Genomic DNA, 111,374 nt, shown 5'->3' on the forward strand with positions numbered 1-111,374 from the left:
TGAGGACGGCGTTTTCTGGCATAGAACACTTCGAAAATGCCGTTCCTCACTTTTCAGTGCTTATCTGAACACCGCCACAGTCTCAGAGAACTATCACTCCCGCATCGACCAAATCTTCCGATTCGTAATCGAGCGAATCAAGCCGTCGGATGAGACTGAAATCACACACGAACAGGCAGATCTGATCGTCAAATGGATTGACCGAGACGAAATCAGAAAGCAAAATGGAGAGCCGTACGGTGGGTCGAGCAAGCGGAAGTTCGCAGACTGCCTTGCGAAGTACTTCGACTGGCAGCACCGGGAATTCGGTACAGACAAATGGAGCCCGAGAATCCGTTTCTCCGACGGCGAACACGAGAGCGCTGACAAACTCAATTACTAGGAGCGGTACCGGATTCTGAAGGAAGCAGACCAGTATGGATTGCTTCCTTCCTACCACGAGAAAGCTGAGGAAGAGCGTGACAAAATCAATGGCCTCATCGCCCAACGACTCGGGAAACCGAAGGAAGAGATAACGACGACGGATTGGGAACGGGCAGACATCAGTAGCAAGATTGGGTCGCTCGTCGGTGTCGGACTTGAGACTGGCATCATCCCGATCGAAGTCGGGCGAGCGCGCACGAACTGGTACAATCCGAAACGCAACGTCCTCAAGATTTCCAAGGAAGACTCCGGAAAGGACCGGCCGACGACCGAGCTCCCGCTCACTGAGGAGACCGGGGAGCGGCTGAGTAAATGGATTCAAGAGCGACGACATCTGGAGAAGTACGACGGAACGGACCGGCTCTGGCTCAACCGCGAAGGAAACCCGTACGATTCCAAAAACCTCTGTTACCTTGTTCGTCGATTGTGCGAGGAGGCAGGTATCCCCCACGAGAACCGGAAAATCGTGTGGTACAGTCTCCGTCACAACCTCGGACAATCGATTGAAGAGACCGAAGACATCTCGCAGGCAAGCGACCAACTCCGTCACGACAGCATCCAGACGACGAAAGAAACATACGGCGAATCGACCATCGAGAGTCGTCGGCACACCCTCGAACAGATCAATCAGGTCGCCGAACGTACCGTGGAAGACCCGGATTTCAATCCCTACGCGGGTTCAGACCAGGGAAGTTCGCAGCAACCCAAGGAAGAATCAGCGAGGTCAGGGCCGACGGGATACACGCAGAAACACATCAACGTTCACATCGAAGACACACAAGATGAGCGAGTCGATCTCGCACAGAAAATACTCTCGGACGATATATAGTCACGGTTCGGTTTTTGCGGCCAATGGGGGACGAAAAGGTTCTACAATTCCCCGAGATGACTGTCTTCAGGGCTATTTGGCTTCTCGCGTTAAATACTACCACAGGCGTACCATCTGTCATGTCTCTACTGGATGTCAGGCTTCGAGACTAATTGTACGAGAGACGTCGAAAGGGTTCCGCCGGTTGTTCAGTATACTTTGGTCTCATTGACACGGAACTCAGACGATTCAATCCTTCCCGTCGTTCCCCAAGGTATCGACCGTAAGAACGGTATGAGTTGGCTCGAACCGTCTCGTATGTCTGACAAGCCGGTTCCGCAGGCTGAGTGGGAATCAATCGTCTCGCACGTGCCACTCGTCTCTGTGGACTTGGTCGTTGAACATCCAGATGGGGTGTTGCTTGGAAAGCGCACAAACGAACCTGCGAAGGGAGAATGGTTCGTGCCTGGTGGAACAGTCCAGAAACACGAGTCACTCACGGAGGCCGTCCACCGAGTCGCAAAGGATGAACTGGGCTTGGCCGTCTCGATTCAAGAACAGCTCGGCGTCTACGAACATTTCTACGATGTCGCTCACGTCGACGACGCCGACGGTAAACATTACGTCCCGATCGGGTACCACGTCACCACCGAAGGTGATTCGGTAGACATCGACAGCCAACACGATTCACTCCGCACTTTCTCGCCCCCGTTTGAGGGTCTCGACCTGCACCCCTATGTGAGAGCGTACCTACTGGATGCGGGTTTCGATATCGAGTAACACGTTCCCTCCCTGAGACCATCCTAAGTGTCGTAGCAGGCTGTGTTCCCTGACCGACCGTGTTAGAGGTCAAGCCTACGTTTTCACTCTACGAAGGTGGGGATGACGTCGAGACCAGGAAGATATTGGTCATTATCGAAGTAATCATGATCTGGAGTATGACTATTTCCTATCGGACGGAGGCACTCGACGGCCTCGTAGCGACTCACGAGTTGCCGGCATTACCTCGGTGAGAAGTTCGCCACCGAACGACCCGTTGTCGCCATCGACGAATTCCCCTACCTGGTCGAGAAAAACGACGCTCTCAGGGTCTCCCTGCAGGGATTCGTCGATAAACAACTCCAAGGGCCAGAATCGATGCTCGTCTGTGTGGGTCGAGCGTGAACACGGTGGAATCCGAAGGGCTCGGCCACGAGAGCCAGTTGTACGGTCGCCGGGATGGGGAGAGATCGCTCTCCAGTCGTTTGCCTTCCGGTCGGCCCCCGACGTCATCAATTACGACCTCAAAGGGCCAATCCGGTCGTATGCCGTCTCCGGTAGGACGCCGATGTCTCGCACTCTGTGGATCTTCCCCTCTGGAGGCTAGCAAAGACCGATTATAATACTTTGAAGTATCGTACTCTGGAGTATGATTATCGGAAGTATCATTATCGGTGCTGTGGTAGGGTTGGTATGGTCGAGTTCGTGAATCGGACGGAGGAACTCTCGCGACTCAGGGATCTGTACGAGTCGGAGAGCGCCGAACTTGCAGTGATTTATGGTCGTCGACGACTCGGAAAGACGGCCCTCGTCCGGGAGTCCTTGGCAAGAGACGAAGAGCCAATGATCTACCAGGCGAGACAGAAAACGAGCGCGCTCCAACTCAAGCAATTCATCGACGCAGCCGCGGAATCCTACCCGGGCGTGACCCGTATCCGGGAAGACTGGGAAGAGATCCTCAGATATCTAGCCGAACAGGACGCGATTATCGTCCTCGACGAGTTCCCGTATCTCGTCGAACAGGAGGAGAGTCTCCCGTCGGTGTTACAGGCGATGTTCGATCACGAACTCGACGATTCAGCTGCGACGTTCGTTCTCGTCGGCTCGTCGATCAGCATGATGGAAGAAGCCGCCCTCCTCGGCAATAGTCCACTATACGGTCGATCCTCGCTCAAACTCGACATCCGACAACTCCCGTTCGACGCCGCGATGGAGTTCTTCGACGAGACGTATACTGCAGACGAGCAGGTCCTCACATGGGGCGTTTTCGGTGGCGTGCCGTACTATCTCGAAGAGGTCTCACCCGACGCGACGCTCGCGGAGAACGTCCAACAGACGATTCTCTCCCGGCACGGGACCCTCCATGACGAACCGGATTACGTACTCCGGATGGAACTGACCGAACCAACACGGTACTTTTCGATTTTGGAGGCCATCGCCGGTGGGAGCACCAGTCGGAACGAGATTGCGGGGACGACTGGCATCGATTACAACCAGCTCTCGAAATACCTCAGCCGACTCTCTCGGCTACGGCTCGTCGACCAGCACGTCCCGATTACCGAGCGGAAGGAGCGGAGCAAACGCAGCCGGTACCGGATCCGAGATCCGTTCTTCCGCTTTTGGTTCCACTTCGTCTACGGAACCGGCGAACAGTACGACGAACTCGGGACCGAGGCGTTCGAGGCCCTTATCGAACCGGAGATCCCCGATTTCGTCAGTCGTTCCTTCGAGGAGTTGTGCTGTTCGGCGCTTCGGTCCCTGTATCCGACGTATACGATCACGCAAACCGGGCAATGGTGGTACGGTGAACACGAGGTTGACGTCGTTGGCCTCACGGCGGGAGACACCCTCGTCGTCGGCGAGTGCAAATTCCAGCAGTCGCCCCTCGGATACGACGCACTCTCGAAACTCCAAGATCACGTCGAGGAACTCCGGTGGACACCGGAAGACGGCAGTAGCCGCGCCGAGCAGTACGCGCTGTTCTCACGGAACGGGTTCAAACAGTCCGTCGAAGAGGAAGCCGCAGACCGAGACGATCTTCGGCTCTTCACCGTCGCTGACGTCGTCGACTCGTATTGAGAACTCCCGGCATCGACGATTGTCGGTGCTATCCGGCGGCGAGGCTGGTGGCTGCGGAGGAGTCTTCGCCTGCCGAGGTCACCCCATCCGATCGAGAGCTCGTTGACGATCCTCCACTGGTGTCTGGTCATATTTCATGGTGGTTTCAGGGCTCTTGTGTCGGAGTTGGGCCTGTGCTGCAGCGAGGTCCTCTTCTCTGGTCATGTACGTGCCGGTCGAGTGCCGGATGGAGTACCAGCTCATCTGGCGGTTCTCGTAGTCGATGCCGGCCTCGTCGCAGAGGCGACGGAGGACGTTCCGCAGCGATGACGACCCGTACGTGTTGCCGAAGCGGGTCAGCCAGAGTTTGTCGGTGTCGTCGTACTTCGGGTCGGTCTCGCGTTGGTCCATCCAGCGGCCGAGCGTCTCGGCCGTGCGGTCCTGGAGACCGACGATCCAGTGGCCGGTGTTCTTTGAGGAATCCTCTTTGGGGATGCGGAGGACGGCGTTCTCGACGTCGACCCAACTGGTGACGGCGCGTTCGACCTCGATGGGCCGGAGTGCGGCGTCGAGGCTGACCGAGACGATGCTGGGGACCTTCCAACCGTTCGCTCGGTCCCAATCCTCGGCCGTCACCGCCTCTTTGGGTTTCTCGAAGCGCTGGGCGAGGTAGGCCTTCCACCGGTCGCGCTCCTCAGCGCTGAGGCCGCTGTAGGCCGGGACGCTCCCGTATTCGAGCGCCGCCTCCCGGATGAGGCCGCGCTCCTCGCGCGTGAGGTAGTCCCGTGGCGCGGTCGTTTTGTGGCCAGTGGAGAAGGAGAGTTCGGGGTCCCACTCGTCGAGTCCGTGCTCGTGCTGGCGCCACTTGTACAGCATCTGGAGGGCCTTCTGGCAGTTGTCCTTGTGGACGTTGCTCTTGTCCTGTCTGGCGAGATGTTCGAGGTACGCGTCCGCGTGATCGTGGGTGACGTTCGCCGTGTAGCCGTTCTCCTCGTTCCAGACCCACCGATAGAACTGGTCCATCCGGTGACTCCGGTTCTTGACCGTGCTGTGCGCGTAGCCGTCCGCTTGCTTCGGCTCCTTCCCGAAGACGAGCAGCCAGTCGAGGCACTGCTCGCGCTGGCTCCGGTAGTCGATCTGCTGGCGTTCGTTGAGGACCTCGGCGGACGGTTCGGTGACGACCGAGATGTCCGCGAGAGGGTTCGTTGCCTCGTCGGCGTCCTTCATTGCCGGACCTCCTGCTGGGAACCCTGTTGCTTGCCCACCCGTTTCACCCAATCGCAAGAGGGCGCGGGTTTGAGCCTATCTAACGTCCTTGCCCTCGAAATATAGCGAATCGCACGAGGGCGAGGGGTTTCGGCGGTCAAAACTATCGGATTGCCCGTGAACATGGTTTGATTTCGTCGTTGGTCACGGACGAAAACTGCCGGACGGGAAGGAGGTAGGAGTGCTCCGTCAGGGATTCGAACCCTGGTCCTTGCCGTGAGAGGGCAAGATGATTGGCCGGACTACACCAACGGAGCGGTGTGTGCACTCATTGGTAGTGGGTGGGTACGTTTAACGGTTCTGTTTCGGCGCTGCCGTGTGTGGGTTTCACGTGTCTTGGTCTGGGTCGTCGAAGGGTGAGCCGGCGACGTCGGGTTCGTGGCCGTCGAGGCTGACGATGTTCTCGCGGCCGACGCGGAGTTTGGATATCTGGTCGTCGTCTTCCATGTCGGAGAGGAGCATGCTGACCTTGGATTTGCTCCAGCCGGTCTCGTCGACGATGTTGACCTGGCGCATGCGGCCGCCGTGGTCTTCGAGGAGGGAGATGACGCGGTCTTCGTCGGTGAGGAGTTCTTCGTCGGTGACGGCTGGTTCGGGTGGGGCGGAGCTCGCGTCGTTGGTGCTGGTCTCGCTCTCGGTGGCGGCCGCGCTTCCGGCGTCTGGCTGAACGGTTTCAGTCGGGCCGTCGCTCCCGGTGTCGTCGTCGGTGGTGACGAGGTCGCCGCCGTATTCGCGGTAGGCGAAGGCGGCAACGAGGACGGCGACGAGGGCGAGTGCGATCATGGGGAGCATCCCGAGGCCGTCGCCGCCGGCGTCCCCGGGGTTCGTGGTCCCGGCGTCACTCCCGTCTCCGTTACCGTCATCGCCGCTGCCTCCTCCGGCGGTGGTCGTCGTGGTGGGGGCGTTGGCTGGTTCGAAGGTGGCGCGTGGGCGTTCGTCGCTGAAGTCGCGTTCGCCCTGCCAGGTGACGGAGTCGCTTCCGGCGAGGGTGTCGCCGGAGGGGGAGCCGTCGGGGTCGACGCTCGCGAACCGGAGGCCGTCGCCGTGCGCGAAGACGAGTGCTTGTTTGGGGCCGAGGTAGATGCCGCCGTCGAAGACGTCGCCGACGACGACGCGGCCGTCGTCGCGGACGACGCCGAACGCTTGCCATTGGAAGGAGAGTTCGAGGATGCCGATGGTGTTGAACCGTTCCTCGACGCGGGCGTTCCGCCGGAAGTCCGACGCTTGCATGTCGCGGCCGGTGGCGTTCCGGCCAGCGGCGGTGAGCGCGTCCGCGCGCGACTGGAAGTCGCTGTAGAGCTCGGTGCTCTGGTTCTCGAAGCGGTCGGCGTAGGTCTCGAACTGGTCGCGTTCGGTGTCGTTGGTCAGGCGGCGTTCGTACCTGATGGTGAACGTCGCGCTCCCGTTCTCGTGGGTCGTGACGAGGAACGTCGTGCTATCGAACGACTGTGCGGTCGACGGTTCGGTCGCGTTGACCTGTGCTGCCGCTGGCTGTTGGGTCGGGTCGACGACGATGGACCCGGCGACTGCGAGGCATAGCACGAGCACGGCGACGACGAGACGACTCACCCGACGCATTCACACTCGCTTTGGCGGGGCGGTACAAAAGAACCTATCCCTCGCGCCTTCGGTCGTTGCGTTCGGTCGACAGGTTCTGCGGTGGGGCAGGGGAGTCTGCCGTGCGCACGGAATTCTACGGTGGTGCACGGCGGAGTGGTGGTGCGTTCGCTGTTGGGGTTCGAGATGGGGTGGGGGAAGGTGCCCGCGCGTCTGGGGATGGGCGGGCGTTGGGGGTGGGTGGGGGTCCGTCGTAGATGGCAACGGACGTGGGTCGCTTGCAGGAGTGCGAGGCAGGTTACGGTTCCACGCACAGTGGCGTTCGTCCTCGCATCCTACTCCACCCTTGTTCCTGGACCCACATAAAATCACCGATGGATATTTACAAAGGCGATATGCTCGGTAGATTGCCATTAGATAGAAATAAAGGGAGTGGCATAGTACGTGGTAGGAAGGGACAACCTATGAGACTCAGACGACCAACCGACTTCCTGATCCTCGAAGCACTGCAGGCTCACGGCCGGAACGTAGCGACGAACCTGGCCGAGCACACCGGCAAGAGCCGTAAGAACATCAACAGCCGTCTCCCCGTCCTCGCGGACTACGGGCTCGTGGACAAGATCGGGCCGGCGACCCGCTCCGGGCTCTACGAGCTCACGAAGGACGGGAAGGTGGCGCTCATGTACCAGGACAAGTACGACGAGGTCGAGGACTTCGGCGAACTCGTCGAGGGCCCGCACGCGGCCGACGCGCCGTCTGCCGCGGATGCCGGCGCGGAGGCGGCGATGGTGCGCGGCGAGAACGAGGACGTCGCCGACGACGACGAGAAGTAACTGCTCCTCGCGGCCGACACCGAATCCGGGCGTCAGCTCACCGACAGCGGCCACTTCCTCTCGGTGTTCCATGCACTCGATACACCAGACCTCCGTCCGTGCATCGATTTCGGCGAGCGCGCGCAGGCCACGTACGCATACCAGCACCTGCAACGCACGTCCTGGTTAGTACTCGTCGACGACTCTCGTCGGGAATCGCCGTAGGACCGCCATGCTACCGGGTACTGCGGTCCGGGCGTGGGGCGTCGGCGGTCGGATTCAGGGCGCGAGCCGGTTCTTCCGGTTCCGCATGTGCTCGTCGTAGTACTCGAACGTGATCGGGCACCAGTCGGCGGCGAGGTCGAGGACGCGCTCGGTGAGGTCGCGAATCTCCCACTGCGCGTCCGCCGCCGCGCGCATGTCGGCGACGTGCATCAGCATCCGCGCGTTCATCGACATCACGATGTTCACCTCGGTCCCGATGGGGAGCACGAACCGCGCGTCCTCCGGCGGCATCCCGAGGTCGAGCAGTCGCTGGTACTCCTCGACGCTCCGACTGACGGACTCGCGGAACACGCGCTCGCGCTCGGCGACGGTCTCCTCGTCGACCTGCCCGGTCTGCTGGTTGCGCCCCACCCAGTCCGGGTCCGTCGCCGACGGTGGCGTCACGACCAGCTCGCCCTCGCGGACGTCCGCGGGATCGACCTCGTCGAAGCTCACGTACCGCATACTGCGCACATCGAAGCTCACGTGACGGTGTCGCGTCAACTGCGCCATGCACGACCGACTGATGCCCTTCAGCGCGAACACGGCTTTCACGTGCTCGAACGGCCCGTAGTGTCCGTGCGAGAGCAGGTGTCCGATGAGTGTCTCCTTCTTCGCCTCGATGTCGTCGCCGTCGACGGTCGCCATCGTCTCCTCGAAGGACTGGTCGCCGACGAACGCTTCGCTGTAGTCGTTCCGAGCGCCTGTACAAATAATCTCTTCAGGATCTTCGGTCGCCTCCAGTAGTTGAACTTCCATCCGTTGCGTTGGTCGTCGTATTCCGCCGATAAAACGCTTCCTTCCTCTCGAAGTACCGCTCTCGACTTACCGTCTCGAATTTGTACTCGAACCCCGGCGGCGCAGCATCGATGTACTCAAACAGACGCTCGGTGTCGTCACTCGTGAACATGATTCGACCATCGTTTATCGTCGGGTCACACGGAGTCGATTCGAACAACTGGCCGAGGTACGATTCTCTATCTGCCTCGTTCGTTGCAGCAATCCACGCCTGCGGTCGTTGATGTCCTTTCGTTCCCCAACGGAGCGACCCATCGCAAGCGTACCAGAGGCCCAGCACCGTCGGTGAGAGCTTCAGGTTGTCGGGAAACCGTTTCTGGTCGCCGTACCAGTCGCGGAATCCGTTCAATTCCGGATGTCGCGTGGTGGTCAGCACGTACTGGTCTCTGATGTTGTAGTCCCCGGACGCCAGCCGTTCCGGTGCGCTCTTCTGGTTCTGTGCTTCGATGGTGTCCGCGACCCTGTGCAACGACACCTCGTTCGAGTGGATTCCCAGTTCGTCCGCCATCCACTGCAGGAATCTACGGTTGATACTGGTCACCTGGAACCGGACGTTCCGAGCGGAAGGTGGGTCGTGAATCGAACCGTCCCCGAGCATCGTCCCGAGTATGATCTCGGTCTGAGCTTTGGAGAACGGTGGATGAGAGCATGTCGCCGAAGTAGTCCAGTGTTGTCCAAGTCGCTTGAACCGGTCACCACAGTTCGGGCAGTGGCCAGAAGCCATTGCTGGGTATTGTCCCGGCTTCGGGCTTGAACCGTCGGTGACCTTCATGATTCGTCCGCTCGTACGTCGTGGTATGTCGTACACGCACGCTGCGGCGACCGACGTCGAATCGGTGATGGACGCAGATTATGGTGGGATGTGGTTCCTCCGGGACGCGCTCGCGACCGAGGAACTCGGCGTCACGATCCTCGAACTGGAGCCGGGGGCGCGCGGGAAGGAGCACGACCACGCGAGCGACGGGCAGGAGGAGGTGTACGTCTGCGTGCACGGCGTCGTGGACGTGGACTTCGACGGCGGCGACGACGAGGGTGGGGAGACGGTGCGGCTCGCGGAGAACGAGGCGGTGCGCGTGAGCGCCGGCCAGACTCGACAGCTCCAGAACCGCGGCGACGAGCGCGCGAAGCTCGTCCTCGTCGGCACGAGTTCCGAGCGCTGACCGCACGAGGACGGTCCGGACCGTCGGCGGCGCGACGGCGAGCGCGCTGCTCGCGCGGGCGTCCGAGACCATAACCAGTAACCCCGCGGCGGCGCTACTGGCGGGTATGATATCGAACCTCGCTGCGGGCGTCCGGGCGTTCACGAGCAACGCGTTCTACGTGGACGGCGACCGGCGCGTGCTCGTGGACGCGGGCGCGAACTTCGACGTCGCGAGTCGCGTCGCGGACGAGGGCGGCCTGGACGCGCTCGTGTTGACGCACACGCACCGCGACCACGTCGGGAACGTCCCGGCGGTCGTCGACGCGTTCGACGTCGACGTCTGGGGGTTCGACACCGACCAGGACGGCGTCGACCACGCCATCGCCGACGAGGAGACCGTCCGATTGGGCGACCACGAGTACGTCGCGTACCACACGCCGGGGCACAAGGACGACCACCTCTGCTTCCACAGCCCGGACGCAGGCGTGCTGTTCGCGGGCGACCTCGTCTTCCAGGGCGGGTCGTTCGGCCGCACGGACCTGGAGGAGGGCGACCGTCCGCTGCTCGTCGAGAGCATCGAGCGCATGGTCGACGTCCTCGACGACGACCTCGGGGCGATGCACACCGGCCACGGTCCGTCGGTCACCGACCGGCCGTACCAGCACGTCGAGGCCGCGCTGGAGTCCGCGTGCGCCGACGGCCGCGTCTGACCGCGGAGGTGTCCCGGGCGTCGAGCGAGCGCGCTCAGCCGAGCGCGGTCGAGACGAGCGCGTCGTACGCGACCTCGTAGGCGTCGGCGACCGCGGCGGGGTCGCGGCGGTCGTCGCTCGCGAGTGCGGGGAGCGCGACCGCAGCCTCGGGCTCGCAGTGCTCGAGGACGTCGCCGGTGGTCTCCTCGAGGCGGCCCTGGCGCGCGCTCCCGCCGACGACCGAGCGCGCCTTCAGGTAGCGGTCGCCGTCGTAGACGCGAGCGCGGCCCGGTTCGACGACGGCGACGGCGTCGAACGGGACGTCCGAGAGCGGGACCGCGACGTCGCCGTAGGACTCGACGACGGCGCGGTCGCGAGCGCGCACGACGTCGGCGACCGCGGCGAGCGCGTCCGCGTGGAGGTCGCGCATGACGTCGTTGAACGCCGCGACCGAGTCCACGCGGACCGCGTCAGCGAGCGGGAGCGCGGCCGCGGCCGATTCGGGGACGTCCGCGTCGGCGTGGACGACGTACTCGTCGGTGCCGTCGACGGTCACGCGGTCGAGGACGAACTCGCGGTGGCTCGCACCGAGCAGGCCGCTGCCGTCGCCCGCGTTCGGCCGCCACAGGCGATGCAGCGGATTGACGGCTTCGGGCGTGACCGCGTCGGCGCTCGCCGCGGCGAGTCGCTTCGCGTCCTTCCCGTACATGCGGCCGTCGGCGACCGCCCGCTCGTAGTCGTCGTGGTCGAACCAGTAGTCGTTCCCCGCCCGCGGCTTGAACCCGGTGGCGTCGACGTACTCGCACAGGCCGGTGGAGAACGTCGTCTTCCCCGCGTCGACGCGGTCGCCACCGGCGACGAGCACCCTCATTCCGCGGTCTTCACGCCGTAGTACCCGGGCTCGTCGTCGGTCTCGGGGTCCGCGATGACGAGGTCGTCGCCGTTGTACACGATCCACGGGATCGCCCAGTCGAGCAGGACCGCCTCGGTGGACTCCTCGAGCGCGGCGTCCGCGTCGAGGCCCTGCATGAGGCGCGCGATCTCGTAGAGCGTGTACATCTGGTCGGGTTCGAGTAGCTTCTCCGGCGTCGGGAAGTCACACGGCAGGAGTTCGTCGAAGTCGTCCTTCGGGACGGGCATACCACGCGATTGGACGACCGGCGTCGTAAACCAACTGGTCTCCGATTGCGGCCGCGCGTCGGGGCTCGACCTTGCGTGCGAAAGGTCGCGGCGTCCGTCGGTGGGGCCGCGTCGAGGACAGGTCGAATCGTTTTTGTTCCGACGTTCGGATGACGCATCCAACGATGGTCTCGGTCACAGAGGCGTACCTCGTGCTGCTCATCGGGTCGACGCCGTTCCTCCTCGCGGCGCTGAACAAGGTCCTGAACAACCTGCATCGACGCGGGTCCCGGCCGCTCGCTGCGCTCCTCGTCGGCACGCTCGTCTGGATGCTGTCCGCGCTCGCGGTCGCGGTCGCGCCGTCGTTCCGCGTGGGACTGATCGCGAACCGGTTCCAGTACTTCGGTATCACCGCGGTTCCGGCGGCGTTCCTCCTGTTCGCGCTCGCGTACGTCGACCGGGAGGACCTCGTGAACGGGTACAGCGTCGGGCTGTTGTCGCTCGAACCGCTGGCCGCCATCGCGCTCGTGTGGACGAACCGGAGTCACGACCTCTGGACGGCGGGCGGCATCGTCCGCAAGGGCGCGACGTACGTCGCCGACGGCACGCAGACGACGTGCGACGCCGTCATCTGCTTCGGTGACAGCGGGCCGGCGTTCGTCGGCCACACGCTGTACTCGTACGGCCTCCTCCTCGCGGGCGCGGTGCTCGTGCTGTCGCGGGCGCTCCGGTCGTCGGCGGTCCCGCGCGGACAGGTGGCGTCGATGGCGGTCGCGGTGTTCTCGCCACTGGTTGCGAACGCGCTGTCGCTGTTCGTTCTCCCGAGCGAGTTCCCGGACCTGACGCCCATCGCGTTCGGCGTGTCCGGCGTCGCCATCGCGATCGGCCTCTACCGGTTCTCGCTCGTGGAGACGGACGCACTCACCGGCGCGGCCGCGGTCGACGCACGCGACGCCGGCGCGGTCCTCGTCAGGGACGACTCGGTCGAGGACGTGAACGTCGATGGGGCGAAGGTCCTCGGCGTGGACGCCGACACCGCGGTCGGTTCGCCCGTCGACGACGTCTTCGAGGACCACGACTCGCTCCGGGCCGCGCATCCCGCCAGCCCGACGGAGGCGACCGGCGAGTTGCTCGACGACCCCATCACGGGCGAGTCCTACCGCGTGACCGTCGAGGAGGTGTCACCCGACGGGACGCCGAAGACCGGCTGGGTGTACGAGTTCTCGAAGGTGGACCGCGAGCGACCGGCGGCCTGAGCGGGTACCGACGGGACGCGGTCTGAGCGGGCACGGACGGGACGCGGTCTGAGCGGGCACGGACGGGACGCGGTCTGACCGACGACACGGCTCCGGGGGCGACCCGGCGGCTTCGACGTCGCCGTCGAACGACGCTCGCAGGAGCCACTACACTCAAGTGTGCGAACGGCTATCTAGAATCGAATGACGGCGCTCACGCAGTCGGTGCTGGTGGTCTCCCTCGTCGTCGCCGTCGTCCTCCTGTGGTTCGGCGTCCAGCAGCGGCCGCGTCCGGGCGCGACCGCGTTCGCCGTGTTCGCCGCCGGAACCGGGTTCTGGGCGGGCGGGGCGCTCGGCGGGGCGGCCGCGGACTCGGTCGCCGCGAGCGTCGCGTGGACGCGCGTCGAGTACGTCGGTATCACCGCGGCCCCGGCCGCGTTCTTCGTGCTCGCGGCGCGGTACACCGGCAACGACGGCCTGCTGTCGCGACGCCGTCTCGTCGGCGTGGCCGCGGCCAGCGCCGCGGCGTGTCTCGCGATGTGGACGACCGAGCTGCACTGGCTGTTCTACACGGACATCGTCAGCGACGCGGGGACGCTCGCCGGCTACGATGCGGTCCATGGCCCACTGTACTACGCGTGGGTGGCGCTCGGGTACGCGTTCGTGTTCGGCGGGGTCGTCCTCATGGTCGAGATGCTGTACAGCGGACAGGACATCTACCGGAACCAGGCTGCGGCGACCATCGTCGCCGCCGTCGGTCCGATCGCGGCGAACCTCGCGTACCAGTTCGGTCTCACCGCGTCGGACCTGACGCCGGCCGCGTTCGCGATGTCGGGCGTGGCGCTCGGCTGGGCGCTCTATCGGTTCGAGTTCATGGACGTGACGCCGGTGGCGCGCGAACGCATCGTCGAGGACAGCCGCGACGGCGTGCTCGTGCTCGACGACCAGGACCGCGTCGTCGACGCGAACCCGGCGGCACGACGCCTCCTCGGCGTCCCCGACGACCAGCCGCTCGTCGGTCGACCGGTCACGGGGGCGCTCGACCCGCCGTTCGACGCGCTCCCCGAGCACTTCGACGGCGTCGAACGGGACGCCCGGACGGTGACGTTCGACACCGAACAGGGCCGTCGGTTCGTCGAGGTCGACGTCCGCCCGTACGCGGACGGCTACGGTCGCACTCGCGGTCGACTGTTCTACCTGCACGACGTCACGGACCGCGAGCGACGGGAACGCGAACTGGAACGGCAGAACGAGCAGCTCGACCGGTTCGCGAGCGTCGTCAGTCACGACCTCCGGAACCCGCTGAACGTCGCCGAGGGATACGTCGAGGTGGCGCGCGAGACGGGCGACGTCTCCCACCTCGGCGAGGTCGAGACCGCTCACGAACGGATGCGAGCGATCGTCGACGACGTCCTGGCACTCGCCAGGTACGGCCGGACGGTCACCGACGTCGAACCGGTGGACGTCGCGAGCGTCGCCGAGCGCGCGTGGCGCGGCGTCGACACCGGTGACGCGACGATCGTCCTGAACGCGGACGCGACCGTGCTCGCCGACGAATCCCGGCTCAGACAGCTCCTCGAGAACCTGTTCCGGAACAGCATCGAGCACGGCACGGCCGGGTCCCACACGAGCGCGGGTGGCGGTGACGCCGTCACGGTCACGGTCGGGGGACTCGACGACGGGTTCTACGTCGCGGACGACGGCGTCGGCATCCCGGCCAGCGAGCGGGACGCGGTCCTCGAGGACGGCTACTCGACCGGCGAGGACGGCACGGGGCTCGGGTTGAGTATCGTGACGAGCGTCGCGGACGCCCACGGATGGACGGTCGACGTCGGGGAGAGCGAGAGCGGCGGTGCGCGCTTCTCGTTCACGGGCACGACGTTCGCGCGCCGGGACGTCGGGGCGCCGCTGGCCGACGCTGACCGCTCGAACGCCGGTTCGGGTCCCGAGGGTCCGACGGTTCCGGACCGTTGACGCGGCTGCTCCTCTCACGACGCCGCCGCTGCGCGTGGATGCCACTGCTGCTCGTGGGCGTGGTGCGCGAAGAAAATGCGGTGGTGTGTTCGACGCGTCGACGAGTGGGGCGACTTACTCGTGCTTGCTGACCGTGTTCTGGTACTGCTCGGCGACGTTGTCCCAGTCGACGACGTCGAAGAACCCGTCGATGAAGCTGCCGCGGTCCGGGCCGTAGTCGTAGTAGTACGAGTGCTCCCAGACGTCGAGCGCGAGGATGGGGTGTGCGCCCCAGAGCGCGCCCTGGTCGTGCTTGTCGACCGTGACGTTGCGGAGTTGCTTCGCGACGGGGTCGTAGACGAGGAGCGCCCAGCCGCCGGCGGCGCCGGCCGCGGCCTCGAACTCGCCCTTCCAGCCCTCGTAGGAGCCGAAGTCCGCTTCGATGCGGTCGCGGAGGTCGCCTTCGGGCTCGCCACCGCCGTTGGGGTCCATGTTCTCCCAGAACAGCGTGTGGAGGTAGTGACCGGACCCGTTGTGGGTGACGTTACCGATGGCGCCCGCGGAGGACGAGAAGTCGCCGGCTTCGCGGTTCTCGGCGAGTGTCTCCTCGGCGGCCTGGAGACCGTTCACGTAGCCCTGATGGTGGGTGTCGTGATGCCACGTGAGGACCTGCTCGCTGATGGACGGTTCGAGCGCGTCGTAGTCGTACGGAAGCGGCGGCAGTTCGGGGTTTGAGTGTTCAGACATGAAGTCTCACCTCGTACGAATGTTACTCGCGTGAGCTACTTAACCGTTTAGCAGGGGCATGCTAGCATGGGACGCGCGAGGGCGCGTCATCGGAACGAGATACCACTGGCTCGTCGGGACCACGGTGGCTCGGTCGGTCGGTGGGGGAGCGCGGTGGGTCGGTCGGCGCAGCGTGTGGTGTCACGCGGCGACCGCGACGACGAGGAGGACGAGCCCGTAGTTGGCGTCGCGGAGCAGGCAGACGCGGGCGTCGTTCCGCCCGGTGCCGACGCATCTCGTGACGCAGATGGACGCGACGGTCGCGACGCCGAAGACGGCGCCGACGGCGGGCGGGAGGACGCCGGTAGCGGTGGCGGCGGCGTACAGCGCGAGCGCGGTCGCGTCGACGGCGTACAGGAACCGGCGGGTGGCTGCGGTCCCGAAGACGACGGGGAGCGTCCGGACGCCCTCGGCGCGGTCGCCGGCGACGTCGCGGACGTTCCGGACCTCGAACGCGACCGCGGTCTGGACGAGGTAGAACGCGAACGCGACGCCGGCGGTGGCGGTGAACGCGTGGCCGACCCAGACGACGGGGAGTGCGACGGTCGGGAGCGCCCAGCTGACGGCGACGAGGAGCGTGCTGACGCCGAGGACGTCCTTGAGGCGTCGGTCGACGACGGGCAGTCGAACGCTGTAGGTGACGGCGGCGAGGGCCGGGAGCAGCGTGAGCGCGAGCGCGACCGGGCCGGCGCTCGCGGCGAGTGCGAGCGCGAGGACGGTGGCCCCGGCGGTTGCGGCGACGAGTTCGCGACGGTAGCGCGCGACGAACCGTGCGCGTGCCGGCGCGTTCACCTCGTCCTCCGCGTCGACGAGCTTGTTCGAGGCGTAGATGGCGAACGCCAGCAGGCCGCCCACCGCGACCGCTGGGGTCACCCCGAGGTCGAGGAGGAGGACGACGGTCAGGACCTTCGCGGCGGCGACGGCCGCGTCGACGACCGACGCGTGGACGAACGCACTGGCGGCGTCGCGCGCGCTCGACAGATCGATGCCCGGACGAACCTGCTCGACGCGTTCACTCGCTGACGACATACCATGCATGATAACCGATAGCTATTCAATCATCTGTTGACCAAACAGGTTCCCATACCGCTACCAGAGTACGAAAACTGGACGGAGCGGCCGGATTCGAAAGTATCGCCGTACGTATTTCGACCTCGTCACGTGCGGCAGCTCGTCGGTCCGCGACGGGGCGAACGACGCCCCACGGCAGGCTGGGCACCGAACGCGCTCGCAGGAACGGACCGCGCTCAGGCCCGGGGTTCGCCGTGGCGCGGCACCCGCAGCGAGACGCCGTCGTCGGTCACCGCGACCGACCCGTCGAGGCGGTCGACGCCCCAGTGCACGAGCCAGCACGACAGCTCGTCGGACGACTCCACGTCCAGGTCGTCGTCCACGTCCACGCCGTCCTCGAGCAACGCGCGCACCGTCGACGACGGCGCCGTGCCCGGGACGGCGAGCGTCACGCGCACCTCGCTCTCGTCGACCACCTCGACGTCGACGACCACGGTCCCCACGCCCTGGGCGTCCGCGCGAATCGCACCGAAGCGAAGGAGCGCCCGCACCGTCGGCTCGAACAGTCCCCCGCAGTACGCCCACTCCCCGAGCGGTGCCTCGACGGTCACGTCCACCGCCGGGAACGACTCGCGTACCGCGTCCGCCGCCGCCTGCACGGCCGGCACCACATCCACGGGTTCGTCCGACCGCCCGGCGTCCAGGAGCGCCTCGAACTCCTCGGCGGCGTCACCGACGGCGAGCGCGCTCCTGGCGCGCTCGCGTATCGCCGCGGTCGCCTCGCTCTCGCGGTCGTCGGGGACCGCCTGCGTCGCGCGCGTCGACACGACGTCCATCCCGTCGCGCAGCGTCTCCCGGAGCACGCGGTTCAGCACCTCCGTCCGACGCTGCCGGCGTAACTCGGGGGTGGCGTCGTGGAGCGTCACCACCCACCCCGAGTGCTTCCCGCGCGACGTCGTCACCGTCGACGCGGACACCTTCACGTGCCGGTCCTCGCCGTCGACCGAGAGCGTCGCCGTCTCCGCACCGAACGCCGCGAGCTCGTCCACCGTGGACGCCGTCGGCACGACCGACTCGACCGACCGCCCCCGGAGCCCCTCGACGTCGGCGTCGAGGAGACGGCCTGCGGTCCGGTTCGCGTCGAGGACGGTTCCCGTGGCGTCGACGACGAGCACGCCGTCGTCGAGCTCCGAGACCACGCGGTCGTCCGCGATTCGAGTGGTCGCCGGGCCCGATTCGAGGAACGAGAGCCGTTCCAGGGCGACGATGGCGATGACGCCGGAGAGCACGAACGAGAACGGCGTGAGGTTCACCGTCGGCGCCCACGCCGGGCCGACGAGGTGGCCGACCTGGACGACGACGGGGACGAGCGTCGCCACGACGAGCGCCACCGCCTGACGTCGATGCGGCGACTCCCGGTCGATGACGACCGACAGGAGGAACCAGAGCGACCCCGCGACCAGGAAGTACTGGTGCGCGAGGTACACCCAGAACCCGGCGTTGAGCGTCGACGCTCCGAGGCCGCCGGCGGTGGCGAGCGACCGCTCCGCCCACATGAGGTGATGGGTCGGGTTCGTCCACACCGCGACGAGCGCCGCGACGGGGACGACGAGCATGGCGGCGACGGCGTCCCGCGTCACCAGGTCGTCGCGGCCGGTGTACTCGAGGACGAACACCAGCCACGCCACGGGCACGAACACCGTTCCGAGGTACTCGACGCGGAGGAGGGCGAGGTACGTCGACTCGGTCGTCGCGAACAACTGGAGCGCGTACGAGCCACACCAGACGGCGATACCGACCATCTGGACGGCGAACGCGGTCGCGCCGGGGCGGTCGCGCGCCCGGTACGACCGCACGGCGATACCGAGGGCGACCGCGAGCGTCGCCGCGAGCACGAGCAACCACGGGACCGGTGGCATCCTCAGCATCGCGACCGCACCACCACCGTTGCCGTGCCTCGCTGCATGTATATCCCAACTTCGACGCGCCGGTTAAATATCTATCTGCCAACAGGCTCTCGCGGTGGCGGCCACGCGCCCGCCGAGCGTCGCCACGAGCGCTACTCGCCGCGCGCCGACTTGTACATCGCGAGCGCGGCCTCGCGGCGGTCGCTATGGTCGACGATGGGCGCGGGATAGTCGGGCGCGACGCGGTTGCGCTCCGAGAGCGACAGCTCGTGCCACGAGTGAATCTGGTCGGGGTCGGCGTCCCGGAGCTCCGGGACGTACTCGTGGACGTACGCCGCGTCCGGGTCGTAGTCCTCGCCCTGCGTCATCGGGTTGAAGATGCGGAAGTACGGCTGAGCGTCGGTGCCCGTGCTCGCCGCCCACTGCCAGCCGCCGTTGTCGTTCGCGGTGTCGTGGTCGACGAGGTGCTCGCGGTAGTGGGCGTACCCCTCGCGCCAGTCGATCTGGAGGTCCTTCGTGAGGAACGAGGCGACGATCATCCGCACGCGATTGTGGACGTAGCCCTCCGCCAGGAGCTGGCGCATCCCGGCGTCGACGATGGGATACCCGGTCTCGCCGCGTTTCCACGCCGCGAGCTCGTCGGGGTCGTCGCGCCACGCGATCTCGCGCTCGTAGGTCTTGTAGTTCTCCGTGACGACGCCGGGGTTGTAGTGGAGGACGTGCGTGTAGAACTCGCGCCACGCGAGCTGACTCCGGAACTCGGAGACGCTCTCGCGAGCGGCCTCGTCGTCGGCGACGTCGCGCGCGGCCCGGACCTCCGCGTCGACCTCGCGGACGCCGATGGTGCCCCACTTGAGGTCCGCGGACAGGTGGCTCGTGCAGTCGTCGGCGGGGTAGTCCCGGCGGTCGGCGTACTCGTAGACGTCCGATTCGAGGAAGGAGAGCAGGCGGTCGCGTGCCGCGTCGGTGCCCGCGGCGGGCAGGTCCGCCGTCGCGTCCTCGAACCCGAGGTCGCTCCCGGTCGGGAGCTCCCCGGCGTCGACCGCGACGTCGTCGGGCGTCCAGAGCGCGTCCGCGTCCGGGGCGTCGTACGGCTCGTCCTTCGGTCGGTCGCGCCACTTCTTCCAGAAGTACGTGTACACCTGGTAGGGGTCGCCGTCGTTCGTCGTGATGGACCCGGGCTCGTGACAGATGGCGTCCTCGAAGTCGTCGTGCGTGAGGCCGGCGGCGTCGAGTGCGTCGCGGACGTCGCTGTCGCGGTCGCGACCGAGTCCGGAGTGCGCGCGATTCCACACGACGCGCTCGGCGTCGACCGCGTCGGCGAGGTCGACGATGACCTCGCGCGTGTCGCCGCGACGCACGAGGAGGTCGCTGCCGCGCTCGCGGTAGTCCTCGCGGAGCGAGTCGAGGGCGTCCAGCATGAACGCGACGCGGTTCGGGGACGCGTGCGCGAGGACGTCGTCGTCGAACACGAACACGGGGACGACGGCCCCGCGGTCGGGGGCGCTCGTCGCCGCGGCCGACAGCGAGACGTTGTCGCTGCACCGCAGGTCGTCGCGATGCCAGTGTAGTTGCATACCCCACACTGCGGACCCGGGGGTAGTGAGCGTGGTGCCAACAGGTTGGGTACGGCCGCCGCGGGCCGGTCCCGGTGTGGGGTGGACTCGTCGGCCGAGACCGCCGGTTCGACCGCGGTCAGAGCTGTCGTTTCGGCGGGACGACGCGCTCGCCGCTCGACGACGCGAACGGGTTCGTTCGGATGCCCGCGCCGAACCCGAGCAGCGCCGCGAGGACGAGCACGACCGCACCGAACGGCGGGTAGACGGCGCCGACGCCGGCGATGACGGCGACGAACGCCACCCCCCAGGTGGCGTCGTCGTGGCCGCTTCGGGCGGCGACGAACTCGCCGAGTGCGACGAGCCCGATACCGATCCAGACGACCGCGAGGCTCGCGAGCGTGAACAGGACGGGCATCGCGAGCATCGAGACGACGTCGCTCCGGGCGGCCCCGTACCAGAGCGCGCCGACCGACCCGACGAACAGGCCGGCGACGACGGTCCCCAGGAACGTCGTCGTCACCGAGTGCCGGCGGGCCTTCCGTGCCCCTCGTTCGCCGTACTCCGGGAACAGCCCGACGAGGACGACGGCGAGCGCGACGGTCGCCCCCACGACCGCCGTCGCCCGCGCCGGCGCCGGGAGCGCCCAGAACGCGTCCCAGTAGCCGATCAGTTCGAGAAACGGTTCCATGCCGGTGTCGAGTACGATTCGGTCCATTCTCCCCCTACCCTTGAGTAATAGGACCTGGTGACTTAGTTGTGGACCATGGATATGACGAATTCATCGCATAGCGAACGGTAATCCAATCTGGATACGGAGCGACTCGAACCGTCGGTATCTGGCGATTACGGTGGTCCGGCACGGCCGCAGTCGCCGTGAGGAACGACGAACAATCGTCTCCGAGTTCCCGCGGTTCCAGAGTCGCGGCGGACGACGCCCGCCGACCGCTACAGCGGCGCGTCGCCGTCGATGATGCGCTGTGCGCGCTCGGCGAGCGCCGGCACCGTCTCTCGCATCTTCGGGTACAGCGGGTCGTCGGCGTCCCCGCTGAGGTGACGCGCGAAGAACATCTCGCCGAGGCCCGCGAGCTTGTACACCGCGAGCGCACGGTAGAACCGGTCGTGCTCGTACTCGTATCCCGTCGCGTCCTCCCAGCGCGCGACGAGGTCCCGCCGGGTCGGGTAGTCCTCGTGCGCGAGGAACGCCGGGAAGAACTCGTCGGCGACCGTCCGCTCGTCCTCGGGGTCGCGCCAGAACGACAGCAGCCACCCGAGGTCCGTGCGCGGGTCGCCCAGCGTCGCCATCTCCCAGTCGAACACGCCCACCAGCTCTGGGGGCGTCCCGGGCGCGAACATCACGTTGTCGAGCTTGTAGTCGCCGTGCACGAGCGCGTGCGGGTGCTCCTCGGGCGCGTTGTCCTGGAGCCACGCCATCACGTCGTACAGCGCCTCGACCTCGCGCTCCTCGGCGGTCGTGTCGAACGCCCACATGAGCTGCTGGCTCCACCGCTCGACCTGCCGCCCCGCGAACCCCTCGGGGTGCCCGAACTCGCCGAGGCCGACCGCGCTCGGGTCGACGCCGTGGATCGCGGACAGCGAGTCCACGAGCTCCTCGCCCACCCGCTCGCGGTGCTCGCTCGCCGCGAACCGCGCGGGTTCCTCGTCCCGGACGACGTCCCCGTCGAGCTTCCGCATCAGGAAGAACTCAGCGCCGACTATCGACTGGTCCTCGCAGCCCAGGACGGTCTCGGGGAGCGGCACGGGCGTGTCCTGCAGGGCGTCCATCACGCGGAACTCGCGCAGGACGTCGTGAGCCTTGTCCGCGGTCTCGCCGGCGGGCGGTCGCCGCAGCACGTACTCGTCGTCGCCGTGGGTGACGAACAGCGTCTCGTTCGAGTGCCCCGCTCGATGTCGCTCAACTGAGAACGCGTCGGCCGCGCCGAGTTCGTCGTCGAGGTACGCGCGGAGCGCGTCCTCGTCCACGAGCCGGTCCGCGTACGAATCCGTCATGCCCGACGCGTCGCCCCGGCGCGCCCTAAACCCTCGGCAAGCGGCAGGCACCCGGTCGGCGTCGGCCCCCACGGTCGCGGTCGTCGCGAGCGACTCGACGCGGCCGACCGCGCGTTTCGCGCCCTGCAGTCCTGACGAACGATTTACACCCCTGCTCGCCGTACCCTGAACGCATGGGAACGAAACGCCGCCTCGCAGCCGGTGTCGTGCTCGCGGGGGTCGCCGCCGCGGCGAGCGCGCTCGCGCTCCCCGACCTCCCCGCGCGGACCGCCATCCACTTCGGTCCCGGTGGGTCCCCGGACAGCTACACGTCGCCGCTGTTCGCGGCCGCGTTCGTCCCGGGACTGATGCTGGCGCTCCTCGCGTTCTTCGAGGGCGTCGTCCGCGTCGACCCGCTCCGGGAGAACCTCCAGGGGTCAGAGGGCGTGTACGACGGCTTCGTGGTCGCGACGCTCGCGTTCCTCGTCGTCGTCCACGGCCTCGTCCTCGGGTACAACCTCGGGTACGACGTCCCCATCGAGGACGCCACGTACGTCGCCGTCGGCGCCCTCTACGTCGCGCTCGGCGTCGCCATGCGTCGCGTCGACCGGAACTGGATCCTCGGGTTCCGGACGCCGTGGACGCTCTCGGACGACGCCGTCTGGGAGCGCACGCACGCCGTCGGCTCCGTCGCGCTCGTGCTCGCCGGCGTCGTCACCGTCGCCGGCAGCCTCCTCCTGCCGGCGTACGCCGTCTGGTTCGCCGTCGGGCCCGTCCTCGCCGTCGTCGCCTTCACCTACGCGCACTCGTACGTGCTCTACCAGCGGCGTCACCCCGACGGCGAGGCGTCGACGCCCTGACCGGCCCAACGTACTTCTCCCGCCCGCTCGTCGACGGAGGTGTGCAACTCGTCGCCCACCGCGGGTTCGCTCGCGAAGCCCCGGAGAACACGCTCGCTGCGGTCGCACACGCTGCCGACGCGGGCGCGAACGCCGTCGAGGTGGACGTGCGCGCCGCGGCGGACGGGACACCGGTGGTCGTCCACGACGCGACCGTCGACCGCGTCGCGGACGCCAGCGGCCCAGTGTCGGAATTCGACCCCGACCAACTCGGAGCGATGGACGTCTCGGACTCGGGCGAGGGCGTGCCGACGCTCGACGCGGTGCTCGAACTCGCGAGCGACCGCGGGCTCGCGGTGAACGTCGAGGTGAAGGAGGTCGCGGTGGCGGCCGCGGCGGTCGACGTCGTCCACGACGCGGCGCTCCCGACGACCGCGGTCTGGGCGTCGTCGTTCGACGCCGACGCGCTCGCCCGCGTCGGGGACGCGACGGCCGCGGCGGACGGCCCCGACCTCGACACGGCGTACCTCGCCGCGACGCGCCGCGAGGACCCGGTCGCCGTCGCTCGCGAGTGCGACTGCACCGCCGTCCATCCCGCGTACGACCTCGTCCTCGCCGGCGACCTCGTCGAGCGAGCGCACGCCGCCGGCCTCGACGTCTACGCGTGGACGCTCGACAGCCCGTGGGTCGCTCGCGTCGTCGCGAACCGCGGCGTCGACGGTCTCATCAGCGACGTCGCGCTCGACGACTATCGGGGCGTGGTGTGAACGGAAGCTGTCGCGACCCGGTCAGCGTAGCTTCTCGTAGGACGCGCCCAGGTTGATGACGGGCTCGGGGTAGTCCTCGCCGAGGACGACGCCGTGTGCGTCCTGCTCGCTCGGCGTCATCGCCCAGGGCTCGTGGGCGTACTCTGGCGGCAGGGCGTCGAGTTCGGGACACCAGCGCTTGACGTAGTCCGCGTCGGCGTCGTACCGCTTCGCCTGCTTCACGACGTTGAAGTAGGAGTCGCGGCTGTCGTTCCCGACCTGACTCTGGTACGCCCAGTTCCCGTAGTTCGCCGCCGGGTCGTAGTCCACGAGGGTCCGCTCGAAGTACGCCGCACCCCGCCGCCAGTCGACCCGGCAGTTGTTCGCGAGGAAGGAGGCGACGTTCTGCCGGCCGCGATTGCTCATGAATCCGGTGGCGTTGAGCTCGCGCATGTTCGCGTCCACGAACGGCACGCCGGTCTCGCCGCGCTCCCAGGCGTCGAGCAGGCGGTCGCTCCCGGTCCACGCGATGTCGTCGCGCTCGCGGATGCCTTCGCGCCGGAAGTGCTGGCTGCCGTGCTTCGCGAACTGGAACTGGAAGAAGTCACGCCACCGCAGTTCGAACCCGAGCCAGTACGTCGAGTCGTTCGCGACGCGCTCGCGCTCGTAGGCCTCGACCTCGCGGTGGACGTACCGCGGGCTCAGGCAGCCGTGGTTCAGCCACGGCGAGAACTTCGAGGAGTAGTCCGCGCCGAGCAGGCCGTTCCGGGTCTCCTTGTACTGGCGGAGTCGGTCGCGCTGCCAGACGTACTCGCGGACGCGCTCGATGCCGCGGGACTCCCCGCCGTCGAAGGGGAGGACGGCGCGTTCGTCGGTCGGCGCGACCGCGCTCCAGTCGCTCGCGTCCGCGACGCCGAGGTCGCTGGGAGCGGGGAGCGCGCCGGCGTCGAGGTCGCCGTCCGCGAGCGCGGTCGGGACGCCCGGGAGCGTCGGTTCGTCGAGCGGGTCGCGGGGCTCGCAGTCGGGCGCGTGCTCGACGTCCTGGCGGAACGGCGTGAACGTGTCCGGGACGTCGTCGACGGCCATCGGGAGGTCGTCGGGATGGTAGAGCGTCGACCCCCATCGCGTCTCGAGTCGCGTTCCCTCGGGAAGCGCGGCGCGGACGCGTTCGCGGGTCGCCTGCTCTTCGGGCGTCGGGTAGCGCTCGCAGTACACGACGTCCGCGTCGACCGCGTCCGCGAGGCGAGCGATGGCGCGAGCGGAGTCCTCGTGAGCGACGGCGAGGTCGCTGCCCGCGTCGCGGAGTGACCGGCGGAGGTCGCGGACGCTCTCGGCGACGAACCGCGCCCGATGCGTGCCCGTCTTCTCGAACGCGAAGGACTCCGGGCCGCCGTACTCGCGCTCCCCGTACCCCTCGGGGTCGAAGACGTAGACCGGGAGGAGTTCGCTCGCGCGGGCGGCGTGGGTCAGTGCGTAGTTGTCGTGGACGCGCAGGTCGCCCCGCGCCCACCAGACCGCCGTCTCGATGTCGCTCATACCACTCGTAGCGACCGCGGCGAGTAATGGAGCGAACCGAACCAGTTACCCATCCGGACGCGCCCCGGTTGGAATCGCCCGTCCACCGACGGCGAGCCGGCGGTCACTCGCCGACGAACTGGACCTCGAACTCGCGCTTGCGCGGGCCGTCGCACTCGACGAACAGCACCGACTGCCACGTCCCCGTCCGGAGGTTGCCGTCCACGACGGGGATGGTCTCGCTCGCGCCGAGCACCATTGCGCGCAGGTGCGAGTCGGCGTTCCCGTCGAGCCGGTCGTGCGTCCACCCCTCGTCCGCGACGACCTCGCCGAGGAAGTCGACGACGTCCCGCCGGAGCCGGTGCTCGTCCTCCTGGAGGCAGACGCCCGCGGTCGTATGCCCGACGAACACCGTCACGACCCCCGACGCGTCCTCGGGGACCGCGGCTCGGACGTCGTCCGTGATGTCCACCGTCGTCAGGCGCTCGTCCGTCTCCAAGCTGAACGTTCCCATCTCGGATACGGGGTTGGCGGGGTCGTCGGTTAAGCGTTCGCACGACGCGACCCCCGACGGCCCGTCGCCTCGCACTCGTTCGCGGGACAAGACACTTACAGTCGGTCCGCCGAGGGTTGCGTGATGCCCTCCCCTGCCAGCGGGCGTGCTGGCGTCCTCGTGGTCGTACTCGCGGTCGCGGTCGTCGCAACGGCGACCCTCGGGGCGGCTACGGGCGCCGGACTCCGAGCAGCCCCTGCGGCCGGAGCAGCCCCTGCGGCTGGAGCAACTCACGTGACCGGCGACGACTCGACGGTCGAGCCGTCGCTATCGGTCTCCGACACCTGGAACCGGTCGGCGAACCTGACCGCGACCGTCTCGCTCCCCGAAGCAGCCGCGGAATCCAGGCGTCTCGTCGCGCGCCTCGAGGTCCTCGGCGGTGGCGTGGTCGCGAACCGGACGCTCTCCGTCGACCCGGGCGAGTCCGTCGCGGTCGACTTCGGCGCGTGCCTGCCGGCGAACTCGTACGTCGCCCGTCTCGTGACGCTCGACGGCGACGTCCTCGTCGCCGACCAGGTCGACGTCGAGCGAGCGACGCCGCTGGTCGCGCTCACCGAGGACCCTCTCGAGGCGTACGCCGAGCGCGCGACCCGCGACGAGACGGTCCGCGTCGACGCCAGCCTCCACCGCTGCGTCGACCGGGCGACGCTCGCCCTCGTCCCGGCGTCAGACGGCGAGACCAGCGGCGAGCGCGAGGCGGTCTGGGCGGTGACCCTCCGCGACACCGACGGCGACGGGTCGGTGTCGCTCTCGTGGGACGTCGACGCACCGCCCGGCGAGGCGGTCACCGTCGGCGCGCGGACCACACTCGTGTCCCGGCAGTTCGACACCGAAAGCGTCCAGTACGGCGCGTACCGCCTGCTGACGACGACCCCGGACGGCGACGGAGAGACCGGTCGCGTGACCGTTTCGTTCGCGGAACCGACGGTCGACGTCTACGGCGTGAACGGCACCCTGACCGCGGACGCGGCGCTCTCGGGGGCACGGGACGCGGAGCCGCTCGTCGGGGAGCACGCCGTCCGGGTCGTCGACGGCGACTGGGTCGTCCTCCGGTTCGACGTCGACGGGACGCTCTCGGAACTGCCGTCGAACGCGTCGCTCGTCGCGCCGGCGACCCACGGGAACGCGACGGTTCGCGTCCGCGACGCCGTCGCCGGCCCGGAGACCGACGCCGCCGAGGTCGACCTGGCGAACGCCACCCGATGGTTCGACGCCGAGACGGGGACGCTCTGGTACGCGTACCGCGCGGACCAGACGAACGACGCGAACGTCTTCGAGTACGCCGCGCTCGGCGAGACGTGGAACGCGACCGCGCGGACGACGGTCCGGGCGGTCGACGCCGTGACCCTGGACGTCGAACCCGACGGACGGCTCGCGCCGGAGACCGTCACGCTGGACGGCGACACCGCGCTCCCGCCAGGTACGAACCTCACGGTCACCGTGCGCACCGCCGCTGGTGTCGTGGCGCGCGACGGGGTCGTCGCCGGCCCCGGCCGGTTCGATGCGACCCTCGACCTCTCGGCAGTCCCGAACGGGACGAACGCGTCGGTCGTCGTCACGCGCGACGACCGCGTCGTCCACCAGCGCGCCGTCACCGTCGTCTCGGAGCCGGTCCTGGAACTCCGGGGGTTCCGCGCGAACGACGGCGACGACCAGCTCCGCGCCGACGAGCGGAACGTCGTCCGGGCGTTCCTCTGGAACCGCGGGAACGCCGCGGGGAACGCGACCGTCGTCGTCTCGGTCGGGAACCGGACGCGTACCCGCAACGTGACCCTCCCACCGTCGGAGACTCGGGGGGTCGCGGTCACGTTCCCGCCCGCGGCGATCCCGGACCGCGACCGCGTCGACGTCTCGGTCGCGGTCGCCGGCGAGACGACGAACCGCTCGCACCTCGTCGTCCCCGCGGCGTCGACGCCGACGGCGACGCCCGCGACGACGACCGCGAGCGGGACCGAGCCGTGGCCGACGCTCGCCGGAACGAACCGCACCCCCGGAGACGGCTCCACGCCCGGGTTCGGCGCGGTCGCCGCCGTCGCGGCGCTCGGTGCGGCGCTCGCCGTCGTCGCCGGACGCGCCCGAGACGACGACTGACCGTCGCCTCGGTCGACCCGTCGCCAGACCACCGGCCAGCCATTGAGTCGTTCGGCGCGGCCGACGACCGACCGACTCCAGCGAGTCGAGCGAGTCGTTCGCCGGGGGCGACAGCGGCGAGAGCGAACCACCAGCACCGGGCGTCGGAAGCCGAGGGATTCATCCACGAGGCCACGAAACCCCCTTCGCATGCGTTGGGTGTGGGTGGCGCTCGCGACGACGATGCTGGCCGGTGCGGTCGTCGCCGGGACGACGACGGTCGGTGCGGCCGCCGCCGGGACGACGGGTGGAGCGGCCGCCGGCAGCGACGCGTTCGGCGAACGACCCCCGAACGTTGCGTTCGACGAGTCGAGAGCCTCGAGCGCCGCGTTCGACCGACCGCGAGACGAGTCGGACGGGGTCTTCGTCGAGACGAACGCCACGTACACCTCGGACGAACCGGTGACCGTCACCATCGGCGGACAGCAACGCAGTCTCTACGCGGTGTACGTCTACGACGAGAACGGGACGCGCGCCGGCTCGAAACGGGTGTCGCTCACCGCCGACGAGCAGACGGTCTCGTTCGACGCGCTCTCCCCCGGGTCGTACCGCGTGGTCGTCCTGGCCGCGAACTCCGGCGAACAGGTGTCGGTGACGTTCGGCGTCGACGGCGCGTACGAGCCCGGGGTCGTCCCCGAGGTGACCGTCGAACAGCCCGCCGACGTCGTCTCCGTTCCCGTCTCGCTTCCGAACGGGACGACGCGCGCGACCGTCGACGTCGCGGGCGACCGCGGCGCGTACCGCGCGACCGCGACCGTCGTCGACCGGGACGGCGACGGCGAGGTCGTCCTCGAATGGAACACGTTCTACGCCGGACGCGGACGCGTCGCGCTCCGCACGGCCGGCGACGACGCTGTCGTCGACGCCAGCCGGGAACGCGACCTCGACGGGTTCCTCCGCGAAGGCGAGTACCACCTGACGGCGCGCGCGAACGGTACCGTCCTCGACCGTGGCGCGATCATCGTCGACCTGGAACCGCTCTACACCGGGCGGATGGGCGTCTTCGAGGCACCCGCCGCCGGGTCGCCGACCGAGAGCTTCGAACAGCGAGTCTCGACGGGGAGGGTGGAGACCGACGAGTGGCTGTTCGTCGTCGTCGAGACCCAGGGCGTGTTCGGTGCGGTGAACGCGACCCGCGATCTGCGGTCGGTCGGCCCCGACCAGGTCGTGCTCTCCATCACGCCCCAGAACGGGAACGAGGGCGTTCGGCTCACCGACGCCGATTACGTGGCCGTCGAGGAGGACCGTATCGTCGTCGGGTTCGCGCCCGAGTCGGACGCGCTCGCCGTCGACACCGCGTACGACGTCGACTTCCGGATCGCGCGAACGCACCCCTACCGGGCCGGCGACGAGGTGATGAGCGTGAACGTCGAGATAGTCGCCGCCGGCACCGAACCGGACCGACCGGTCGTCGCCCTGGAGTCCGTGAGCGCGCCCGAGAGCGTCCCCGCCGACGGAACGGCGAACTTCACCGTCACGCTCGTGAACCGCGGCGAACGCACCGGGACGGTCCCCGTCTCCGTCACGATCGGCGGGCACGTCACCGAACGCGACGTCGTCGTTCCGGGGAACGGGCAGGCCGTCGTCGACCTGTCCTTCGACGCGTCGCGCGTCCTCGAAGGGAACCGCCAGTACGTCGTCGAGGCGAACGGCTCGCGCGAAACCGGGACGCTCGCCGTCGGCGAGACGGGCGACGAGCCGACGCTCGGCGACCGCGACGACGACGACGAGTCGATTCCCGGGTTCGGGCCGGTCGCGGCGGGCGTCGCACTCGCCGCGGTCGCGCTCGGAGCACGACGTCGCGGTCGGACGTCGCGCTGAGGCCGCGTCGTCGTTGCCGGGTGGTCGTCGCCGAGTGGTCGCCGGGTGGTCGCCGGGTGGTCGCCGCGGTCAGTCGTCGACCGCGCGAGTCCCGGCGTGTCCGGTGCCGACGAGCGACGTGACACCGTCCTCTATCGGGCACGCGAGAAGGAGCGAATGTGGGGTCGCTTACGCGAGCCAGTCCTCGGGTTTCGTGTCGTAGTCCACGTCGTCCGCCGCGAGGTGACTCACCTGCTCCCAGGGGACGTCGAACTCCTCGAACTCCTCGCCGTCGAACCGGAAGCGCTTCCCCTGCTCGCTGGGCTCGGGCTCCTTGTTCCGGCGGCGCGCCACCTCCCGGTCGTGGTCGCTCAGCTCCTTCACGATGGTCAGGAGGTTCACCGGCCGCCCCCAGAGCTCGAACACGCGTTCGAGCACCTGCTTCGCCTGCTTCACGTCCAGCATCACGCCGTTGTACTGGTGGCCGAGCAGGAGCTCGTTCCGGTTGTCGAAGTTCCCGTCGTACACCGCGATCGTCGGCTTCCCGAAGTTCGTGAACTGCAGGAGCAGCTTCTTCTTCACGTCCTCCGCGTCGACGCTCGCCACGCGATTCTGGCCGGTCGCGTGACTGTACTCGTACGTGAAGTAGTCGTTCGCGTCCACGAACTCCTGCGTGAGGAACTCGTCGAGGAACGTCACGTCGTTGTGACTCTGCCGGATCTCGCGCATCCGCTCCCAGCCCGCCGAGAAGTCGACGTCGGCGAGCGCCTCCTCGACGCTCTCGTACCGCGCGTCGTCGAAGAGGTACCGTCCGATCTGCTCCAGTTCGCTCTGGGTCGCGCGCTCGACGAACGTCCGAGACCCGCGCTTGACGAGCGAGAAGTGCCGGCGCGCCAATCCCTCGGGGGTCAGGACCTTCCACGGGTACGCCTCGACGTCCACGTCGCCCGCCTGCGCGGCGGCGAGCGCGTCCTCGTCGACGTACGCCGCGGGGACGTCCTCGAGCGCGTCGAGGGACCCTCGCTCGATGCTATCGAGCGCCGCCGGCGGTTCGAGCGCGTCCATGACCGCGTCGAAGTCCACGACGTCGTCGAGGTTCCGCCACGTCACACCGTCGACGCGGAGGAGGCGCTCGAGGACCTCGCGGCGGTTCGAGCGGTTCTCGACGTACTCCCACAGCTCCATCCCGAGCTTGTAGGGATTCAGTCCCGGTGACCCGAGGACGCGAGCCATGTGGTCCGCGTAGTTCAGGAACTCGTCCGCGCCGGCGAACCCCTCGTCCGTCATCATGAGGGACTCCCAGTACGCCGCCCACCCCTCGTTCATCACCTTCGTCATCTTCTGCGGCGCGAAGTAGTACGCCTCCGCGCGCAGCATGTCCAGGACGTCGGCCTGCCACTCCGTCATGTCCGTCGCCCGACCGGCGTCCGCGTCGAACCGCTTCCCGTGCTTCCGGAGGAACCCCAAGATGTCCTTCTGTGGCGTCGCCGGGAACGACGCGGGTTCGTCCTCGTCCTCCGCGAGGAACTCGTCGTCGAACACCTGCCGGCGCACCTCCTCCGAGAGGTCGAGGTCCGCGAGCTTGTCCGTGACCGACTCGTCGAGCTCCTCCCCGGTCTCGCCGCCGCCCGCCTCCACGGGCGCGTACGGCTCGTGCTGGTCGATGTTGTCCTCGAGCACGAGCGCGTTGTCGATCCAGCGCTCGACGGCCGCGCGCTCGATATCCGGGTCGCTCATGTAGCCAGCGATGGCGTTCGCGTGCCGCTCCAGCATCGCCGCCGCGTCCGCGCCCTCGCCGAACAACTGGAACCACTCGTTGTTCGCGAAGAAGTCGCTATGAGCTTCGACGTGCGTGATGACGGCCTTCTGGTCCGCGATCGTGTTCGACTCCTGGAGGAACGCGTGCGCCGGGTCGTCGTTGTTCACGATCTCGAACGCCTTCCCGCCCGCGTACTGGCCTTGCTTCTGCTGGCGGTCGTACTGCATCCCCCACCGCCAATGGGGATAGCGATGCTGGAACCCGCCGTACGCGATGAGCTCGTTCATCTCGTCGTAGTCGACGACCCAGTAGTTCACGTCGTACGGCGCCAGCCCGAGCTTCACCGCGAGGTTCCGCGCCTCCGCGACCGGCTCCTCGAGGTCGCCCGCGATCCGCTGCTTCTTGAATCGGTCCTTTTCGCTCATACCGACTCACCTCCCGTCGCTCCGCGGTCGTGGGTCGTCATTCGCTATCGTCCTCCGTGGAGAGGATGTCGTAGATCGCGTCCGTCACGTCCTCCGGGCCGGAGACGTACGCCACCGCGACGTTGTCGCTGTCCCCGAAGTGACTCTGTACCTCCTCGGCGTGCGTCGCGTTGATCGCCGTCCCCGTCGGCTGGGTCTCGACGTACGCGTGCAGGTTCGCCGGAATCTGTTCCATGAGTGGAATCACGTTCTCCTCGGTGTCGTTGCTCGAGTTCTCGCTGTCGCCCGCCGCGAACACGTACCGGTTCCACTCGCTCCAGGGGTACTCCTCGAGCAACTGGGCGGCGAGCTCGTACGCGCTCGATATCTTCGTTCCGCCACCGGAACGGATGCCGAAGAACTCCTCGCGCTCGACCCGCCACGCCTCCGCGTCGTGCGCGATGTACACGAACTCGGCGTTGTCGTACTTCCCGGTGAGGTACCAGTCCAGTGGCGTGAACACGCGCTCGACGAGCTCGCGCTTCTTCTCCCGCATCGACCCGGAGACGTCGCGGATGTTCACCACGACGACGTTCTTCTCCTTCTCCTCGATTATCTCCGGGTGCCGGTAGCGTTCGTCCTCGCGACGGAACGGCACGTGCTTGATGCCCTCGCGCTGGAGCTTCGCCTGGATCGGTTCCCGGTCGACGTTCGCCTCGACCTCGTCGATGCTCTCCCACGTCGTCTTCTCGTCGTCGGGAATCTTCGAGTACGCGTCCACGAGCCACGCCTTGCTCACGGGGATGGACTCGCCGCGCGCCCACTCGAAGGCCGTCTGGGGGCCGACGCCGTCGACCTTGAGGACCTCCTTCAGGTACGCCTCGTCGAAGTCCATCGCCATCTTCCGCTTGAGGCCCTCCTTGAACATCCGCTCGAAGTCGAGCGTCGAGTTCGGCCCGGAGCGCGTGAGGTCCGTGTACGGCCCTTCCTTCTCCTCGACGACGCGCTTGCCCTTCGGGTCGAGGTCGAGCCCGAGCTCCTCGTCGAGCTCCTCCGCGAACTCCTCGGGGTCCATCTCGTAGTACTCGTGCTCGCCGGACTCCTCGCCGGGGTCGCCCTCCTCGTCGCCGTCCCCGGGCTGGGGCTGGGGTTGGCCGACGGGGTCGCCCTCCTCGGCGCCCTCGCCCTGGCCGACGCCGCCCTGGTCGAGCTGGTCGTACTCGAACGCGGGCAGGTCCACGATCTTGATCGGGATGCGGACGTCGTCGCTCCCGCTCGCACCGAGTTCGCCGTACTGGATGAACTCGGCGAGGTCCTCGCGGCGCTGTTCACCGACCTCCCGGAACCGTTCGAGGTCGTCTTTCAGTCCCATCTGTAAGCCACCTGTCCCATGACGTGTCTGCTCGTGAGTTCCGCGGACGCCGCCGAGTACCCGTAGTGCTCGACGAGCGCGTCTATCGTCTGTTCCTTCGCTCGCTCCGTCTCCGTCCCGCCCGGGGGGTCCTCCCACTGGCGGGGGTCGAAGTCCTCGTACGTCCGACGGACGTCGTCCCAGTCGTTCTCCTCCAGGACCGCCTTGATGACGGGAATCGCCGTCAACTCGACGTCGCTCACGCTGAAGTCGTCACCGCGTTGCTCCCACGCGTACCGGTTCAGCGCCGTGATGACCTTCTCGCGTCGGAACGCCACGACGTCCTCGCTCGGGTCACCGCCCGCGCCGTAGTCCGCGTCGTCGAACCGCCCGAGGTGCTCGACCTCGAACACCTTCATCAGGAGCGGGTCCGGGTCGACGCGCTCCCCGCGGTCGTTCGTGATCGGGTCGTCCGTCTCGAGCGCGTACACGTGCTCGACGTACTCCTCGACCGTCGACTCGTCGACGCGACGGTCGTGCATCATCGCGTCCAGGACGTCCGTCTCCTGCTCGGCAAACACGTGGTTCTTCACCTCGGCGACGCGGGACTCGAACTCCGAGCGCTCGCCGGCCGAGAACACCGGGGCGTCCGACAGCCCTTCGACCATCGCGTTCAGGACGTCGCGAGGCATGACCACGCTCGCGACGTCGTACTCCGGATGATGTCGGTCGCGGTCCTCGTGCAGGAGGTCCGCGAGCACGTCCCGCGTGAACGTCACCGGGATGCCGTGCTTCCCGTCCTCGTCGCCCTCGACGAAGTCGAAGTCATCGGCGTCCCGACGCGTGTCGCCGTCCTGGAGGTACCCGCGGTCGTACAGGACCGCCTTGTCCACGAGGTCGAGGTCGCTCGGGAGGTCACCGTCCTCCAGGCGCGAGACGACCGCGTACAGCGCCGCCGCCTCGACCGTGTGCGGCGCGAACTCCTTCGGGACGAGCTCGCCGTCCCCGGTCTTCACGGAGATGACGACCGGTTCGCGGATGCGGGACTCGAGGTCGTCGTACGTCGTCGCCGTCCACACGTCCGTCTCCCCGGTCAGCTCCCGCCGGATGAGCTCCGTCTCCAGGCTGAGGTTCGTCAGGTACCGGAACTCGTGCTTGTCCAACCGTCGCTTCAACGCCTTCAACGGGTCCATGCCCTGTCGGTCCGCGTGCTGGTTCAGCGTCGCCTCCAGGTCCGGGTTCGAGATGATGAGTAACTGGCTGTCGACGTCCATCCCGATGCCCTTGTCGAGCTTCACCGACCCCTCGTCGGGGACGTTCAGGAGCTTCTGGAGGAGGTCCGCGTGCTGGGCGGCGTCCTCGACGACCGTCAGCAGGCCGTTGCCCTGACTGAGGACGCCGTCGTAACTGAACGCCTGCGGGTTCTTCCGACCCCGCGAGTCGAGCTTCTGGAGCATCCCGCGCATCCACGACCCGACGAGGCGCTCCTTCGGGCTGCCGTCGTCCTCGCTGTGGAGGATGCCGATACCCTGCCCGACGTCGACGACGTAGTTCTTCACGCGCAGGTGCTGTGGGTCGCTGATCGCGCTGAACAACGCGTCGCGACCCTGCCGGCGGTACCGCTCCTCGAGGACGTCGTACGCCTCCCGCGAGAACGGATCGAGGCGTTCCTCGACGCGGATCGGGAGGTCGTCGCTCCCGTCGTTCACCGCCGCCAGGATGTCCGAACGCACCGACTCCGGGAACGCCGAGAGCGGATGCACCTGCACCGGGCTCTCGTACCAGTTCTCCTCGGCGGCCGCGGCCGACGCGTTCGCGTCCTCGCCGTACGCCAGCCCACGACCGCCCGAACTCGCGCTCGCGACGTTCCACTCGAGCGTGTACCGTCGACCCGCCGGCGTCTTCGAGTACTCGCGCAGGCCGTTGACGAGACAGCGCTTCAGCTCCGACTTCCCGGTTGCCGTCGGCCCGTCGAACCACAGGATCTTCTCGTGCTTCCCACGACCCGCCGCGATCGTGCGGAGGTCGTCGACGAACGCGTTCAACACCTGCGTGTTCCCGAGGACAGCGTGCTCGCCGTCGTTGTGCGGGTCGTCGAAGAACCGATACCGCTCGGTCTCCTCGCCCTCCTCGACGACCGTCCGGGTCCCCATCGACTCGATCGCCTCCAGGAGGTACTTCGACGCGTGACTCGCGACCGTCGGCCGCTCGAGCACGCGGTCCACGTACTCCGGGAGGCTCATCGGGGCCTCGTACGTCGCCTCCAGCTCGCGGTCGACCGCCGAGACGAAGTCCTCGCCGCCCGCCATCAGTCACTCATCTCGGACTTGGCGACCTCCGCGCCGGCGAACTCGAGGACCTCCTTCGCGCCGCCACGCGAGTAGCCCTGGTCCTCGAGCGCGTCGACCCACGAGTTCCGTTCGTCGTCGTCGCTCTCGTTCGCCGACACGAGGGCGCTGAAGTTGATGTTGTGCTTCTTGTCCTCCCAGAGCTTGCGTTCGAGCGCCCGACGCAGCCGCTCGTTGTCCGTCGGGTCGAACGTGTCACCGGTGCGAGCGCGGCGACTCACCCAGTTACTGACCTCCTGGCGGAAGTCGTCCTTCCGGTCCTCCGGGATGTCGAGCTTCTCCTCGACGCTCCGGAGGAACGTCTCGTCGGGCTCCTGCATCTGCCCGGTGATCTCGTCCTCGACGCGGTCGTCGTCGATGTACGCCATCACGTGGTCCATATACTTCTCGCCCTGCCGCTGTATCTCGTCCACGTCGTACGCGAGCGCGTGCCGGACGTCCTCGATCGCGCGCTCCTTGTACTCCTCCCGGACGAGTTCGAGGTACCGGTAGTACGTCTCGAAGTTCTCCTCGGGGATGGAGCCGTGATGCTCGAGGTTCTCCTCGAAGAAGTTGAACACCGTCAACGGCGACAGGAACCCGCGACTGCGGTGCTTGGAGTCCATGATCGCCTCCGCGATTTCGTCGCCGATGAACCGCGGACTCACGCCCTCCATCCCCTCGCCGATCTCCGCCTTCGCCTCCGCCTCCTCGCGGAGCTTCTTCACGTCGATGTCGTCACCGTCGTCGATCTCGCCGTTGTACGCCTTCGCCTTCTGGAGCATCTCGACGGTGTCGTTGTCGGGCTCCTCGATGCGCGTCAGGACCGCGAACAGGCCCGCCATCTCCATCGCGTGCGGCTCGATGTTGATGTCCGGGACGTCCGCGTTCGAGAGCATCTTCAGGTAGATCTGGGCCTCCTCCTCGTACCCGAGGACGTACGGGAAGTCGATCCGCTTCGTGCGGTCGTTGAACGCCTCCATCTTCTCGTCGCCCTTCTTGTCCTTGTACTCGGGCATGTTCGTCCGGCCGACGATCACCTGGTCGATGTCGATCCGCGGGTTGTTCTTCGGTTTGATAGTCATCTCCTGGGTGGCGTGCAGGAAGTCGTAGAGGAACTCGCGCTGGAGCTTGAGGAGCTCCTCGCCCGAGAACAGCCCGCGGTTCGCGTTACAGAACGCGCCCGAGTAGTCGAACGCTCGCGGGTCGGATTCGCCGTAGATCGCGATCTTCGAGTAGTTGACGTCGCCCGTGAGCTCGGTCTCGTCCTGGTTCTTCTTGTCCTTCGGTTCGAACGTCTCCAGGCACTGGCGCTTGTTCTCGTTCGCGACGAGCCGGACGACCTCGACGTGGTTCTCGAGGACGCTCTCGAGGTCGTCGTCGTAGTACGCGAGCAGCTCGTCCATGTAGAACTCGCTCTCGGGGTCGAGGCTCTGCTCGTTCCGGATCGTGTACGGGGCATCCAGTTCGTCGTTGAGGTCCGCGATGACGGCCTTGCGTTGCTCCCGGGGGAGGAGGACGAGCGGGTCCTGGTTCATCGGGGAGCGCACGGTCGCGTCGGCGGGGTCCTGGTCGTGGATGACGTCGGTGAGGTTCGTCCACCGGAACGTGTACATCCGGCCGTCGTCGCGGAGGGTGTAGTCCTCGAAGTACTCGCGGACCTGTTTGTCGAAGTGGCTCTTCCCGGAGCCGACCGGGCCCAGCAGGAGTTTGATGCGTCGTTCGGGGCCGAGTCGGCGGGCGCCGGACTTGACCTTGTTGACGAACTCGTGGATGCTCTCGTGGATGACGCGCCCGAAGAACGTGTTCTCGCCGTCGTTCAGGGGGTCCTCGCTCGCGAGTTCGTACTCGACGACGCCGGCGTCCTCGTCGTACTCGGTGCCGTAGTGGTCGAACATGTCGGCGACTCGTTGGTGGGCGTTGCGCGCCACCTTCGGGTCGGCGTAGCACTCGTCGAGGTACCACTGGAAGCTCTTGGTCTCCCGCAGGTCTGCGGGGATCGACTCCTTGTAGTCCTGGCTGAGGTCGCTTAGTCTCGTGTTCTTGGTCATGCTTTCACGGGCGAGCACGTTCGACCAGGGGCCCCCACGTCCTGGGTCGGTGGTGCTCGCTGTCCTCGGTCGTCGACCGGTGCCGTGGTGGTGTGCGCGGGCGGGTGTCCGCGAGCACACTCCAACCGTGGTCATTGTGGGCGTTTGTCATACCCGCGGCCGTGGCCGGCCATCGAGGCGGTTCACGCGTCGAGGGCCAGGGGCAGCGAGCGGGGGCGGCAGTCGGTCGGTCGACCGAGTCGTACACTAATGGTTGGACCCGCCAGCAATAAGTCTGCCTCCAACACTTATATAACATCGAATTTACCCTTATAAATACCATCGATATCGGTTCGTTGGGAGCGCCCGGCGCGCCGACCGCGACGAGCGTTTCGCACCGGGTCACTCGGCGCACGGAACCGAGATGCCCTTACGCCACGCGTCCCTCCCGACCGGTATGAGCGACCTCCCGGAGCCACCGTCGGGCTGGACGGTGTGGAACGTCGACCCGGACGGCCGCGCCGTCCTCGCGTACCGCCCCGACGTCTTCAACACCACCGACCACCCGCCGGAGTGCCTCCCGACCCTGTACGTCTCCCAGGGCCGCCGGAATCACCGACGCCCCGGCGTCGACCGCCCCGAGGCCGCGACCGGCGACTGGTTCGTCCGCCTCTACTTCGAACCCGACGTCTCCGTCGACGAGACCATGCGGTATCCAGACCGCGACGCCGCCGTCGACGCCGCGTACGCCCTCGCCGCCGACTTCCACGCGGGCGACGTCGACCCGCGCGACGTCTACCAGGTACCCAGACCCGAGTACTTCGACGCCCTCGACGAACTCACCGGCTGCCTCGACGACTGAACGCTCGGCGTCACCACTCACGGCCGTCCTCCGCACTCACGTGACGCCGTTCGAACTCACGCGACGTCGTCCGGCTCGGTGACCACGTCGAACCGCGCACCGCCGGCCTCGCTCTCGGTCGCCGCGAGCCGCCAGCCGTGGGCGTCGGCTATCTCGCGGACGATAGCCAGCCCGAACCCCGTACCGTCGACGGCCGTCGAGAACCCGCGCTCGAACACGCGCTCGCGGTCACACTCCGGGAGACCCGGCCCGTCGTCCGCGACGAAGAACCCGCGCCCGTCGGGGATATCACCGACCGTCACCGCGAGCGCGCCACCGCCGGACTCGACCGCGTCCTCACCGCCCGCCGGGCCGCCAGTGGCGTCACCGTCCGCGGCGTTCCCGGACTCCGTCCGGGAGCAGGGAGAGCCGTGCTCGACCGCGTTCCGGAACAGGTTCTCGAAGAGCTGGCCGAGTCGGCCCTCGTCGGCGCGCACCGTCCCCGTCGCCGTCACCGAGAGCGACGCCGACCCCGTGTCGACGTGTCCCCAGTACGACTCGGCGACCGACGCGAGCGCCACCTCCGCGTCCGCCTCCACGGGACTCCCCTCTCGGGCGAGCACCAGCAGGTCGTCGATGAGCTGTCGCATCCGGTCGTGTTCGGTCGCCACCACCGCCAGGTCGTCGTCGTCGCGGTTCTCGCGCGCGAGCGCCAGCCGTCCCGCCGCCACGTTCAGCGGGTTCCGGAGGTCGTGACTGACGACGTCGACGAACTGCTCCAGGCGTCCGTTCTGGCGCTCAAGGGTCCGCCGTCGTCGCTCGAGCTCCGCCTCGTACCGGATGCGGTCGATGGTGCGCGCCGTGTGCGCGACGAGCAACTCCGCGAACTCGACGTCGCGCTCGTCGAACCCGTCGACGTCCGTCGACACCGCCTGGAACACCCCGACGTCGCCGACGGGGACGCTCATCCCCGACCGGTACGACGCGCTCGCGGGGTCGCTCTCGTCGTCGGGCGTTATCTCGTCCACCCGATGGGACTCGCCCGTCTGGAACGTCTTCCCGGCGAGCCCCTGGTCGACCCGGAGGCGACGTACGCCATCCGCCGGCGACCTGGACGACAACGCCACCGGCTCCAGCCAGCCGTCCTCGTGGAGGATGACGCTACACATCTCGAACTCGAGGACGTCCTCAGCCGCCCGGACGGTTCGCTCGCAGGCCACGGTCACGTCGTCACACGCCTGTATCTCCGCGGCCGCGTCGTGTAACGTCTTCAGCGTCTCCTCGTGGCCCGAACCCATACCCGTCGTTCAGGCGTCCGCCGGCAATAAGCGGACGGGTGTCCGCGCGCCAACAAGAACCGGACGGGTGCCCTCGCGCCGGCACGGCGTCGACGCGGTCGACCACCGGGGCGCGGGGACAGCGTAATACGCCTCCACGCAGTACGGTCGGGCATGTCCACCGTCACGCTCCTCGGGTCGCGCCTCGTCGAGGCGGGCGCCGAGTTCGTCTACCAGGGCGAAGCGCCCGGCTGTGAGGGATGCCCGTACCGCGACCAGTGCCTGAACCTCACCCCGGGCGTCAAGTACGAGGTGACGTCGGTCCGCGACGGCGCACAGACCCTCGAGTGCGCGGTCCACGACGAGGGCGTGCGCGCCGTCGAGGTCGAACCCGCGACGGTCGTCGCGAACGTCCCGAGCGCGAACGCGTACGCCGGCTCGAAGACCCAGCTCGCCGGCGAGTGCCCGTACACGGAGTGTCCGAGCCACGAGTTCTGCGAGCCCGACGGCGCCGACCTCGACGGCGAGTACCGCATCGAGCGCACGAAGGGCGACCCACCCCACGAGTTCTGCTACCTCGACCGCGACCTCACGATGGTCGAGTTCGAAGCCCCCGACCAGTAGCGGTCTCACCGCCCGCGGCGACCGGTCGCACCCGATAGCGACCACGACCGCAGGCCGCGTCGACCACGTCCCGGGTCGGCTCGGCCGCGTCTCGGGTCAGCTCGGCCACGACCGCGGGCCGGGGCGACCGGGCGACTTTTCTCCCGTCCACCGCGAGATGCTGGCATGACCGACGATTCCGAGCGCGCCGCCGCGGACGGGACCGACGCCGCTCCCGAGGCCTTGGACGCGCGCGTCGTGCTCGCCGACGAACTGGCGTCGATACGCGATCTGGCGTCGCGAGCGAGCGCGTTCGTCGCGCTCCCGGAACCGCGCGTGCTCGTCGAGGACGTCCGGTCGCGGCCGCTCGACGAGCGGTTCCGGACTAGCGCGACGGCGCACGCCGAACGCCTCGGCGTCGACGACCTCACACCGGCGGGCGTGCGAGCGCTCGCGGACGACGTCCCCGTGGACGACCCCGTCGACCGCGCGACGACGTTCCTCGTGCGACGCGGCGGCCGCATCCAGGGCCGTTTCCTCGGGCAGTTCTCGCGCGACCCCGAGTCGCCCCGCGAGCACCTCGTCCTCGCGACCGCCGCCGGCCACCTCCAGCGCGCGGCCGCGGACCTCGAGCTCGCCGCGGAGACCGGCGACGGCGACCTCGCGCACCACGCGAGCGTCGTGCTCGCGCTCGCAGCCGCCCTGTTCGCGCTCGCCGAGGACGGCCTCGGCGCACCCGCCGACCGCGACCCCGACGACGCCGCGACCGACGACCCGCTCCCCGAGTGGTTCTGCCGCGAGGTCGCGCTCGCCGACCACCACCGGACGCTCGCCCGCGGCGACGACCCCGCACTCGACCCGCTCGACCGCGACGGCGACGACCTCGAGCACCTGCTCGTCGTGCAAGGCGCGACGCTCGCCGTCACCGAACTCGACGCCAAACCCCACGCCGTCGCCGACCGCGCCGACGTCCCCCTCGAACACCTCGTCGGCGTCCTCGCCAGCGAGTAACTCACCCGCGACCCGCGGCGGAATCGCGACTCGACCGCACCCATCGGCAGCCTCCTCGGCCGCGACGTGGCTTCTGACGGTGGCATCGGCGCGCTAACGCTGCCACCACCACTGCCCGACCAGCTCGAGACCGTGCTCCGTGACGTCCGTGTACGGGTCGTGGCCGGGGGCGTCGTAGTCGACGGTGAACGACCACGTCTCGCCCGCGCCCAAGTCGACGACGCTGGCGTCGCCGCTGTCGACGAGGACGCCGTCGTCGTAGAACTTCACGCGCGCCCCGAGGTAGTCCATCCGGTCGCCATCGTTCCGGACGGTCGCCTCGACAGTCGCTTCCACGTCGTTCGTGACCAGCGACTGCGACGTGATTGTCGCGTCGTTCGCGGCCTCGGTCGACCCCGCGAGTTTCGCATCCGTCTCGACCGCATGGGACGCGACCGCCGACGCCTCGCCAGCGAGCGGAACGACGCGCTCGAACGTCTCGCCGACGTCCACGAAGAACTGGCCGCCCTGCTCCATCGCGATCAACTCGCCGCTCGCGTCGTAGAACTCCGGTGTGAACGCCGCGTATTCGAGCGCTTGGCCGCTCACGTTCCGCGCCGTCACCCGGAGTGCGGCGCGCTGCGCCGGCCCGGAACCGATGACGGACAGTTGCCGGTCGAGCACCTCGATCGGGCCGGACCCGGGAGTCTGGAGCGACGGAACGCGGCCGCGGATGACGTACGGCAGCGCGTCCGCCGTCGCACTCGCGGTCGCGTCCATGTCCGCCGTGGACACGAACCCGTCGCGTCCCGTGAGCGACGCCGGTGTCTCGCCGCTCGCGTCGAGCGCGTGCATCGCGACCACGACGATCGCTTCCCCGTCGAGCGTCACTCGACTCGCGTGCACGAGCACGAACACGTCGGCGTCGGTCACCCCGGCGTAGGACGTGAGCGTGGTTGACGAGTCCAGCAGCGTCGCGGTGCGACTCGCGACCACCGACAGCTGGCGCTGCCAGCCCGCCGCATCCGGCGACCCGCCGAACAACAGCGGGAGCGCGCCCGTCATCGCGTCGTCGGCTGCGGTCGCGTGCGGCCACGGATGCAGCTCCCCGACAGATCCGGAGACGACGTCCGCGAGCGCACCGTCGACGTACGGATTGTACTGGTCGTCGTCGACGACCGCCTCCGGAGTCGAGAGCACCGCGAACCCCGCGGGCGTCACCACCGCGGACGGCCGGCGATACGACGCGACGTGACTGGTCGCCGTCACCGAACTCGACGAGGACGTCGTCGTCTCGAGCGGATAGCTCGCCGCGACGCTCCGGTCGTCCAGGCGGTCGTACCCGAGCAGGCCCGCATCCGAATCGAGTCCCGCGGGATTCGCCGCGAACGACGTCTCCAGCGACGCGGTCGTCGTCGCCGTTCCGGTCCCCGCCGGCGGTGACGTCAGCGTGTCCGTCTCTCTCGATGCCTCGTTACAGCCCGCGACGCTCGCCGCGATGCCGGTCGTGGTCACAGCACGAAGGAACGTCCGGCGGCTTCTCGACGCCATCGACCGGTCGCTGTCGCGACCCCTGTCGGGTCCGTCTGGAGCCGTCATCGCTCCCAGCTCCGTTCGGTCCGTCCGACGAACCGGCTCTGCGTGTGATCGAGGCGGTCCATCGACGCGGGGAGGTCCTCCGGCATCCGCGAGTAAGTGCGCGCGTAGAACGCCGTGAGCACTCGATTCCCGCGGCTCGCTGGCGTCGTGTACGAGAACGTCACCGTCGCGTCCGATTGCGGCTGGAACTCGACGGACCGATGCTCGACGAACGACGCGGTGCTCAGCAGACTCGGCAGGTTCATGTCCTTCGTGTCGTTGAATGGGAAGCCGGTGAACACGCCGTCGACCTCCCCGATGACTGGGAGCCCATCCAGTACGAACTCCTCGTACCCGTCGAGTCGCGAGTCCGACAGCGCGTCTGCACCGACGAGCGTCCCCCAGCCGGACTTCTGTGGCGGCATCCCGGCCGCGTCGTAGAGCCGGAGCGTGTAGTCCCCCGCGGGCGCGTCGGTCAGGTCGCCATCGACGGAGAACGTCCGGTCGTCGTCGACCAGCCAGGAGCCAGCGAACTGGATGGTGTCGCTGTCGAGCATCTCCGCGCCACGCTCGTAGCCGACGCCGAAGATCCGGGCGCCCCCCGGGAGCGTCGTGAATCCCGTGAGCGTCTGCCCGGTGTCGCGCGCCAACTGGACTGCGCCGTCCGCGGTGTCGACGGTCGCAGTCGGCGCGTAGTGCTCGACGAACAGCTCGACGGTGGCGTTCGCGCTCGAGAACGTTCCGGCGTTCCCGACCGTGACGTCGACGTCGTACGCGGTATCGGGCTCGAGCCGACCCGGGTCCGTGTCCGACGGCGTCGAGACGGTCAGGCCCGCGCTCGACTGCGGCGGTGGGCTGCCGTCAGATCGCTGCGACACCGGTCGGTCGCCGCGGAACCCGGCGTGTGGGACCGACAGTTCGAGCGACCCGACGAACTCGCCGGGGTCGGGAGTCTCTGCCCGCCCGCCGTACGTGTCGGTGATGGTCGCCGCCTGCCGTCGTCGGTTCGCGGTCTGTTTCTCGGTCTGCAGCGTTCGAATCGTGTCCTCCAGTTCGGCGAGGACGTGGTCTGTATCGTCGTGTGGCATTCGTGGACACCTAGTTGTCCGGGTAGAGGTCGGCGGTCACGCGGTCGCCGAGCGACGGCGGGTCGCCGCTGCAGTTCTCGAGGGCTTCGTACGTCGGGTGCGCCATCCCGCGGTCCCCGCTCAGGTTCATGTCGGGGACGTCCACGCCCTCGTCGACGAAGTTCTCGTAGAGCTGTGCCGTCAACTCGACCGCGTTGCCGAGGACGTCGCTCGTCATCCGGTTCATGTGCGCGTCCAGGTCCGTGATGGAGCTCAGGTTCACCACCGCGCCACCGGCCTGATTGATCGATCCGTCGACGTAGTGACTCGGCGGCTCCGTGTGGTAACTGTCCGGTGCGCCCGTTCGCGTCTCCCGTTCTGGCGCCGTCGGCGGGTACAGGAGGTGTGCGACGTTCTCGAGTCCGTCCACGTCGGCGGTGTGCGCGAGTTCGGCTTTCCCCGTCTCGCTCAACGCCTGCACGGGCCACGGCCACGAGGTCGAGAGCGTCTTCCCTCGTGCGTCCGGTCGAGTCGGGTCGGTCATGTGCTGGACTTGCTTGCGGTCGAGGTGTTTGCTGAGCGGGAATCCGAACCCGAGGAGCGACGCGAGGAACTGGAACTTCTCCCAGGAGTCGTACAGCGCGTCGTAGATCTTCGAGAGGAGGAAGTGCAGTGCTTCGCTCGCGAGCGTCGTAATCCGACTGATCACCCAGTCGATGGCCGACAGCGCGAGCGCGAGCCCGCTCAGCACGGCTTCGGCGAGTTCCTTCAGGAAGTTCCCCAGACCGTTCAGGACGTTCCCGATGCCGCCGCCACCGCCGCCGCCACCGCCACCGCCACCGCTCCCGTCGAAGACGTCCGATACCTGGTCTTTGAAGTTCTCCCAGGCGTCCTTCGTCGGGTTCGACGGCGGTTCGTACCGCGGGATCTCCACGTCGAGTGCGGACGTCTCCGTCGACTTCCGGAAGTACCGGTACCAGTTCCGGTACGACGAGTCGATCTCGACCGGTGACAGCGTCCCGTACTGCGAGCCGTACACGGTGTCGGTTGCGGACGAGAACGCGTTCGCGATGTTGTCGGGGAGGTGCGGACTCCCGTTCTTCGTGAACTTCTGGTTCTCGTGGATGCCGCTACGCACCAGCTCCTCGCCGTGGTACGCTTTGTGCGCCCAGGTGTCTTGGAACTTCTCGACCGTGTTGTGTCGCTGGGCGTGGGTGCGGTAGGGGCCGCGAACGATCATGTTCACGTAGGAATGCCCGACGACGTCGGCGGCGAAGTGCGAGAGGTACCCGATGGCGTACGCACGAACCTGGTCGTCGGTCTGCCCTTCCTCGAGGAGTCGCGACGCGAACTGACCGGTCTGTCGATAGTGAAGGGTGTCGAACCACCACCAGCCGTCCTTGTCGTCGAGACAGTTCTGGACCGGGCTGTCGTAGAAGCTGAAGACGTCTATCGCGTCGAGCAACTGCGTCTTGATGAATCCCTTGACGTTCGCGGTCAGCGCACCGACGACGCTCGATAGCATCGTCGCCATGTCCTTGATATCGCTGAGCGTGTGCGAGCTCGCGACGGCATCGTCGGCGAACTCTTGGACGTCTTCGATAATCGGGAACGCGTCGAGGAGCGTCTGTTTGAACTCCGCGATGGTGTCGGCGACGTCCACCATCGTCTGGACGATGTTCTTGTTGACGACCGGGAAGTCGCTGAGGTTGAAGAACAGGAAGTCCGGGCCCTGCGACCCGAACGTTAACGCCGTCTGGTTGTTCTCGATGACTGACGCGGCTGTGCCGTGCTGCCGGCTTCGAAACTCGTCCGCGAGGTGCTCGCTGACGATGTTGTGTACAGCTGGCCCTGGCATGTTAACATCCACCACAAACGGCGCATACTTAAAGTTACGCACAATTAGAGGTCCGAAACTCGACTTCGGGCTGTCGACCCGAAGAAAATACGACCGGATACCGGCTCGTCTCGAGGAGACGACGGCGGCGTCCCCGAACCGCGGCTGCGGACGACAGCGTCTCGGGAGCGTCTTACCCGACGACGCCGACGCGTTCGGCGGAGTACCCGAACAGCTCGTCGTAGCCGTGCGCGGACATCAATACCGGATAGAACTCGGTGTCGGCGACGTGCGCGCGGTCGTCGACGCTCGCGAACGTCGTCCCCGGGTCCACGCGCGAGAAGTTCTCGACGTGCACCTCGTGGGTCGACCCGGGTTCCTTCGGGACGCGCTCGAACAACCGGAACACGGGGACCTCTCGGGACTGCGTGTGCCCAGGGATGACGCCCTGGGCTTTCAGGAACGCGCGGACGATGTCGTACGCGTTCTCCGCCGCGCCCGTCGACCCCTGGTAGCCGCACTCGACCTCGACGCACTCGGGGGCCGAGGCGAAGATGCGGCCCTCGACGAAGTTCGCGCTGTCGACGAGCGCCGCCACCGGGAGCCGCGGGACGACCGCTCGCGCGAAGTCGTGGACGCCGTCCGCGACCGCGAACGGCTCCGCGGTCGACTGCGTCGAGTGCAGCGCGAGCACGCGACAGCCTTCGAGTTCCTCGCCGAGCCGGTACGCGAGCCGCGCCTCGTGCGTCTCGGCCTCGGGCGCCCCCGGGAACGCGCGGTTCATGTCCTCGTCGAGGTACCGGACGCCGGCGTCGAGCGCGCGCTCGTTCGCCACGACGAGCTTCGCCGGTCGTTCGACCGGCGGACTCGTCGCGAGCAGTCGCTCGACGGCGTGCACGCCACAGGGCTCGTCCCCGTGGATGGCCGCCACGACCGCAACCTCCGGTTCCCCGTCCCCGAGCGTCTCGACGCGCATCGTTCGTCCTACGCCAGTACTCGCTCCCCGAAAAACAGTGCGGTCGACGACGCGTCACGCCACCACCGTCGACCGCGCGCGCCGCCGGAACCGGCAGGCCCTTACTCCGCGACGCCCAGGCCTCGGTCGTGCAGGAGGACGCCGCCGCTGGAGACGCCGACGACGCTTCCGACGCCGCCGACGCCACTGACGCTGCCGACGCCACCGACCGGTCGAGCGCGGACGCCGAAGATACGGCGGAAGCGGGCGCAGACGCCGAGAGCGAGTCGGTCGAGGGCGTCGACACCGAGCACGTGATGAACCTCACGTTCGTGCTGACGCTGCTGTTCGGCGTCCCGACCGTCGTCGTGCTCTCGCTGTTCGTGCCCCTCGACGGCTGGGACGAGATCATCTCGTTCGTCGTGCGCACCGGCGCAGCGATCTGGTTACTCACCGCCGTCACGCTGTACGTCCGCGAACGCCGCCGGGCCTGACCGACGCCGCACAGGACTCGCTGAACGGCAGTCCGTCAGCGGCCGTCTTCGTCGGACGCTCGCCGATCGAGCGGGTCCTCGAGTTCGCCCATCACGGCCTCGAGCGCGTCGGTCGCCGTGAGCAGCCCGACGACCTCGCCGTCCTCGAGGACGAGCGCGAGCTCCTGGTCCTCGGCCTGGAACTGATCGAACGCGTCGCTGACGGTCGTGTCCGCGGCGAGCGTCGTCGGCGGTGCGGCGAGGTCCGCGAACGACCGGTCGCCGGCCTTGAGCGCCTCGAACTCGTCGATGATGGAGGGCGAGTAGACGACGCCGCGGAAGTCGGCGAGGTCGTCGCCGACGAGCGGGAAGCGCGTGTGAGGCGTGTCCCGGATGCGTTCGAGGTTCTCCTCGACGGAGTCGCTCGTCGAGAGCGCGATCACGTCGCTCGCGTCCACCATGACGTCCCTGATGGGAAGTGAACCGACCTGGATGGCGTTCAGGACCTCGTCGCGGCGTTCCTCGGCGAGTTCGCCCTCTTCGAGCAGCGAGTGGACGCGGTTCCGGAGTTGCGCGCGGGACTCGATGACGTCCTCCTCGGTCTCCAGCCACGCCCCCGTCATCTCGACGCCGAACAGGCGGAGCGTCATCTTCGCGACCCAGTCGCCGAGCGTGATGAGCGGCGAGATGAGGACGTAGAACCAGTGCAGTGGGGCGGCGCCGTACCGGCACACGAACCGGGAGCGCTCGACGCCGAGGTACGTCGGCGTCTGCTCGCCGTGCGTGAGGTGGACGAGGTTGATGATGAAGTACGCGATGATGGCGCCGGCGCCGACGGTCGCGAGCGTCGAGCCCTCCGGGAACAGCGGCTCGAACAGCGCGGCGAGCGCTGGTTCGGCGACGATACCGACCGCGATGCTGGAGGCGGTGATGCCGACCTGGCACGTCGTCAGGTACAGTTCGAGCTCCTGGGTCATCTCCCAGGCGCGTTCGAGTCTGGCGTCACCGTCGACGAACTCGTCCTCGGTGAACTGGCGCGCTCGCGTCAGCGCGAACTCGATGGCGACGAAGAAACCGTTCGCGAGGATGAGCAGGACGCCTGCGACGAGACGCAACGCTATCTCAGGTGGGTTCATGTTGGTCGCACCAGACGACTCGCCGCGCGAGCCATTAGAAAGCTCCGACAAACTATTTAAATATGACTTTGTCGAAAGCGCGGAATACGTCGGTTAGATTGGCACCACGACAACAGCTCGTGGACAGAGTTATTCCGGTGGCGGAGTAACTCGCGGAGAGATGGCCGTTCGAGAACTCGACGAACTGGACGAGGAGATACTCCATCGGCTGCAGGCGGCGGCCCGAGAGACGTCGTCGACGGACGTCGCGGCGTCGCTCGACGTGTCCGCGAGCACGGTCAGGAACCGCATCCAGCGGCTCGAAGCCGACGGCATCCTCCGCGGCTATCACGCGGACGTCGACTACGAGGCCGCGGGCTACCAGCTGTTCACGCTCATCGTCTGTACGGCACCGATACCCGAGCGCGAGGAACTCGCGGCGGCCGCGGCGGAGGTGCCGGGCGTGGTCGAGGTCCAGGAGGTGATGAAGGGCGAGTCGAACGTCCGCGTTCGCGCGGTGGGCGAGGACGGCGACGACCTGACGCGCATCGGCGAGGACCTGGACGAACTGGGGCTGCACGTCTCCGACGAGGACCTGATACGCGCCACCCACCGGAGCCCCTACGCCGGGTTCGACGCCGACGTAGAAGCCGACGCGGACGCCGACGAGTGACCGCTCCTCGGACGCGGTCGTCGACGACGTCAGCGGTCGGCGGCGTGGAGGTCGTCGGCCCACGCGAACGCGGTGCCGGCGGCGTCGGCGGTCTCGGCGTCGCGTTCGCTGTCGCCGACGAACACGACGTCGTCGGGAGCGAGCGCGAGTCGGTCGACGGTCGCGAGCAACGGCTCGGGGTGGGGTTTGTGGTTCGCGACGGTGTCGCGGCCGACGACGGCGTCGACGTGGTCGGCGACGTCGTGGACGTCGAGCGCGACGTACGCTGCGGCCTCGCAGTTGAGCGTGCAGACGCCGACCGGGCGCGTCTCCGGGGCGAGCGCGTCCGCGAGCGGGAGGCGCGTCGAGGTGCGCGCGCCGTCGCGTTCGTGCCGCGAGATGACGGTCTCGACGGCCTCCCCGAGGCCGTTCGCGTCCGCGTCGGCCATGAGCGCCCAGAGGTCTCTGCTCTCGGGGTCGACGCCGGCGTCGCGGTACGCGGCCGCGGCGTCCGTCCGAACGGCGTCCCACGCGACCTCGAGGCGGACGAGGGTTCCGTCGAGGTCGTACACGACGCCCGCGTAGTCTTCGAGCACGCTCGGCCGTAGGTCGGCGCGGCTGTTACCGGTGTCGGTGCGCGCGACGGTCACGCCACCGGCGTGTCGGCGGGGTCGACGCGGACCAGCCGACGTGGAACGTACCGACTTCCGAAATCGGGTGCTACTCGGATTTCAGTAAATGGTTTAATGCAGGAGTCCGTCTACCGTGATATGCCAAGCGACGACCTCCGCAACACGATAGAGCGCGTGGGGGACCGGTTCAATCTCGGTGAGTACGAGATCGACGCGTACCTCACCGTCCTCGAACACGGCCAGCTCACCGCGAGCGAGATCGCGGACCGGACCGAGATTCCGCAGCCGCGCGTGTACGACACCGTCCGGTCGCTCTCGGACCGCGGGCTCGTCGAACTCCGCGAGTCCCGCCCGATGAAGATCATCGCGGTCGACCCCGACGACGCGTTCGCGGACGTCACGTCGTCGCTCGACGAGATGATCGACGAACTCGAAGCGCGCTACACGGCGCCCGCTCGCGACACCGAAGCCGTCTCGCTCGTGAAGTCCCGGTCGACGATACTGCGATACCTCGAGGAGGTCATCGACGCCGCGGACTACGAGCTCGCGCTCTCCCTGACGCCCGACCTCCTCGAGCGCTTCTCGGACCTCCTCAAGCAGCGGAACCACGAGGGCGTCAGCATCGAGCTCCTCGTCACGCCCGCCGCGGGCGCGCCCGACCCCGACGAGTTCGACTACGCGGAGGTCGCGACGACCGCGCGCGCTCGCCGCGGCATCACGACGCCCGTCATCGCGGTCGCCGACGGCGAGTACTCCATCTACGCGACCCAGGACGCGCTGCGCGACGACCAGGACCGCTACGGCGTCATCTTCAACCGGTCCGCGCTCGGGTTCCTCGTCTCCGGGTTCTTCGGCACCGTCCTCTGGACGACCGCCGAGGAGCTGTACGCCGACGGCGAGAACCGGCCGTACCCGCGTCGGTACGCGAGCATCCGTCGGTGCGTGAAGGACGTCGTCGCCGAGGGCGGCGAGTTCTACGCGACCATCGACGGCCGCGATGTCGAGACCGGGACGCCTCGCGTCGTCAGCGGGAAGGTCGCGGACGTCGCGTTCGAGACGACCGAGGAGGTCGCGACGCTCACGCTCACCGACGAGGACACCGACGACCGCGTGACCGTCGGCGGCCAGGTCGCGGCGTTCGAGGACGTCGAGGCGCACGAGATTCGCATCGGGCGGGACAGCCCACCGAAGCACCTGGACTGAGCGACTGACGCTTCGAGCAGACGGCCGCTCCCTGGCGGCCGTCTCTGTGATGCTGGCAGGCGGCTGGTTCTGGTCTTGGTGTTGTGTTCAGCGGCCGGTGAGGCGGGCGCGGAGGCGTGGGAGGACGGGGCCGGTGGCGATGCGGTACCCGAGGGCGAGGGGGGCGACGGCGAGCGCGAGGAACGCGAGGAAGAGGAGGAGGTCGGTGGTGGTGAGGAGGTGCGCGACCGGTGCGTCGGTGCCGATGAGGACGGGGAGTTCGTAGGCGACGGGGACGAGCGCGAGGAGTGCGGCGAGCGCGTAGCACGCGGTGGCGGCGACGGCGCGGCGCGTGGGGCGCGTGTAGAGGAGACCGGCGGTGGCGAGCGCCCCGACGGTGAACGCGGGGAGGCGGCCGACGAGGTCGGCGCTCAGCCACGCGGTCGCGGTGCCGAGGCCGACGGCGGCGGCGAGGACGAACGCGGTCGTGACCGCGTCGTGGCCGTCGCCGACGGCGCGCGCGACGCGGTCGCGGAGCGCGGGCTCGGTCGCCATCAGGCCGCCCTCCGGTCCGCGCCGTCTCGGTCCCGCCGGACCGCCTCCCGCGGCGGGGTCGTCTCGGGGTCGGGCATCGATTCGAGCTCGTCGAACTGGGGCTCCGGCCCGGTCCGCCAGTCGCCGCGTGGCGCCTCCCCGCGGTCGAGTTGCGTGAACTGCTCCAGGAGCACCATCGTCACCCACGGGTCGCCGCCGAGGACGTTCGAGCCGGACTGGAGACCCGCCGGCCGGGTCTTCCCGGCGGTGTTGTCCTCGAAGACGTTCCCGCCGTCCTCGGGTGCGCCGACGGCGAGGTCTGCGCGTCCGGACCCGGAGACGTCGTTGTCCCGGAAGACGTTCCCCGCAGGCGGGTAGACGTTGTCGTCGACCATCGGGACGGCAGCGATTCCGAAGTTCGCGTGGTCGCGGACCGTGTTCCCGACGACCTCGTTGTTCCTCCCGCCGGCGACGTTGATGCCGGTTCCGAAGGCGGCGTACCCGAACGACTCGTCGGGCGCGTCCGCGTTGTCGTTGCCCTCGACGAGGTTGTTCTCGATGCGCGCGCTGTCCTGTGGCGGGTCCGCCTCGCTATCCAGCGAGTTCGGGACGATACCGCCCATGTTCCGCCGGAACGTCGAGTCCTTCACTGTCAGGTACCCGCCGGCGTTCGTCCCCGAGTAGCCGATGGCGTTGTGCTCGCTCCGGACGTCCGCGATGATGGCGTGACAGGGCTTGCACTGGCCGATGTAGAACCCCGAGTCGGTGTGCCCGGACGCGTAGGAGTGCTCGTAGCGGCCGTGCTCGCTCGCGATGTTGTACACGCCGTACACCTGATTGTTGTACGCGGTGAGGTAGGACCCGCGCCAGCCCGACACCGACGACCAGAAGAACCCGTTCCGGACGTAGTGCCGCGCGGTCATGTTCTCGACGACGACGTCGTCGACGGTCGCGAGCACGCCGTCCTCGCGCTTGAACTCGCCGTCGAGCACGACGTCGTTCCGGCTGGTGCCGCGGATTGTCAGGCGCGGGGTGTCCGTGACCTCGACGGCCTCGCGGTACGTGCCGGGTCCGACGAGCACGAGGTCCTCGGGGTCGGCGGCGTTCACCGCGGCCTGGATGGTGTCGTACGCGTCGGGGACGCGACGGACGGTGTAGTCCTCGTACGCCCGTGGTTCGGGTCGCTCGGGCTGTGCGGCCGGAAGGTCGTCGCCGTCGTCCTGACTGGCGCTGCCGGCGAGCGCGTTCCCGACGACCGCGTCGGCCGCGACCGCGGCCGCGCCGAGGGCGCCCGCACCGCCGACCGCCCGGAGGACGTCGCGGCGCCGCGTCACGCCGACCACTCCCTGCTAAATGAGGACATGCCTCGTGGTTCGGCGGGCGCGTACCTAAAACTACCCGCGCGGTTCGAGCGAGCGGTCGGTCAGCGGACGCCGCCCGCCGCCACGAGCAATCGGTCAGCGAACGCGGACGCCGCCTTTCATGCCGAGCGTTCGATGTGGTTCGCAGTAGTACGCGTACGTTCCCGCGTCGTCGAACGTGTACTCGAACGTCGCGCTCTCGGTGTCGTGGTACTCGCTCGCGAACGCGCCGTCGCGGTCGACGACGTTGTGTCGACCGCCTCGTCCCGTCCACTCCCAGACGACGGTCGTTCCGACGTCGACCGTGACCGCGAGCGGGTCGAACGCCAGTCCGTCGTTGCCCGCGCCGACCGTCACCGCGACCTCGTCCTCGCCCGTGCGGTCGACCGGGCCGTCGTACTCGGCGAGGTCGCCGAGCCAGTCGTCGAGAGACGGGCCGTCGTCGCCGCCGGACCCGCCGCTCAGACAGCCCGCGAGTCCCGCAAGGGCTGTGGACGCGGTCGCCGCCACCAGCGACCGTCGTCCCAACGACCGTCGTCCGCACGACCGCGCCTGCTCGTCGTCGACTCCGTCGTCCGTCGAACTGGAGGGTTGCACGTCCCGTTTTGTACGGGGGCCGCGTAGTAACTGTTGTGCGTCGCCGCTCGCTCCTCGTCCGTTCGGCCGCCGTCGCGTCCGCCGCGACCGCCGGGGCGGTCGCCACGAGCGCCGCGGGCTGTCTCGCCATCGGGAACGACGGCTACGAGCCGCCGGCGCGCGTCGAGAACCCACCGCAGGGCGTCTACCGGCCCGTTGCGGCACCGCGACTGCGCACGGTCGGCGTCGCCGACGCGGGTCCGTTCCGGCTGGCGCTCGCGTACGGCCCGCCAGTGCGGTTCTGGGAGGTCGTCGGCGAGCAGACGTACCGCAGAGCGGTCGACCCCGCGGACGACGTCCACCTGGTCGCGCTCGCGTGGGACGCCGAGACGGGCGTCGTCCTCCCCGAGGTCGGCCTGACCGTGGAGGTCACGCACGACGATGCACTCGTCGCGCAGGAGGCGGTGTACGCGATGGTCTCGCAGGGCATGGGCTTCCACTACGGCGACAACTTCGCGCTCGACGGCGACGGCGCGTACGCGGCGACGGTCGCCGTCGGCGGCCTCCAGGGTCGCCGCACCGGCGCGTTCGCGGGACGGTTCGGCGAGCGGGCGAGCCACACGTTCGCGTTCGAGTACCGGCGAGCCGAGCGCGACGCGCTCGACGTCGTCCGCGCCGACGACCCCGGCACGCGCGGCGCGCTCTCGACGGACCCGCCGGCGTCGATGCCCGCGGCCGTCGTCCCGAGCGACCCGCCGGGGGCGCGCGTGGGGCGAGCGCGGACCGCGGACGTCGACCTCGACGTTCGCGCCCTCACCGGCCGCGCGGCTCGCGAACGCGTCGACGCCGACGTCGACGCTGATGTCGACGCCGACGCATCGGCGGGCGACTACCTCGCGGTGCTCGCACGCACGCCGTACAACGACCTCGTCCTCCCCGGGATGGGGCTGCGCGCGACCGTCGAGCGCGCGGACGGGACGACGACCGAACGCATCCTCGACCGGACGCTCGACCCCGCGCTCGGCTACCACTACGGGACCGGCGTTCGCGCACTCGAAGACGCCACCGCGGTCGGCATCGAGACGCTCACACCCCCGCAGGTCGCGCGCCACGAGGGTTACGAGACCGCGTTCCTCGATATCGGAGCCGTCCGCGTCACCCGCGAGTGACACCGGGCACTCGACGTCGACCCGAGCACTCGATGCCGACGGGAAAAGGGAGCGACCGCGTCAGAGGCCGATGACGTCGTCGAGTTCGACGTCCTCGACGTGGCCGTCGCAGACGACGCACGCGTCGATGTCTTCCGGACCCTGTCCGCCTTCCATGTGGAGGTTCCCGCAGTCGATGCAGACGACTGGTTCAGCGTCGAGCATGCGGCCGGCGTTTCTCGCGTCGGATAGTTGACTGTTGGGGGTCGATGCGTCGGGACGTTGTGGCGGTCAGTTCGCGATAGCGCCGAGTTCCTCGTGGAGTGCGGCGGCGAGTTCCTCGAAGCGGTCGCGGGTGAGTGGGTCGGTGGTGACGAAGACGCCGTGGTCGCCGTGGATGACGCGCGTGAGGTAGCCGTCGTCGAACACGCGGATGGTGAAGTTGTAGTCGCCGAGTTCGCTGTCGTCGTAGTCGGTCTGCGAGCGGAAGCCGAGGCGTTCGGTGTCCGCGAAGCCGGCGACGTCCGCGTCGGCCTCGAGGTCGTCGCGGAGGTAGATTTGCTCGACGTCGTCGGGCGTGAAGTACGTGACGCTGCGGACGCCGTCGCCGACGACGGTGCGCGCGGTTCGGACGAGCTGGCTCTCGGTCTCGTCGCTGAGGTGGTCAGTGCCCATACCCGAACCATCGTCCGACCCACGGAAGAACCGTGTCAGTCGTTATCAATCCCTGAGAGCGATGGTCCGGGTCCGACGCGAACTGCGGCGGGCCGAGCGCCACGCGATCAGAGCGATTCCACGCCCTCGTCGGTGATGACGGCGTCGACGAGGGCCGCGGGCGTGGCGTCGTACGCGGGGTTCTCGACGCTGAACCCCTCGGCGGGTTCGCGCATCACCTCGCTCGGCGAGCGGAACTCGTTCTCGAACACGAACCCGTCATCGATCACCTTCGCGGCGCTCCCGACGACGACCACGGGGACGTCCAGACGCGCGCCGGTCGCGGCGATGGGGAACGTCCCGACGCGATTGTAGAGCGTGTCGCCGACGATACAGTCCATGCCGACGACGACGACGTCCACCTCGTCCATGTAGTACCCGGCGGCGGCGTCCGATATCAGGTGGGTGTCGACGCGGTCGTACGCGGCGAGCTGGCGCGCGGACTTCCGCCCGAGGTACCGCGGGCGCGCCTCGGTCACGTACGCCTCCAGGTACTTGCCGTCCCGCGTCGCGCTCTCGACCGCCTCCAGCACCGTCGACGAGTAGTCGTGCGTGAGTATCGTCTGGCCGTCCTCGAGGTACTCGGCGGCGTTCTCCGCGGCCGCGTGCTTCCCGGCCTCGATGGTGTCGACGACGTCGTCGATGGCGTCCGTCGTCGCCGCCTTCGCCGCCGCGACGTCCCCGGGGTCGGCGTCCGCGACGCCCGCGACGACGTCCCGCATCGCGTTGTGGAGGCTCGCGTGACTCGGGTTCGCGCGCCGGAGCGCCTGCGCGTTCCGCTTCAGCGACCGCTCGTACTCCTCGACCGTCGCGAACTCGCGTTCGGTGAGGGCCGCGAGCGCTCGCGCGGCCTTCACGGCGACGACCGACGACGAGTGCGTCTGCATCTCCGCGATCTCTTCGACGGTCTCGTCTATCATACCTCGACGAACTCCCACGGCCGCAATAGGCCTTTCCACCGCCCGCGGAACCGGGGTCATTCGAGCCGACTTGCTGGGTGCCGAACAAAGCGCCCGCGTCGCGTCAGAGCGGTTCACGTCGTGGACGCGTTCGTGCACGTGAAACCCCGGTCAGGTCGACGACCGTTCCGACTCCTGCCCGATGCCGGGATTCCACCGGAGCCACCCCCAGCAGTAGACGAGGAAGAATGGGGCGAAGAACAGTGTTCGGACGAGCCCATACGGCGTCGTGGGGCTGTATAGGTCCTCGATCGGTGTGGGTTCGAGACCGAGCGTACTCACGACGAGTGGCGACACCGCGACCTCGAAAAGGGCGATGATGAGCAGTGACAACGAGATCGCCCCGAGCACGAACACGTAGACGTACATCTCGCTCTCCCGCATCGTGATTCACCACCGAAGTGGAAAGTATAACAGTTGCGGCGGACGCGCGGTCCGGCGTCAGGACGCGACGGGCGCGTCCCCCGTGGCGATGCGCGCGATGGCGGTGCTGGCGACGACCGCGATGGCGACCTCGAGGCCGCCGGCGACGAGGAACGCGGCGAGGAACCCGTACTCGGCGGTGACGAGGCCGCCGACGAGGAAGCCGCTGAGCATCCCGAGGCTCCCGAAGACGTTGAACCCGCCCATCGCGGACGCGCGCTCGCCGGCGGGGACGACGTCGGTGACGAGCGCCATCGTCGCCGGGGAGACGAACGCGCCGCAGACGCCGACGGCGACGAGGAGCGCGGCAGCGAGCGCGTACGTCGGTGCGAGGCCGACGGCGACGATGGCGACGCCGTAGCAGATGCTCCCGACGACGACGGGGAGGTATCGCCCGACGCGGTCCGAGAGCGACCCGACGGGGTACTGGAGGGCGGCGAACGGCAGGAAGAACAGTGCGAGCGTGAGGCCGGCGGTGGCGGCGTCGACGTCGAACGCCTCGCGGACGTACGCGACGCCGGCGAGCGCAAAGAACCCGGCGGTGAGGCGGTCGACGTACCCGAACGCGTAGGGGACGAGGAGCGCTGGCCGGCGGCGGACGCGGTCGACGACGGTGCCGACGGGGAGCCCGCCACCGCCGCCGCGGTCCGGGACGGTCGCGGCGAGCGCACCCGCGGCGACGAGGACGACCGCACCGCCGTACAGCGGATAGAGCGGGTCGCTGGCGGCGAGCTGGCCGCCGACGACCGCGCCGAGTGCCGCGCCGAGCCCGATGGCGGTTCCGGCGGCCCCCATGTTCCGGCCGTTCCCGCCCGAGAGGTCCATGAGCATCGTGATGGCGAGCGAGAACGCGCCGATGGTGAACGCGCCGCCGACGAGCCGGAGCGCGAGCACGACCCCGAACCCGACGCCGGCGCTCGGCGCGAGCGCGACGGCGACGTAGCTCGCGGCCCCGCCGACCGCGCCGACGACGACGAACGGGACGCGACGGCCGACCGAGTCGCTGAGGACGCCCCACGCGACGGCGAACGCGACGAACGCGGCGAACTCCGCGACGAGGAACCACGTCGGGGCGAGGATGCCGTCGCCGCCGCCGACCGCCGCGACGGTCTCCTCGAGTCCGGGGTAGAGGAACACCTGCGAGACGAGGACGCCCCACACCACGAGCCCGAGCCGGACGCGGTCGAGACGCGTGCCGCGGGCGTCGCGAGCGCTCGCTGCCTCCTTCTCGCCCGCGCCGGCGGCCGTTTCGGTCACGTCCGCCGGTACGTCCCGCCACCTCACGACCTTGTCGGTCTCGCGTCGACGCGCTCGGGGTCCGACGCGCTCGGCGCGCCCTCGCCGGGACCGCCGACAGCGGTGACTGGGCATAAATCCGTCCGGCGCGTACGTCGAGTCGAGATGGTCTGGGTCACCTACCACTGTCCGTACTGCGGCGCCGTCACGGGCGTCGAGCGCGACGCGTACATGAACGACAAGTGCGTGACGCGCGAACCGCTCGACGGCTGGACGTACGCGGACGCCACGGACGACGTCGAAGCCGCTGACGGCGTCCGGTTCGTCTGCCTCGGCGACGGCGCACGCGACTCCGACGGCGACGCCACGGGCGCGTCGGCCGACCGCCGGCCCGCCGGCGAGGGCGGCGCGAACGACCCGCGCCCCGGCGAGGACGGCTGCGGGCGGACGTTCTACCTGAACTACGTGAAGTACGCGGACGGCGTCGAGGTCGACCATCGGACGCCGGACATCGACCGGCCGCGATTCGACTTCTCGCCCTGAGCGGCCGGCGTCATCGCGGCCAGAACGGACTGGGTGGCCGCCGAGGCCGGAACCGGCCACGTGACCCCCGCGGCCGGAACGGGCCGGATGGTCCGGCGCGGCCGTTCAGTCGAGGAACAGTCGGACGTCGTCGGCGAGCTCGCCGTCCTGTCCCGCTGGGACGGCGTCGAACCACGCGAGCGCGGCGTCGCCGTCGGTCTCGATGGCACCGGCCGCGTCTCCCGTCTCGCCGTCGACGCGCGCCGGGAAGACGACGTCGTACGTGTCCACGCGGCGAGCGTCCTCGTCGTCGTCGACCGTGAACCCCACGTGACGGATTCGTCTGGGGGCGTCGAGCGCGAGCGAGACCCCGAGCAGGTCGCCGAGGTCGCTGCGCGCGGTCGCCGCCCAGTCCCCACCGGCGGGGACGGTCGCGGCGGGGAGCGTCCAGCCGTGCGAGCCGTCGTCGTAACAGCACACGCGGCCGTCGCCGTCGGTGATGCCGACGACGGCGTGACTGTCGACCTGGTCGCGGAGCCCGTCGAACCGTTCGGCGTCGACCGCGTGACTCATGTCTCGCCAGTCGACGCTGTCGTCGTCGAAGAAGCGGCCCGGGTCGGAGAGCGAATCCATGCCGACCCCTCCGCTCGCGACACCCAAGAACCCCTCGCGTGGCGAACGCCCGACGAACCCAAGTTCCCGCCACCCCTGAGTGGGGGTATGCGCGACGACGTGCTCGACGAGCAGCGAGAACTTGTGGCACTCCTCGAAGACCGCGGCTGGGACGTCACGGAGGCCGAGGTGTCCGTGTACGAGTCGCCGTGGGAGGACGACGACGCGCCCGAGGCGACGCTCACCCTCACCGCGCGCAAACCGTTCGGCGACCACGGCGACGACGACGGCGACGGGGACGACGAGAACCCGTTCCGCGTGAAGTAACCCACGACGTCGCGCCGGGGAGCCTCCGCGACGTCCTATCAGGCAGCGTCCGCGACGTCGCGCCGGGCGTGATCGCGCGGTGGTACGAGGGGTGCCCGGTGCCGCGAGGCGGCGGTTTATGCCCGTCCCGCTCCAAGGCTCCGGTATGCCTATGAAGAAGTCGGGGACGGCCGACGCCTACGAGGTCGTTCGCGAGGACGACGACGGGTTCGGTTGGATCGCGTACCCCGATGAGGAGATGCAGCGCGCCAGTCACGCGTTCCGGACGGCCGACGGCGTGTACGTCGTCGACCCGGTCGACGTCGAGGACCTCGACGACCACCTCGCCGAACTCGGCGCGGTCGTCGGTGTCGTCCTCACGCTCGACCGCCACGAGCGCGACTGCGCCACGGTCGCACACCGTCACGACGTCCCCGTGTACGTCCCCGAGTTCTTCGGGGAGACGACGCTGGACGCCGAGACGAAGCCGCTCCGGGGCGTCCTCGACCGGTTCGACGTCATCCCGGTCGTGAACTGGCCGTTCTGGAACGAGATCGCGCTCTGGGACGACGACTCGGGCGAACTCTGGGTGAGCGAGGCCGTCGGGACCGTCGACTACTACACGACCGGCGACGAGGAGCTCGGCGTCCACCCGGCGCTGCGCGCGCTCCCGCCCCGGAAGAAGCTCGGTGACCTCTCGCCGGGCGAGCTCTACTGCGCGCACGGCGCCGGCATCACGCAGGGCGCGACGCGCGCCCTCCAGGACGCACTCGCCGGCTCTCGCAGACGCATGTTCGGGCTGTACGCGAAGACCCTGAAGAGCGCGCTCTCCTAGCTACCCATCCACTCACTGGAGTGCCAGTGGACCGTCACGCACGACGCGTCCGAGTCTCGACTCCTCCTCCGCCTGAACCCGCGGGAATCGCGCGCGGCCCGCGTCGGTCACGCCGGGACGGCGACGTAGAGGACGCCGCCGCCGACGATGGCGAGCGAGCCGAGAGCGACGCAGACGAGCCAGAACGAGACGCGTTCGACGACGCGCATCAGCGCGTCGATGGTGAGGTAGCCGACGACGCCGGCGACGACGAGCGCGAGGAGCGTCGGCGCGACCGCGACGCCGGGGAGCCCGCCCTGCTGGACGACCTCGAGCGCGCCAGCCGACAGTCCCGCAGGCACCGAGAGGAGGAAGGAGAGCCGGAACGCGCTCTCGCCGTCGTGCCCGCGGAAGAGGAGTGCGCTCGCGGTCGTCCCCGACCGCGACACGCCGGGGAGGATGGCGACGCCCTGCATCGCGCCGACGAACACCGCGTCGACCGCGTCCGGGTCGCGCTCCCCAGCGTCCAGCTCCGGGCTCGCGTACCGCTGGAGGAGCCCGGTGAGCACGAGGAGGACGCCGACGAGCGCGACGAACGCCCCACCCGCGAGTTCGCTCACCACGGCCTCCAGGGTCGCGTACGCCGCGATACCGACCACGCCCGACACCGCCATCGCTCCGACGAGGTACGTCAACACCGCGTGGTCGTCGAACGCGGACGCCGGCCGCCAGTCGAGCGCGCCCGCGAGCACCTCGCGGAACTCCTCGCGGTAGTACGCCGTCGCCGCGGCCGCCGTCGGCACGTGCAGGAAGAGCGCGTACCCGACCGCGTCCTCGGGCGACCGACCGAGCGCGCGGAGCGCGATGGCGACGTTCCCCTCGCTCGAAATCGGCAGCCACTCGAACACGCCCTGCACCAGCCCGACCAGGAACGCCACCACGAACTCTCCAGCCATGTCACGCGCTCGCGGCGGCGACCACATAGCCCCAACGGTTCGAGCCGCCCGCGAACACGACGACACCGCCACGATTCCGGGCGCCCGTGGACGCGACGATACCGCTGGAACGCCGTGGCGCCACCGACGGCCGCCAGACACCCGACGACCTTAGGGACCGTCGTCTCGTACGGCGACGTGTGATATACGCGACCCGCGGGCTCCTCGAGGTGCTTTGCGAGTTCGCCGACGACGCGGAACCGAACTCCGTCACCGCCGCCCTGGCGACGACGGCGGCCGGCGACCTCGACGGCGACATCGCCGACGCCGCCCCGGAGAAACCCGTCTTCACGGACTTCTACATGCCCCAGACCGGGGAGAGCATCACCGCCGTCTTCGGGATGAACCTCTCGACGCCCTCGGCGCAGACACAGGGCCGGTTCGTCTCCCACCCCGACGGCAACCCCGAGATATCCATCGAGGACGACCTGCACGCGTACGTGTTCGTCGCCGTTCCACCGTGGACGCCCGAGAACGTCGCCGTCTACGACCGGCGGAGCAACCGCGAGGAACTCGTCGTCGTCGACGCGGAACCGCCGGAAGCGGACATCTGACCGACAGACCCACCACCGGGAGCCGGCGGATTAGGGCAGTCAGATGCCGGGTGAGGCCGCTTACTGAAGGACGCGGAGAACCGGCGACCGCCAGGTCGCCGGATGCTGTAACAGTCTGGGTGGCCGTCGGATGCTGGAACAGTCTGCTTCCTTGAAGACGCGGGGGAACCGGCGGCCTGGAGGCCGCCGGACGCTAGAACAGTCCGCTTACTCGACGGTGACGCTCTTCGCGAGGTTCCGGGGTTTGTCGATGGCGCGCCCGAGTTCGTTCGCGACGTGGTACGCGAACAGCTGGAGGCCGACGTTCGCGACGAGCGGTTCGAGAGCGCCGAGGTCGGGGATCTCGATTTCGACGTCGAGGTAGTTCGCGGCGGCGTCGTACGACGAGAACCCGACGACGGGTGCGCCCCGGGACTCGACCTCCTTGACGTTGTTCAGGGTCTCCTTGGGTCGAGCACCGTCTGTGAGGACGGTGAGGACGGGCGTGTTCTCGGTGACGAGCGCGAGCGTCCCGTGCTTGAGTTCGCCCGACGGGAACCCCTCGGCGTGCACGTACGCGATCTCCTTGAGCTTCAGTGCGCCTTCGAGCGCGACGGCGGCACCGAGCTGTCGGCCGACGAAGAAGTACGCGTCCTCGTCGACGTACTCGCTCGCGACCGCCTCGAGTCGGTCGGACGCGTCGAGGAGCTGCTGGACGGCGCCCGGGAGTCCGCGGAGGTTCTCGAGGAGGTGGCTCGCGCGCTCGGACGGCAGGCTACCGCGCCGACGCCCGATGTGCACCGTCAGGAGGGAGAGCGCCGTCACCTGCGCGGCGAACGTCTTCGTCGCCGCGACACCGATCTCGGGGCCAGCGCGGATGTAGAGCGCGTCGTCGGCCTCCCTCGCCGCCGTGCTCCCGACGGTGTTCGTCACCGCGAGCGTCCGCGCACCAGCCTTCGCCGCCTTCCGCATCGCCGACAGCGTATCAGCCGTCTCCCCGGACTGCGTGACCGCGACAACGAGCGTCTCCCACGGGTCCCTGCCGCCCGTGAACTCGTACTCGCTCGCGACCTCCACGGTCACGCGGACGTCCGCGAACCGCTCCAGGAGCCGGCGCGCGTACAGGCCGGCGTGATAGCTCGTCCCGCACGCGACCAGCTGGATCTCCTCGACGTCCTCCAGGACGCTCGCGGGGAGGTCGAGGTCGAGGTCGACGTCGCCCGCGACCTCGTCCACGCGCCCGGAGAGCGTCTGCCTGAGCGCCCCGGGCTGCTCGTGGATCTCCTTGAGCATGTAGTGCTCGTACCCGCCTTTCTCGGCGGCTTCGGCCTCCCAGTCGACGGTCTTGGTCTCGCGGTCGACCCACGCGCCGTCCTGTCGGACGTCCACGGCGTCCCCGGAGACCCTGGCGACGTCGCCGTCCTCGAGGTACACGACGTCGCGCGTGTGCTCGACGAACGCCGTCACGTCGCTCGCGACGAAGTTCGCGCCGTCGCCGAGCCCGAGGACGAGCGGGCTGTCCTGGCGCGCGACCACGAGCTCCTCGCGGCCCGCGACGGTCACCGCCACCGCGTAGCTCCCCTCGAGCCGCGAGACGACCGCCTCGACGGCCGCGACGAGGTCGACGTCACCGAACCCACTGGACGCGCCGGCGGTCCGGTACGCGCTCGCGTCGCCGACCGTCTCTCCGTCAGCGTCGTGCGCATCGTCGACGTCCTCGTCGACGCGCCCGCCGTCGCTCGCCGCCTCGCGGCGCGCCGCGAGCTCGGCCTCGAGCAGGTGCGGGACGACCTCGGTGTCCGTCTCGCTCGAGAAGCCGTGCCCGGCCGCCTCGAGTTCGGCACGCAGCCGGTCGTAGTTCTCGACGATGCCGTTGTGGACGACAGCGACGTCACCCGTGCAGTCGGTGTGGGGGTGCGCGTTCGCGTCCGTCGGCTTCCCGTGCGTGCTCCAGCGCGTGTGCCCGACGCCGCACGTCGCCGGATGCGCGTCCGGGAGGTCGAGGTCGTCGATGACGCCCTGCTGCTTGTGGACGTCGACCGCGTCGTCCTCGACGAGCGCCACGCCCGCCGAGTCGTACCCGCGGTACTCGAGGTTCCGCAGGCCGTCGACGAGCACCGGAAGCGCTCGTCCGCCCCCGGTCGGCGTCCCGACGCCGCCGTCCTCGTCGCGGGCCGTCGCGTCGCCGCCGCGGTCGTCTCGATCGTCGCGTCCATTCCCCCAGTCGTCGTCCGAGGCGTACCCGATGATGCCACACATGCGTTATCCCCTCCTGACCTCGACGTCGCTCGGAACGCGTCCGGAGACCGTACAGCCCGCTTCGACGGTCGCGCCGTCCCCGAGGACGGTTCCCGCCGCGACGGTCGTTCCGCCGCCGACGGTGGCGTTGTCGCCGACGACCGCACCGAGCGCCACGTCCTCGTAGAGCGTTCCGTCGACGACCACGTCCGACTCGCCGCCGACGACGGTCGCGCCCGCGCCGACGTGCGCGTTCTCCGCAACGACTGCGTCCCGGACGACCGCACCGTCCTCGACGACCGCGTCCGCGAGCACGACCGCGTTCGACAGCACCGCGTTCGCCCCTATCGAGACGTTCTCGCCGAGCGAACACCCGCGCTTCACGGTCGCGTTCGCGTCCACGGACGTCCCCGCACCGACGTGCACGGGGGCCGCGACGTGCGCGCTCGCCGCGACACTGCCCTCGTTCGTACTCCCGTCGCGATCGAGGACGTTCCCCGTGACGCGCGTGACGTCCCAGAGGTGCGAGACGTCCTCCCAGAGTCCGCCGTACCGGACCGCGCGTACATCGCCATCGTCCACGAACGCCGCGAGCGTGTCCGGAATCCCTCGCTCGCCAGTGTCGTCCGTGGGCGTCTCCCGTATCGCGTCGAACACCGTCCGCTCGAACCCGTAGATGCCGGCGTTGATGAGTTCCGACGTCGCCTCCCGCGGCTTCTCCTCGATACCGACGACGCGGTCGCCGTCGAGTTCGACGACGCCGTACGCACCGGGGTCCGAAGCGCGCGTCACCGTCATCACCGCCCCGCCGTCGCGCTCCAGGCGGTCGCGGACGCTCGTCACCGCCGACGGGTCGATGATGCGGTCGCCGTTCAGGACGACGAACGCGTCGTCGACCACGGCCTCGGTCTGCGCGACCGCGTGCGCCGTCCCGAGTTGCTTCTCTTGGACGACGTACTCGACGTCGACGTCCCAGTCGTCGCCGTCACCAAAGTGCGTCTGGATGCGGTCGCGCGCGTACCCGACGACGAAGACGACCTCGTCGAGACCCGCGTCCGCTATCGCCTCCAGGACGTACTCCAGGAGCGGCTTCCCCGCGATGGGGAGCATCGGTTTCGGTCTGCGGTTCGTCAACGGCGTCAACCGTCGCCCCTCGCCCGCGGCGAGCACGACCGCCTTCACAGGTTCTCACCTCGGTCGCGCGTCACGGACTCGCCGGGTGTCGTCGTCGCACCGACGCCGAGTTTCACGCCGGCGTTCAGGCTCGCGTTGATACCGGTCTTCACGCCGTCCGCAGCGACCACGCCGAGCTTCCGACGGCCGGTATCGACGCGGTCGCCCTTGACGCCCATGCGGACGTTCTCGTCGTCGTGCCGGAGGTTCGCGACCTGCGTGCCGGCGCCGAGGTTCACGTCCCGACCGAGCACCGAATCGCCGACGTACGACAGGTGCGGGACCGTCGCGTCCGCCATCAGTATCGAGTTCTTCACCTCGACGGACGTCCCGGCCGTCGCACCCGGCATGAGGACCGTCGACCCGCGGACGTACGCGTTCGGTCCGACCGACGCGCCGGCCTTCACGACGACCGGCCCCTCGACGACGCTCCCCGTCCGCACCGTCGCACCGTCCTCGACCACGACCGGCCCCTCGACGGTCGCACCGTCCTCGACGACCCCCTGGACGTCCCGCTCCAGGTCGGCGAACAGGACCTCCTGCGCGTCGAGCAACTCCCAGGGACGCCCGACGTCCAGCCAGTCCCCGTCGTGCTCGACCACGCGGAAGTCCTTCCCGGCGGCCAGCATCCGCTCTATCGTCTCCGTGATCTCGTACTCGCCGCGCTCCGAGAGCCCGGTCTCCTCGATGAACGCGAACACGCTCGGGTCGAACGCGTACAGCCCGAGGTTCGCGAGCGTCGACGGCGGCTCCGGCGGCTTCTCCACGATACCGGTCGCGTAGCCGTCCGCGACGTCGACGACGCCGTAGTTCCGCGGGTCGTCGACGTGCATCGTCGCGATCGCGCTCTCGCCGTCAGCGGCCGCGGCCGCGAGCGCCGCCACGAGCGCGTCGTCGACGACCACGTCACCGTTCAGCGCGACGAACGGCTCGTCGACGACGTCGGCCGCCCGACCGATGGCGTGAGCCGTCCCCAACTGTTCGCCCTGCTCGACGTACTCCACGCCGACCCCGGCGTGCTCGCCGCCGAAGTGCTCCCGTATCGCGTCCGCCTCGTACCCGACGATGACCACGAACCCGTCCACGTACGGCGCACACGCATCCAGCACGCGCTCGACCATCGGCGTCCCAGCGACCGGGAGCATCGGCTTCGGGCGACTGTGCGTCAACGGCCGCATCCGCGTTCCCTCGCCCGCCGCGACGACCACCGCCTTCACGCGACCGACACCTCCATCGCGGACTGCGACCCGGCCACCAACGAGGACCAACCAGTTTCGTTCATACCTCCACATCCGACCGCCGGCACAAAAGTCACACCCTTACTCGGGGGCTCAGGGGTACGCTCGCCCGTTGCTTCAGGGACCGCATTGGCGCGCGACCGGAAGACCGGAGTCTGTCGGAGCGAAGCGTTCGCTCGCCGGCCATCCCCCGGGCTCCAATCGCACGCACGACTAGTCCGCGGTCTCCACGAGCTCCTCGCTCGCCGGATCGATCTCGCCGCGCAAGAGGGCCTCGGCGCGGTCGCGGTCCTCCGGGTAGCCGACGTCCACCCGCCATCCCTTCAAGCGGAGGGCGTCGATGGTGCGGCCGCTCCGGATGAGGAGGTCGATCGCGTCGCTGATCTCGTACTCGCCGCGGTTCGACGGCATCACCAGCCGGCACGCGTCGAAGATGGCGGGCGTGAACGTGTAGAACCCGGTCATGACGAGGTTGCTCGGCGGGTCCGCGGGCTTCTCGATGACGTCCGTAATTTCGCCGTACTTGTTCGTGTCGCAGACGCCGTAGCGCGAGGCGTCCTCCCAGGGGACCTCCTCGACGAGGAACGCCGCGTCCGCCCGCGACTCCTGATGGCGGTTCACGACGTCGGCGAGGTTCGCCTGGAAGACGTTGTCCCCGAGCATCAACATGAAGTCGCCATCCACGTACGGTTCCGCGCACAGGAGCGCGTCAGCGATCCCCTGCGGGTCCGCCTGCTCGGTGTACGTGACGGGGACGCCCTCGTACTCGTCACCGTAGAACTCCCGGATCTGGTCGCCGCGGTGACCGACGACCGTCACGAACTCCTCGGCGTCCAGCTCGCGCAGGCGGTCGAAGCAATGCGAGAGTATCGGTCTGCCGTTCACCGCCACGAGCCCCTTCGGTTTGTCCGCGGTCAACGGACGCAATCTGGTACCCTTCCCCGCCGCGAGCACGACAGCCTTCATACGCCACATCACCCCGTGTCGGGTCATTACTACGCGGCCGCTACCACCACCCACGACGACCCCGACTCATCGGTAGGACCGGCATAATTAACAGCAGTCGTCGACTCCCCACCACGTATGAACGTGAGCGTCGTCGGCAGCGGCTACGTCGGAACGACCATCGCAGCCTGCCTCGCCGACCTCGGACACGACGTCGTCGCCATCGACATCGACCAGAACGTCGTCGACAGCATCAACGCCGGCGAGTCACCAATCCACGAACCCGGCGTCGAAGAATGCATCGCACGCCACGCCGGCGACCGCCTCCGAGCGACCACCGACTACGCCGTCATCCCCGACACCGACCTGACGTTCCTCGCCATCCAGACCCCCTCGAACCCCGACGGCAGCATCGACACCAGCGCGCTCGAAGCCGCCAGCGAGATGACCGGCGACGCGCTCGCTGACGTGGACGAGCACGTCGTCGTCGTCAAGAGCACCGTCCTCCCCGACGTCGTCGACGACAGGCTCGCCCCCCGAACCCAGGCCCACGCCGGCGACCGCGTCTCCGTCGCCACCAACCCCGAATTCCAGCGCGAAGGCAGCGCAGTCGCCGACTTCCTCCACCCCGACAAGCTCGTCTTCGGCACCGCCCCGGGCGACGAACGCGCGCTCGACGCTCTCCACGAGTGCTACGCGCCACTCCTCGACGCCCGCGCCGCCGACGGTCACGACGTCCCCATCGTCGAGACCGACCGCGCGACCGCGATCATGGTCAAGTACGCGAACAACGCCTTCCTCGCCGCCAAGGTCAGCCTCATCAACGACATCGGGAACGTCTGCAAGGAGTACGGCATCGACACCTACGACGTCGCCGACGCCATCGGTCTCGACGACCGCATCGGCGCGAAGTTCCTCCGCAGCGGCCTCGGCTGGGGCGGCAGCTGTTTCCCCAAGGACGTCGCCGCTATCGTCCACGCCGCCACCGAGCGAGGGTACGACCCCAAGATGCTTCAGGCCGCCATCGACGTCAACAACCACCAACCCGAACGCATGCTCGGGCTGCTGGAGAACCACATCGAAGTCGACGGCGCGCGCGTCGCCGTCCTCGGCCTCGCGTTCAAACCCGGCACCGACGACGTCCGCAACTCCCGCGCCATCCCCGTCATCCAGGGCCTCCAGGAGCGCGGCGCCACCGTCGTCGCCTACGACCCCATCGCGAGCGAGAACATGCGCGAACACTTCCCCGACATCGAATACGCCGACAGCGCCGCCACCGCACTCGACGACGCCGACGCCGCACTCCTCACGACCGACTGGGACGAATTCCAGGCACTCGACGACGAGTTCGACGCCATGCGCTCGCCAGTCGTCGTCGACGGCCGGCGTAGCATCGAGCCCCGCGACGGTATGACGTACGAAGGACTGACCTGGTGACTCGAGCACCCGCCTACGACTCGGGACATGCGGACCGCGAGTATCGCTTGGAGTAGCGTTCGACTACGTTGCGACGTCGACGTCTGCTCACCGGTCCCCGTCTTCCCGTTGGCTGTCCTGCGATCCGGCCATATCGTCCGCTCTCTCGGCTGGTTCCGGAGGTTCCAGCACGGCGACGAGCAGTCGACCAGCCCGCGTGTCCGCGGCTCGCTCTCCCCAGCTAATGAGGACGTCGAGAACTCGCCCCGGAACCGACTGCGCCCAGTACGGCACGAGCAGGTCGACGACGCGGTCGAGGAGCCAGATGACCGGTCCGGCGGAGAGGGTCTCGCGGAGGTCGATGACGACGACGTCCGGTTCGGGCTCCGTCGTCAGCCAGCGGTAGAGGAACGAGTGTGCCGCCCAGTCGCCTCCCTCTCGGCCTGCACGAGCAATCCCCGAGTGCTCGACGGCTTGAGAGAGCCTCGTCAGCGTCGAGGCGACCGCGGCCTCTCTCGCCCACGAGCCGAACGCTTCGGGGAACTCCCGTGCCCGCTGAACCCGCTCCCTGACCCATCGGACTATCGTCGACCCCTTCACTCCGCGGGAGAGGGCGCTGACGACGCTCGACCCAGACCAGCCGTCCGTCCCCGAAGCGAACACGAGTGACACCTACCCGACCACCGAGGTCCCGGTCGAATTCGTGGTGCTCGTCGGCGGGATGCGAACGACGGTTCCCTCGACGGTCACCGTCGAGAAATCGAGGAGGACCGTCCGACCCACCTGCAACGCCTCGCCGTGGAAGTACAGCCCGGCCGGCGTCTCCCTACCGGAGAGCTCGACGGTCAGCACGACGTCCTTCTTGACGGGGTGCTCGCGGCGATAGATGTCCCCCGACTCGCTGGTCAACGTGACGACCGCCGGATCGACTTGGACGTCAGTTACCCGCGCAGACACCGTACTCCCACTGCGCTCGACCATCCCAGTCGACAGGCTGTCCGCGACCTCGGGTGCGACGGACTCGAGCTGTATCTCGACCGACCTCGTCGTCGCCTCGCCGGGAAGCGACAGCGACCCTTGCGTCACCACGTTCCCCGTCAACTGATAGCTATCCGACTGGAACGGAATCGCCGTTCCCACCTGAACGAGGCGATCGCCGACGTACTGCTCACCGCTTCGGTCGACAGTGACGAGCTTCATCCCGAGAACGGCCATCAGCCGTCCGTCTTTCGAGGATGGATACGTACGAACGGTCGAGATTCTCGCGACCTCGTTCCCCGCAATCCGGTACGCGTCACCCTCGTCGATCGACTGCGCCGTCTCGGGTGAGACGGACGCTCGGAGCACTACCGACTCGGTCCCGGTTCGGACGGTCGCGTTCCCGACCGCCTGGATCTCGCCGGTCAGCTCGTACCCGTCGCTTCTGAAGCTGAAGTTCCGTCCGAGAGACACGCGCTGACCCGCGAAGGACGGCCCCGACCGATTCAGCGTCTCGACCGTCGCGCCGACGGTCACGTGACGAACGTTCGAACTGTTCCCGGGCGCGACGTGCACGTCGGTTATCGTCGCGACCGTGTCGCCACCGACGACGAACGTATCCCCTCGCGAGATCGCCTCCGCAGTAGCCGTCGAAACGCTCTCCGATACGGTAATCGAGGTCTCACTGATCTGCAGCGACTTTCCACTCTCGGCGTACGAGCGGACGATACCGTCGATCGTGTACTCGTCACTCCCCAGGCGAAGGTTCGTTCCACGCTGTATGGTCGTTCCCGCGAGAGAGAACACGGACCGCCCGGTTTCTCCGCTCTCGACCAACTGTCCGTCCATCCTGACCCGAACAGTCACCGTCGCGTTCTCGTCGCCCGACGGCGTCACGTACACGTCGGTCACCGTCGCGTTACTATCGGAGTTCGACGGTGACAACACGTCACCTTCCGAGATCAACTCGGTGACGTACGGTCGCTGCTCTCCCAGGTCGAGCGTCGCGTACCTCGTCGCATCCTCGGAAGAGGCGAACGGATTCACGAGCGCAACCCCAGCCGCGATCACGGCAACCACCAAGAGAACCACGAGTGCGTCGACGACGTTCACGACGCCGAAGAGATTTCCTTCGTCGTCGATTAGCTCCATCCCTCACTCACCACGTTCATAGTACGATACGTTCCAGAGGTGACCAACAAAACCGTTCCGGATGTGCGACAGTATCGCATCTCCCGCTGGTGCGTCTTTGCTTGGAATCCGGAGGGTCGTGCAGCGCCGAGCGGCAACCTGGAGACTTGAGTGGAACGTCTCGCGGTTTCCGCTACTGGCCGTACTCCAACCGAATCCCCGAAGCGGTGAATTCAATACGCGAGTCCGATACGGACCGCGTATGGTTTCCGCCCGAGAGGTTCGCGACCTACTCGACGACCGGCCGGACCTCGAATCCGCACTGGAGGCGGCACTCGCAGCGGAGCCGCCATGGACGTTCGACGACGTCGACGTGGACTCGGGCGTCTTCGGCGAACTCGTCAGCCGTGACGTTGTCGTCGAGGGCGACGCGGGGTATCGGCTCGCCGACCCCGAGGCCGTCCGACGGGCGCTCAACGACGACCTCGACGATGCCGCTGGTCGCGCGACCGGATTCGACCCAGAGATCCCGCGGTTCGACGTGGGTCGGCTGGAGCTTGCTGCCGTCGTCGGCGCGCTCGCACTCGTCCTCGTCCTTCGTCTCACTTCGGTCCCGCTCGTGTTCCAGGGTGACGCCGTGGTTCTCTCCTCGAACGACCCCTACTATTATCGGTACTGGCTCGAACAGCTCCTCTCGGACCCCGAAACGACGCTCTCGTCGCTACCGGGTACCGTCTCGAAGGGCGAGCCACTGATGCTCGCCGCGCTCTGGTTCGTAACCGTCGCGCTCGGTGGAACAGCGGTGACGGCGGGAACGGTCCTCGCGTGGTTTCCGGTCGTTTCAGCTGTTCTATCGGCCGCTCTCGTCTATGCGATCGCGGTAGTCGTAACCGACGACAGACGCATCGGAGTCGCTTCAGTCGTGATGCTCGCTGTGCTGCCGTCCCACGCCTTCCGCACAAGTGTCGGGTTCGCCGATCACCACGCCTTCGACTATCCCTGGCTCGCGCTGACTCTCCTTGGGACGGTGTTGATTGCCAATTGGGCGCGGTCAGAGGGAGCCACCGACGTTGGAGTCATCGGTGGTATCGCGTCTATCGGCGTCGGTGTCGCTGGCCAGACGCTCGCGTGGGAGGCCGGGCCACTGCTCATCGCCCCGCTCGGCGTGGCAATCGCAGCGATGAGCGTCACGGCCGTCAACCGGAACGAATCCGTCCTCACGTCCGTCGGCCCGATCGTCGCAGGTGTCGGCCTCGCAGCAGCACTCGCATGGTTCGGGCACTCGACGTACAGCTGGCACACGACGCTCGTCGCCAGCGCTCCACTCATGCTCACTCTCTCCGGTGGTGGCGTGCTGGTGGTGGGTGAACTCTGGTATCGGCTCGACCTCCCGACCGCTGGTCTCGTCGTCGTCGAACTGGTCGGCGTCGCTGCCGGCACGTTCGCGTTCCAATCGCTTCGCCCCGAGATGTGGTCTCGACTGACGTCGTCAGTGACGGAGCGCCTGCTCGCACGCCGGAATATCGCCGAAGTCCAGAGTCTCTTCAGCGACTCCGCCGGCTGGCTGCTCCTGTTCGGCTTCCTGCTCTTACTCGCGCTTCCCTACGTCGTGTGGGCGTCGTACCGGTTGCTGGACGACGATCGATGGACGCCCGTCGCCGTCTACGCGTGGTACCTCCTCGTACTCGCCGCGATTCAGGTTCGGTTCGCGGGTCAGCTCTCGCTTCTCGTCGCCGTGTTCGCCGGCTTCGGATTCATACACCTGGCAGCGTGGATCGACGTCGCCCGCCCGCCCGCGCCACTCTCCGGCGGTGTCGTCCAAAGACTCACCGTCCCGGACAGGCGACAGGCGCTCACTCTCGTCGGGTTGTTCGTTCTCATCTCCGGACTCAGCATCGTCCAGGTCCCAGTGAAGACGAGTCAGACGACCGCCCCGAACCAGGGGTACGACGCCGCGGCGTGGGTTGCAGAATACAGCGACGCTCACGACATGCAGTATCCGGAGAATTACGTGTTCAGTCAGTGGGCCCACAACCGGATGTACAATTACTTCGTGAGTGGTGAATCGAGGTCGTATGGCTTCGCTCGAAGCAACTACGCCGACTTCGTCACGTCGACGAACGAGACGAAGTGGTACGAGCGGATTCAGGACCGCGTCGGATTCATCGTGACGTCGACGGACGTCATTGCCAACGGCTCCACGCTCGGAACTCGACTGCATCGTCACAACGGTAGTCGGGCCGCGTCGACAGCCGGGCTCGCACACTATCGCCTGCTACACGCGGAGGACGGAGGAGCGTACAAGGTCTTCACGCTGGTCGAGGGTGCCGAGATACGTGGCGAGACAGAACCGAACTCGTCGGTGACGGTGCGGACGACAGTAACGCTCGAGTCGTACTCGTTCGAGTACGTTCGAGAGACGACTACGGACGCCAACGGGAGCTATTCGGTTCGAGTTCCGTACCCGGGGACGTATCGCGTGGCCGGAGAGTCGGTTCGCGTTCCCGAGGACGCTGTGCGGAACGGGACGCAAGTTCGACCGAACCACGAGAACGCGACCACCACGACCCTCTCGGGAAACTCGTTCCAGAGCGACTGGGTGCCGAAATATTCTGATTCGCAGCGGCGAATCGGTGATTCTGTAATCAGATACTCGCGCGTATAGCAGACGCTCCCGGACGGTATGTGGGATTGTTTGAAGAACTAACCGTGACAGTTCGCGGAGGCGCTGTGTCTCTTACTCGAGGTAGCCGAGGTCCTGGAGTTGTTCGGCGATTTCTTCGAATTCGGATTCGGTGAGGCCGTCGGATTGTTCGTGTTGGATGACGATGCTGCGGAGGAGGAAGCGGACGAGGTCGCTGGTGCTGGAGAAGCTGGTTCCTTCGATGGTGGTCTCGACGCGGTCGGCGAGGTCTTTGGGGATTGAGACGGTGGTGTAGTCGGTCATGGTGGTGGTGTGGGGGTGGAGGGTGAAGGGGTTTGCGTCCGACGGTGGTGGATGGGGTGGGTTCGGACAGTTTCTTCTGGGTTCGGTGGGTAGGGTGGTGTATGGGGATGCGGCCGCCTGCTGACGACGGTGACGAGGAGCCGGCGACCGTGGCGTTCGGTATCGCTGCGGTCGACGATCGGTTGGAGTCGTTCGACGTGTCGTATCCGGCGTCGAAGCGCGAGCTCCGGGAGTCGGTTGGGCACGTCGAGGTACCGTACGATACGCGCGGGCATTCGGTGCGGTTGGGTGAGGTGCTCGCGGAGGTGGAGCGCGAGCGGTTCGGGGACGAGCAGGAGTTGTTGAACGCGCTGCATCCGGTGTTCGAGCGGCGGCGACAGCAGGGGGCGTCGGTGTTGGAGCGCGTGCGGCGCGTGCTCCCGTTCTGAGGTGGTCGACCTCCGTGGGGCGGGGGCGTCTGGTTTCGCGAGTGCTAGTTGTCGAGCGCGTTGGCGGTCGTATTCGCGTCGTGGTCGTCGATTGACGCGTCGTCGGTCGCGGCGGTCCCGTCGTCGGTTCCGGTCGGCGCGTCGTCGCCGTCGCTCGTGGTGTCGGCGCGTGTGCGTTCGGCGTGGTCGTCGAACGTCGTCTGGACGGGCGTGGTTGCGTCGTCGTCGCTCGTCCCGATCTCTTCGCGTGCGATGCGTTCGAGGCGGTGGCGTTGTTCCTCGTGGAGGGAGACGAGGAGGTCGGCGAGGACGCCGAAGATGAGGAACTGGGCGCCGAGGATGAAGACGAAGCCGCCGGCGGGTGCGAGGACCTCGTGTGGCGTCTTGTTGACGAACCAGTCGTAGAGGACGAAGACGCCGATCGTGGTGCCGGCGAGCGTGAGGACGCCGCCGATGCTCCCGAAGTAGAAGAGGGGGTTGTGGGTCTTCGCGCGGAGGTAGAGCGTGAGGAGGATGCCGCCGCCGTCGCGGAACGGCCGGAGGTTCGATTCGCTCGCGTCGGGCCGCGAGACGTACGTGATGTCGACGACGTGGATGCGGTGGCCGTTCCGCCGGGCTTCGACGGCCATCTCGGTCTCGATGCCGAACCCGTCGGCGCTGAGGTTCATCTCGAAGAACGAGTCGCGAGTGAACGCGCGGTACCCCGAGAGGATGTCGCAGAGGTGCTGGCCGTGGATGGCGCCGAAGCCGCGGTTGATCATGGCGTTCCCGAACTGGTTGAGCCGCGGCATCGCGTCGCGTTCCATGTTCGCGAACCGGTCGCCGACGACGTGCTCGGCGCGGCCTTCGAGGACGGGTTCGACCATCCGGTGGGCGTCCTCGGGGAGGTACGTGCCGTCGCCGTCGAGCATGAGGACGACGGGTTTGTTCGTGTACGCGACGCCTTCGCGGACGGCCTGGCCTTTCCCGGAGCCACGGCCGCCTTCGGATTGCGTGATGACGGTGGCGCCGGCGTCGCTGGCGAGTTCTCGCGTGTCGTCCGTGGAGTGGCCGTCGACGACGAGGACGTCGTCGAACCCCTCGCTTTGCATGCCAGTGACGACCTCGTCGATGGTCTCGGCTTCGTTGTAGGTCGGCACCAGCACGCAGACGTCGTCGTACTCGCCCATTCTCTCTCGGGGATGCTCGCCACAGCGGCAAAAACCCTCGCGTTCCCTCGCTGGTCGATGGGTGGCTGGCCGACGGGTCCGCGGCTGGGATGCCGTCATCGTTTTGGCTTCCGGCGGGGAACGCGGGGGTATGAACTGGTTGGTCGTGGTCGCCGCGGTGGCGGTCGCGGTGACGTTCGCGCCGTATCTCGCGTTCGGTGTCCTCTACGCGCTCAAGCGGCCGTCGGGGTCGCCGGCGGCGAAGGAGCCGTCTGAACCGGCGGTGAGTATCGTGCTGCCGACGTACAACGAGTCCGGGATCGTCGAGCAGAAACTGGAGGACGTCCTGGCGCTCGAGTACCCGATGGAGAAGGTCGAGCTCGTGGTGGTGGATTCGTCGGACGACGAGACCCGCGACATCGTCCGCGGGTTCTTCGCGGACCGCGAGCACCCCGAACTGAACCTCATCGAGGAGGACGGGCGTCGCGGGCTCGCACCGGCGTTGAACGACGCGTACGCGGCCGCGGAGCACGAGATGGTGGTGAAGACCGACTGTGATTCGCTCCTGCCGGAGGACGTGCTCCGGGAGGCGGCGGCGAACCTCGCCGACCCCGAGGTCGCAGCTGTGACGGGCACGAACGTCGAGGTCCTTGGTGGGAGCGACGTCGAGTCCGGGTATCGGGGCGTGCAGAGCCACATCCAGACGCTGGAGAGCCACCTGGATTCGACGTTCATCTTCCACGGGCCGTTCTCGGCGTTCGAGAACGACGCCATCACGCCGATCGACCCGAACTCGCTCGCGGACGACACCGAGCTCGCGCTGCGCATCCGCCGGCAGGGCGACGACCATCGGGTGGTGTTCGACCCGGCGGTCCAGTACAAGGAGGCGAGTCACTCGGCGTTCCGGAAGCGCCGCACGCAGAAGGACCGCCGCGGGATGGGTCTCATCCGCTTGCTCGCGCAGCATCGCGACGCCCTCGGCGGGTACGGGAGCTACGGCCGGGTGGTGCTGCCGTTCAACTGGTGGTTCATGGTGGTGTCGCCGTGGCTCGTCATGCTCGACGTCGTCCTCGTCGCGGCGGCGGCCGCGGTCGCCGTCCAGCCGCTCGCGGGCGTCGGCGTTCTCGCCGCGCTCGGTGCGTTCGTCGCCCTCGGCTCCCGGGAGCTCCTCGGGCCGCTCGCGCCGCTGTACTCGCTGTTCGACACGCAGGTGTCGCTGTTCCGCGCGAGCATCGAACTCCTCCGCGGGAAGGGCGACGGGACGTGGGAGGTCGACGAGGAGCTCCGCGAAGCGTTCGACAACTAGGCCCGCGAGGCGTTCGCCGACTCCCCCCGGCGAGACGTTCGCCGACCTTGCCCTGCGACGCGTGCGACGACTGGCCGCGGCGAACCTTCTTGATGGTGTCGGGCGAATCCGACGGTATGCTCTCGGGGCTCTCCTGGTTGGCGCTCGAAGTGAAGGACCTGGCTGCGGCGAGCGAGTTCTGCGGCGACGTCCTCGGGATGGACGCCGTCGCGGACGCGGACCTGTCGTCGTCGCTCGCGCGGTCGGGCGAGCAGGTGGCGTTCGCGGCGGGCGACACCGCGCTCGTCTGTCGCCGCCCGGACGCGGTCCCGCGTGGCGGGCTCCACACGCACTACGCGATGAGTATCCCGGCGAGCGAGTACGACGACTGGTGGGCGCGCCTGGAGGCGGCGGGCTTCGACCTGGACGAGCACGTGTTCGGGGACGCGCGCTCGCTCTACCTGTACGACCCCGACGGGAACTGCGTGGAGCTCGGCCAGCAGTCCGTCGACGGGCCCGGTATCGACGGCGTGTTCGAGGTCGTCCTCGAGGTCACGGACCTGGCGGCCGCGGAGTCGTTCTACGCCGACCTCGGGTTCGAGACGGTCGACCGCGGCGCCGACCGCACCAGGGTCCGCATGCACGGGCCGATGGCGCTGGAACTCTGGGAGCCGCATCTCGGGCTCGCTGACGCCCGCGGCGGCGTCCACGTCGACCTCGGGTTCGCGACCGACGACCCGGAGCGAACCGTCGACGCCGTCGCGGCTCGCGTCACCGACCGGGAGCGACTCGACGACGACGGTGCCGGCGGAGACGGCGTCGCGGTCCGCGTCCGCGACCCCGACGGGCACGTCCTGACGTTCCACGAACCGTGACCTCGCCGCACCGCCCAGCCCCGCACTCCGGGACCGACGGCTCCACGCCGACCGTCACTTCTCGTCGTCCCCGTCCTCGTGGTCGCTGCTATGTTCTTCGTTCCTGCCGGTCTCGCGTTCGGGGCCTTCCGCGTCGGTTTCGGCGAACTCGACGTCGCCGTCGGTCGCCTGCTTCGCGTCTTTGGCGGCTTCCTTCGCCGCGTTCGTCTTGTCCTTGATCTCCTTCGACCGTTCCTTGACCTCGCTGGATTGCTCGCGGACGCGGTCGGTCGTCTCGTCGACCTCGTCGGCGACGGTCTTGACCTCGTCCGGGTCGACCGGCGGGTCGACGTCGGTCTCCGAAGCCGCTTCGTCGATGCTCTCCGCGGCGGTCTCGACCTTCGACCCGACGGCCTCGACCTCGTCGGCCGCCGATTCGACGGTCTCGGCGGTCTCCTCGAGCTCCTCGGCGGTCTGCTCGACGTCCGCGGCCGTGGTCTCGAGCTCGTCGGCGGCCTGCTGGACCTGTGCGCGGCCGCGGTCGAAGCTCCGGCCGAGCGCGATCACCTGCAGGAGGCCCGTGACGAGGAACAGCGCCACGGCGAGCATGCCGGCGTCCCAGAGGCGGTCATCGAGGGCCGCGTCGAGCGCAACGATCTCGACCCGGACGAGTGCGTTCGCGGCGAGAAGGACGACCGTCGCCACCAGGACCAACCGCTGGAACCGGAGGTAGTTCCGGTCGGCGGTCAGTCTCTCGACCGCGTTGCCGAACCTCCGAAGGATGTCTTCGCTCATACGGACGCGACGCACGGCCGACGTAAATAGCCGGGCGTGGTGGCCGTTCGACCGGTGGGTCGCGACCGTCTCGCCGTGGTTCGTCGTGCCCGACACCGACGGGCCGTGAGGAGCCGGACAGGGCCCCGTCAGTCGGCTGATTCGGGTGCGTACCACGCGAGGGCGATGCCGGCGAGGGCGACGACGAGGGCGGCGAGGAACGCGGTCTGGTACCCCGAGCGGGCGATTATCTCCCCGGCGGCGATGGGTGCGAGGAACGCGCCGAAGAGGCCGACGCTCGTCATGACGGAGATGGCGGTCGTCGTCACCTCGTCGGGGACGAGTTCGGTGACGTACGTGTACAGCAGGCCGAGCGCGAGCTGGATGGCGAACCCGGAGACGACGGTGAGTGCGACGACCGCTTCGACCGCGGTGAACGCGACGAACCCGCCGATCGCGGGAGCGGTGAGGAGGAACGAGAGCACGACGACGGGCCGTCGGCTGCCGTCGAAGACGCGGTCGGAGAGGACGCCGCCCGAGGTCCGGGAGACGACGCCCATCGCCGGGAACAGTGCGGTCAGGGCGCCGGCGAGCGCGAGCGAGACGCCGTCGAGTTCGCTCGTGAGGTAGCTCGGCAGCCAGGAGTTCACGAACAGGTACAGGGAGAACCCGAGGAAGGAGAGCGTCGACAGCGTCCACACGGCGCGGTTCGCGAACACGCTCCGGAACTGCGCTCGACTCGGCGCGGGCGCTTCGGTGGCGCCGCGGAACGACTCGCCGGCGGTCGCGGCGAGGAACGCGGCGACGCCGAGGACGGCGACGGTCGCGAAGAACGGGAAGATGGCGGGCCAGCCGAACGCGTCGGCGACGAGCGGACTCCCGAACTGGCCGAGCGCGAACCCGACGGGCGCGCTCGCGGTGAACGCGCTCACGGCGGTCGCGCGAACGTCCGCGTCGACCGCTTCGCCGACGAGGCTCGCGCCCGCGTTCCAGAACACGACGTACGCGAGCCCGCCGAGGACGCGGGACGCGATCAGCCACCAGTACGCGCCCGCGGCGGCCGCACTCCACCCCCAGACGCCGGCGGCGAGGAGCGCGACGGCGGCCGCCGTGACGGCGTTCCGGACGTCGACGCGGTCGAGCGCGACCCCGACCGGGATGCTCAGGACGACCGCGGTCAGGTACATGACGCTGACGAGCCACCCGACTGCGGTCGGCCCGATACCGAGGCCGTCGCGGACGAGCGGGACGACGCTCGCCGGCGCTATCTCGTACGCGCCGGCGGCCGCGGATAGGACGAACATCCCACCGACGAGCGTGATCGTTCGCACGTCCACCCCGGTGCGGGTTCGATAGCCGTCGCTCACTGAGTTGACGTTCGCGGCCGACGATATAGTTCGACTGGAAGCGGCGGACGCGGCCGCGGCCCACGCGGTCCGCCTCGAAGCCGTACCTCACCCGGTCAGCCACCCGACTGCGCCGCGGGAGTCGGCGGGCATCGACAAGGTGCGTCTAGAGGTCGCTGGTGTCGATGTCGATGCCGGGCGGGGAGACGATGAGGAACCCGCGGAAGTGGACGAGAGAACCGTCGTCCTCGCGGACGTCGCGCGCGAACCCGGCGGCGAGCTCGTTCACGTCGCCCTTGACGTCGAGGACGAGGACGTTCCCCGCCATGACGGTCTCGTACCACTCGCTGCCGGGCGTCGTGCCGTCGAGGACGCCAAGGCGGACGCTCCCGGTGAGGTCGGCGTCCTCGTCCTCGTCGTCGAGGTGGTCTTCGACGGCGCGGAGGTCGAGGTCGAAGTCGCTCATACACCACCTCTCGGGAGGCCTCGACTAAACAGTTCCGTCCCCTCGTCGCCCGAAAACAGCGTCTGACGACCGCGGTCGTGACTCCGGTCGCTGGGTCGGTTCGGCCGTCGGCGTCCGGGAATCCTTATCCGGACCGCAGGCGTCGGTTCGGGTATGGGACTCGACGTGGACGCGCCGCCGGTACCGGCGCTCGAGGAGGTCGACCCGAACGAGTACGACGACGCCGAGATCGTCGGCGACACGGACTACAAGCGCGAGGAACTGGAGGCGTTCCTCCGCGAGGGAGCGTGGGAGCGTGCGTTCGACGAGTGGGCGGCGGACACGGCCCTCGACGAGCGCGAGTTCGGTATCGCGACCGATCTGGCGATGTTCGCGGAGTTCGACTTCTTCTGGGACGGCTTCGCGGACCGCGTCGGCTACCACGCGCCCGGCATCCCGGAGGACTGGAAGGAACGCGACTATCACCCGGAACTCGACGAGTGGAGTACGGTGTCGTCGCTGAACGCGTCCTTGACGGAGTTCGGCCAGGTGGTGTGTGACGTGCTCAAGGACGAGTACGTCGACTGGGAGTCGGAGTACGAGCCGCCGGAGGACCTCCCGGACTTCTAGCGGCCGCCGCTACCGCGAGGGTGCTGCCGGTGCCGCTGGTGCTTCCGTTGCTACCGGTGCGCTCGGTGTGCCGGTGGTCGGGGGGGCGGAGAGCGTGTGCGGTCACTCTCTGCCGACGCCGACGCGTCGCGTCTCGCCGTCGCAGAGCGGGTCCGAGCACGAGTCGGACGCGCTGTCGAGTCGCTCGCCGCAGCGCGCACATTCGTACGTCTGTACCGTTCGCTCTTCTTTCGTGGTCTGTTCGTCCATCTCTACACGTTAGACATTGACACTCACAGTGATAAATCTGGCCCTGAGTGACGAATCGGTAAGTTCGGTGCTGGCGCTGCGGGTGGACGGGTGAACGACGCGAGAAGGACGACCGCTCTCGCGGTCGGGGTGCGGGCCGGCCAGCCCACGAATGACCGGCTCGCGGACGGAACGGCGGTCTGGCAGGGTCTCGTCGCGGGGCGCGTTACTCTCGTTCGACCCCGATGTTGCGTGGTGCGCCGTCGCAGAACGGGTCGTCGCACGTGTCAGCCCGGCTCTCGAGGCGTGCACCGCATCGCACGCACTCGTACTCGGGCTCGCCCGGCGTGTACGCGTCGGTTCGTACCATCGTAATGGGATGACACCGTTTCACAGGGTTAAGGGTTCCCCTGATACAACCAAATGCCCTCCAGAAGCACCCATATTGTTTAATCTCGTTCTAGGTGGTGGACTTTCGGTCAGTTCTCGCCGGGGGTAGCCGTCGCGTCCACGACCACGCGTTCGTCCGGCGCGCTCCCGTGGTCGTGATATCACCCGCCGCTCACGCGGTGGCGACCACGAGGAACGTCTCCGGGCGTTCGCTCGCGCGCTCGACCGCGAACCCGGCCGCCTCCAGGTCGGCGACGGCGTCCGCGAGCGCGAACCGCTCGTCGGTCGGCGGCCCGTCCTCGCCGTCCCCCTCGGCACTCCAGTCGACCGTCACCAGGTGCGCGCCGGATGCGAGGGTGCGGTGCAGTTCCGCGAGCCCGCTCGCGTCCGCGTACTCGTGGTGCGTCATCGTCGAATACGCCGCGTCCAGCTCGCCGTCGTCGAACGGCAGGTCCGAGACCGCCGCGGTCACGAACTCGACGTTCCCGGGCGCGCCCTTCTCGCGGTAGACGTCGTGCATCTCGCTCTGCACGTCGACCGCGTACATCGACCCGGCGAACGGCGCGACGTCGTCCGTGTAGAACCCCGTCCCGGACCCGAGGTCCGCGACCGTCTCCGACCCGTCGAGCGCGAGCGCCGCGACCAGTTCCTCGCGCGAACAGAAGCGATACCGCGACTCGTCCTCCAGCGCATCGGCGCGGTCGACCGGGAACGTGTGGAATCCCATACCCGACCGAATGCGCGCCGGGCACGTATCCCTGTGGTGTCCAGTGCTAGCACGGCCCGCCGGGATTGAAGTCGCTGGCGTCGGTTCGCTTACCAATGGTCAGCCTGTACGACGACCCCATCGAACTCGTCGACTCGCGGTACGAGGACTGGTGCGAGCGGTACGCGGCGGAACGCGACCGGTTACGGGACGCGCTCGCGGCCGCCAGCGTCGACGACCGCGTCCGCCGGATCGAACACGTCGGCTCCACGGCCGTCCCCGACCTGCCAGCGAAGGACGTCGTCGACGTCGACGTCGTCGTCGCCGACGACGCCGTCCCCGCGTGCACCGACGCGGTCGCGGACGCACTCGGTGGCACTCGCTACGAGAACGCGTCGACGTGGCACGTCGTCGCGCGACGCCACGACGGCCAGCGGTTCAACGTCCACGTCTTCGGCGTCACCGACGACGGCTGGCGGACGAGCGTCGCCACGCGCGACGTCCTCCGCGAACGCCCCGCGGCCCGCGATGAGTACGCCGACCTGAAGCGCGACCTCGCCGCCGACCACGACGACCTCGGCGCGTACTCCGAAGGCAAATCGGCGCTCGTCGACCGACTCCTCCGCGAGGCGCGGCACGCCGACGACCTCGCCTTCGACTTCGCGGTCCCCACTCCGGACTGACGGCGCCGCGCCCGCCAACGCCGTCCGCGAGACTACGGCGTAACGTCCGTCGTACACCGTCCGCGAGCCTACTCCGCCGGCGGAGCGACCCTGGTCGCGTCCGTTTCCAGGAGTTCGCGGAGCCCACCTGGATACAGCGGCTCGTCGCGCGCCTCGAGGTCGTCGAGCGTCGCCCACTCGGTCTCGTACGTGACGTCGCTGTCGTGCTCGACGCCGTGCATCGACCGCCGGTCGTAGCGCGCGTCGTCCGCGAACGCGACCTCGAACGCGAAACAGCACTCGTGGTTCCGGTTGCCGCAGAACTCGAAGCGGTTCTCGACGACGCCGAGGAATCCCTCGACGGTCATCGTCGCGTCGAGCTCCTCGTCGAACTCGCGCACGACCGCCTCGGCCGTCGTCTCACCGAACTCGACGCCCCCGCCCGGCGGCCGATAGAACACCTCGTCGTCGTCCGCGAACGGCCCGAGACGCGACACGAGGAGCTCCGGTTCGTCCGCCGCGGGCTCCCCGGGCGCGTTCCCATCGCGCCAGACGAGACCCAGCACCATCGGTCGAACGTCCCGCCAACTCCGGTCGTGGTCGCCGTCGTCGGCGCCAGCGCCGCCGTCATCGGCGTTGCCGTCGCCATCGTCGTCCGCGTCGTCGTCGGTTGCGTTCATGGACGCGGACGAACGCGAGACGCGGGCAAGAACCTACCGGAGTTCGGGGGCGACCTCGTCGCCGAGGCGCTCGATGCACTCGACCATCTCGTCGGTGCCGACGCCCGGGTGATACGTGCGGAAGATGAAGTGCGTGTCGTCGCCGAGCGCGTCGCGGTACGTCTGGAGCTCGTCGACGACCTGCTCCGGCGTCCCGAAGATCGCCTGCTCCTTGAGCTCTTGCTTGCGCTCGTCGTCGAGCTCGTCGACGGGCTCGCCGCTGAAGATCTCCGCGTACCGCCGCTGGATGTAGAAGTACCCGTCCTTCATCGTCTCCCACGCCTCCTCCTTCGAGTCGCCGACCCAGCCGTGCTTGATGACGTAGTTCGTGAACTCGCCGTCGATGCCCTCCTCCTCGCGGACGTTCGCGATGTCGTCGACGCGCTTCTTCAGGCCGCCTATCGAGAGCTTCGAGGGCGCGCACCACGCGTCCGCCTCCCGAGCGGCCCGACGCACCGCCGGTTTCGCGCCACCGCCGAGCATGATGGGGGCGTCGTCCCCGACGGGCTTCGGCGTCACGTTCACGTCCGGGTCGACGTCGTGGAACTCCGCGTCGTAGTCGAGCGAGCCCTCGCTCCACGCCGCCTTCAGGAGGTTCACCTGGTCCGCGAGGCGCTCGACGCGCTCCTCCTGCGGGACGCCGAACGCGTCGAACTCAGCGGGGTTCGACCCGATGGCGAGCCCGAGGGTCACGCGGTCGCCCGCGATGTTGTCCGCGGTCGCGACGTCCTCCGCGAGCCGCACGCCGTCGTACAGCGGCGCGAGCGCGATGCACGTCCCGATCTCGACGTCGTCGGTCGCGGCGGCGAGCGCGCCGAGGCTCGGCATCGTTCCCGAGAGGTAGCCGTCGTCCATGAAGTGGTGCTCGGACACCCACACCGAGTCCAGGCCCGCGTCGTCCGCGGTGCTCGCGACGGTGAGCATCTCGTCGTAGAGCTCGTTCATCGAGCGGTCGTCGTCCGGCCGCGACTGACAGGTGAACAGACCCGTGCCCAGTTCCATACGTCGTCGTTCCACCGCACGTATGAAAACTGTTCGTGACGCGGCCGCGGCGACCGGTCGGTCGTCGCGGGTGTCCGGTCAGTCGTCGCAGGCGTCCGGGCTCCCGGCGCCACGTCCCGAGGTCGCGTCGAGCGTACACTCGCCGTCGTCCGTGGACGCGCCGCCGCTGGACGGGCGAGAACGGCGACGGACGCGCCCGAGTTCCGCGCGTATCGTCTCGCGTTCGACGAGCGCGAACCCGGCGACGACGACGAGGAACCCGACGACGGTCGTCGACGAGATGGTCGCGTCGAGGAGCAGCCAGCCCATCGCCGCCGCGAACACGGGAACCACGTACGCGACGAGGTTCGTCCGGACGGGGCCGACGCGTTCGATGAGCCCGAAGTAGATGGCGTACGCGACGGCGGTCGAGGGGATGGCGACGAGGACGACGCTCCACGCGGTCGTGGCGCCGATGGCGAGGACCTGCCCCGGTGCTTCGCCGACGCCGACGCTGAGCGCGTGCAGGAGGACCGCGCCGACCGCCATCGCCCACGCGGTCAGCGACACGCTCTCCATCGTGGTGCCGACGCGCTGGAGGGCGACGCTCCCGAGGGCGACCGCGGCGGCCGCGCCGAGGACGAGCACCTGCCCGACCGCGCTCTCGTCCGCGAACGTCGACGGCGACGGCTGGACGATGAGCACCACGCCGGCGAGCGCCACCGCGATTCCGAGCGTCCCCAGCCACGACAGCCGGTCGCCGAGCAGCCACCACGCGAACACCGGCGCGAGCACCGGGTTCAGGCCGTACATCACCGACGCCGCCGCGGGCGTCGTCGTCTCCTGGCCGAGGAACAGCAGGCCGTTGTTCAGGACGACGAGGAACACCGCGGCGACGGCGATCCCGAGCACGTCCTCGCGGGTCCGCGGGAGCCACGTCGACCGCGGGCGGGCGACGGCGACGTACCCGAGGAGCGCGAGCGCCGCGAGGTCGAACCGGAGCCCGGCGAACAGTACCGGCGGAAGTTCGCGCAGGCCGGTCTTGATCGCGACGAACGACCCGCCGAACAGTCCGGCGAGGACGACGAACAGGGCGGCGTCGCGGTAGCGAGGCGGGACTGCCGCGCGCACCGCGGCCAACGACCCGCGCAGTGACCCGCTCGTCGCGGCCAACGACCCGCGCAGCGACCCGCTCACCGCGACCCTCCACGCGTCGGCATCGAAGTCATAGCAACTCGTAGGAGACGAACCCCGAAAGGGGCTTCGTGAGATGCGCCCGCACGTCCTGTGGGGCGTCTCGGCACGAACCAGGACCCGCTGTCACGCCGACGACCGGAGCGAGACGGTCACGGTCACTCGCCGGTGCGGAGATGATGGAAGACGTACGTCTGCACGTACCCCGCGTACCGGCCGCCGAAGCGCTCGCGGAGCGCGCGACTCGTCTCCGCGTAGTTCCCGCGGTCGCAGTCGGGGTAGTGGTCGGCGACGACGGTCTGCATCCACGTGTCCAGCGGGATGGCTTCGAGGTAGCCCAGCGAGAACAGGAGCACGCAGTCCGCGACCTTGTCGCCGACGCCGACGAACCGCGTCAGGTACTCGCGTGCGGCCTCGTAATCCCGGCCAATGGCGTCCTCGGGGTGAGCGTCGCCGTCCGCGACCATCTCCGCGGTCCGCTGGACGTACGGCGCGCGATACCCGAGGCCGAGGTCGCGGAGGGCCGCTTCGGTGGTCGCGGCGAGCTGCTCGGCCGTCGGGAACGCGTGATAGGTCTCTCCGCGGAAGGAGACGGTGTCGCCGTACGCGCGAGCGAGGCTGCTCACCATCTCGTGGATGCGTTCGACGCGCATCTGCGTCGAGCAGATGAACGAGACGAGGCACCCGAACGGCGGGTCGCGGACGAGTCGGAGGCCGGGGAACGCGTCGCGAGCGTCGTCGACGAGGTCGAGCGCAGGGGCGTCCGCGAAGATCTCGTCGAGGTCGTCGTCGAGCCTGAGGAGGTCGACGAGGCGTTCGTGGGCGTCCTCCGTGGACTCCCAGACGAGCGCGTCGTCGGTCTTCCTGACGCGAACGACCTCGCCCTCGGGGACCGCGTAGTACCACGGCGCCTCGTCGAGGTCGCGGTCGGTCGTCACGTCGCCCGCGTACGCGCCACCGTCTTCGCGCCGCCAGAGGTACGACTGCCCGCTCTCGAGTGTCGCCGCGAGATCCAGCCCGCCCGCGATGTCGGCGAGCGGGAAGCGCCCGGAGTGCATACCCGTCCGTCGGGGACCGCCGGGGTATCCGGCTTTCGGTCCCGGACTCCTCGCGCCCGTTTGCCCACCCCTCGTCGCGTCCGTCCCGCCGCCGTCCTGCGGTCACCCGGGTAACGCCAACCTTGATACCGATGGCAGCGAAACCCACGGGCACGCATGGATTGCAGAGTCGTCGTCGAAGCGGCGGTGCCCGTGTACGACGTGTCGACGGAGGACGAGGCCGTCCGCATCGCCATCTCGAAGACCGGCGCGATGCTGAACCCCGACCTCAACTACGTCGAGATAAACATGGGCGAGCGGGCGTGCCCGCACTGCCACGAGTCCATCGACCCCGCGTTCATCGCCGCGGACGAGAGTCTCGTCGCGCTGGAACTGGAGATGAAGGTGTTCAACGTCGAGCGCGAGGAGCACGCGTCCCGCATCGCCCGGAAGGAGATCGGGACGCAACTGGAGAACATCCCCCTGGAGGTGCTCTCCATCGAGGTCATCGACGACGAGGACGAGGCGACCGAGGAGGAGGAGGCAACCGACGACGATGTGACCGGCGACGACGAGTCGCAGGTCGTCGAGCACGAGGCCGATACCGCGGACGAACCCGACGTCGAGACCGCACACGAGAGCGGGGACGCGGGGAGCGCGGCGGACGACGAGGACGTCCTCCCGGAGTTCGAAGACCTCATCGAGTGACCACCGACCCGGCGGAACCGACCGTCACCACGGAAAGACTGACAGTCGCCACGGAACCGCTGACCGTCGCGACACCGGCGTGACTCCTGTTCGAACCCGAGCACCGAGAGCGACCGCTGGATAGGACCGCCAGTGAGGGTCCCGTGTGGGTCGGGTCGAGCAGGTGGCGTGTCGCGGAGGGAGTGATTCGGTGCGCGTCGAGGAGAGGGAGAGAGTGTCCCGGTGCGCGTCGAGAGACCCGGCGCTGTTCGGGAGCGAGTTACGGTAGAACGCGACTGAAGTCTCAGTCGGCGGTCGGAGCGACGGTCTCCGTCTCCGCCTCGTCGTCCATGTCAGAAGTGATGCCACCTGCGAGTGCAAACACCGCCGCCTTGTGGTCGGTTTTGGATTTGTGAATACTGGTTGGTCGGATACCGAGGGACTCGTATTCCTCGAGGTCGAGGTCGCCGTCGCTCCATGTGTCGTACTGTCCGGATACCTCCGCGAGAAGGCCGTGGAGGTGGATGAGCTCCTGCTTCTTCATAACCAAAACCATCTATCGGCCCCAGGGTTATATTATTATCCCGTGTCGCGTTAACACACTGCCCTTAGAGACCCGTGGTTATCGGGGGTAGCGGCCATGTGGCGTTCTCGACGGTGTTGAATTTAGGGTTCGGAGGAGTGTATTCGACGCGCGCGCGCCGGACCTCACAGCTGCCCGAGCATCGACCACGTACGTACCACGTCCCGATTCGGCTCGAACGCAACCGGCAGCCAACAGGTCTCGACGTGGACCAGTCACGGTCGCTTCCGTCGACGCGGTCGGCCGCGTCGGCGCCGACGAGACGGTGCGCGAGCGTGGGCGGAGGGGTCGAGTATGAAGCTTTTTGGAGTGCTCGGTCCGTACTCGGAGTATGGATTACGACGACCAGCTCGAGCGCGCGCTGGAGGAGACGCCGGACATCGAGGCCGGCGGTGATCGGTTCGACGTGCCCGACCCCGAGATTCGACAGGAGGGCAAGCTCACGGTGTACGAGAACTTCCAGGCGACGGTCGACCGCCTGAACCGCGACGAGGACCACGTGATGCAGTTCCTCCAGAACGAACTGGGGACGAGCGGTCACATCGACGAGAGCGGGCGCGCTCGGCTCAAGGGCGACTTCCGCGAGGTCCGCATCGAGGACGCACTGGAGGACTACGTCGAAGGGTACGTGCTGTGCTCGGAGTGCGGACTCCCGGACACGGTCTTCGAGCGCGAGGACGGCGTGCTCCTCATCCGCTGCGAGGCCTGCGGTGCGCAGTCCTCGACGGGCGTCTGACGGGAGCAGCTACGTTCTGCGACTGGACGACGAGCGGTCAGCCGAGTTGCTTGAGCGTCGAGAGGTCGTGGTCGGTCCGCATGAACTCGGCGGTGGGGCGACTCGCGTGACAGTTCGGGCAGTGGAACGTGTCGCCGGCTCCCGGGAGGTCCGCTGGCGCGGTCTCCCAGTCCTTGCCGCACTCGGGACAGAGAAGTCTCACGTACGTCTCGACCATGTCACCCTCTAACATCACGGGGGGTGAAAAAGATTGCCGCTGCGGGGGTCGGACCGTGCGGTGCCGTCCCACGATTCGGGGGTCAGGCGATCGCGACGCCGGCGTCGGACGCCTCGAGGAGCTCCTTGTAGCGGTTGCGGATGGTGACCTCGCTGACGTTCGCGACGTCGCCGACCTGGCTCTGCGTGACCTTCTCGTTGGTCAGGAGGCTCGCGGCGTACACGGCCGCTGCCGCGAGGCCGACGGGTGACTTCCCGGAGTGCAGGCCGGCCGACCGCGCGTTCTCCAGGAGCATCCGGGCGCGGCGTTCGCCCTCGTCGCTGAGGCCGAGCTCGCTCGCGAACCGCGGGACGTACTGGACGGGGTCGGCGGGCTGTATCTCGAGGTTGAGCTCGCGGACGACGTACCGGTACGTGCGGGTGAGCTCCATCTTTTCGACGCGCGAGACGAGCGCGATCTCGTCGAGGCTGCGGGGGGTGCCGGCCTGGCGGGCGGCGGCGTAGAGCGCGGCGGTGGCGACGCCCTCGATGCTGCGACCGGGGAGGAGGTCCTCGGCGAGCGCGCGGCGATAGATGACGCTCGCGGTCTCCCGGACGTTCTTCGGCAGCCCGAGGGCGCTGGCCATGCGGTCGATCTCGCCGAGGGCCTGCTTGAGGTTGCGTTCCTTCGAGTCGCGTGTGCGGAAGCGCTCGTTCCACGTGCGCAACCGCTGCATCTTCTGGCGTTGGCTGGCGCTGAGCTGGCGGCCGTAGGCGTCCTTGTTCTGCCAGCCGATGTTCGTCGAGAGGCCGTCGTCGTGCATCATCTTCGTGGTGGGGGCGCCGACGCGGGACTTCTGGTCGCGTTCGCTGGCGTCGAAGGCGCGCCACTCGGGGCCGCGGTCGACGGCGTCCTCCTCGACGACGAGCCCGCAGTCCTCGCAGACGCGTTCGCCGCGCGATTCGATGACGGCGACGGGGCCGCCACACTCGGGGCAGTGGCGTTCGTCGACCTGCTCGCTCGTGGTCTCCGTGGCCGTCTCCGCGTCCGTTCGTTCGGGTCGTGTGGTCGCGTGCTGTTCGACGTCGGTTGTGGTTGTGTCGCTCATGTGTTGGGTTCCTCTTCGGGTGCGGTCGGCTGCGGGGCGAGAAGAAAGACGAGCCCAGCAGGACTGTTCCTCACCCATAGTAAGTGCGACAAGCATATAAACCTTTGTCCTAGTTTATATAGGGTCGCTCGTTACGTACTTGAATCCGTCGGAGAAACGCGGAACGTTCAAGTCCGCTTCGGTCGCCGCGGGCGTCGGCCTCCAGCCCGCATCGGCGGCGGGCCGCGCGACCCGTCGCGCGAACCGTTCGCCTCCCGGAGGTGTCGGTCGTCGCGTTACCGGCGCCGTGCTAGGAACGCGGCCCCGAGCAGCGCGAGGACGGCGACGGCGACCCCGAAGCCGGGCGACCCGCCCGACCCGCTCTCGTCGTCCATCCCGCTCGTCTCATCGTCCATCATCGTCGTCTCTTCGCCCATCATCGTCGTCCCCTCGTCCATCGTCGTCATCGCCTCGCCGGTGAACGTCACGTCGCCCGCGGCGACGACCGCGCCGCCGTCGGCGACGTAGGGCGCGTCGTCCGCGCCCTCGCTGGAGACGAAGTCGTACGACTCGTCACCGTCGGTGTCCTGGTGCGGCATCGCGATGAGGGTCGTGTCCGCCTCGACCGGGGAGTCGAGGGTTATCTCGACGTCCTCGTGCGTCCCCGCCTCGAGGTACGTCGAGGTTCCGCGGACGCTCTCGAACACCGCGCCGTCCTGGAGCGTCGCGTCGTGGATCGTCACGAACCCGCCCTTGTTCATCGTCACGGAGTCGACGACCACCGTCTGGCCGTCGGTCTCCTGCGCGCTGAACGAGACGGTCGCCGCCGGCGTGACCGTCACCTGCGCTGTCGTCACGACCGCACCACCCGCTGCGACGTACGGACCGTCGCTGGCGCCCTCGCTCGTGAGGAAGTCGTACGTCTCGTCGCCGTCGGTCTCCTGATGCGCCATCGGGACGACCGTGGCGTTCGCCGACAGCGGCGAGTCCAGCATGACGGTCACGTTCTCGTGCGTGCCCGGCCCGAGGTACTCGCTCGTGCCGCGGACGCTGTCGAACACCGCACCGTCGAGCAGCGTGCCGTCGTGGACGGTGACGTACCCGCCGTCGTGGAGCGTCACCGAGTCGATGGTGACCATCGAGCCGTCGTTCGTCTGGTTGCTCGCGGTCACGACCGCCTGTACGCTCACACGAGCGGTGTCGACGACCGCCCCGCCGTTCGCGACGTAGGGCCCGTCGTCGGCGCCGTCGCTCGTCGTGAAGTCGTACGTCTCGTCGCCGTCGGTGTCCTTGTGCGCCATCGGGACGAGCGTCGCCGTCGACCGGACTGGCTCGTCGAGCGTGACCGTCACCGCCTCGTGGTGACCGGCCTCGAGGTACGCGCTCGTGCCGACGACGCTCCCGAACGTCTCGCCCGCGAACAGCGAGCTGTCGTGGACCGTCACGAACCCGCCCTCGCTGAGGTCGACGTCGGTCACCGTCACGGTCTGGCCGTCGCTCGTCTGGTCGTCCATCGACACGCTCGCGCTCACCGACACCGTGCCGACGTCGACGACCGCGCTCCCGTCCTGCGTGTACGGTCCGTCCTGGCTCCCGTTCGTCGTCAGGAAGTCGTACGTGTCGTCGCGGTCCGTGTCCTTGTGCGGCATCGCGACGAGCGCGGACTCGTTCTCGACGCCGTCGTCGAGGACGACCTCGACCTGCGCGTGGTAGCCGGGCGCGAGCTTCGCGCTCGTGCCGCGGACGCTGTCGAACACCGCGCCGTCGAGCAGCGAGGCGTCGTGAATCGTCACGAACCCGCCCTGGGGCACGAAGACGTCCTCGACGACGACGCGCTCACCGCCGCTCGTCTGGTTCGCGAGCGTCGCGTCGGCCGTGTTCGACTGCACGACGCTCATCGTGTCGACGACCGCGCTCCCCGCGGCGTCCGCGTACGGGCCGTCGTCGCTCCCCTCGCTCGTCGCGAAGTCGTACTCCTGATCGTCGTCGGTGTCCATGTGCGCCATCGGAACGAGCGTCGCGTTCCGCGTCACGGCGCTCTGGAGCGTGATGCGGACGTTCTCGTGTACGCCGGCCTCGAGGTAGTCGCTCGTGCCACGGATGCTCTCGAACACCGCACCGTCGGTGACGGAGGCGTCGTGGATGGTCACGAACCCGCCCTGCGAGAGTTCGACGCGGTCGACGACGATGACGCCGCCGTTCGTCGGGACGTCCGTCGCGGACACGGTCGCGGAGACCGTGACGTTCGCCGACGTCATCACGATATCGCCGTCCATCGTGTACGGCCCGTCGACCTCGCCGTTCGACGAGACGAACGTGTACGCGCGGTCGCCGTTCGTGTCCCGGTGCGCCATCGCGAACAGCGTGTCGTCCTCGCCGAGGGGCTCGTCGAGCGTCACGGTGACGTTCTCGTGCGTGCCCGCCTCGAGGTACTCGCTGGTGCCGCGGACGCTCCCGAGGACGTCGCCGTCCCCGAGCGTCGAGTCGTGGATGGTGACGAACCCGCCCTCGTCGAGCGTCACCCGGTCGACGGTGACTGTCGTCCCACCGGACGTTCCGCCGGAGAACTCGACCATCGCCTGCGTTTGTGCTGCCGTTTCGTTCGTCGCGTCTACAGTCTGCGTGCCGACAGCCGTCGCCGTCGCGACCCCGGAGATCGCGAACATGCAGACGACCAACAACACGGTGATGCGTGACCGCATACACGGTCCAACCACGACCTACTTAAAGAGGATATTCCGAACTACGGCCCGCCTCTCACCCAATTCTCCCCCCAAAACACCCCCGTCAGGCGAATCCAGGCGCGAATCACCGCAACCGCGAGCACGACCCCCCCCGCTCGAACGCAGTACTTAAAGCAGCGTTCGGACCGCGGCGTCGAGAGAACCAGAACCGGCGGAACCCAGGCCGGGGAGCCAGGGTCGACGAGGACAGGGCTGGCGAAGCAGGAGCGACGGAGTCAGGGCCGGTGACGTAAGAGCGGCGAGGAGGCCGGCGGACGTGGGAGGAAGGGAACCGCAGGGTGCGTGGGCGACGGTCGAGGAGCGTTCAGTCCCAGGCCGTCCACGCGAGGAAGCCGAGTGCGACCGCTTCGACGACGTGAATCGCCATCTGCCACTGCCAGACGATGTTCGGCACCGCACTCGACGCCCACCAGGCAGAGAGCTGCGGGTCGAGGATGTAGTAGTACACCACGCCGACGTTCTCCGCCAGCAACAGCAGCGCGAACACGAGGAGCCCCAGCGTGTGCTTCGAGCGGAACTTCGCGTAGTTCCGGCCCCACACGTACGTCAAGGCCAGCAGTAGCACCACGTTCACGCCCGCCGCAGCCTGTGCGACGGTCACCCAGATACTCATCTACACCACCGTACCGTGCTGCCGTGGATATACTCTTTCCCAATTTCGGCCACAGTCTCTTCCCCCTTCAGCGGTTTCGAGCCGCGAGCACGCTCGATGGCGGCGTCGCGACGTGTCGTGTTCCCTGTCATGCCTCCACCTCCGCGGCGACCTCCTCGACGACGTGCCAGTGGTCCCGCGCCTGCTCGGTCGGCAGGTAGACGGCGCCGTAGTCGTCGCCGGATTTCTTGACGACGTCGTTGTCGACGAGCACGTCGAGGTGGTGCCTGACGGTCTTGTAGTCCAGGTCCAGTGCCTCCGCGAGCTGATTGGCGTTCCGTGGTCGTTCGTCGATGGCGTCGAGCAGACGGATGCGGTTCTCACCGCCTCGCGTGCCCGTCAGCACGTACCACAGGACGCCCTCCATTCGTACGACTCGACTCGCTCCCCCCTCATGACTCTAACGACGGCGGGCGATTCCGGCCGGATCCGTCAACGACGCGACCGCGGGTCGACCCCGACCGGGTCGGGTGGGGCGTCGCGCGCCAGACCGCACCCGGGGATGGCCCTGGACGCGTCTCCGGTACCGGCGATACCTATTTGCGGTCGTCGCGAGAGGTGCGTGCATGGACGACCATCGCTTCGAGACGCGCGAGGTACACTCCCACGAGCGCCGGGACCCGTTCGGGGCGCTCATGCCACCGATATACGCGAACTCGACGTACGAGTACGCGTCGCCGACGGAGACCAAGGCCGGGTTCCGGTACTCGCGGGACGCGGTGCCGACGCGGACGGCGCTGGAGGAGTCGTTCGCGGCCTTCGAGGGCGGCGAGCACGCGAGCGCGTTCGCGTCCGGGATGGCCGCCATCGACGCCGTGTTCACGGCGACGCTGTCCGCGGGCGATCACGTCGTCGCCGCGGAGAACCTGTACGCGGAGACCCACGACCTCCTCACCGACGTCTACGCGGAGTACGGCGTCGAGATGACGAACGCCCCGGTGACGGACGTGGACGCTATCGCGGACGCGATGCGGCCGGAGACGGCGCTCGTGTACTTCGAATCGCCGACGAACCCGATGCTGAACGTCGGTGACATCGCGGCCGCGGCCGACGTCGCGCACGAGCACGACGCCCTGCTCGCGATCGACAACACGTTCGCGTCGCCGTACCTCCAGCGGCCGCTCGAACTCGGCGCCGACCTCGTCGTCGAGTCGCTCACGAAGTACCAGTGCGGGCACTCCGACGCCATCGCGGGCGCGGTCGCGACGAACGACGACGACCTCGCGGACGAGGTCGAGTACGTCCAGTACCGGCGTGGCGGGATTCCGAGTCCGTTCGAGTGCTTCCTCGTCCTCAGGGGGATGAAGACCCTGAGCTCGCGGATGGACCGCCACTGCGCGAACGCGCGAGCGGTCGTGGACGCGCTCGTCGCGAACGAGCACGTCACCGAGGTGTACTATCCGGGCCTGGAATCCCACGAGAACCACGACGTCGCGGCGCGCCAGATGGACGACTACGGTGCGATGGTCGCGTTCGAGCTCGACGGCGACGTCGACACCGTCACGGAGTTCGCCGCGGGCCTGGAGGTCGTCACGCTCGCGGAGAGCCTCGGCGGCGTCGAGAGCCTCGTGGAGGTGCCGGCGACGATGACCCACCAGGACCTCTCGGCGGCGGAGCTGGCGGCGGCGGGCATCCCGGAGACGCTCGTCCGGTTGAGCGTCGGCACGGAGCACGCTGACGACCTCGTCGCGGACGTGGAGCGCGCCATCGCGGCGGCGTTCGAGTAGCGATGCCCGACCCGAACCGAGGAGCCGACGGTGACCCCGACGCGGGCGGTGACGCCGACGCTGGCGCGGCCTATCCCGACGACGTCGCGGCGCTCGCGCGCGAACTCGTCCGGGTCCCGAGCGAGAACCCGCCGGGCGAGGAGCGAGCGGTCGCGGCGTACGTCGTCGGGTGGGCGCGAGCGCACGGCCTTGACGCGGAACGCCTCGACACGCCCGGGTACCCCGAGCGCCCGAACGCGGTCGTCGCGGTCGGGGACGTGGAGACGGCGTCGACCACCGTGGTCCTGAACGGCCACACGGACGTGGTCCCGGCGGGCAATGCCGACGCGTGGACGCACGACCCCTACGAGGGCGTGGTCGCGACGGCGGCCGACGGGGACGGCGGCGAGCGCGAGGTCCTGTACGGTCGCGGGAGCGCGGACATGAAGGCGGGGCTCTCGCTGGCACTCGTCACGGCGAACGCGTTCGCGGAGCGAGTCGACGCCGGCGACGGCGCCGGTTCGGACGCGGCCGAGGGCGCGCTCGTCGTGCACGCTGCCGCGGGCGAGGAGACAGGGATTCCGGGGACGCGGGCGTGCATCGAGGCGGGGTACGGCGGCGACTGCGCGGTCGTGCTCGAACCCACGGACCTGCGGGTGGCGACGAGCGCGAAGGGCGTCGTCACGTACCGCGTCACCGTCCGCGGCGAGTCGACGCACGCCAGTCACCCGGACGAGGGCGCGAACGCCATCGACGCCGCGCGAGCGCTCTTCGACCGCGTCGACGCGTACGACGCCGAGCTGCGCGAGCGCGAGGACGACCTCGTCGGTCGCGGGTACGCGAGCGTGACGAGCGTCGAGGCCGGCACCGACGGGAACATGGGCGTGATTCCCGGCCGCTTGACGTTCCTGCTGGACCGCAGGGTGCTCCCCGGCGAGTCCATCGAGGACGTGGACGCGGAGGTGGACGCGCTCCTCGACGCCGCGGCGCGCGAGGCCGACGTCGACGCCGGCCGCGAGACCGTCCAGTACTACGAGTCCGCGAGCATCCCCGCCGACCATCCGCTCGCGGAACTCGTCCGCGACGAGACCGGTGACCGCGCACCCGGCGAGCCGTGGGGGATGACCGCCGCGACGGACGCGCGCGAGTTCGCCGCCGCCGGAATCCCGGCGGTCGTCTGGGGGCCCGGCAGCCTCTCGCAGGCGCACACCGTCGACGAGCGCGTCCCGCTCGAAGAGGTCCGGGACGCCCGCGGCGTCCTCGAAGCCGTCGTCGAACGCGCCCTCGACGGCGCACTCGACGACTGACTCGACTGCGTACTCGCGGGCGAGGCGGCGGTCGCGTCCCGAGCGCGGTCAGGCCGTGTCCGCCGTCTCCTGGTCGTCCCGCGATGCGTCCGGCTGGTCGCGGTCGACGCGCAGCGGCTCGGCGTCCCAAGTGACGTCGAGTCGGTGACGGGCGACGTGCGGCGCGAGCGTCTCGCGCGTCGCGAGCCCGAGGTACTCGCCGTCGTCGACGACGGCGAGCAGCGAGATGCCGGCCTTGCGCATCCGGTCGGCGGCGAGCCCGACCGGCGTGCTCGGCGTGACCGTCACGACCGGGGTGGACATGCACGACGCCACGGTGTGTGTGGCGGCTCCCTCGGCGACGGCGGCGACCACGTCCGCTTCGGTGACGATGCCCGTGACGACGTCGCTCCCGTCGCGGACGACGAGCGCCGGGACGGCGGAATCGCGGAGCAACTCGGCCGCCTCGGGTATCGGTCGGTGCGACCCGACGACGGGCGCGCGTTCGTCCATCGCCTGGACCACTGGCACGTCTATCATCGTGCGAGACAATGACTTACAGCACTTAGGGATGCCGTACAATCGTCACTAAGGACCTAGAACGGGTTCGTCGGGCCACTGGAACCGAGCGGACGCGGGCAGTCGCCGCGCGCGAGCGAGGCACTGGCGTGATGGCGGCGGGTGGCCGTCAGTTCCTTACGGACTTCGTCGCTACCACCGCTCGTGTATCCGCACGAAGTTCGCGCTCTGGGGGAGCGCACGGGGAAGCCCAACGGAGGTGGCGACGATGCCGGTCCGGTCCACGGACCCCGACGGCGTCGTCGAGGATGGCGATGACGCGGGAGCGGACGCGCCGCCGATTGCTCGCGGCGCTCGGGAGCACCGGCGCGGTCGCGCTCGCGGGGTGCAGTCAGTCCGAGGACGCCGACACCGCGGCGACGAGCGCGGTCACGGCGTCGACCACCGCGACCGCCGCCACCACCACCCGGACCGTCACGGACACCGCGACGAGCGAACCCGCCGCGCCCGAACTGGCGAGCGCGTCGCTCGCCGCGGACCGCGTCGGCCAGTTCCAGCCGGTCGACCTGGAGTACGCGGTCGCCAACGCCGGCGGTGACGCCTTCGAGGGACACGCGGTCGTGACCGTCGACGGCGAGAGGGTCCACAGCGCCGGCGTGACCGTCGACGGCGGCGAGGAACTCTCCCGGACAGTCACCGTCCGGGTCGGCGTCCGCGGCGACCACGACGTCGCCGTCGCCGCCTACGGGGACGGCGAGAGCGACCCGTTCGCGACCGAGCGCACGTCCCTCGCGGTCGAGACGTACCCCGGGTCGTTCGTCGGCGTCGACGGCACGACGTTCACGTGCGGCGACGGCACGCTGTACTGCAACGGGGCGAACGACCAGCAGGTGATGGCCACGCAGATACCGCGCGAGCGCATCGACCGCGTGTTCGCGCTCGCCGACGACCTCGGGATGAACGTGATGCGCGTGTTCGGGTTCGCACCCGCCTGGAGCGCCGAAGCCGCCCAGCCCGCCCCCAGCGAGTACAACGAGCGGTTCTTCGAGCGCCTCGACCGCGTGGTCGCCGCCGCCAAGCGCCACGGCATCCGGCTGGTCGTCCCGCTCGTCGGGAACGCGCCCGGCCCGGACAGCGTCCCGCAGTACGTCGAGTGGGTGGACGGCGCCACCGAGCACAACGACTTCTACGAGCACGAGCGCTGTCGCGACCTCTACAAAGGGTACGTCGAGCACGTGCTCACGCGAACGAACCCGCTCACGGGACTCGAGTACCGCGAGGACCCGACCATCATGCTCTGGGAGCTCGGGAACGAACTGAACTGCCGGTGGCCGAAGAAGTACCCGCTCGACTGGATCCGGGAGATGGGTGCGTTCGTGAAGGACCTCGACGACGAGCACCTCCTGTCGACTGGCATCCGCGGGAACCAGTGGGGCGCGGACCCGAACGACAAGGAGTCGTACAAGGACGGCATCACTCGCGAGACGACCGTCATCAGGGACCACGACCCCGACGTGATCGACGCCGCGAGCGTCCACTTCTACCCGAAGACGTACGACATCGAGGACGACCGACTGCTCCGGGACTTCGTCACGAGCGTCCACGACACCCTCGACAAGCCCGTCTACATCGGCGAGTTCAACTGGCAGGTCGACCCGGACGAAGGCGGGTCGCTCGACGCCCGGAACGAGCACCTCGAGACGTGGTACGAGGTCTTCGCCGAGGAGAGCGTGAACGCGGCGTTCGTCCACGAGATCAGTACGCCCGACGTCGCCGCGGTCAAGGAGGGCACGCGCGGCGCGTACTCCATCCTCCCCGAGGAGGATGAGCGGACCGCCGAGTTGCTGCGCTCGCACAGCCGGTGGGTTCGAGAGCACTCGACGAGCGAGTGTCCGGGCGCGCGACCCGAAGACGGTGCCTGAGCGACCGCGCTACTGCGTGAACAGGTGGCCCTCGCGTGGGACGTCGAACAGGCCGACGCGCGCGCCGGCGTCGAGCCACGCGTGACCGTAGGAGAACGCGGCGAGCGCGTTCACCGGGTCGTCGTTCGCGCGGAAGTGCTCGCCGTCGTCGAGGTACGACGTCGCCATCTCCAGGCACTCCAGGGCGGCCTCGCCCATCGGCGTGTCCGCCGGGGCACACACCTCGACCTCGTCGAGTGCTTCGGCGAGCAGGTCGTGGTAGCGGTCGGTCTTCTCGTCGAGGTCCGCGGGCATACCGCGTCCGTCGCCCGCGCGGGACGTAAGCGCGTCGTCTCGACGCACCGGACCCCGGCCGCTGCCACGGGCTGAGAGCGGTTCCGGGGTGGTGGCCGCGGACGCTCTGGTTACCGGTTGGTTGCCGCGTACGCTCGGAATCTCCCGGACATTTGTCGCGTGGTGTCGACGGACGCGGTATGCGCGTCGTCCGCGTGCTCGTCCCAGACGACCGGCTGTCGACCGTGCGCGACCGCCTCGACGACGAGGGCGTCGACCACCTCGTGCTCGCCCAGAACGAGGCCGCCGACCGGTCGCTCGTCGAGTTCCCCATCCCAGCCGAGGGCGTCGACTTCGTCCTCGACGAACTGCGGGACGCCGGCGTCGACGACGAGTACGTCGTCGTGCTCGGCGCGGAGACGGTCGCGACGACGCACTACGACGACCTCGAACGACGGTTCGTCGCCGAGCAGGAGGAGGGGGACGCCATCGCGACCGAGGAGATCCGGTCGAAGGCGGTCGGGATGACGCCGAACGCGCGGACGTACTACGCGATGACGCTCCTGTCGGCGGTCGTCGCGACCGCCGGCCTGCTGCTGGACTCGCCCGCCATCGTCGTCGGGTCGATGGTCATCGCGCCCCAGGTCGGGTCGGCGATGGCGGCGAGCGTCGGCGCCGCGGTCGGCGACCGACGACTGCTCCTCGCGGGACTGCGCTCGCAGGTGCTCGGGCTCGCGCTCGCGATCTGTGCGGCGACCGCGTTCGGCCTCGGCCTGAAGACCGCGGCGTTCGTCCCGCCGTCGCTGAACGTCGACACCGTCACGCAGATCGCGTCGCGGATATCGCCGGGGTTCCTCTCCATCGCGGTCGGGCTCTGCGCTGGCGCCGCGGGCGCGTTCGGGCTCGCGACCGCGGTCCCGGTGTCCCTCGTGGGCGTCATGATCGCGGCCGCGCTCATCCCGGCGGCCGCGGCGACCGGCATCGGGGTCGCGTGGGGGTTCCCGCTGGTCGCGGTCGGCGCGTTCGTGCTCCTCGCGGCGAACGCGGTCGCGATCAACCTCGCCGCGCTCGGGACGTTCGCGTTCCTCGGGTACCGGCCGGAGGGCGGTGCTCGCGACCTCCTCGCGAGCGACCCGGTGGTGCCCGCGGTCCTCGTCGTCCTCGTCGTCGCGTTCGCGGTGCTCGGCGGGGCGACGGCGCGGCACGCGACCGTGGAGAACGCGGTGAACGACGCGGTCGGCGAGGTCCTCGACCGCGAGCCCTACGAACCGCTCGGGCTCGTCTCGGTCCGCGTCGGGTTCTCGCCCGCGACCGAACTCACGGGCGAGCAGCCGGTGACGGTCGTCGTCAGTCGCCCCGCGGACGTCCCGTATCCGGCGCTCGCGGACGCGATACGGCGAGCGGTCGCCGACAGCGTCGCGGGTCCGGTCGCGGTCACCGTCGAGTACGTCGAGCAGGTCGAGACCGAGCGCTCGGCCGTCGCCCCGCGAGGTCGGGTGGTCGAGCGGGACCGCCCGGAACGTTCACCGGGCGCCCGCCTCCGCTCGCGGCGTCTCGGGACAAGGCTTACGCGGGCGGCGAGTAACGGGCGTCGTGTATGCGTCCCCCGAACCCGCGACTCACCCTCCTCCTCGCCGGGCTCGCCGTCGTGAGTCTCGTCGCCGCGGTCCCGCTCTCGGCGCCGGGACACCTCGGCTACGGCTGCGGCGGTCCGCAGGGCGCGGACCTCGACCGCACCGATGCGGGCCAGTGGCTCGTCCTCCAGGGCGGCGAGTACCGCGACGGCGAGCCGCTCGTCGTCGCGCGGTACGGGGCCGACTGGCGGCGGCTCGCGCGTCACGAGCTCGAACTGCCCGCGAACGCGACCGCGGACGACGACGCCGTCCACCCGGTGTCGCTGACACCCTCGAAGCCCGAGGGCGGCGGGTTCTGGGTCGTCACGAACGACGACCGCGCGTACCGGTACGACCGCACCGGCGAGTTTACAGGAGACGTAAACCCGGCGCGGGCGGTGCGCGAGGGCGGCGACCCCGGCGTCGATAGCGCCCCCGCGGATGCCATCGACTGGGAGGTCGAGGGGTACGGTGACACGGTCGACGCCGAGGCCACTGCGTCCGAGTCCGACGTGGCCCGGAACTACGTCCTCGCGCGGGACGGGACGGTGCTCGCGTACACGTCGAACTGGCAGTACACGGGCGTCACGCACGAGGGCGTCGACGGGAACGATTGCTTCGGCGAGCGTCCCGCGTGGCCGTCCGCGTTCGAGCTGCTCGCCGCGACGACCGCGTTCGGGCTGGTCGGGCTCGCGCTGACGAGTTGGGTGGCGCGCGAGGACCTCGCGAGCGCCGCGGCGCTCGCAGTCGGGGGGCCCGTCGTCGCCGGGACGTTCTCGATGTACCTCCTGCCCGACGTCGCGAGCGCCGTCTACCGGCTCCCGGACGTCGCGCTCGGCGTCGGCCTCCTCGCGCCCGTCGCGTGGGCCGCGTGGCGGACCCGCGAGGACCCAGTCGTCGCCTTCCCCGCCCTCGTCCTGAGCGGGAGCGCGCTCGTCGCCGCGGGCGTCCGCTACCTGCTCGCGAGCGGCCTGCCGTGACCGGCTCGCGGGACGGCGTGCGAGGCGTTGGCGGGGGTGCGTGAGCCGTACAGGATAGCACAACCGGTAAAGTAGTTCGGCGAGTATTGGGCGATACATGACAGACTCGCCTCGCGTGGAGGTCTACACGAAGGAGAACTGCAGCTACTGCGAGAAAGCGAAGGCGCTGCTCGACGAGAAGGGCGTCGAGTACGAGGAGATCAACGTCACCGGCGACGACGAGAAGTTCGAGGAGATGGTCGAGCGAGCGAACGGCCGGAAGACCGCGCCCGAGGTGTTCATCGACGACGAGCTCATCGGCGGATGGGACGACACGAGCGCGCTCGACCAGGAGGGGAAGCTCGACGAGAAGCTGGGAATCGCTGAGGCGCCGTGCGCCTCGGAGAACGCGAACGGCGAGGCCGTGAGCGCGGACGGTGGCGACGAGATCGTCGAGCACCGGACGATGGTCATCGCCGGCACCGGAATCGCGGGCCTGAGCGCGGCTATCTACGCGGCGCGGTCGAACAACGACCCGCTCGTCATCGAGGGCGACGAACCCGGTGGCCAGCTCACGCTCACGACGGACGTCGAGAACTACCCGGGATTCCCGGAGGGCATCGGTGGGCCGGAGCTCATCAACAACATGAAAGAGCAGGCGAAGAAGTTCGGTGCCGAGACGAAGAACGGCATCATCGACGACGTCGTCGCTGGCGACCCCGAGAACGGGACGCCCCACCGGGTCGTCATGTCGAACGGCGACTGTTACACGGCCGACGCCGTCATCGCCGCGAGCGGTGCGTCCGCGCGGACGCTCGGCGTCCCCGGCGAGGACGACCTGATGGGGTACGGGCTGTCGACGTGCGCGACCTGCGACGGCGCGTTCTTCCGCGGCGAGGACATGCTCGTCGTCGGCGGCGGGGACGCCGCGATGGAGGAGGCGAACTTCCTCACGAAGTTCGCGAACAAGGTGTACATCGCGCATCGCCGCGACGAGTTCCGCGCGGAGGACGTCTGGATCGACCGCGTGATGGACAAGGTCGACGAGGGCGAGATAGAGGTGCTGTGGAACACCGAACTCACCGAGATCCACGGGAGTCAGGCCGACGGCGTCGACGAGGTGACGCTCGTCTCCCACCCCGACGGCCACCCGACGGAGAAGCTCGACGCGGGCGACGGCTCCGTCGAGGAGTACGAGATGGACGTCGGCGCGGTGTTCTACGCCATCGGCCACACGCCGAACACCGAGTACCTCGAAGGGACGGGCGTTGAGACGGACGCCGAGGGGTACCTCCTCACCGAGGGCGGCAGCGGTGGCGGGCAGACGGAGACGGGCGTCCCCGGCATCTACGGCGCTGGCGACGTCGTCGACCACCATTACCAGCAGGCGGCGACCGCGGCGGGGATGGGCGTGAAGGCGGCGCTCGACAGCGACGAGTTCCTCGAGGACCTCGAGCGTGCGCGCCGGAAGGCGACCACCGAGGGCGACGCGTCCGCGCAGGCCGACGACTGATACCAACGCGCGGGGTTTTTCACGCCGGCACTCTTCTCGGGTTGTATGGCAGACGACGACGTCGAGACTATCACGGTCAGTATCGATACAGACGGCGACGCGGACGCGGTCGAGCTCCCCGCGGGCCTCGTGGACGTGCTCGCCGAGCAGGGCCAGTCCCCGGCGGAGGTCGTCGGCGACATCACGCTCCTCTCGTTCGCGTCCCGCGCGCACCACCTCGTCCACCACGGCGAGGGCGACAATCCGGAGCTCGACGCCATCGAGCAGGAGACGATGGCGCTCTTCGAGGAGCGCTTCGGCGTGACGTTCGGCGAGGCGACCGGCCACCAGCACTGAACGCGCTCCCTTCTCGACCTTTCAGCGACCGCGAGCGACCGCTCTAGGCGTCCTTCCGGGCGTCCGCGACGTCGTACGCGAGGAGCACGCCGTCGTCGACGCGGGAGACGTCCCGGAGCGCGAGGTCGACGAACTCGGGGTCGGTGAAGCCGTCGCCGTCGGCGAGCGTCGGCGCGTCCCGGCCGCCGACGACCAACGAGCCGACGTAGACCGTGAGTTCGTCGACGAGGCCGGCGTCGAACAGCGAGAAGACGAGCTCCCCGCCACCCTCGGCCATCACCGAGTCGACGCCTCGGGATTCGAGGGCGGCGAGGCCGCCGGGGAGGTCGACGCGGCCGTCCTCGTCGGCGTCCACGACGACGACCTCGGTGGTGTCGGTCGTCAGGCGCGCGCATCGGTCACCGGGTGCGGCGTCGGTCGCGAGGACGTACGTCTCCGCGCGGTCGTCCACGACCGCCGCGTCCGGTGGCGTTCGAGCGCGCGAATCCACGACGACGCGCGCCGGCTGCGCGGCGTCCCCGTCGGCTTCGCGGGCGGCGACGCGGTCCTCGGCCTTGACCGTGAGACTCGGGTCGTCCGCGAGGACGGTGCCGACGCCGACCATCACGGCGCCGCTGTCCGCGCGGACCGCGTCCACGCGGTCGAAGTCCTCGCGCCCGGAGATGGCGACCTGCCGACGCTCTCGACTGGAGAGCTTCCCGTCCACGCTCGTCGCCGCGTTCACCACCACGTGCATACGCCCGAGTTCGGGAGCGCCCCGTAGGAGGGTTTCGGTGCCATGAGTAGCGGCCCGCACTTCCGCGGCCCCCGTTTCAGAGCGCGAGGACGCCGCCGGCGAGGAGGAACAGCGCGCCGGTCACCGCGAGGGCGGGCACGAGGAAGCGGTACATCGCCTGGAAGCCCGGGTCCGGTAGCTCCCCCGACTCCGGGTGGTTCGGTGGGACCGAGACCGCGACGGACGCGCCCTCGCGGTACTCGCTGGGGACTCCCGGCTCGCCGGGTCCGTCCTCGTCGAGCGAGTTCGGGTGAATCACGTCGAGCCCCTCGTACGGACGGCCGTCGTACCGGTACTCGTACTCGACGGCGACGGCGTGGTCGGCGTTCATCGCACCCGAATCGACGACCTCGGCGTCGACGACCGTCGCCCGGACGTCCTCGCCGGTCTCCCTGAGCTCCCGCGACCAAATCGAGGCCGTCACGACCAGGAGTATCACGCCGACTGTCGCGACGAGGAGACCGACAGAGACCATGACTGGTGCGTCGACCGGCCGTTTCAAAGTCGTTCGGGTTCCTGACGGTCTCACGCGCCCCCACGAACTCTTTTTAACGCAGGAGGGCGAAGGCGCGTTCATGAGTCTCGACGACCGCGCCGAGGAGCTCGCCTCCGACCTCGGTGTCGACAAACAGGAGGTCAAAGAGGACCTCGAGAACCTGGTGTCGTACAGCGTGCCGATGGACGAAGCCGTGCAGAGCCTCCGCCGGAAGTACGGCGACGGCTCGAGCGGCGGCGGGAGCTCGTCGCCGACGACGATGGACGTCGCGGACGTGACGACCGAGAGCGGGAACGTCACGCTCACTGGGCGCGTCCTGATGATCGGGCGACGGTCCATCCGCTATCAGGGCGAGGACCAGACCATCTTCGAGGGCGAGTTCGCGGACGCCACGGGCACCATCGACTTCACCGCGTGGAACGACTTCGGGCTGGAGACCGGTGACACGCTCCAGGTCGGGAACGCGGGCGTCCGCGAGTGGGACGGCGAGCCGGAACTGAACCTCGGCGAGTCCACGAGCGTCAGCAAGCTCGAGGACGCGCTCGAGGTGCCCTACGACGTCGGTGGGGACCGCACGGTCCGTGACCTGTCGCCGGGCGACCGCGGGCGGAACGTCGAGGTCACCATCGAGGAGGTCGAGCGCCGCACCATCGACGGCCGCGACGGCGAGACGGACATCCTCAGTGGCGTGCTCGCGGACGAGACCGGCCGGCTGCCGTTCACGGACTGGACGGCGACGCCCGCCATCGAGAACGGTGGGAGCGTCCGCATCGAGAACGCGTACGTCCGCGAGTACCGCGGCGTCCCGGAGCTGAACGTCAGCGAGTTCTCGACGGTCACCGAGCTCGACCGCGACATCGAGGTCGGTGACGCGGTCGCGGCCGAGCGCATCTTCGATGCGGTCGTCGGCGGCGGCGTGTACGACGTCGAGGTGACGGGGAACCTCATCGAGGTCCGGGACGGCTCCGGGCTCATCCAGCGCTGCCCCGAGTGCAACCGCGTCGCGCAGAACGGCCAGTGCCGGAGTCACGGCGAGGTCGACGCGGAGGACGACATGCGCGTGAAGGCGATCCTCGACGACGGGACGGCGACGACGACGGTGGTCCTCGACCGAGAGCTGAGCGAGCGCGTGTACGGCGGGACCCTGGAGGAGGCGAAGGACCAGGCGCGGGAGGCGATGGACCAGGAGGTCGTCGCGGACAGCATCCGCGAGGAGATCGTCGGGCCGGAGTTCCGCGTTCGCGGACATCTGTCCGTCGACGAGTACGGTGGGAACCTGGACGCGAGCACGTTCGAGCGCGTTGAGGACGACCCGGCGGAGCGTGCGCGGGCGTTCCTCGCGGAGGTGGACGCATGACGGAGCTTCCCGGGAACCGCGAGACCGCGTATCGCGTGTTCGCCGCGGAGTTCGACGACGCGACCGTCGACTACCAGGAGGGAGAGGAGGAGCGCGCGCCGAACTACGTCGTGACGCCCACCGGAGCGCGTGCGAACCGCCTGTTCGTCGTCGGCGTCCTCACGGAGATCGAGGACGTGAACGACGACGTGCTGCGGGCGCGCATCGTCGACCCGACGGGCGCGTTCGTCGTCTACGCGGGCCAGTACCAGCCCGACGAGATGGCGGCTCTGGAGCGGTTGGACCCGCCGGCGTTCGTCGCGGTGACGGGGAAGGCGCGGACGTTCTCGCCGGACGACTCGGACCGCGTGTTCACGAGCATCCGGCCGGAGAGCATCAACACGGTCGACGCGGAGACCCGCGACCGCTGGGTGGTCCGGACCGCCGAGCACACCGTCAAGCGCGTCGGGACGCTCGCGGCGGCCGCGGGCCACGACGCTACCGGCGAGGACCTCCGGGAGATGCTCGAGTCACAGGGAGTACCGGCGCCGACGGCGTCGGGCGTCTCGCTCGCGCTCGAGCACTACGGGACGACGCCCGCGTACCTCGCCGGCGTCCGCGAACTCGCGGTGGACGCGGCCGAGGTGGTCGCGGGAGACCGCGACGAGGTCGACGCGTACGACCGGTCGCCGAGCGACGCGGGCGACGGCACGCACTCGTACGCCGACCTCGCCGGTGAACTCGTCGACGACGGGGCCGCGGCGAGTGCGCGCCCCGACCAGCCGGCTGCCGCCGAGACCGCCACGCCAACTGGTGAGGACGCTGCACCCGAACCGACCGACGAGACGGACGCGCCGAGCGCCGGCGAGGCCGTCGACGCGGACGCCACGACGGACACCGCCGCCGAGGACGCCGACACCGACGCCGACACGGCCGCTGACACCGAGACGGCTACCGAAACCGAGACAGCCACCGACACTGAGCCGGCCGACGACGGGGACACCACCGGAGAGGTCGCGGCCGACGCGACCACGGATACGACCGCCGACGCCGAACCGAGCGGAGACGCCGGAACGGGCGACGAGGAGTCCGGGACGGCCACGGCCGCCGTGGACGACGCGAGCGACGACGACGGTGACCACGAGGACGCGGCCGCTGACGCTGGCGACGACGACGCGGTTGACGAGGCCGCCGACGCTGGCGACGAAGACGCAACTGGCGGTGACGACGCGGCGGGCGGCGACGACGTGACCGGCGATGAGGCTGGCGACGAGAGCGTCGGCGACTTCGAGCCGGGGTCGCTCGGTGGCGACTCCGAGGCGACGAGCGACCAGATGTACGAGTTCGACGAGGAGGAGCGCCAGGAGATCGAGGACGAGTACGGGACGGAGTTCGCCTCGGGGAACGACGTCCCGGAGCCCGAGGAGAGCGACCTCGACGCGCCGGACCCGGAGGCGGTCGCCGGTGACGCCGACGCGGATTCGGACGCGGTCGAGACGACGGAGGCGGACGCGAGCGACGACGCGGACGAGGTCGACGACGGTGCGGCTGCGGACGACAGCGAGCCCACGGCGGACGACGAGCCCGTCGAGGACGTCGACGTGGACGCGTTCGTGATGGACGCGATGCGCGACATGGACGACGGCGACGGCGTCGACCGCGGCGCACTCCTCGACCGCGTCGCCGACGAGACCGGCGCCGACGCCGATGCCGTCGAGGACGCCATCCAGGACGCGCTGATGGGCGGACAGTGCTACGAGCCCGACGACGACGTCCTGAAGCCCATCTGACGGCGATGGGGCGCGACGCGGACGGCGACGCGGAGCAGCAGACCGACACCACGCGGACGGACTCGCCGGCGACCCCGCCGGTGACCGCGGTCGAGCCGGTCCCCGGTGAACCGGCGGCGGTCGTCGACGCCGACGGCAGGCGCGTGCTCGCCGTCGCGGACGTCCACGCCGGCATCGAGTCCGCGCTCCGCGACGAGCGCGGCGTGAACCTCGACTCGAACGCCGACGAGCGACGCGAGCGCCTGCAGGCGCTCGTCGCCGACACCGCGGCGACGGAACTCGTCGTCGTCGGCGACCTCATGCACTCCATCGGCGGTCCCGGTGGCGCCGAACGCGGCGAGATCGAGGTGCTCGTCGAGTCCATCGGCGTTCCGGTGACGGTCGTGAAGGGGAATCACGACGGCGACCTCGGCGAGTGGGCGGCGGTCGACGTCACCGATGCTACCGGCGTCCGAATCGGCGACGTCGGGTTCGCGCACGGTCACACGTGGCCAGCGCCCGACGTCCTCCGCGCCGACGTCGTCTGCGTCGGCCACGAGCACCCGCAGGTCCGCCTCACCGACGAGGTCGGCGGCCGTCGCGTCGAACGCGTCTGGCTCCGCGGGGGCCTCGACCCGGCGGCGTTCACCGACCGGTACGAGGCCGACGAGCTCCCCGACGCCACCGCGGCCGGCGACCTCGTCGTCTTCCCCGCGTTCAATGACCGCGCCGGCGGCACGTGGACGAACGTCGACGGCCGCGGGTTCCTCTCGCCGTTCCTCCCCGACGCCCTCCGCGACGGCCAGGCGTACCTCCTCGACGGGACCCGCCTCGGTCGCTACGACCACATCTGACCGAGCGCTCGACGCGCGCCGTCCTCGTTCAGTCGTCCTCGTCGACGCCGTCGACGTGTTCGAATGAGTCGCCGCCGTCGCCGACGGTCGGCGTGGAGTCGACGCCGCGTTCCCGAGGGAGGTCCGTGCGGACCGCGGCGAGCTCCGACTCGAGCGTCGCGACGCGATCGCGGAGTTCGCGCATCTCGGTGCGGAGCGCCGCGAGTTCGCGAGCCGGTACCTCGACGGTCGTCGCATCCGCCGTCGCGGCCGTCGGAGCGTCGGCCGACGCCTGGTCGGCTGCTACCGTGTCGTCGGTCGCGTCGGCCGCCACAGGGTCGTCGGTCGCGTCGTCGTCGACCGCGAGGTCGAGTAGCGGGTCGTGGCCGTCGTCGTCGGTGTGGTCGCCGTCGTCATCCGCTCCGGTGGCGTCAGCGTCGACGAACGTGGCTTCGGCCGCGTCCGCGGTGAAGTCGAACGGCGCTTCGTCCGCCGACGCCGTCGACGCGTCGACGCCCGCTCCGTCGTCAGCGGACGCCAGACCGTCGTCTGCGGATGCCGTTCCGTCGTCTGCAGTCACGTCGGCGTCCTCCGTGACGTCGGCGGCGAAGTCCAGTTCGGTGCCGTCCGTGGCGTCGGCGTCGTCGAACGAGAACGACTCGTCGTCGCCGTCGACGCTCGCGGGCACGAACCCGTCGGCGCCGTCGTCGTCGAACGCGTCGTCGCCCGCGACGAGGTCGTCGATGCTCGGCTCCTCGCTCGTATCCACGCCCGGGAGTTCGAGCTCGCGGAGCTCGTCCTCCAGCGCGTCCGTGTCGGTCTCCTGCTCGAACTCCGCCTGGAGCTCCGAGAACCGCTCCCCGTCCGCGTTCAGGACGACCTCGACGTCCTCGTCGTCCGGTTCGATGGAGACCTCCTCGGTGCCCTCGCGGGCCGCGGTCTCGGTCTCCTCCTCGGGTTCCGCGCCGATACCGGTCGCGTCCTCGCGGTCGCCGACGAGCGGCGACACTAAAGCGTCAGTCACCTGCTCGCGGTCCGTGAGCGCGCTCAACACCGCGTCGGTCCCGAGCGGCGTCTCCACGACCGCGTCCACGGTCGCGCGCTCCGCGTCGCCCGTGATGCGTCGCGCGACCACCTGGAACGCGTTCGCGAGCTCCTGCAGGAGGAGCGCGCCACCGCCGCCGTGATGCGTATCAGTGAGTGCCGCACGGAGGTAGACGTGGTTCTCGCCGACCACGTCCCGCCCACGGCCGCGGTCGCCGTCGGCGTCGACCTCGTCGTCGACGAGGTCGTCAAGGTCCGCGTGCGTCGGCGCGGCGATACGTCCCGTCCCGCGTCGCTCGACGGGGTACGCCCACGCGTGGTCGCCCATCGTTCCCGCCGGCTCGGTCACGTCCCCGTCGCGGTTGCCGTCGTCGCCATCGGGGGCCGGAAGCGCGGTCGCCGGTTCCGCGGGCTCCGCTCGCGCACCGGTCAGGGCCTCCTCGACGTCCGCGCGCAGGTCCTCCAGCGCGCTCGGGCCGACGCTCCGCAGCGAATCGTCGACGGTCGGCAAGCGAACCTCGTCACCGACGGGGTCGAGCGACGGGGCGTCCGGGTCGGTCGCGACCTTCACGTCCGGCCCCTTCAGGAGCTCGTGGACGCGACTCGGGTCGTCGATCCAGATCCCGTACAACGTCACGACCGGTCGCTCCGGGTCCAGTCGCGTGGTGAACGTCACGCGGCCGTCCTCGAACGCGGTCCACTGGTCCGCCCCGAAGTCCGCGTGAACGCCGACGCGATCCGGGTCGACCGCCGTCGGGAGACGGTCGACGACGCGGACGCCGACGGGGTCCTCCCGCTCGCTTCGAATCTCGAACTTCAGTGCCGGCAGCGCGAGCGTGTCGAGGTCCAGTCCCTTCCGGACGGTCACCCCGTCACTGGTGGCGTCGACCGTATGGTCGCCGTACCAGCCGGCTGACGCGTGCATGAATACTCATTCGGGGATACACTGGCATAGGACTGCCGCTCAGTTGAATCCAAGCCCTGGTTGAAACCAATGGTTATCTGGTAGGGTCGAAAGCATGAACTCACATGGCGCCGTTCCGACCACTCTCCGGCCCGTTTCGAACCACCTACCGGCGCGATGGTAACGTGCCCTTGAACGGCTAGCCCCGTCCGCTCGGCTCGTTCAAGCGCTACCTGAAGCCCGCGAGCGCCGAACGGGCGCGGGGCTTATGCTCGCGGCGTCGCTAGACCCGTCGATGACAGCACGCGGCGAGACGGCGTTCGGCGCGCTCGGTGACGCGGTCCGGGAGGCGCTGACCGAGCGCGGCTTCGCGGAACCGACGGCGACGCAGCGACGGGCCATCCCGCCGATCGCCGCCGGCGACCACGCGCTCGTCGTCGCCCCCACCGGGACCGGGAAGACCGAGACCGCGATGCTCCCAGTGTTCGACGCCTTGGCGCGAGACCGCGACGTCCACGGCATCCGGGCGCTGTACGTGACGCCGCTCCGGGCGCTGAACCGCGACATGCGCGACCGCCTGGAGTGGTGGGGCGAGTACCTCGACGTCGACGTCGACGTCCGCCACGGCGACACCACGGACTACCAGCGCCGCAAGCAGGCGACGGACCCGCCTGACGTGCTCGTGACGACGCCCGAGACCGTGCAGGCGATGCTCACCGGGTCCCGGCTCCGGGAGGCGCTGTCGGACCTCGAGCACGTCGTCGTGGACGAGGTCCACGAGCTCGCGGCGTCCAAGCGCGGCGCGCAACTCGCCATCGCGATGGAGCGCCTGCGTGCGCTCGCCGGGGACGTCCAGCGCATCGGGTTGTCCGCGACCGTCGGGGACCCCGACACCGTCGGCGCGTTCCTCACCGGGTCTCGTCCGTGCGCGGTCCGCGAGGTCGACGTCGGCTCCCAGCTCGACCTGCGCGTGACCGAACCCGAGGTCCGCG

108 protein-coding genes, 1 tRNA gene and 2 pseudogenes (1 of these 111 running past the window's edge) are annotated in these 111,374 nt (G+C 68.9%); 45 read left to right on the top strand and 66 right to left on the bottom strand.

Annotated features, from left to right (window positions below; genetic code table 11):
* The 5 genes and pseudogenes from SM754_RS14925 to SM754_RS14940 form a co-directional block, all read left to right on the top strand.
* Window positions 1–382 (top strand): annotated as a pseudogene (locus SM754_RS14925) (hypothetical protein); the annotation flags it as partial.
* Between the two features lie 39 nt (window positions 383–421).
* Window positions 422–1,252, top strand: a complete 831-nt coding sequence (locus SM754_RS14930; protein ID WP_323677043.1) for a tyrosine-type recombinase/integrase — start codon at window positions 422–424, stop codon at window positions 1,250–1,252.
* 297 nt (window positions 1,253–1,549) lie between these two features.
* Entirely contained in the window at window positions 1,550–2,011 is a 462-nt protein-coding gene (locus tag SM754_RS14935; RefSeq protein ID WP_323677044.1) for an NUDIX domain-containing protein, read from the top strand.
* A 222-nt stretch (window positions 2,012–2,233) separates the two neighbouring features.
* Window positions 2,234–2,576: pseudogene (locus SM754_RS20550) on the top strand (ATP-binding protein); the annotation flags it as partial.
* 107 nt (window positions 2,577–2,683) lie between these two features.
* Window positions 2,684–4,069 carry an ATP-binding protein gene (locus tag SM754_RS14940; protein WP_323677045.1) on the top strand — a complete coding sequence of 462 codons (1,386 nt, stop codon included), beginning with the start codon at window positions 2,684–2,686 and terminating at the stop codon, window positions 4,067–4,069.
* A gap of 78 nt (window positions 4,070–4,147) precedes the next feature.
* Here the strand turns inward: SM754_RS14940 and SM754_RS14945 are convergent, their stop codons facing one another.
* The 3 genes from SM754_RS14945 to SM754_RS14955 form a co-directional block, all read right to left on the bottom strand.
* Window positions 4,148–5,275 (bottom strand): tyrosine-type recombinase/integrase, encoded by a 1,128-nt coding sequence (locus SM754_RS14945; protein WP_323677046.1) that lies wholly within the window; start codon window positions 5,273–5,275, stop codon window positions 4,148–4,150.
* A gap of 221 nt (window positions 5,276–5,496) precedes the next feature.
* A tRNA-Glu gene (locus SM754_RS14950) sits at window positions 5,497–5,571 on the bottom strand.
* Between the two features lie 70 nt (window positions 5,572–5,641).
* Window positions 5,642–6,892 carry a helix-turn-helix transcriptional regulator gene (locus SM754_RS14955; RefSeq protein ID WP_323677047.1) on the bottom strand — a complete coding sequence of 417 codons (1,251 nt, stop codon included), beginning with the start codon at window positions 6,890–6,892 and terminating at the stop codon, window positions 5,642–5,644.
* A 443-nt stretch (window positions 6,893–7,335) separates the two neighbouring features.
* On the opposite strand from SM754_RS14955, the gene SM754_RS14960 reads away from it, so the two are divergent.
* The gene (locus SM754_RS14960; RefSeq protein ID WP_323677048.1) at window positions 7,336–7,704 is read left to right on the top strand and encodes a winged helix-turn-helix domain-containing protein; all 369 of its coding nucleotides are present in this window, start codon (window positions 7,336–7,338) and stop codon (window positions 7,702–7,704) included.
* Window positions 7,705–7,962: 258 nt separating this feature from the next.
* Here the strand turns inward: SM754_RS14960 and thyX are convergent, their stop codons facing one another.
* Together thyX and SM754_RS14970 are read right to left on the bottom strand one after the other, a co-directional pair.
* Window positions 7,963–8,706, bottom strand: coding sequence for an FAD-dependent thymidylate synthase (gene thyX / locus SM754_RS14965; RefSeq protein ID WP_323677049.1), 744 nt, complete (start codon window positions 8,704–8,706; stop codon window positions 7,963–7,965).
* Window positions 8,669–9,517, bottom strand: a complete 849-nt coding sequence (locus SM754_RS14970; RefSeq protein ID WP_323677050.1) for a hypothetical protein — start codon at window positions 9,515–9,517, stop codon at window positions 8,669–8,671. Before SM754_RS14970 ends, thyX begins: the two co-directional genes overlap by 38 nt.
* Window positions 9,518–9,542: 25 nt before the next feature.
* Here SM754_RS14970 and SM754_RS14975 point away from each other — a divergent pair, with 25 nt between their 5' ends.
* Window positions 9,543–9,905, top strand: coding sequence for a cupin domain-containing protein (locus tag SM754_RS14975; protein WP_323677051.1), 363 nt, complete (start codon window positions 9,543–9,545; stop codon window positions 9,903–9,905).
* A gap of 106 nt (window positions 9,906–10,011) precedes the next feature.
* Window positions 10,012–10,596: an MBL fold metallo-hydrolase gene (locus SM754_RS14980; protein ID WP_323677052.1), complete on the top strand. Its 585-nt coding sequence runs from the start codon at window positions 10,012–10,014 to the stop codon at window positions 10,594–10,596.
* 34 nt (window positions 10,597–10,630) lie between these two features.
* Here the strand turns inward: SM754_RS14980 and SM754_RS14985 are convergent, their stop codons facing one another.
* Window positions 10,631–11,446, bottom strand: a complete 816-nt coding sequence (locus SM754_RS14985; protein ID WP_323677053.1) for an ATPase — start codon at window positions 11,444–11,446, stop codon at window positions 10,631–10,633.
* Window positions 11,443–11,715, bottom strand: a complete 273-nt coding sequence (locus tag SM754_RS14990) for a DUF5827 family protein (protein ID WP_323677054.1) — start codon at window positions 11,713–11,715, stop codon at window positions 11,443–11,445. Before SM754_RS14990 ends, SM754_RS14985 begins: the two co-directional genes overlap by 4 nt.
* Window positions 11,716–11,879: 164 nt before the next feature.
* On the opposite strand from SM754_RS14990, the gene SM754_RS14995 reads away from it, so the two are divergent.
* The gene (locus tag SM754_RS14995) at window positions 11,880–12,950 is read left to right on the top strand and encodes a histidine kinase N-terminal 7TM domain-containing protein (RefSeq protein WP_323677055.1); all 1,071 of its coding nucleotides are present in this window, start codon (window positions 11,880–11,882) and stop codon (window positions 12,948–12,950) included.
* 183 nt (window positions 12,951–13,133) lie between these two features.
* Window positions 13,134–14,903 carry a sensor histidine kinase gene (locus SM754_RS15000; protein WP_323677056.1) on the top strand — a complete coding sequence of 590 codons (1,770 nt, stop codon included), beginning with the start codon at window positions 13,134–13,136 and terminating at the stop codon, window positions 14,901–14,903.
* Between the two features lie 114 nt (window positions 14,904–15,017).
* On the opposite strand, the gene sod is transcribed toward SM754_RS15000, so the two are convergent.
* The 6 genes from sod to SM754_RS15030 all read right to left on the bottom strand — a co-directional run bounded on the left by sod (window position 15,018) and on the right by SM754_RS15030 (window position 22,152).
* On the bottom strand, window positions 15,018–15,629 hold the full coding sequence (gene sod / locus SM754_RS15005; RefSeq protein WP_323677057.1) for a superoxide dismutase [Mn]: 612 nt from the start codon (window positions 15,627–15,629) through the stop codon (window positions 15,018–15,020).
* A gap of 180 nt (window positions 15,630–15,809) precedes the next feature.
* Window positions 15,810–16,697 (bottom strand): UbiA family prenyltransferase, encoded by an 888-nt coding sequence (locus tag SM754_RS15010; protein ID WP_323677058.1) that lies wholly within the window; start codon window positions 16,695–16,697, stop codon window positions 15,810–15,812.
* Window positions 16,698–16,915: 218 nt separating this feature from the next.
* Complete coding sequence (locus tag SM754_RS15015) at window positions 16,916–18,607, bottom strand: histidine kinase N-terminal 7TM domain-containing protein (RefSeq protein ID WP_323677059.1); 1,692 nt, start codon at window positions 18,605–18,607, stop codon at window positions 16,916–16,918.
* 131 nt (window positions 18,608–18,738) lie between these two features.
* The gene (locus SM754_RS15020) at window positions 18,739–20,163 is read right to left on the bottom strand and encodes a cryptochrome/photolyase family protein (protein ID WP_323677060.1); all 1,425 of its coding nucleotides are present in this window, start codon (window positions 20,161–20,163) and stop codon (window positions 18,739–18,741) included.
* A gap of 118 nt (window positions 20,164–20,281) precedes the next feature.
* Window positions 20,282–20,860 (bottom strand): hypothetical protein, encoded by a 579-nt coding sequence (locus tag SM754_RS15025; RefSeq protein ID WP_323677061.1) that lies wholly within the window; start codon window positions 20,858–20,860, stop codon window positions 20,282–20,284.
* 230 nt (window positions 20,861–21,090) lie between these two features.
* Window positions 21,091–22,152 (bottom strand): phosphotransferase family protein, encoded by a 1,062-nt coding sequence (locus tag SM754_RS15030; RefSeq protein ID WP_323677062.1) that lies wholly within the window; start codon window positions 22,150–22,152, stop codon window positions 21,091–21,093.
* Between the two features lie 173 nt (window positions 22,153–22,325).
* On the opposite strand from SM754_RS15030, the gene SM754_RS15035 reads away from it, so the two are divergent.
* A complete protein-coding gene (locus SM754_RS15035) occupies window positions 22,326–22,991 on the top strand; it encodes an SdpI family protein (protein ID WP_323677063.1) in 666 nt (221 codons plus the stop codon).
* Window positions 22,992–23,032: 41 nt separating this feature from the next.
* Window positions 23,033–23,737, top strand: a complete 705-nt coding sequence (locus SM754_RS15040; protein ID WP_323677064.1) for a glycerophosphodiester phosphodiesterase — start codon at window positions 23,033–23,035, stop codon at window positions 23,735–23,737.
* Window positions 23,738–23,758: 21 nt separating this feature from the next.
* Here the strand turns inward: SM754_RS15040 and SM754_RS15045 are convergent, their stop codons facing one another.
* Both SM754_RS15045 and SM754_RS15050 read right to left on the bottom strand, forming a co-directional pair.
* Window positions 23,759–25,252 (bottom strand): DASH family cryptochrome, encoded by a 1,494-nt coding sequence (locus SM754_RS15045; RefSeq protein WP_323677065.1) that lies wholly within the window; start codon window positions 25,250–25,252, stop codon window positions 23,759–23,761.
* A gap of 103 nt (window positions 25,253–25,355) precedes the next feature.
* Window positions 25,356–25,745, bottom strand: a complete 390-nt coding sequence (locus tag SM754_RS15050) for a secondary thiamine-phosphate synthase enzyme YjbQ (protein ID WP_323677066.1) — start codon at window positions 25,743–25,745, stop codon at window positions 25,356–25,358.
* 123 nt (window positions 25,746–25,868) lie between these two features.
* Between SM754_RS15050 and SM754_RS15055 the strand changes: the two genes are divergently transcribed.
* On the top strand, window positions 25,869–27,875 hold the full coding sequence (locus SM754_RS15055; RefSeq protein WP_323677067.1) for a hypothetical protein: 2,007 nt from the start codon (window positions 25,869–25,871) through the stop codon (window positions 27,873–27,875).
* 189 nt (window positions 27,876–28,064) lie between these two features.
* Window positions 28,065–29,735: a DUF7827 domain-containing protein gene (locus SM754_RS15060; protein ID WP_323677068.1), complete on the top strand. Its 1,671-nt coding sequence runs from the start codon at window positions 28,065–28,067 to the stop codon at window positions 29,733–29,735.
* A 168-nt stretch (window positions 29,736–29,903) separates the two neighbouring features.
* Here the strand turns inward: SM754_RS15060 and SM754_RS15065 are convergent, their stop codons facing one another.
* The 4 genes from SM754_RS15065 to SM754_RS15080 are packed head-to-tail and all read right to left on the bottom strand — an operon-like array spanning window position 29,904 to window position 37,606.
* Window positions 29,904–31,898, bottom strand: coding sequence for a SpoVR family protein (locus SM754_RS15065; RefSeq protein WP_323677069.1), 1,995 nt, complete (start codon window positions 31,896–31,898; stop codon window positions 29,904–29,906).
* Window positions 31,899–31,935: 37 nt separating this feature from the next.
* Window positions 31,936–33,249, bottom strand: a complete 1,314-nt coding sequence (locus SM754_RS15070; protein ID WP_323677070.1) for a YeaH/YhbH family protein — start codon at window positions 33,247–33,249, stop codon at window positions 31,936–31,938.
* Entirely contained in the window at window positions 33,240–35,537 is a 2,298-nt protein-coding gene (locus SM754_RS15075; protein WP_323677071.1) for a PrkA family serine protein kinase, read from the bottom strand. Before SM754_RS15075 ends, SM754_RS15070 begins: the two co-directional genes overlap by 10 nt.
* Window positions 35,537–37,606 carry a PrkA family serine protein kinase gene (locus SM754_RS15080; protein ID WP_323677072.1) on the bottom strand — a complete coding sequence of 690 codons (2,070 nt, stop codon included), beginning with the start codon at window positions 37,604–37,606 and terminating at the stop codon, window positions 35,537–35,539. The genes SM754_RS15075 and SM754_RS15080 overlap by 1 nt, the downstream gene beginning before the upstream one ends.
* A 436-nt stretch (window positions 37,607–38,042) precedes the next feature.
* Here SM754_RS15080 and SM754_RS15085 point away from each other — a divergent pair, with 436 nt between their 5' ends.
* Window positions 38,043–38,447 (top strand): DUF5820 family protein, encoded by a 405-nt coding sequence (locus SM754_RS15085; RefSeq protein WP_323677073.1) that lies wholly within the window; start codon window positions 38,043–38,045, stop codon window positions 38,445–38,447.
* 56 nt (window positions 38,448–38,503) lie between these two features.
* Here SM754_RS15085 and SM754_RS15090 read toward each other — a convergent pair whose 3' ends face one another.
* Window positions 38,504–39,724 (bottom strand): GAF domain-containing sensor histidine kinase, encoded by a 1,221-nt coding sequence (locus SM754_RS15090; RefSeq protein WP_323677074.1) that lies wholly within the window; start codon window positions 39,722–39,724, stop codon window positions 38,504–38,506.
* Window positions 39,725–39,877: 153 nt separating this feature from the next.
* Here SM754_RS15090 and SM754_RS15095 point away from each other — a divergent pair, with 153 nt between their 5' ends.
* Entirely contained in the window at window positions 39,878–40,327 is a 450-nt protein-coding gene (locus SM754_RS15095) for a UPF0179 family protein (RefSeq protein ID WP_323677075.1), read from the top strand.
* 165 nt (window positions 40,328–40,492) lie between these two features.
* Entirely contained in the window at window positions 40,493–41,317 is an 825-nt protein-coding gene (locus tag SM754_RS15100; protein WP_323677076.1) for a hypothetical protein, read from the top strand.
* Window positions 41,318–41,410: 93 nt separating this feature from the next.
* Here the strand turns inward: SM754_RS15100 and SM754_RS15105 are convergent, their stop codons facing one another.
* From SM754_RS15105 to SM754_RS15120, 4 genes are all read right to left on the bottom strand, one after another.
* Window positions 41,411–42,811, bottom strand: a complete 1,401-nt coding sequence (locus SM754_RS15105) for a DUF6517 family protein (RefSeq protein ID WP_323677077.1) — start codon at window positions 42,809–42,811, stop codon at window positions 41,411–41,413.
* 80 nt (window positions 42,812–42,891) lie between these two features.
* Entirely contained in the window at window positions 42,892–43,962 is a 1,071-nt protein-coding gene (locus SM754_RS15110; protein WP_323677078.1) for a hypothetical protein, read from the bottom strand.
* Window positions 43,963–43,972: 10 nt separating this feature from the next.
* On the bottom strand, window positions 43,973–45,799 hold the full coding sequence (locus tag SM754_RS15115; protein ID WP_323677079.1) for a zinc dependent phospholipase C family protein: 1,827 nt from the start codon (window positions 45,797–45,799) through the stop codon (window positions 43,973–43,975).
* A gap of 172 nt (window positions 45,800–45,971) precedes the next feature.
* A complete protein-coding gene (locus SM754_RS15120) occupies window positions 45,972–46,754 on the bottom strand; it encodes a M14 family metallopeptidase (protein ID WP_323677080.1) in 783 nt (260 codons plus the stop codon).
* 128 nt (window positions 46,755–46,882) lie between these two features.
* Here SM754_RS15120 and SM754_RS15125 point away from each other — a divergent pair, with 128 nt between their 5' ends.
* Window positions 46,883–47,227, top strand: coding sequence for a DUF5822 domain-containing protein (locus tag SM754_RS15125; protein WP_323677081.1), 345 nt, complete (start codon window positions 46,883–46,885; stop codon window positions 47,225–47,227).
* Between the two features lie 35 nt (window positions 47,228–47,262).
* Here SM754_RS15125 and SM754_RS15130 read toward each other — a convergent pair whose 3' ends face one another.
* Complete coding sequence (locus tag SM754_RS15130; protein ID WP_323677082.1) at window positions 47,263–48,342, bottom strand: CNNM domain-containing protein; 1,080 nt, start codon at window positions 48,340–48,342, stop codon at window positions 47,263–47,265.
* A 160-nt stretch (window positions 48,343–48,502) separates the two neighbouring features.
* On the opposite strand from SM754_RS15130, the gene SM754_RS15135 reads away from it, so the two are divergent.
* The gene (locus tag SM754_RS15135) at window positions 48,503–48,994 is read left to right on the top strand and encodes an Lrp/AsnC family transcriptional regulator (RefSeq protein ID WP_323677083.1); all 492 of its coding nucleotides are present in this window, start codon (window positions 48,503–48,505) and stop codon (window positions 48,992–48,994) included.
* A 29-nt stretch (window positions 48,995–49,023) separates the two neighbouring features.
* On the opposite strand, the gene SM754_RS15140 is transcribed toward SM754_RS15135, so the two are convergent.
* Entirely contained in the window at window positions 49,024–49,569 is a 546-nt protein-coding gene (locus SM754_RS15140) for an HAD family hydrolase (protein ID WP_323677084.1), read from the bottom strand.
* 174 nt (window positions 49,570–49,743) lie between these two features.
* Between SM754_RS15140 and trmB the strand changes: the two genes are divergently transcribed.
* On the top strand, window positions 49,744–50,808 hold the full coding sequence (gene trmB / locus SM754_RS15145) for an HTH-type sugar sensing transcriptional regulator TrmB (RefSeq protein WP_323677085.1): 1,065 nt from the start codon (window positions 49,744–49,746) through the stop codon (window positions 50,806–50,808).
* Between the two features lie 87 nt (window positions 50,809–50,895).
* On the opposite strand, the gene SM754_RS15150 is transcribed toward trmB, so the two are convergent.
* The 3 genes from SM754_RS15150 to SM754_RS15160 form a co-directional block, all read right to left on the bottom strand.
* Complete coding sequence (locus SM754_RS15150) at window positions 50,896–51,342, bottom strand: hypothetical protein (RefSeq protein WP_323677086.1); 447 nt, start codon at window positions 51,340–51,342, stop codon at window positions 50,896–50,898.
* A complete protein-coding gene (locus SM754_RS15155; RefSeq protein WP_323677087.1) occupies window positions 51,342–52,655 on the bottom strand; it encodes a right-handed parallel beta-helix repeat-containing protein in 1,314 nt (437 codons plus the stop codon). The genes SM754_RS15150 and SM754_RS15155 overlap by 1 nt, the downstream gene beginning before the upstream one ends.
* 123 nt (window positions 52,656–52,778) lie before the next feature.
* On the bottom strand, window positions 52,779–53,279 hold the full coding sequence (locus SM754_RS15160) for a halocyanin domain-containing protein (protein WP_323677088.1): 501 nt from the start codon (window positions 53,277–53,279) through the stop codon (window positions 52,779–52,781).
* Between the two features lie 35 nt (window positions 53,280–53,314).
* Here SM754_RS15160 and SM754_RS15165 point away from each other — a divergent pair, with 35 nt between their 5' ends.
* The gene (locus tag SM754_RS15165; protein WP_323677089.1) at window positions 53,315–54,427 is read left to right on the top strand and encodes a DUF7350 domain-containing protein; all 1,113 of its coding nucleotides are present in this window, start codon (window positions 53,315–53,317) and stop codon (window positions 54,425–54,427) included.
* A gap of 60 nt (window positions 54,428–54,487) precedes the next feature.
* On the opposite strand, the gene SM754_RS15170 is transcribed toward SM754_RS15165, so the two are convergent.
* The 5 genes from SM754_RS15170 to SM754_RS15190 all read right to left on the bottom strand — a co-directional run bounded on the left by SM754_RS15170 (window position 54,488) and on the right by SM754_RS15190 (window position 57,666).
* On the bottom strand, window positions 54,488–54,631 hold the full coding sequence (locus tag SM754_RS15170) for a hypothetical protein (protein WP_323677090.1): 144 nt from the start codon (window positions 54,629–54,631) through the stop codon (window positions 54,488–54,490).
* 66 nt (window positions 54,632–54,697) lie between these two features.
* A complete protein-coding gene (locus tag SM754_RS15175) occupies window positions 54,698–55,081 on the bottom strand; it encodes a DUF7522 family protein (protein WP_323677091.1) in 384 nt (127 codons plus the stop codon).
* 107 nt (window positions 55,082–55,188) lie between these two features.
* A complete protein-coding gene (locus tag SM754_RS15180) occupies window positions 55,189–56,040 on the bottom strand; it encodes an eIF2B alpha/beta/delta subunit family protein (RefSeq protein ID WP_323677092.1) in 852 nt (283 codons plus the stop codon).
* A gap of 150 nt (window positions 56,041–56,190) precedes the next feature.
* Entirely contained in the window at window positions 56,191–56,463 is a 273-nt protein-coding gene (locus tag SM754_RS15185; RefSeq protein ID WP_323677093.1) for a hypothetical protein, read from the bottom strand.
* Window positions 56,464–56,520: 57 nt separating this feature from the next.
* On the bottom strand, window positions 56,521–57,666 hold the full coding sequence (locus tag SM754_RS15190; RefSeq protein WP_501993802.1) for an MFS transporter: 1,146 nt from the start codon (window positions 57,664–57,666) through the stop codon (window positions 56,521–56,523).
* Between the two features lie 237 nt (window positions 57,667–57,903).
* Here SM754_RS15190 and SM754_RS15195 point away from each other — a divergent pair, with 237 nt between their 5' ends.
* The gene (locus tag SM754_RS15195) at window positions 57,904–58,281 is read left to right on the top strand and encodes a DUF7969 family protein (RefSeq protein WP_323677095.1); all 378 of its coding nucleotides are present in this window, start codon (window positions 57,904–57,906) and stop codon (window positions 58,279–58,281) included.
* 105 nt (window positions 58,282–58,386) lie between these two features.
* Here SM754_RS15195 and SM754_RS15200 read toward each other — a convergent pair whose 3' ends face one another.
* A complete protein-coding gene (locus tag SM754_RS15200; protein ID WP_323677096.1) occupies window positions 58,387–58,893 on the bottom strand; it encodes a hypothetical protein in 507 nt (168 codons plus the stop codon).
* A gap of 87 nt (window positions 58,894–58,980) precedes the next feature.
* On the opposite strand from SM754_RS15200, the gene SM754_RS15205 reads away from it, so the two are divergent.
* Window positions 58,981–59,199 carry a hypothetical protein gene (locus tag SM754_RS15205; RefSeq protein WP_323677097.1) on the top strand — a complete coding sequence of 73 codons (219 nt, stop codon included), beginning with the start codon at window positions 58,981–58,983 and terminating at the stop codon, window positions 59,197–59,199.
* A gap of 145 nt (window positions 59,200–59,344) precedes the next feature.
* The gene (locus SM754_RS15210) at window positions 59,345–60,013 is read left to right on the top strand and encodes an MBL fold metallo-hydrolase (RefSeq protein WP_323677098.1); all 669 of its coding nucleotides are present in this window, start codon (window positions 59,345–59,347) and stop codon (window positions 60,011–60,013) included.
* Window positions 60,014–60,120: 107 nt separating this feature from the next.
* Here the strand turns inward: SM754_RS15210 and SM754_RS15215 are convergent, their stop codons facing one another.
* A complete protein-coding gene (locus SM754_RS15215; protein ID WP_323677099.1) occupies window positions 60,121–60,948 on the bottom strand; it encodes an undecaprenyl-diphosphate phosphatase in 828 nt (275 codons plus the stop codon).
* Window positions 60,949–61,127: 179 nt separating this feature from the next.
* On the opposite strand from SM754_RS15215, the gene SM754_RS15220 reads away from it, so the two are divergent.
* Window positions 61,128–61,541 (top strand): JAB/MPN domain protein-containing protein, encoded by a 414-nt coding sequence (locus SM754_RS15220; protein ID WP_323677100.1) that lies wholly within the window; start codon window positions 61,128–61,130, stop codon window positions 61,539–61,541.
* A 207-nt stretch (window positions 61,542–61,748) separates the two neighbouring features.
* On the opposite strand, the gene glmS is transcribed toward SM754_RS15220, so the two are convergent.
* From glmS to aglF, 4 genes are all read right to left on the bottom strand, one after another.
* Complete coding sequence (gene glmS, locus SM754_RS15225; protein ID WP_323677101.1) at window positions 61,749–63,779, bottom strand: glutamine--fructose-6-phosphate transaminase (isomerizing); 2,031 nt, start codon at window positions 63,777–63,779, stop codon at window positions 61,749–61,751.
* Window positions 63,780–63,782: 3 nt separating this feature from the next.
* Window positions 63,783–64,940, bottom strand: coding sequence for a sugar phosphate nucleotidyltransferase (locus SM754_RS15230; RefSeq protein ID WP_323677102.1), 1,158 nt, complete (start codon window positions 64,938–64,940; stop codon window positions 63,783–63,785).
* On the bottom strand, window positions 64,937–66,148 hold the full coding sequence (gene glmU / locus SM754_RS15235) for a bifunctional sugar-1-phosphate nucleotidylyltransferase/acetyltransferase (RefSeq protein WP_323677103.1): 1,212 nt from the start codon (window positions 66,146–66,148) through the stop codon (window positions 64,937–64,939). The genes SM754_RS15230 and glmU overlap by 4 nt, the downstream gene beginning before the upstream one ends.
* A gap of 234 nt (window positions 66,149–66,382) precedes the next feature.
* Complete coding sequence (aglF, locus tag SM754_RS15240) at window positions 66,383–67,135, bottom strand: UTP--glucose-1-phosphate uridylyltransferase AglF (protein WP_323677104.1); 753 nt, start codon at window positions 67,133–67,135, stop codon at window positions 66,383–66,385.
* Between the two features lie 117 nt (window positions 67,136–67,252).
* On the opposite strand from aglF, the gene aglM reads away from it, so the two are divergent.
* Window positions 67,253–68,551: a UDP-glucose 6-dehydrogenase AglM gene (aglM, locus tag SM754_RS15245; RefSeq protein WP_323677105.1), complete on the top strand. Its 1,299-nt coding sequence runs from the start codon at window positions 67,253–67,255 to the stop codon at window positions 68,549–68,551.
* A gap of 87 nt (window positions 68,552–68,638) precedes the next feature.
* Here aglM and SM754_RS15250 read toward each other — a convergent pair whose 3' ends face one another.
* Together SM754_RS15250 and SM754_RS15255 are read right to left on the bottom strand one after the other, a co-directional pair.
* Complete coding sequence (locus SM754_RS15250) at window positions 68,639–69,202, bottom strand: hypothetical protein (protein ID WP_323677106.1); 564 nt, start codon at window positions 69,200–69,202, stop codon at window positions 68,639–68,641.
* On the bottom strand, window positions 69,203–70,660 hold the full coding sequence (locus tag SM754_RS15255; protein ID WP_323677107.1) for a DUF4330 domain-containing protein: 1,458 nt from the start codon (window positions 70,658–70,660) through the stop codon (window positions 69,203–69,205). It lies immediately after the preceding gene.
* Window positions 70,661–70,901: 241 nt separating this feature from the next.
* On the opposite strand from SM754_RS15255, the gene SM754_RS15260 reads away from it, so the two are divergent.
* Complete coding sequence (locus tag SM754_RS15260; RefSeq protein WP_323677108.1) at window positions 70,902–73,304, top strand: hypothetical protein; 2,403 nt, start codon at window positions 70,902–70,904, stop codon at window positions 73,302–73,304.
* A 72-nt stretch (window positions 73,305–73,376) separates the two neighbouring features.
* Here SM754_RS15260 and SM754_RS15265 read toward each other — a convergent pair whose 3' ends face one another.
* Window positions 73,377–73,586 (bottom strand): ribbon-helix-helix domain-containing protein, encoded by a 210-nt coding sequence (locus SM754_RS15265; protein ID WP_323677109.1) that lies wholly within the window; start codon window positions 73,584–73,586, stop codon window positions 73,377–73,379.
* 101 nt (window positions 73,587–73,687) lie between these two features.
* On the opposite strand from SM754_RS15265, the gene SM754_RS15270 reads away from it, so the two are divergent.
* Window positions 73,688–74,014: a DUF5789 family protein gene (locus SM754_RS15270; protein ID WP_323677110.1), complete on the top strand. Its 327-nt coding sequence runs from the start codon at window positions 73,688–73,690 to the stop codon at window positions 74,012–74,014.
* A 44-nt stretch (window positions 74,015–74,058) separates the two neighbouring features.
* Here the strand turns inward: SM754_RS15270 and aglJ are convergent, their stop codons facing one another.
* Window positions 74,059–75,183, bottom strand: a complete 1,125-nt coding sequence (gene aglJ, locus SM754_RS15275) for an S-layer glycoprotein N-glycosyltransferase AglJ (protein ID WP_323677111.1) — start codon at window positions 75,181–75,183, stop codon at window positions 74,059–74,061.
* Between the two features lie 130 nt (window positions 75,184–75,313).
* Here aglJ and SM754_RS15280 point away from each other — a divergent pair, with 130 nt between their 5' ends.
* Together SM754_RS15280 and SM754_RS15285 are read left to right on the top strand one after the other, a co-directional pair.
* Complete coding sequence (locus tag SM754_RS15280) at window positions 75,314–76,468, top strand: glycosyltransferase (RefSeq protein ID WP_323677112.1); 1,155 nt, start codon at window positions 75,314–75,316, stop codon at window positions 76,466–76,468.
* 116 nt (window positions 76,469–76,584) lie between these two features.
* Entirely contained in the window at window positions 76,585–77,322 is a 738-nt protein-coding gene (locus SM754_RS15285; protein ID WP_323677113.1) for a VOC family protein, read from the top strand.
* Between the two features lie 54 nt (window positions 77,323–77,376).
* Here SM754_RS15285 and SM754_RS15290 read toward each other — a convergent pair whose 3' ends face one another.
* From SM754_RS15290 to SM754_RS15300, 3 genes are all read right to left on the bottom strand, one after another.
* Window positions 77,377–78,096: a hypothetical protein gene (locus tag SM754_RS15290; RefSeq protein ID WP_323677114.1), complete on the bottom strand. Its 720-nt coding sequence runs from the start codon at window positions 78,094–78,096 to the stop codon at window positions 77,377–77,379.
* Window positions 78,097–78,224: 128 nt separating this feature from the next.
* On the bottom strand, window positions 78,225–79,379 hold the full coding sequence (locus tag SM754_RS15295; RefSeq protein WP_501993803.1) for an MFS transporter: 1,155 nt from the start codon (window positions 79,377–79,379) through the stop codon (window positions 78,225–78,227).
* A 208-nt stretch (window positions 79,380–79,587) separates the two neighbouring features.
* Complete coding sequence (locus SM754_RS15300) at window positions 79,588–79,887, bottom strand: DUF5779 family protein (protein WP_323677116.1); 300 nt, start codon at window positions 79,885–79,887, stop codon at window positions 79,588–79,590.
* 153 nt (window positions 79,888–80,040) lie between these two features.
* Between SM754_RS15300 and SM754_RS15305 the strand changes: the two genes are divergently transcribed.
* Window positions 80,041–80,496 (top strand): DUF7992 family protein, encoded by a 456-nt coding sequence (locus SM754_RS15305; RefSeq protein WP_323677117.1) that lies wholly within the window; start codon window positions 80,041–80,043, stop codon window positions 80,494–80,496.
* A 102-nt stretch (window positions 80,497–80,598) separates the two neighbouring features.
* Here the strand turns inward: SM754_RS15305 and SM754_RS20555 are convergent, their stop codons facing one another.
* The 3 genes from SM754_RS20555 to SM754_RS15315 all read right to left on the bottom strand — a co-directional run bounded on the left by SM754_RS20555 (window position 80,599) and on the right by SM754_RS15315 (window position 81,841).
* On the bottom strand, window positions 80,599–80,745 hold the full coding sequence (locus SM754_RS20555) for a DUF7129 domain-containing putative zinc-binding protein (RefSeq protein ID WP_501993798.1): 147 nt from the start codon (window positions 80,743–80,745) through the stop codon (window positions 80,599–80,601).
* A gap of 205 nt (window positions 80,746–80,950) precedes the next feature.
* Complete coding sequence (locus SM754_RS15310) at window positions 80,951–81,094, bottom strand: DUF7129 domain-containing putative zinc-binding protein (RefSeq protein ID WP_323677118.1); 144 nt, start codon at window positions 81,092–81,094, stop codon at window positions 80,951–80,953.
* Between the two features lie 192 nt (window positions 81,095–81,286).
* Entirely contained in the window at window positions 81,287–81,841 is a 555-nt protein-coding gene (locus SM754_RS15315) for a class I SAM-dependent methyltransferase (protein ID WP_323677119.1), read from the bottom strand.
* A 95-nt stretch (window positions 81,842–81,936) separates the two neighbouring features.
* On the opposite strand from SM754_RS15315, the gene SM754_RS15320 reads away from it, so the two are divergent.
* Window positions 81,937–82,503 carry a GrpB family protein gene (locus SM754_RS15320; protein WP_323677120.1) on the top strand — a complete coding sequence of 189 codons (567 nt, stop codon included), beginning with the start codon at window positions 81,937–81,939 and terminating at the stop codon, window positions 82,501–82,503.
* Between the two features lie 68 nt (window positions 82,504–82,571).
* Here the strand turns inward: SM754_RS15320 and SM754_RS15325 are convergent, their stop codons facing one another.
* The 4 genes from SM754_RS15325 to SM754_RS15340 form a co-directional block, all read right to left on the bottom strand.
* Window positions 82,572–83,162 (bottom strand): NUDIX hydrolase, encoded by a 591-nt coding sequence (locus SM754_RS15325; RefSeq protein WP_323677121.1) that lies wholly within the window; start codon window positions 83,160–83,162, stop codon window positions 82,572–82,574.
* A 33-nt stretch (window positions 83,163–83,195) separates the two neighbouring features.
* Window positions 83,196–84,203, bottom strand: coding sequence for an LLM class flavin-dependent oxidoreductase (locus tag SM754_RS15330; RefSeq protein WP_323677122.1), 1,008 nt, complete (start codon window positions 84,201–84,203; stop codon window positions 83,196–83,198).
* A gap of 78 nt (window positions 84,204–84,281) precedes the next feature.
* Window positions 84,282–85,379 carry a DMT family transporter gene (locus SM754_RS15335; RefSeq protein ID WP_501993799.1) on the bottom strand — a complete coding sequence of 366 codons (1,098 nt, stop codon included), beginning with the start codon at window positions 85,377–85,379 and terminating at the stop codon, window positions 84,282–84,284.
* A 155-nt stretch (window positions 85,380–85,534) separates the two neighbouring features.
* Window positions 85,535–86,434: a DNA-3-methyladenine glycosylase family protein gene (locus SM754_RS15340; RefSeq protein WP_323677123.1), complete on the bottom strand. Its 900-nt coding sequence runs from the start codon at window positions 86,432–86,434 to the stop codon at window positions 85,535–85,537.
* A gap of 156 nt (window positions 86,435–86,590) precedes the next feature.
* Between SM754_RS15340 and SM754_RS15345 the strand changes: the two genes are divergently transcribed.
* Window positions 86,591–87,121: a DUF555 domain-containing protein gene (locus tag SM754_RS15345; protein ID WP_323677124.1), complete on the top strand. Its 531-nt coding sequence runs from the start codon at window positions 86,591–86,593 to the stop codon at window positions 87,119–87,121.
* Between the two features lie 283 nt (window positions 87,122–87,404).
* Here the strand turns inward: SM754_RS15345 and SM754_RS15350 are convergent, their stop codons facing one another.
* Complete coding sequence (locus SM754_RS15350) at window positions 87,405–87,644, bottom strand: UPF0058 family protein (RefSeq protein ID WP_227134316.1); 240 nt, start codon at window positions 87,642–87,644, stop codon at window positions 87,405–87,407.
* 370 nt (window positions 87,645–88,014) lie between these two features.
* Between SM754_RS15350 and SM754_RS15355 the strand changes: the two genes are divergently transcribed.
* Window positions 88,015–88,419, top strand: coding sequence for a translation initiation factor IF-2 subunit beta (locus SM754_RS15355; protein ID WP_323677125.1), 405 nt, complete (start codon window positions 88,015–88,017; stop codon window positions 88,417–88,419).
* A 37-nt stretch (window positions 88,420–88,456) separates the two neighbouring features.
* Here SM754_RS15355 and SM754_RS15360 read toward each other — a convergent pair whose 3' ends face one another.
* The 6 genes from SM754_RS15360 to SM754_RS15385 form a co-directional block, all read right to left on the bottom strand.
* A complete protein-coding gene (locus tag SM754_RS15360; RefSeq protein ID WP_323677126.1) occupies window positions 88,457–88,636 on the bottom strand; it encodes a DUF7836 family putative zinc-binding protein in 180 nt (59 codons plus the stop codon).
* A gap of 82 nt (window positions 88,637–88,718) precedes the next feature.
* Window positions 88,719–89,723 (bottom strand): transcription initiation factor IIB, encoded by a 1,005-nt coding sequence (locus SM754_RS15365; protein ID WP_323677127.1) that lies wholly within the window; start codon window positions 89,721–89,723, stop codon window positions 88,719–88,721.
* A 275-nt stretch (window positions 89,724–89,998) separates the two neighbouring features.
* Window positions 89,999–92,404, bottom strand: a complete 2,406-nt coding sequence (locus SM754_RS15370) for a DUF7282 domain-containing protein (RefSeq protein ID WP_323677128.1) — start codon at window positions 92,402–92,404, stop codon at window positions 89,999–90,001.
* Between the two features lie 346 nt (window positions 92,405–92,750).
* Window positions 92,751–93,059 carry a DUF8036 family membrane protein gene (locus tag SM754_RS15375; RefSeq protein WP_323677129.1) on the bottom strand — a complete coding sequence of 103 codons (309 nt, stop codon included), beginning with the start codon at window positions 93,057–93,059 and terminating at the stop codon, window positions 92,751–92,753.
* Window positions 93,056–93,190 carry a hypothetical protein gene (locus SM754_RS15380; RefSeq protein WP_323677130.1) on the bottom strand — a complete coding sequence of 45 codons (135 nt, stop codon included), beginning with the start codon at window positions 93,188–93,190 and terminating at the stop codon, window positions 93,056–93,058. The genes SM754_RS15375 and SM754_RS15380 overlap by 4 nt, the downstream gene beginning before the upstream one ends.
* Window positions 93,187–93,465 carry an ArsR/SmtB family transcription factor gene (locus SM754_RS15385; RefSeq protein WP_323677131.1) on the bottom strand — a complete coding sequence of 93 codons (279 nt, stop codon included), beginning with the start codon at window positions 93,463–93,465 and terminating at the stop codon, window positions 93,187–93,189. Before SM754_RS15385 ends, SM754_RS15380 begins: the two co-directional genes overlap by 4 nt.
* Window positions 93,466–93,664: 199 nt before the next feature.
* Here SM754_RS15385 and SM754_RS15390 point away from each other — a divergent pair, with 199 nt between their 5' ends.
* Both SM754_RS15390 and SM754_RS15395 read left to right on the top strand, forming a co-directional pair.
* Window positions 93,665–94,825, top strand: a complete 1,161-nt coding sequence (locus tag SM754_RS15390; protein ID WP_323677132.1) for a trans-sulfuration enzyme family protein — start codon at window positions 93,665–93,667, stop codon at window positions 94,823–94,825.
* 2 nt (window positions 94,826–94,827) lie between these two features.
* Entirely contained in the window at window positions 94,828–96,111 is a 1,284-nt protein-coding gene (locus tag SM754_RS15395; protein ID WP_323677133.1) for a M20 family metallopeptidase, read from the top strand.
* Window positions 96,112–96,159: 48 nt separating this feature from the next.
* Here SM754_RS15395 and SM754_RS15400 read toward each other — a convergent pair whose 3' ends face one another.
* Complete coding sequence (locus tag SM754_RS15400; protein ID WP_323677134.1) at window positions 96,160–96,630, bottom strand: CBS domain-containing protein; 471 nt, start codon at window positions 96,628–96,630, stop codon at window positions 96,160–96,162.
* Window positions 96,631–96,923: 293 nt separating this feature from the next.
* On the opposite strand from SM754_RS15400, the gene SM754_RS15405 reads away from it, so the two are divergent.
* Window positions 96,924–98,531 (top strand): glycoside hydrolase 5 family protein, encoded by a 1,608-nt coding sequence (locus SM754_RS15405; RefSeq protein WP_323677135.1) that lies wholly within the window; start codon window positions 96,924–96,926, stop codon window positions 98,529–98,531.
* A 9-nt stretch (window positions 98,532–98,540) separates the two neighbouring features.
* Here the strand turns inward: SM754_RS15405 and SM754_RS15410 are convergent, their stop codons facing one another.
* Window positions 98,541–98,825: a DUF357 domain-containing protein gene (locus tag SM754_RS15410; RefSeq protein ID WP_323677136.1), complete on the bottom strand. Its 285-nt coding sequence runs from the start codon at window positions 98,823–98,825 to the stop codon at window positions 98,541–98,543.
* Between the two features lie 179 nt (window positions 98,826–99,004).
* Here SM754_RS15410 and SM754_RS15415 point away from each other — a divergent pair, with 179 nt between their 5' ends.
* The 4 genes from SM754_RS15415 to SM754_RS15435 all read left to right on the top strand — a co-directional run bounded on the left by SM754_RS15415 (window position 99,005) and on the right by SM754_RS15435 (window position 103,225).
* Window positions 99,005–100,456, top strand: coding sequence for a TIGR00341 family protein (locus SM754_RS15415; protein ID WP_323677137.1), 1,452 nt, complete (start codon window positions 99,005–99,007; stop codon window positions 100,454–100,456).
* On the top strand, window positions 100,402–101,397 hold the full coding sequence (locus tag SM754_RS15420) for a hypothetical protein (protein WP_323677138.1): 996 nt from the start codon (window positions 100,402–100,404) through the stop codon (window positions 101,395–101,397). The genes SM754_RS15415 and SM754_RS15420 overlap by 55 nt, the downstream gene beginning before the upstream one ends.
* Before the next feature lie 97 nt (window positions 101,398–101,494).
* Complete coding sequence (grxC, locus tag SM754_RS15430) at window positions 101,495–102,889, top strand: glutaredoxin 3 (RefSeq protein WP_501993800.1); 1,395 nt, start codon at window positions 101,495–101,497, stop codon at window positions 102,887–102,889.
* Window positions 102,890–102,934: 45 nt separating this feature from the next.
* Window positions 102,935–103,225 carry a DUF7545 family protein gene (locus SM754_RS15435; protein ID WP_323677139.1) on the top strand — a complete coding sequence of 97 codons (291 nt, stop codon included), beginning with the start codon at window positions 102,935–102,937 and terminating at the stop codon, window positions 103,223–103,225.
* Window positions 103,226–103,268: 43 nt separating this feature from the next.
* Here SM754_RS15435 and SM754_RS15440 read toward each other — a convergent pair whose 3' ends face one another.
* Together SM754_RS15440 and SM754_RS15445 are read right to left on the bottom strand one after the other, a co-directional pair.
* Complete coding sequence (locus SM754_RS15440; RefSeq protein ID WP_323677140.1) at window positions 103,269–103,961, bottom strand: 2,5-diamino-6-(ribosylamino)-4(3H)-pyrimidinone 5'-phosphate reductase; 693 nt, start codon at window positions 103,959–103,961, stop codon at window positions 103,269–103,271.
* 76 nt (window positions 103,962–104,037) lie between these two features.
* Window positions 104,038–104,475, bottom strand: a complete 438-nt coding sequence (locus tag SM754_RS15445) for a DUF3592 domain-containing protein (protein WP_323677141.1) — start codon at window positions 104,473–104,475, stop codon at window positions 104,038–104,040.
* Window positions 104,476–104,575: 100 nt separating this feature from the next.
* Between SM754_RS15445 and SM754_RS15450 the strand changes: the two genes are divergently transcribed.
* The 3 genes from SM754_RS15450 (at window position 104,576) to SM754_RS15460 (ending at window position 108,455) form a co-directional block, all read left to right on the top strand.
* Window positions 104,576–105,853, top strand: a complete 1,278-nt coding sequence (locus SM754_RS15450; protein ID WP_323677142.1) for a Single-stranded DNA binding protein — start codon at window positions 104,576–104,578, stop codon at window positions 105,851–105,853.
* Window positions 105,850–107,622, top strand: a complete 1,773-nt coding sequence (locus SM754_RS15455; RefSeq protein WP_323677143.1) for a hypothetical protein — start codon at window positions 105,850–105,852, stop codon at window positions 107,620–107,622. The genes SM754_RS15450 and SM754_RS15455 overlap by 4 nt, the downstream gene beginning before the upstream one ends.
* Before the next feature lie 80 nt (window positions 107,623–107,702).
* Window positions 107,703–108,455: a metallophosphoesterase gene (locus SM754_RS15460; protein ID WP_323677223.1), complete on the top strand. Its 753-nt coding sequence runs from the start codon at window positions 107,703–107,705 to the stop codon at window positions 108,453–108,455.
* Window positions 108,456–108,483: 28 nt separating this feature from the next.
* Here the strand turns inward: SM754_RS15460 and SM754_RS15465 are convergent, their stop codons facing one another.
* Window positions 108,484–110,403 (bottom strand): hypothetical protein, encoded by a 1,920-nt coding sequence (locus SM754_RS15465; RefSeq protein WP_323677144.1) that lies wholly within the window; start codon window positions 110,401–110,403, stop codon window positions 108,484–108,486.
* Window positions 110,404–110,677: 274 nt separating this feature from the next.
* On the opposite strand from SM754_RS15465, the gene SM754_RS15470 reads away from it, so the two are divergent.
* Window positions 110,678–111,374 carry the 5' portion of a DEAD/DEAH box helicase gene (locus tag SM754_RS15470; RefSeq protein WP_323677145.1) on the top strand. The gene runs 2,192 nt beyond the window's last position, so 697 of the gene's 2,889 nt are visible here — the first part of the coding sequence; the start codon lies at window positions 110,678–110,680; its stop codon lies beyond the right edge, outside the window.

This window comes from Halorubellus amylolyticus, from assembly GCF_034808145.1.
Taxonomy (GTDB): Archaea; Halobacteriota; Halobacteria; order Halobacteriales; family Natrialbaceae; genus Halorubellus.

Excerpts from the sequence above, each read along its gene's own strand:
- SM754_RS14935 (WP_323677044.1), top strand. The coding sequence starts at position 1,550 with ATGTCTGACAAGCCGGTTCCGCAGGCTGAGTGGGAATCAATCGTCTCG.
- SM754_RS14940 (WP_323677045.1), top strand. The coding sequence starts at position 2,684 with ATGGTCGAGTTCGTGAATCGGACGGAGGAACTCTCGCGACTCAGGGAT.
- SM754_RS14945 (WP_323677046.1), bottom strand. The coding sequence starts at position 5,275 with ATGAAGGACGCCGACGAGGCAACGAACCCTCTCGCGGACATCTCGGTC.
- SM754_RS14955 (WP_323677047.1), bottom strand. The coding sequence starts at position 6,892 with ATGCGTCGGGTGAGTCGTCTCGTCGTCGCCGTGCTCGTGCTATGCCTC.
- SM754_RS14960 (WP_323677048.1), top strand. The coding sequence starts at position 7,336 with ATGAGACTCAGACGACCAACCGACTTCCTGATCCTCGAAGCACTGCAG.
- thyX (WP_323677049.1), bottom strand. The coding sequence starts at position 8,706 with ATGGAAGTTCAACTACTGGAGGCGACCGAAGATCCTGAAGAGATTATT.
- SM754_RS14970 (WP_323677050.1), bottom strand. The coding sequence starts at position 9,517 with ATGAAGGTCACCGACGGTTCAAGCCCGAAGCCGGGACAATACCCAGCA.
- SM754_RS14975 (WP_323677051.1), top strand. The coding sequence starts at position 9,543 with ATGTCGTACACGCACGCTGCGGCGACCGACGTCGAATCGGTGATGGAC.
- SM754_RS14980 (WP_323677052.1), top strand. The coding sequence starts at position 10,012 with ATGATATCGAACCTCGCTGCGGGCGTCCGGGCGTTCACGAGCAACGCG.
- SM754_RS14985 (WP_323677053.1), bottom strand. The coding sequence starts at position 11,446 with ATGAGGGTGCTCGTCGCCGGTGGCGACCGCGTCGACGCGGGGAAGACG.
- SM754_RS14990 (WP_323677054.1), bottom strand. The coding sequence starts at position 11,715 with ATGCCCGTCCCGAAGGACGACTTCGACGAACTCCTGCCGTGTGACTTC.
- SM754_RS14995 (WP_323677055.1), top strand. The coding sequence starts at position 11,880 with ATGGTCTCGGTCACAGAGGCGTACCTCGTGCTGCTCATCGGGTCGACG.
- SM754_RS15000 (WP_323677056.1), top strand. The coding sequence starts at position 13,134 with ATGACGGCGCTCACGCAGTCGGTGCTGGTGGTCTCCCTCGTCGTCGCC.
- sod (WP_323677057.1), bottom strand. The coding sequence starts at position 15,629 with ATGTCTGAACACTCAAACCCCGAACTGCCGCCGCTTCCGTACGACTAC.
- SM754_RS15010 (WP_323677058.1), bottom strand. The coding sequence starts at position 16,697 with ATGTCGTCAGCGAGTGAACGCGTCGAGCAGGTTCGTCCGGGCATCGAT.
- SM754_RS15015 (WP_323677059.1), bottom strand. The coding sequence starts at position 18,607 with ATGCTGAGGATGCCACCGGTCCCGTGGTTGCTCGTGCTCGCGGCGACG.
- SM754_RS15020 (WP_323677060.1), bottom strand. The coding sequence starts at position 20,163 with ATGCAACTACACTGGCATCGCGACGACCTGCGGTGCAGCGACAACGTC.
- SM754_RS15025 (WP_323677061.1), bottom strand. The coding sequence starts at position 20,860 with ATGGACCGAATCGTACTCGACACCGGCATGGAACCGTTTCTCGAACTG.
- SM754_RS15030 (WP_323677062.1), bottom strand. The coding sequence starts at position 22,152 with ATGACGGATTCGTACGCGGACCGGCTCGTGGACGAGGACGCGCTCCGC.
- SM754_RS15035 (WP_323677063.1), top strand. The coding sequence starts at position 22,326 with ATGGGAACGAAACGCCGCCTCGCAGCCGGTGTCGTGCTCGCGGGGGTC.
- SM754_RS15045 (WP_323677065.1), bottom strand. The coding sequence starts at position 25,252 with ATGAGCGACATCGAGACGGCGGTCTGGTGGGCGCGGGGCGACCTGCGC.
- SM754_RS15050 (WP_323677066.1), bottom strand. The coding sequence starts at position 25,745 with ATGGGAACGTTCAGCTTGGAGACGGACGAGCGCCTGACGACGGTGGAC.
- SM754_RS15055 (WP_323677067.1), top strand. The coding sequence starts at position 25,869 with ATGCCCTCCCCTGCCAGCGGGCGTGCTGGCGTCCTCGTGGTCGTACTC.
- SM754_RS15060 (WP_323677068.1), top strand. The coding sequence starts at position 28,065 with ATGCGTTGGGTGTGGGTGGCGCTCGCGACGACGATGCTGGCCGGTGCG.
- SM754_RS15065 (WP_323677069.1), bottom strand. The coding sequence starts at position 31,898 with ATGAGCGAAAAGGACCGATTCAAGAAGCAGCGGATCGCGGGCGACCTC.
- SM754_RS15070 (WP_323677070.1), bottom strand. The coding sequence starts at position 33,249 with ATGGGACTGAAAGACGACCTCGAACGGTTCCGGGAGGTCGGTGAACAG.
- SM754_RS15075 (WP_323677071.1), bottom strand. The coding sequence starts at position 35,537 with ATGGCGGGCGGCGAGGACTTCGTCTCGGCGGTCGACCGCGAGCTGGAG.
- SM754_RS15080 (WP_323677072.1), bottom strand. The coding sequence starts at position 37,606 with ATGACCAAGAACACGAGACTAAGCGACCTCAGCCAGGACTACAAGGAG.
- SM754_RS15085 (WP_323677073.1), top strand. The coding sequence starts at position 38,043 with ATGAGCGACCTCCCGGAGCCACCGTCGGGCTGGACGGTGTGGAACGTC.
- SM754_RS15090 (WP_323677074.1), bottom strand. The coding sequence starts at position 39,724 with ATGGGTTCGGGCCACGAGGAGACGCTGAAGACGTTACACGACGCGGCC.
- SM754_RS15095 (WP_323677075.1), top strand. The coding sequence starts at position 39,878 with ATGTCCACCGTCACGCTCCTCGGGTCGCGCCTCGTCGAGGCGGGCGCC.
- SM754_RS15100 (WP_323677076.1), top strand. The coding sequence starts at position 40,493 with ATGACCGACGATTCCGAGCGCGCCGCCGCGGACGGGACCGACGCCGCT.
- SM754_RS15110 (WP_323677078.1), bottom strand. The coding sequence starts at position 43,962 with ATGCCACACGACGATACAGACCACGTCCTCGCCGAACTGGAGGACACG.
- SM754_RS15115 (WP_323677079.1), bottom strand. The coding sequence starts at position 45,799 with ATGCCAGGGCCAGCTGTACACAACATCGTCAGCGAGCACCTCGCGGAC.
- SM754_RS15120 (WP_323677080.1), bottom strand. The coding sequence starts at position 46,754 with ATGCGCGTCGAGACGCTCGGGGACGGGGAACCGGAGGTTGCGGTCGTG.
- SM754_RS15130 (WP_323677082.1), bottom strand. The coding sequence starts at position 48,342 with ATGAACCCACCTGAGATAGCGTTGCGTCTCGTCGCAGGCGTCCTGCTC.
- SM754_RS15135 (WP_323677083.1), top strand. The coding sequence starts at position 48,503 with ATGGCCGTTCGAGAACTCGACGAACTGGACGAGGAGATACTCCATCGG.
- trmB (WP_323677085.1), top strand. The coding sequence starts at position 49,744 with ATGCCAAGCGACGACCTCCGCAACACGATAGAGCGCGTGGGGGACCGG.
- SM754_RS15150 (WP_323677086.1), bottom strand. The coding sequence starts at position 51,342 with ATGGCGACCGAGCCCGCGCTCCGCGACCGCGTCGCGCGCGCCGTCGGC.
- SM754_RS15170 (WP_323677090.1), bottom strand. The coding sequence starts at position 54,631 with ATGCTCGACGCTGAACCAGTCGTCTGCATCGACTGCGGGAACCTCCAC.
- SM754_RS15175 (WP_323677091.1), bottom strand. The coding sequence starts at position 55,081 with ATGGGCACTGACCACCTCAGCGACGAGACCGAGAGCCAGCTCGTCCGA.
- SM754_RS15180 (WP_323677092.1), bottom strand. The coding sequence starts at position 56,040 with ATGATAGACGAGACCGTCGAAGAGATCGCGGAGATGCAGACGCACTCG.
- SM754_RS15185 (WP_323677093.1), bottom strand. The coding sequence starts at position 56,463 with ATGCGGGAGAGCGAGATGTACGTCTACGTGTTCGTGCTCGGGGCGATC.
- SM754_RS15195 (WP_323677095.1), top strand. The coding sequence starts at position 57,904 with ATGGTCTGGGTCACCTACCACTGTCCGTACTGCGGCGCCGTCACGGGC.
- SM754_RS15200 (WP_323677096.1), bottom strand. The coding sequence starts at position 58,893 with ATGGATTCGCTCTCCGACCCGGGCCGCTTCTTCGACGACGACAGCGTC.
- SM754_RS15205 (WP_323677097.1), top strand. The coding sequence starts at position 58,981 with ATGCGCGACGACGTGCTCGACGAGCAGCGAGAACTTGTGGCACTCCTC.
- SM754_RS15210 (WP_323677098.1), top strand. The coding sequence starts at position 59,345 with ATGCCTATGAAGAAGTCGGGGACGGCCGACGCCTACGAGGTCGTTCGC.
- SM754_RS15215 (WP_323677099.1), bottom strand. The coding sequence starts at position 60,948 with ATGGCTGGAGAGTTCGTGGTGGCGTTCCTGGTCGGGCTGGTGCAGGGC.
- glmS (WP_323677101.1), bottom strand. The coding sequence starts at position 63,779 with ATGTGTGGCATCATCGGGTACGCCTCGGACGACGACTGGGGGAATGGA.
- aglF (WP_323677104.1), bottom strand. The coding sequence starts at position 67,135 with ATGAAGGCTGTCGTGCTCGCGGCGGGGAAGGGTACCAGATTGCGTCCG.
- aglM (WP_323677105.1), top strand. The coding sequence starts at position 67,253 with ATGAACGTGAGCGTCGTCGGCAGCGGCTACGTCGGAACGACCATCGCA.
- SM754_RS15255 (WP_323677107.1), bottom strand. The coding sequence starts at position 70,660 with ATGGAGCTAATCGACGACGAAGGAAATCTCTTCGGCGTCGTGAACGTC.
- SM754_RS15260 (WP_323677108.1), top strand. The coding sequence starts at position 70,902 with ATGGTTTCCGCCCGAGAGGTTCGCGACCTACTCGACGACCGGCCGGAC.
- SM754_RS15265 (WP_323677109.1), bottom strand. The coding sequence starts at position 73,586 with ATGACCGACTACACCACCGTCTCAATCCCCAAAGACCTCGCCGACCGC.
- SM754_RS15270 (WP_323677110.1), top strand. The coding sequence starts at position 73,688 with ATGGGGATGCGGCCGCCTGCTGACGACGGTGACGAGGAGCCGGCGACC.
- aglJ (WP_323677111.1), bottom strand. The coding sequence starts at position 75,183 with ATGGGCGAGTACGACGACGTCTGCGTGCTGGTGCCGACCTACAACGAA.
- SM754_RS15280 (WP_323677112.1), top strand. The coding sequence starts at position 75,314 with ATGAACTGGTTGGTCGTGGTCGCCGCGGTGGCGGTCGCGGTGACGTTC.
- SM754_RS15285 (WP_323677113.1), top strand. The coding sequence starts at position 76,585 with ATGCTCTCGGGGCTCTCCTGGTTGGCGCTCGAAGTGAAGGACCTGGCT.
- SM754_RS15290 (WP_323677114.1), bottom strand. The coding sequence starts at position 78,096 with ATGAGCGAAGACATCCTTCGGAGGTTCGGCAACGCGGTCGAGAGACTG.
- SM754_RS15295 (WP_501993803.1), bottom strand. The coding sequence starts at position 79,379 with ATGTTCGTCCTATCCGCGGCCGCCGGCGCGTACGAGATAGCGCCGGCG.
- SM754_RS15300 (WP_323677116.1), bottom strand. The coding sequence starts at position 79,887 with ATGAGCGACTTCGACCTCGACCTCCGCGCCGTCGAAGACCACCTCGAC.
- SM754_RS15305 (WP_323677117.1), top strand. The coding sequence starts at position 80,041 with ATGGGACTCGACGTGGACGCGCCGCCGGTACCGGCGCTCGAGGAGGTC.
- SM754_RS20555 (WP_501993798.1), bottom strand. The coding sequence starts at position 80,745 with ATGGACGAACAGACCACGAAAGAAGAGCGAACGGTACAGACGTACGAA.
- SM754_RS15310 (WP_323677118.1), bottom strand. The coding sequence starts at position 81,094 with ATGGTACGAACCGACGCGTACACGCCGGGCGAGCCCGAGTACGAGTGC.
- SM754_RS15315 (WP_323677119.1), bottom strand. The coding sequence starts at position 81,841 with ATGGGATTCCACACGTTCCCGGTCGACCGCGCCGATGCGCTGGAGGAC.
- SM754_RS15320 (WP_323677120.1), top strand. The coding sequence starts at position 81,937 with ATGGTCAGCCTGTACGACGACCCCATCGAACTCGTCGACTCGCGGTAC.
- SM754_RS15325 (WP_323677121.1), bottom strand. The coding sequence starts at position 83,162 with ATGAACGCAACCGACGACGACGCGGACGACGATGGCGACGGCAACGCC.
- SM754_RS15330 (WP_323677122.1), bottom strand. The coding sequence starts at position 84,203 with ATGGAACTGGGCACGGGTCTGTTCACCTGTCAGTCGCGGCCGGACGAC.
- SM754_RS15340 (WP_323677123.1), bottom strand. The coding sequence starts at position 86,434 with ATGCACTCCGGGCGCTTCCCGCTCGCCGACATCGCGGGCGGGCTGGAT.
- SM754_RS15345 (WP_323677124.1), top strand. The coding sequence starts at position 86,591 with ATGGATTGCAGAGTCGTCGTCGAAGCGGCGGTGCCCGTGTACGACGTG.
- SM754_RS15350 (WP_227134316.1), bottom strand. The coding sequence starts at position 87,644 with ATGAAGAAGCAGGAGCTCATCCACCTCCACGGCCTTCTCGCGGAGGTA.
- SM754_RS15355 (WP_323677125.1), top strand. The coding sequence starts at position 88,015 with ATGGATTACGACGACCAGCTCGAGCGCGCGCTGGAGGAGACGCCGGAC.
- SM754_RS15360 (WP_323677126.1), bottom strand. The coding sequence starts at position 88,636 with ATGGTCGAGACGTACGTGAGACTTCTCTGTCCCGAGTGCGGCAAGGAC.
- SM754_RS15365 (WP_323677127.1), bottom strand. The coding sequence starts at position 89,723 with ATGAGCGACACAACCACAACCGACGTCGAACAGCACGCGACCACACGA.
- SM754_RS15370 (WP_323677128.1), bottom strand. The coding sequence starts at position 92,404 with ATGCGGTCACGCATCACCGTGTTGTTGGTCGTCTGCATGTTCGCGATC.
- SM754_RS15375 (WP_323677129.1), bottom strand. The coding sequence starts at position 93,059 with ATGAGTATCTGGGTGACCGTCGCACAGGCTGCGGCGGGCGTGAACGTG.
- SM754_RS15380 (WP_323677130.1), bottom strand. The coding sequence starts at position 93,190 with ATGACAGGGAACACGACACGTCGCGACGCCGCCATCGAGCGTGCTCGC.
- SM754_RS15385 (WP_323677131.1), bottom strand. The coding sequence starts at position 93,465 with ATGGAGGGCGTCCTGTGGTACGTGCTGACGGGCACGCGAGGCGGTGAG.
- SM754_RS15390 (WP_323677132.1), top strand. The coding sequence starts at position 93,665 with ATGGACGACCATCGCTTCGAGACGCGCGAGGTACACTCCCACGAGCGC.
- SM754_RS15395 (WP_323677133.1), top strand. The coding sequence starts at position 94,828 with ATGCCCGACCCGAACCGAGGAGCCGACGGTGACCCCGACGCGGGCGGT.
- SM754_RS15400 (WP_323677134.1), bottom strand. The coding sequence starts at position 96,630 with ATGATAGACGTGCCAGTGGTCCAGGCGATGGACGAACGCGCGCCCGTC.
- SM754_RS15405 (WP_323677135.1), top strand. The coding sequence starts at position 96,924 with ATGACGCGGGAGCGGACGCGCCGCCGATTGCTCGCGGCGCTCGGGAGC.
- SM754_RS15410 (WP_323677136.1), bottom strand. The coding sequence starts at position 98,825 with ATGCCCGCGGACCTCGACGAGAAGACCGACCGCTACCACGACCTGCTC.
- SM754_RS15415 (WP_323677137.1), top strand. The coding sequence starts at position 99,005 with ATGCGCGTCGTCCGCGTGCTCGTCCCAGACGACCGGCTGTCGACCGTG.
- SM754_RS15420 (WP_323677138.1), top strand. The coding sequence starts at position 100,402 with ATGCGTCCCCCGAACCCGCGACTCACCCTCCTCCTCGCCGGGCTCGCC.
- grxC (WP_501993800.1), top strand. The coding sequence starts at position 101,495 with ATGACAGACTCGCCTCGCGTGGAGGTCTACACGAAGGAGAACTGCAGC.
- SM754_RS15435 (WP_323677139.1), top strand. The coding sequence starts at position 102,935 with ATGGCAGACGACGACGTCGAGACTATCACGGTCAGTATCGATACAGAC.
- SM754_RS15440 (WP_323677140.1), bottom strand. The coding sequence starts at position 103,961 with ATGCACGTGGTGGTGAACGCGGCGACGAGCGTGGACGGGAAGCTCTCC.
- SM754_RS15445 (WP_323677141.1), bottom strand. The coding sequence starts at position 104,475 with ATGGTCTCTGTCGGTCTCCTCGTCGCGACAGTCGGCGTGATACTCCTG.
- SM754_RS15450 (WP_323677142.1), top strand. The coding sequence starts at position 104,576 with ATGAGTCTCGACGACCGCGCCGAGGAGCTCGCCTCCGACCTCGGTGTC.
- SM754_RS15455 (WP_323677143.1), top strand. The coding sequence starts at position 105,850 with ATGACGGAGCTTCCCGGGAACCGCGAGACCGCGTATCGCGTGTTCGCC.
- SM754_RS15465 (WP_323677144.1), bottom strand. The coding sequence starts at position 110,403 with ATGCACGCGTCAGCCGGCTGGTACGGCGACCATACGGTCGACGCCACC.